96 protein-coding genes, 3 tRNA genes and 2 riboswitches are annotated in these 115,343 nt (G+C 60.2%); of the genes, 48 read left to right on the top strand and 51 right to left on the bottom strand.

Annotated elements, in window-relative coordinates; translation table 11 throughout:
• The first annotated feature begins 85 nt into the window (after positions 1 to 85).
• The 10 genes from lexA (at position 86) to ACYYKW_RS09940 (ending at position 13,662) form a co-directional block, all read left to right on the top strand.
• On the top strand, positions 86 to 703 hold the full coding sequence (gene lexA / locus ACYYKW_RS09985; protein WP_336354773.1) for a transcriptional repressor LexA: 618 nt from the start codon (positions 86 to 88) through the stop codon (positions 701 to 703).
• A complete protein-coding gene (gene imuA, locus ACYYKW_RS09980; RefSeq protein WP_464990020.1) occupies positions 703 to 1,320 on the top strand; it encodes a translesion DNA synthesis-associated protein ImuA in 618 nt (205 codons plus the stop codon). The genes lexA and imuA overlap by 1 nt, the downstream gene beginning before the upstream one ends.
• Before the next feature lie 7 nt (positions 1,321 to 1,327).
• On the top strand, positions 1,328 to 2,743 hold the full coding sequence (locus ACYYKW_RS09975) for a Y-family DNA polymerase (RefSeq protein ID WP_464990019.1): 1,416 nt from the start codon (positions 1,328 to 1,330) through the stop codon (positions 2,741 to 2,743).
• On the top strand, positions 2,740 to 5,817 hold the full coding sequence (locus tag ACYYKW_RS09970; protein ID WP_464990018.1) for an error-prone DNA polymerase: 3,078 nt from the start codon (positions 2,740 to 2,742) through the stop codon (positions 5,815 to 5,817). Before ACYYKW_RS09975 ends, ACYYKW_RS09970 begins: the two co-directional genes overlap by 4 nt.
• 277 nt (positions 5,818 to 6,094) lie before the next feature.
• A complete protein-coding gene (locus ACYYKW_RS09965; protein ID WP_172833336.1) occupies positions 6,095 to 6,781 on the top strand; it encodes a CsgG/HfaB family protein in 687 nt (228 codons plus the stop codon).
• Between the two features lie 28 nt (positions 6,782 to 6,809).
• Entirely contained in the window at positions 6,810 to 7,178 is a 369-nt protein-coding gene (locus tag ACYYKW_RS09960; RefSeq protein ID WP_090283191.1) for a DUF4810 domain-containing protein, read from the top strand.
• Positions 7,175 to 7,834: a DUF799 domain-containing protein gene (locus ACYYKW_RS09955; RefSeq protein WP_090283192.1), complete on the top strand. Its 660-nt coding sequence runs from the start codon at positions 7,175 to 7,177 to the stop codon at positions 7,832 to 7,834. The genes ACYYKW_RS09960 and ACYYKW_RS09955 overlap by 4 nt, the downstream gene beginning before the upstream one ends.
• Positions 7,835 to 8,062: 228 nt before the next feature.
• Positions 8,063 to 8,752: a GntR family transcriptional regulator gene (locus ACYYKW_RS09950; RefSeq protein ID WP_090283193.1), complete on the top strand. Its 690-nt coding sequence runs from the start codon at positions 8,063 to 8,065 to the stop codon at positions 8,750 to 8,752.
• Positions 8,753 to 8,885: 133 nt separating this feature from the next.
• Entirely contained in the window at positions 8,886 to 10,997 is a 2,112-nt protein-coding gene (locus ACYYKW_RS09945; protein ID WP_464990017.1) for a hybrid sensor histidine kinase/response regulator, read from the top strand.
• Between the two features lie 31 nt (positions 10,998 to 11,028).
• Positions 11,029 to 13,662 (top strand): excinuclease ABC subunit UvrA, encoded by a 2,634-nt coding sequence (locus tag ACYYKW_RS09940; protein ID WP_464990016.1) that lies wholly within the window; start codon positions 11,029 to 11,031, stop codon positions 13,660 to 13,662.
• A gap of 254 nt (positions 13,663 to 13,916) precedes the next feature.
• Here ACYYKW_RS09940 and ACYYKW_RS09935 read toward each other — a convergent pair whose 3' ends face one another.
• Genes ACYYKW_RS09935 through ACYYKW_RS09910 form a run of 6 tightly spaced genes read right to left on the bottom strand, consistent with a single transcriptional unit; the run spans position 13,917 to position 19,346 of the window.
• Positions 13,917 to 15,860: a response regulator gene (locus ACYYKW_RS09935; protein WP_464990015.1), complete on the bottom strand. Its 1,944-nt coding sequence runs from the start codon at positions 15,858 to 15,860 to the stop codon at positions 13,917 to 13,919.
• The gene (locus tag ACYYKW_RS09930; RefSeq protein WP_093101854.1) at positions 15,850 to 16,725 is read right to left on the bottom strand and encodes a sensor histidine kinase; all 876 of its coding nucleotides are present in this window, start codon (positions 16,723 to 16,725) and stop codon (positions 15,850 to 15,852) included. The genes ACYYKW_RS09935 and ACYYKW_RS09930 overlap by 11 nt, the downstream gene beginning before the upstream one ends.
• Entirely contained in the window at positions 16,718 to 17,731 is a 1,014-nt protein-coding gene (locus tag ACYYKW_RS09925; protein ID WP_464990024.1) for an ATP-binding protein, read from the bottom strand. Before ACYYKW_RS09925 ends, ACYYKW_RS09930 begins: the two co-directional genes overlap by 8 nt.
• The gene (locus ACYYKW_RS09920) at positions 17,728 to 18,132 is read right to left on the bottom strand and encodes an anti-sigma regulatory factor (protein ID WP_090283198.1); all 405 of its coding nucleotides are present in this window, start codon (positions 18,130 to 18,132) and stop codon (positions 17,728 to 17,730) included. The genes ACYYKW_RS09925 and ACYYKW_RS09920 overlap by 4 nt, the downstream gene beginning before the upstream one ends.
• Positions 18,129 to 18,491 carry an STAS domain-containing protein gene (locus ACYYKW_RS09915; RefSeq protein ID WP_090283199.1) on the bottom strand — a complete coding sequence of 121 codons (363 nt, stop codon included), beginning with the start codon at positions 18,489 to 18,491 and terminating at the stop codon, positions 18,129 to 18,131. Before ACYYKW_RS09915 ends, ACYYKW_RS09920 begins: the two co-directional genes overlap by 4 nt.
• 3 nt (positions 18,492 to 18,494) lie before the next feature.
• Positions 18,495 to 19,346 carry an STAS domain-containing protein gene (locus ACYYKW_RS09910; protein WP_093101853.1) on the bottom strand — a complete coding sequence of 284 codons (852 nt, stop codon included), beginning with the start codon at positions 19,344 to 19,346 and terminating at the stop codon, positions 18,495 to 18,497.
• Positions 19,347 to 19,605: 259 nt separating this feature from the next.
• Between ACYYKW_RS09910 and ACYYKW_RS09905 the strand changes: the two genes are divergently transcribed.
• Positions 19,606 to 19,869: a hypothetical protein gene (locus tag ACYYKW_RS09905; RefSeq protein WP_090288508.1), complete on the top strand. Its 264-nt coding sequence runs from the start codon at positions 19,606 to 19,608 to the stop codon at positions 19,867 to 19,869.
• A gap of 57 nt (positions 19,870 to 19,926) precedes the next feature.
• Here ACYYKW_RS09905 and ACYYKW_RS09900 read toward each other — a convergent pair whose 3' ends face one another.
• Positions 19,927 to 20,448 carry a DUF4142 domain-containing protein gene (locus ACYYKW_RS09900; RefSeq protein WP_090283201.1) on the bottom strand — a complete coding sequence of 174 codons (522 nt, stop codon included), beginning with the start codon at positions 20,446 to 20,448 and terminating at the stop codon, positions 19,927 to 19,929.
• Positions 20,449 to 20,651: 203 nt separating this feature from the next.
• Here ACYYKW_RS09900 and ACYYKW_RS09895 point away from each other — a divergent pair, with 203 nt between their 5' ends.
• Together ACYYKW_RS09895 and ACYYKW_RS09890 are read left to right on the top strand one after the other, a co-directional pair.
• Entirely contained in the window at positions 20,652 to 20,906 is a 255-nt protein-coding gene (locus ACYYKW_RS09895) for a DUF465 domain-containing protein (protein WP_041478686.1), read from the top strand.
• Between the two features lie 98 nt (positions 20,907 to 21,004).
• Positions 21,005 to 21,169 carry a hypothetical protein gene (locus tag ACYYKW_RS09890; RefSeq protein ID WP_172833276.1) on the top strand — a complete coding sequence of 55 codons (165 nt, stop codon included), beginning with the start codon at positions 21,005 to 21,007 and terminating at the stop codon, positions 21,167 to 21,169.
• A 132-nt stretch (positions 21,170 to 21,301) separates the two neighbouring features.
• On the opposite strand, the gene ACYYKW_RS09885 is transcribed toward ACYYKW_RS09890, so the two are convergent.
• From ACYYKW_RS09885 to ACYYKW_RS09875, 3 genes are all read right to left on the bottom strand, one after another.
• Positions 21,302 to 22,318: an SMP-30/gluconolactonase/LRE family protein gene (locus ACYYKW_RS09885; protein ID WP_464990023.1), complete on the bottom strand. Its 1,017-nt coding sequence runs from the start codon at positions 22,316 to 22,318 to the stop codon at positions 21,302 to 21,304.
• Positions 22,319 to 22,374: 56 nt separating this feature from the next.
• Entirely contained in the window at positions 22,375 to 23,520 is a 1,146-nt protein-coding gene (locus tag ACYYKW_RS09880; protein WP_464990014.1) for a sterol desaturase/SRPBCC family protein, read from the bottom strand.
• A gap of 111 nt (positions 23,521 to 23,631) precedes the next feature.
• On the bottom strand, positions 23,632 to 24,495 hold the full coding sequence (locus tag ACYYKW_RS09875; protein WP_090283206.1) for a LysR family transcriptional regulator: 864 nt from the start codon (positions 24,493 to 24,495) through the stop codon (positions 23,632 to 23,634).
• Positions 24,496 to 24,806: 311 nt separating this feature from the next.
• On the opposite strand from ACYYKW_RS09875, the gene ACYYKW_RS09870 reads away from it, so the two are divergent.
• Positions 24,807 to 25,379, top strand: coding sequence for an antitoxin Xre/MbcA/ParS toxin-binding domain-containing protein (locus tag ACYYKW_RS09870; RefSeq protein WP_464990013.1), 573 nt, complete (start codon positions 24,807 to 24,809; stop codon positions 25,377 to 25,379).
• Positions 25,376 to 25,879 carry an RES family NAD+ phosphorylase gene (locus tag ACYYKW_RS09865; RefSeq protein WP_093101851.1) on the top strand — a complete coding sequence of 168 codons (504 nt, stop codon included), beginning with the start codon at positions 25,376 to 25,378 and terminating at the stop codon, positions 25,877 to 25,879. The genes ACYYKW_RS09870 and ACYYKW_RS09865 overlap by 4 nt, the downstream gene beginning before the upstream one ends.
• An 89-nt stretch (positions 25,880 to 25,968) precedes the next feature.
• On the opposite strand, the gene ACYYKW_RS09860 is transcribed toward ACYYKW_RS09865, so the two are convergent.
• Together ACYYKW_RS09860 and ACYYKW_RS09855 are read right to left on the bottom strand one after the other, a co-directional pair.
• Entirely contained in the window at positions 25,969 to 26,286 is a 318-nt protein-coding gene (locus ACYYKW_RS09860) for an SCP2 sterol-binding domain-containing protein (protein ID WP_016774477.1), read from the bottom strand.
• A gap of 62 nt (positions 26,287 to 26,348) precedes the next feature.
• On the bottom strand, positions 26,349 to 27,059 hold the full coding sequence (locus tag ACYYKW_RS09855; protein ID WP_090283210.1) for a histidine phosphatase family protein: 711 nt from the start codon (positions 27,057 to 27,059) through the stop codon (positions 26,349 to 26,351).
• Positions 27,060 to 27,263: 204 nt separating this feature from the next.
• On the opposite strand from ACYYKW_RS09855, the gene sohB reads away from it, so the two are divergent.
• Entirely contained in the window at positions 27,264 to 28,295 is a 1,032-nt protein-coding gene (gene sohB, locus ACYYKW_RS09850) for a protease SohB (RefSeq protein WP_208937661.1), read from the top strand.
• A 69-nt stretch (positions 28,296 to 28,364) separates the two neighbouring features.
• On the opposite strand, the gene ACYYKW_RS09845 is transcribed toward sohB, so the two are convergent.
• The 3 genes from ACYYKW_RS09845 to ACYYKW_RS09835 all read right to left on the bottom strand — a co-directional run bounded on the left by ACYYKW_RS09845 (position 28,365) and on the right by ACYYKW_RS09835 (position 31,223).
• Positions 28,365 to 28,859, bottom strand: coding sequence for a DUF934 domain-containing protein (locus tag ACYYKW_RS09845; protein ID WP_090283212.1), 495 nt, complete (start codon positions 28,857 to 28,859; stop codon positions 28,365 to 28,367).
• Entirely contained in the window at positions 28,843 to 30,501 is a 1,659-nt protein-coding gene (locus ACYYKW_RS09840) for a nitrite/sulfite reductase (protein WP_464990012.1), read from the bottom strand. Before ACYYKW_RS09840 ends, ACYYKW_RS09845 begins: the two co-directional genes overlap by 17 nt.
• A 503-nt stretch (positions 30,502 to 31,004) precedes the next feature.
• A complete protein-coding gene (locus ACYYKW_RS09835) occupies positions 31,005 to 31,223 on the bottom strand; it encodes a DUF2970 domain-containing protein (protein WP_090283214.1) in 219 nt (72 codons plus the stop codon).
• Positions 31,224 to 31,383: 160 nt separating this feature from the next.
• On the opposite strand from ACYYKW_RS09835, the gene ACYYKW_RS09830 reads away from it, so the two are divergent.
• A complete protein-coding gene (locus tag ACYYKW_RS09830) occupies positions 31,384 to 38,577 on the top strand; it encodes an NEL-type E3 ubiquitin ligase domain-containing protein (RefSeq protein WP_464990011.1) in 7,194 nt (2,397 codons plus the stop codon).
• Between the two features lie 140 nt (positions 38,578 to 38,717).
• Positions 38,718 to 46,037: an NEL-type E3 ubiquitin ligase domain-containing protein gene (locus ACYYKW_RS09825; RefSeq protein WP_464990010.1), complete on the top strand. Its 7,320-nt coding sequence runs from the start codon at positions 38,718 to 38,720 to the stop codon at positions 46,035 to 46,037.
• Between the two features lie 51 nt (positions 46,038 to 46,088).
• On the opposite strand, the gene metH is transcribed toward ACYYKW_RS09825, so the two are convergent.
• A complete protein-coding gene (gene metH, locus ACYYKW_RS09820; RefSeq protein WP_464990009.1) occupies positions 46,089 to 49,799 on the bottom strand; it encodes a methionine synthase in 3,711 nt (1,236 codons plus the stop codon).
• Positions 49,800 to 49,953: 154 nt separating this feature from the next.
• On the opposite strand from metH, the gene ACYYKW_RS09815 reads away from it, so the two are divergent.
• The gene (locus tag ACYYKW_RS09815) at positions 49,954 to 52,248 is read left to right on the top strand and encodes a fatty acid cis/trans isomerase (RefSeq protein WP_464990008.1); all 2,295 of its coding nucleotides are present in this window, start codon (positions 49,954 to 49,956) and stop codon (positions 52,246 to 52,248) included.
• Positions 52,249 to 52,306: 58 nt separating this feature from the next.
• Here ACYYKW_RS09815 and ACYYKW_RS09810 read toward each other — a convergent pair whose 3' ends face one another.
• Positions 52,307 to 56,803, bottom strand: coding sequence for an SET domain-containing protein (locus ACYYKW_RS09810; protein WP_464990007.1), 4,497 nt, complete (start codon positions 56,801 to 56,803; stop codon positions 52,307 to 52,309).
• A gap of 266 nt (positions 56,804 to 57,069) precedes the next feature.
• On the opposite strand from ACYYKW_RS09810, the gene nfuA reads away from it, so the two are divergent.
• Positions 57,070 to 57,654 carry a Fe-S biogenesis protein NfuA gene (nfuA, locus tag ACYYKW_RS09805; RefSeq protein WP_003225494.1) on the top strand — a complete coding sequence of 195 codons (585 nt, stop codon included), beginning with the start codon at positions 57,070 to 57,072 and terminating at the stop codon, positions 57,652 to 57,654.
• 100 nt (positions 57,655 to 57,754) lie between these two features.
• Here nfuA and cobM read toward each other — a convergent pair whose 3' ends face one another.
• From cobM to ACYYKW_RS09785, 4 genes are all read right to left on the bottom strand, one after another.
• The gene (cobM, locus tag ACYYKW_RS09800; RefSeq protein ID WP_464990006.1) at positions 57,755 to 58,501 is read right to left on the bottom strand and encodes a precorrin-4 C(11)-methyltransferase; all 747 of its coding nucleotides are present in this window, start codon (positions 58,499 to 58,501) and stop codon (positions 57,755 to 57,757) included.
• A 78-nt stretch (positions 58,502 to 58,579) separates the two neighbouring features.
• Complete coding sequence (locus tag ACYYKW_RS09795; RefSeq protein ID WP_039758622.1) at positions 58,580 to 58,993, bottom strand: cobalamin biosynthesis protein; 414 nt, start codon at positions 58,991 to 58,993, stop codon at positions 58,580 to 58,582.
• Positions 58,990 to 59,691: a CbtA family protein gene (locus ACYYKW_RS09790; protein ID WP_464990005.1), complete on the bottom strand. Its 702-nt coding sequence runs from the start codon at positions 59,689 to 59,691 to the stop codon at positions 58,990 to 58,992. Before ACYYKW_RS09790 ends, ACYYKW_RS09795 begins: the two co-directional genes overlap by 4 nt.
• Before the next feature lie 11 nt (positions 59,692 to 59,702).
• Positions 59,703 to 59,900, bottom strand: a complete 198-nt coding sequence (locus ACYYKW_RS09785; protein ID WP_093101841.1) for a CbtB domain-containing protein — start codon at positions 59,898 to 59,900, stop codon at positions 59,703 to 59,705.
• Between the two features lie 117 nt (positions 59,901 to 60,017).
• Positions 60,018 to 60,239: riboswitch (cobalamin riboswitch) on the bottom strand.
• An 84-nt stretch (positions 60,240 to 60,323) separates the two neighbouring features.
• Positions 60,324 to 60,535, top strand: a riboswitch (cobalamin riboswitch).
• A gap of 100 nt (positions 60,536 to 60,635) precedes the next feature.
• On the opposite strand from ACYYKW_RS09785, the gene cobW reads away from it, so the two are divergent.
• The 5 genes from cobW to ACYYKW_RS09760 all read left to right on the top strand — a co-directional run bounded on the left by cobW (position 60,636) and on the right by ACYYKW_RS09760 (position 69,505).
• The gene (gene cobW / locus ACYYKW_RS09780) at positions 60,636 to 61,706 is read left to right on the top strand and encodes a cobalamin biosynthesis protein CobW (RefSeq protein WP_041478704.1); all 1,071 of its coding nucleotides are present in this window, start codon (positions 60,636 to 60,638) and stop codon (positions 61,704 to 61,706) included.
• Between the two features lie 3 nt (positions 61,707 to 61,709).
• Positions 61,710 to 65,558, top strand: coding sequence for a cobaltochelatase subunit CobN (gene cobN / locus ACYYKW_RS09775; RefSeq protein ID WP_464990004.1), 3,849 nt, complete (start codon positions 61,710 to 61,712; stop codon positions 65,556 to 65,558).
• Positions 65,559 to 65,940: 382 nt separating this feature from the next.
• Positions 65,941 to 66,963: an ATP-binding protein gene (locus ACYYKW_RS09770; RefSeq protein WP_336354791.1), complete on the top strand. Its 1,023-nt coding sequence runs from the start codon at positions 65,941 to 65,943 to the stop codon at positions 66,961 to 66,963.
• A complete protein-coding gene (locus ACYYKW_RS09765; protein ID WP_464990003.1) occupies positions 66,888 to 67,628 on the top strand; it encodes a vWA domain-containing protein in 741 nt (246 codons plus the stop codon). The genes ACYYKW_RS09770 and ACYYKW_RS09765 overlap by 76 nt, the downstream gene beginning before the upstream one ends.
• 317 nt (positions 67,629 to 67,945) lie before the next feature.
• A complete protein-coding gene (locus ACYYKW_RS09760) occupies positions 67,946 to 69,505 on the top strand; it encodes a TerC family protein (protein ID WP_090283228.1) in 1,560 nt (519 codons plus the stop codon).
• A gap of 141 nt (positions 69,506 to 69,646) precedes the next feature.
• Here the strand turns inward: ACYYKW_RS09760 and ACYYKW_RS09755 are convergent, their stop codons facing one another.
• Together ACYYKW_RS09755 and ACYYKW_RS09750 are read right to left on the bottom strand one after the other, a co-directional pair.
• Positions 69,647 to 70,723: a GGDEF domain-containing protein gene (locus ACYYKW_RS09755; protein WP_464990002.1), complete on the bottom strand. Its 1,077-nt coding sequence runs from the start codon at positions 70,721 to 70,723 to the stop codon at positions 69,647 to 69,649.
• 157 nt (positions 70,724 to 70,880) lie between these two features.
• Complete coding sequence (locus ACYYKW_RS09750) at positions 70,881 to 71,315, bottom strand: thioredoxin family protein (RefSeq protein ID WP_464990001.1); 435 nt, start codon at positions 71,313 to 71,315, stop codon at positions 70,881 to 70,883.
• A gap of 246 nt (positions 71,316 to 71,561) precedes the next feature.
• On the opposite strand from ACYYKW_RS09750, the gene ACYYKW_RS09745 reads away from it, so the two are divergent.
• The 10 genes from ACYYKW_RS09745 (at position 71,562) to ACYYKW_RS09700 (ending at position 79,090) form a co-directional block, all read left to right on the top strand.
• A complete protein-coding gene (locus tag ACYYKW_RS09745; RefSeq protein ID WP_464990000.1) occupies positions 71,562 to 71,810 on the top strand; it encodes a type II toxin-antitoxin system Phd/YefM family antitoxin in 249 nt (82 codons plus the stop codon).
• A gap of 34 nt (positions 71,811 to 71,844) precedes the next feature.
• On the top strand, positions 71,845 to 72,081 hold the full coding sequence (locus tag ACYYKW_RS09740) for a type II toxin-antitoxin system RelE family toxin (RefSeq protein ID WP_231990162.1): 237 nt from the start codon (positions 71,845 to 71,847) through the stop codon (positions 72,079 to 72,081).
• 275 nt (positions 72,082 to 72,356) lie between these two features.
• Positions 72,357 to 73,205 (top strand): transporter substrate-binding domain-containing protein, encoded by an 849-nt coding sequence (locus ACYYKW_RS09735; RefSeq protein ID WP_464989999.1) that lies wholly within the window; start codon positions 72,357 to 72,359, stop codon positions 73,203 to 73,205.
• A gap of 51 nt (positions 73,206 to 73,256) precedes the next feature.
• Positions 73,257 to 73,919, top strand: coding sequence for an amino acid ABC transporter permease (locus ACYYKW_RS09730; RefSeq protein WP_024012746.1), 663 nt, complete (start codon positions 73,257 to 73,259; stop codon positions 73,917 to 73,919).
• A gap of 9 nt (positions 73,920 to 73,928) precedes the next feature.
• Positions 73,929 to 74,591 carry an amino acid ABC transporter permease gene (locus tag ACYYKW_RS09725; protein ID WP_093101832.1) on the top strand — a complete coding sequence of 221 codons (663 nt, stop codon included), beginning with the start codon at positions 73,929 to 73,931 and terminating at the stop codon, positions 74,589 to 74,591.
• Positions 74,588 to 75,379 carry an amino acid ABC transporter ATP-binding protein gene (locus ACYYKW_RS09720; RefSeq protein ID WP_090283234.1) on the top strand — a complete coding sequence of 264 codons (792 nt, stop codon included), beginning with the start codon at positions 74,588 to 74,590 and terminating at the stop codon, positions 75,377 to 75,379. Before ACYYKW_RS09725 ends, ACYYKW_RS09720 begins: the two co-directional genes overlap by 4 nt.
• 29 nt (positions 75,380 to 75,408) lie before the next feature.
• Positions 75,409 to 75,798: a RidA family protein gene (locus ACYYKW_RS09715; RefSeq protein ID WP_090283235.1), complete on the top strand. Its 390-nt coding sequence runs from the start codon at positions 75,409 to 75,411 to the stop codon at positions 75,796 to 75,798.
• Positions 75,799 to 76,009: 211 nt separating this feature from the next.
• A complete protein-coding gene (locus ACYYKW_RS09710; RefSeq protein WP_464990022.1) occupies positions 76,010 to 76,774 on the top strand; it encodes an IclR family transcriptional regulator in 765 nt (254 codons plus the stop codon).
• Positions 76,775 to 76,812: 38 nt separating this feature from the next.
• Positions 76,813 to 78,027 (top strand): amino acid deaminase, encoded by a 1,215-nt coding sequence (locus ACYYKW_RS09705; RefSeq protein ID WP_336354795.1) that lies wholly within the window; start codon positions 76,813 to 76,815, stop codon positions 78,025 to 78,027.
• Between the two features lie 130 nt (positions 78,028 to 78,157).
• The gene (locus ACYYKW_RS09700; RefSeq protein WP_464989998.1) at positions 78,158 to 79,090 is read left to right on the top strand and encodes a sugar kinase; all 933 of its coding nucleotides are present in this window, start codon (positions 78,158 to 78,160) and stop codon (positions 79,088 to 79,090) included.
• A 115-nt stretch (positions 79,091 to 79,205) separates the two neighbouring features.
• On the opposite strand, the gene ACYYKW_RS09695 is transcribed toward ACYYKW_RS09700, so the two are convergent.
• Both ACYYKW_RS09695 and ACYYKW_RS09690 read right to left on the bottom strand, forming a co-directional pair.
• Positions 79,206 to 79,481 (bottom strand): peptidylprolyl isomerase, encoded by a 276-nt coding sequence (locus ACYYKW_RS09695; RefSeq protein ID WP_007912322.1) that lies wholly within the window; start codon positions 79,479 to 79,481, stop codon positions 79,206 to 79,208.
• Positions 79,482 to 79,531: 50 nt separating this feature from the next.
• Entirely contained in the window at positions 79,532 to 82,069 is a 2,538-nt protein-coding gene (locus ACYYKW_RS09690; protein WP_093101829.1) for a PAS domain-containing hybrid sensor histidine kinase/response regulator, read from the bottom strand.
• A 114-nt stretch (positions 82,070 to 82,183) separates the two neighbouring features.
• On the opposite strand from ACYYKW_RS09690, the gene ACYYKW_RS09685 reads away from it, so the two are divergent.
• Positions 82,184 to 83,293 carry a PilT/PilU family type 4a pilus ATPase gene (locus tag ACYYKW_RS09685; protein ID WP_464990021.1) on the top strand — a complete coding sequence of 370 codons (1,110 nt, stop codon included), beginning with the start codon at positions 82,184 to 82,186 and terminating at the stop codon, positions 83,291 to 83,293.
• A gap of 48 nt (positions 83,294 to 83,341) precedes the next feature.
• On the opposite strand, the gene ACYYKW_RS09680 is transcribed toward ACYYKW_RS09685, so the two are convergent.
• The 10 genes from ACYYKW_RS09680 to ACYYKW_RS09635 form a co-directional block, all read right to left on the bottom strand.
• Positions 83,342 to 85,297, bottom strand: a complete 1,956-nt coding sequence (locus ACYYKW_RS09680; RefSeq protein WP_464989997.1) for an acetoacetate--CoA ligase — start codon at positions 85,295 to 85,297, stop codon at positions 83,342 to 83,344.
• Positions 85,298 to 85,426: 129 nt separating this feature from the next.
• Positions 85,427 to 86,200 (bottom strand): 3-hydroxybutyrate dehydrogenase, encoded by a 774-nt coding sequence (gene hbdH / locus ACYYKW_RS09675; protein WP_203421993.1) that lies wholly within the window; start codon positions 86,198 to 86,200, stop codon positions 85,427 to 85,429.
• 7 nt (positions 86,201 to 86,207) lie between these two features.
• Positions 86,208 to 87,599, bottom strand: a complete 1,392-nt coding sequence (locus tag ACYYKW_RS09670) for a GntP family permease (protein WP_464989996.1) — start codon at positions 87,597 to 87,599, stop codon at positions 86,208 to 86,210.
• Positions 87,600 to 87,893: 294 nt separating this feature from the next.
• A complete protein-coding gene (locus ACYYKW_RS09665; protein ID WP_464989995.1) occupies positions 87,894 to 89,300 on the bottom strand; it encodes a sigma-54 interaction domain-containing protein in 1,407 nt (468 codons plus the stop codon).
• Between the two features lie 168 nt (positions 89,301 to 89,468).
• Positions 89,469 to 91,043 (bottom strand): ABC transporter ATP-binding protein, encoded by a 1,575-nt coding sequence (locus tag ACYYKW_RS09660; RefSeq protein ID WP_464989994.1) that lies wholly within the window; start codon positions 91,041 to 91,043, stop codon positions 89,469 to 89,471.
• Between the two features lie 9 nt (positions 91,044 to 91,052).
• Entirely contained in the window at positions 91,053 to 92,075 is a 1,023-nt protein-coding gene (locus tag ACYYKW_RS09655) for an ABC transporter permease (protein ID WP_090283245.1), read from the bottom strand.
• On the bottom strand, positions 92,075 to 93,142 hold the full coding sequence (locus ACYYKW_RS09650) for a microcin C ABC transporter permease YejB (RefSeq protein ID WP_464989993.1): 1,068 nt from the start codon (positions 93,140 to 93,142) through the stop codon (positions 92,075 to 92,077). Before ACYYKW_RS09650 ends, ACYYKW_RS09655 begins: the two co-directional genes overlap by 1 nt.
• Positions 93,142 to 95,010 carry an extracellular solute-binding protein gene (locus tag ACYYKW_RS09645; RefSeq protein WP_464989992.1) on the bottom strand — a complete coding sequence of 623 codons (1,869 nt, stop codon included), beginning with the start codon at positions 95,008 to 95,010 and terminating at the stop codon, positions 93,142 to 93,144. Before ACYYKW_RS09645 ends, ACYYKW_RS09650 begins: the two co-directional genes overlap by 1 nt.
• A 130-nt stretch (positions 95,011 to 95,140) precedes the next feature.
• Positions 95,141 to 95,422 (bottom strand): peptidylprolyl isomerase, encoded by a 282-nt coding sequence (locus tag ACYYKW_RS09640; protein ID WP_039758565.1) that lies wholly within the window; start codon positions 95,420 to 95,422, stop codon positions 95,141 to 95,143.
• Between the two features lie 98 nt (positions 95,423 to 95,520).
• The gene (locus tag ACYYKW_RS09635; protein ID WP_336354869.1) at positions 95,521 to 96,390 is read right to left on the bottom strand and encodes an esterase/lipase family protein; all 870 of its coding nucleotides are present in this window, start codon (positions 96,388 to 96,390) and stop codon (positions 95,521 to 95,523) included.
• Positions 96,391 to 96,719: 329 nt separating this feature from the next.
• Between ACYYKW_RS09635 and ACYYKW_RS09630 the strand changes: the two genes are divergently transcribed.
• Complete coding sequence (locus tag ACYYKW_RS09630) at positions 96,720 to 97,799, top strand: hypothetical protein (protein ID WP_464989991.1); 1,080 nt, start codon at positions 96,720 to 96,722, stop codon at positions 97,797 to 97,799.
• 52 nt (positions 97,800 to 97,851) lie between these two features.
• On the opposite strand, the gene ACYYKW_RS09625 is transcribed toward ACYYKW_RS09630, so the two are convergent.
• Together ACYYKW_RS09625 and ACYYKW_RS09620 are read right to left on the bottom strand one after the other, a co-directional pair.
• Positions 97,852 to 98,925: a 3-deoxy-7-phosphoheptulonate synthase gene (locus tag ACYYKW_RS09625; protein ID WP_464989990.1), complete on the bottom strand. Its 1,074-nt coding sequence runs from the start codon at positions 98,923 to 98,925 to the stop codon at positions 97,852 to 97,854.
• 336 nt (positions 98,926 to 99,261) lie between these two features.
• Positions 99,262 to 99,390, bottom strand: a complete 129-nt coding sequence (locus tag ACYYKW_RS09620) for a hypothetical protein (protein WP_269458767.1) — start codon at positions 99,388 to 99,390, stop codon at positions 99,262 to 99,264.
• A gap of 234 nt (positions 99,391 to 99,624) precedes the next feature.
• Between ACYYKW_RS09620 and ACYYKW_RS09615 the strand changes: the two genes are divergently transcribed.
• From ACYYKW_RS09615 to ACYYKW_RS09585, 7 genes are all read left to right on the top strand, one after another.
• A complete protein-coding gene (locus ACYYKW_RS09615) occupies positions 99,625 to 100,068 on the top strand; it encodes a GNAT family N-acetyltransferase (RefSeq protein ID WP_464989989.1) in 444 nt (147 codons plus the stop codon).
• A 127-nt stretch (positions 100,069 to 100,195) separates the two neighbouring features.
• Positions 100,196 to 100,837: a response regulator transcription factor GacA gene (gene gacA / locus ACYYKW_RS09610; RefSeq protein ID WP_016984198.1), complete on the top strand. Its 642-nt coding sequence runs from the start codon at positions 100,196 to 100,198 to the stop codon at positions 100,835 to 100,837.
• A 2-nt stretch (positions 100,838 to 100,839) separates the two neighbouring features.
• Positions 100,840 to 102,663 (top strand): excinuclease ABC subunit UvrC, encoded by a 1,824-nt coding sequence (gene uvrC / locus ACYYKW_RS09605; protein ID WP_090283252.1) that lies wholly within the window; start codon positions 100,840 to 100,842, stop codon positions 102,661 to 102,663.
• A gap of 32 nt (positions 102,664 to 102,695) precedes the next feature.
• On the top strand, positions 102,696 to 103,256 hold the full coding sequence (pgsA, locus tag ACYYKW_RS09600) for a CDP-diacylglycerol--glycerol-3-phosphate 3-phosphatidyltransferase (protein ID WP_007950102.1): 561 nt from the start codon (positions 102,696 to 102,698) through the stop codon (positions 103,254 to 103,256).
• 60 nt (positions 103,257 to 103,316) lie between these two features.
• A tRNA-Gly gene (locus tag ACYYKW_RS09595) sits at positions 103,317 to 103,392 on the top strand.
• Between the two features lie 45 nt (positions 103,393 to 103,437).
• Positions 103,438 to 103,511, top strand: a tRNA-Cys gene (locus ACYYKW_RS09590).
• Between the two features lie 195 nt (positions 103,512 to 103,706).
• Positions 103,707 to 103,793, top strand: a tRNA-Leu gene (locus ACYYKW_RS09585).
• Between the two features lie 65 nt (positions 103,794 to 103,858).
• Here the strand turns inward: ACYYKW_RS09585 and ACYYKW_RS09580 are convergent.
• The 8 genes from ACYYKW_RS09580 to ACYYKW_RS09545 form a co-directional block, all read right to left on the bottom strand.
• The gene (locus ACYYKW_RS09580) at positions 103,859 to 104,017 is read right to left on the bottom strand and encodes a hypothetical protein (RefSeq protein WP_167359894.1); all 159 of its coding nucleotides are present in this window, start codon (positions 104,015 to 104,017) and stop codon (positions 103,859 to 103,861) included.
• 269 nt (positions 104,018 to 104,286) lie between these two features.
• Positions 104,287 to 104,517 carry a hypothetical protein gene (locus ACYYKW_RS09575; RefSeq protein WP_090283253.1) on the bottom strand — a complete coding sequence of 77 codons (231 nt, stop codon included), beginning with the start codon at positions 104,515 to 104,517 and terminating at the stop codon, positions 104,287 to 104,289.
• Positions 104,518 to 104,635: 118 nt separating this feature from the next.
• Positions 104,636 to 104,866 carry a hypothetical protein gene (locus tag ACYYKW_RS09570; protein WP_093101785.1) on the bottom strand — a complete coding sequence of 77 codons (231 nt, stop codon included), beginning with the start codon at positions 104,864 to 104,866 and terminating at the stop codon, positions 104,636 to 104,638.
• 102 nt (positions 104,867 to 104,968) lie between these two features.
• The gene (locus tag ACYYKW_RS09565) at positions 104,969 to 106,006 is read right to left on the bottom strand and encodes a DNA topoisomerase IB (protein WP_093101784.1); all 1,038 of its coding nucleotides are present in this window, start codon (positions 106,004 to 106,006) and stop codon (positions 104,969 to 104,971) included.
• A 70-nt stretch (positions 106,007 to 106,076) separates the two neighbouring features.
• Entirely contained in the window at positions 106,077 to 107,156 is a 1,080-nt protein-coding gene (gene modC / locus ACYYKW_RS09560) for a molybdenum ABC transporter ATP-binding protein (protein ID WP_464989988.1), read from the bottom strand.
• A 3-nt stretch (positions 107,157 to 107,159) separates the two neighbouring features.
• Positions 107,160 to 107,840 carry a molybdate ABC transporter permease subunit gene (gene modB, locus ACYYKW_RS09555; protein WP_336354808.1) on the bottom strand — a complete coding sequence of 227 codons (681 nt, stop codon included), beginning with the start codon at positions 107,838 to 107,840 and terminating at the stop codon, positions 107,160 to 107,162.
• Positions 107,841 to 108,608, bottom strand: a complete 768-nt coding sequence (modA, locus tag ACYYKW_RS09550; RefSeq protein ID WP_464989987.1) for a molybdate ABC transporter substrate-binding protein — start codon at positions 108,606 to 108,608, stop codon at positions 107,841 to 107,843.
• Positions 108,609 to 108,739: 131 nt separating this feature from the next.
• Positions 108,740 to 109,804, bottom strand: a complete 1,065-nt coding sequence (locus tag ACYYKW_RS09545; protein ID WP_464989986.1) for an NAD(P)H-dependent flavin oxidoreductase — start codon at positions 109,802 to 109,804, stop codon at positions 108,740 to 108,742.
• Positions 109,805 to 110,064: 260 nt separating this feature from the next.
• Here ACYYKW_RS09545 and acuI point away from each other — a divergent pair, with 260 nt between their 5' ends.
• Positions 110,065 to 111,048: an acrylyl-CoA reductase (NADPH) gene (gene acuI / locus ACYYKW_RS09540; RefSeq protein ID WP_464989985.1), complete on the top strand. Its 984-nt coding sequence runs from the start codon at positions 110,065 to 110,067 to the stop codon at positions 111,046 to 111,048.
• Between the two features lie 19 nt (positions 111,049 to 111,067).
• Here the strand turns inward: acuI and ada are convergent, their stop codons facing one another.
• The 4 genes from ada to ACYYKW_RS09520 all read right to left on the bottom strand — a co-directional run bounded on the left by ada (position 111,068) and on the right by ACYYKW_RS09520 (position 113,392).
• On the bottom strand, positions 111,068 to 112,135 hold the full coding sequence (gene ada / locus ACYYKW_RS09535; protein ID WP_464989984.1) for a bifunctional DNA-binding transcriptional regulator/O6-methylguanine-DNA methyltransferase Ada: 1,068 nt from the start codon (positions 112,133 to 112,135) through the stop codon (positions 111,068 to 111,070).
• Positions 112,136 to 112,214: 79 nt separating this feature from the next.
• Positions 112,215 to 112,886, bottom strand: coding sequence for a DNA oxidative demethylase AlkB (alkB, locus tag ACYYKW_RS09530; protein ID WP_464989983.1), 672 nt, complete (start codon positions 112,884 to 112,886; stop codon positions 112,215 to 112,217).
• Positions 112,887 to 112,894: 8 nt separating this feature from the next.
• On the bottom strand, positions 112,895 to 113,059 hold the full coding sequence (locus ACYYKW_RS09525) for a hypothetical protein (RefSeq protein WP_464989982.1): 165 nt from the start codon (positions 113,057 to 113,059) through the stop codon (positions 112,895 to 112,897).
• Positions 113,060 to 113,089: 30 nt separating this feature from the next.
• On the bottom strand, positions 113,090 to 113,392 hold the full coding sequence (locus ACYYKW_RS09520; protein WP_007912251.1) for a DUF1883 domain-containing protein: 303 nt from the start codon (positions 113,390 to 113,392) through the stop codon (positions 113,090 to 113,092).
• A gap of 210 nt (positions 113,393 to 113,602) precedes the next feature.
• Here ACYYKW_RS09520 and ACYYKW_RS09515 point away from each other — a divergent pair, with 210 nt between their 5' ends.
• Together ACYYKW_RS09515 and ACYYKW_RS09510 are read left to right on the top strand one after the other, a co-directional pair.
• The gene (locus tag ACYYKW_RS09515) at positions 113,603 to 113,959 is read left to right on the top strand and encodes a hypothetical protein (protein WP_090283264.1); all 357 of its coding nucleotides are present in this window, start codon (positions 113,603 to 113,605) and stop codon (positions 113,957 to 113,959) included.
• 71 nt (positions 113,960 to 114,030) lie between these two features.
• Positions 114,031 to 114,261, top strand: a complete 231-nt coding sequence (locus tag ACYYKW_RS09510) for a hypothetical protein (protein WP_090283265.1) — start codon at positions 114,031 to 114,033, stop codon at positions 114,259 to 114,261.
• 3 nt (positions 114,262 to 114,264) lie between these two features.
• Here the strand turns inward: ACYYKW_RS09510 and ACYYKW_RS09505 are convergent, their stop codons facing one another.
• Together ACYYKW_RS09505 and ACYYKW_RS09500 are read right to left on the bottom strand one after the other, a co-directional pair.
• Positions 114,265 to 114,552 (bottom strand): hypothetical protein, encoded by a 288-nt coding sequence (locus ACYYKW_RS09505; RefSeq protein ID WP_090283266.1) that lies wholly within the window; start codon positions 114,550 to 114,552, stop codon positions 114,265 to 114,267.
• Positions 114,553 to 114,691: 139 nt separating this feature from the next.
• The gene (locus ACYYKW_RS09500) at positions 114,692 to 114,877 is read right to left on the bottom strand and encodes a hypothetical protein (RefSeq protein ID WP_090283267.1); all 186 of its coding nucleotides are present in this window, start codon (positions 114,875 to 114,877) and stop codon (positions 114,692 to 114,694) included.
• 256 nt (positions 114,878 to 115,133) lie between these two features.
• On the opposite strand from ACYYKW_RS09500, the gene ACYYKW_RS09495 reads away from it, so the two are divergent.
• A partial coding sequence (locus ACYYKW_RS09495) for a sugar phosphate nucleotidyltransferase (protein ID WP_464989981.1) occupies positions 115,134 to 115,343 on the top strand: 210 nt, incomplete at its 3' end.

Raw genomic sequence — 115,343 nt, 5'->3', positions numbered from 1 at the left:
GTCACGGCTGCGTTCTTGGCTGCACAGCGTGGATCAGGCCTACCTGACTGGCGGTGCTTGTCAGGTATTTCCTACAGGAGTACAAATGTACTCCATGACCAATCTCTCTCCTCGCCGTACCGCCATCCTGACCTTTATCCGCGAACGTATCGCCGAACACGGTCAGTCCCCAAGCCTCGCTGAAATCAGCGAGGCTTTTGGTTTTGCCTCGCGCAGTGTGGCGCGCAAGCATGTGCTGGCGCTCACTGAAGCCGGTTTTATCGAGGTCAACCCGCATCAGGCCCGTGGTATCCGGCTGCTCGGGCAACCGTCGCGTCCCGAAATGCTCGATGTTCCTGTGCTTGGCCGGGTGGCTGCCGGTGCGCCGATTGGCGCCGATGCCGAGGTGCATGGGCGCTTGATGCTTGACCCCGCGTTGTTCTCTCGCACCCCCGATTACCTGCTGCGGGTGCAGGGCGATTCGATGATCGAGGATGGCATTCTTGACGGCGATCTGGTCGGCGTGCGGCGCAATCCCGAGGCGCTGAATGGGCAGATCGTGGTGGCGCGTCTTGACGGGGAAGTCACCATCAAACGCTTCGAGCGGTTGGGCACTGAGGTGCGGCTGTTGCCGCGCAACCCGGCGTATCAGCCGATTGTCGTGCGTGACGATCAGGATCTGGCCATCGAAGGGGTGTTCTGCGGTCTGGTGAGGCAAGGCTGATGGGCGCCGTCGTTGCACTGGATACGCTGTTCAATGGCGGCCAGGTCTGGAAGGGCCGGCCTGCGCCACCGGCGGCCAGTCCACAGCCGACCGGGCATGCCGCACTCGATGCAGCGCTGCCCAGCGGTGGCTGGCCGGAAGGAGCATTGAGCGAAATCCTGCTGGCCGGCCCGGGTGTCGGTGAGTTGCAACTGGTCTGGCCGACGCTGGCGCGGTTGGCAGCAGCGGGTGAGCGCATCGTGCTGGTCGCGCCACCGTTCGTGCCGTATCCGCAGGCGTGGGCAAGCGCCGGGGTCGACCTGCGGCAGTTGTCGGTGATTCAGGCCAGCGAACGTGATGCCTTGTGGGCGGCGGAGCAATGCCTGCGTTCGGGCAGTTGTGGCGCGGTGCTGTGCTGGCCGCACAAGGCTGATGATCGTGCCTTGCGGCGTTTGCAGGTGGCTGCCGAGTCCGGCCAGACGCTGGCCTTTGCCTGGCGGCAGTTGAGCGAAGCGGTCAACCCGTCACCGGCGGCACTGCGGATTGCCATCGACGCCAAGCCGGCGCAATTGCGCATTCTCAAGTGTCGTGGCGGGTTGGCGCGTTCGGCACCGATTGCCTTTGCCGTGGGGCACTGAGATCGCCATGCGCTGGGTATGCATTCTGTTTCCGCAATTGGCTCTGGACGCTGTACTGCGTCAGCGCCCCGATGCCGATGAGCCGTTGGTGCTGCTCAACGGCCCGGCCCAGCGCCGGGTATTGCAAGCGGTCAACCCGGCGGCGCGCAAACTGGGTTTGCGTGCGGGGCAATCGATGACCGCGGCCCAGGCCATGAGCAAAGGCTTTGCCACGGTTGATTACCAGGCCGCCGAAGTCGAGCGCTGGCAGCAGTTTCTCGCCGCCTGGGCCTATCGCTTCAGTGCACAGGTCAGCGTGCATTACCCGCGTACCGTGGTGTTCGAGATCGAGTCGAGCCTGGGCCTGTTCGGCACCTGGGCGCAATTCGAAGCGCGGTTGCGCCAGGAGCTGACCGATCTGGGCTTTCGCCATCGCATCGTCGCCGCCCCCAATCCGGTGGCTGCCCGAGTGTTGGCCAACGCCTACGATGGGCTGGTGGTGCCAGACGGCGAGGCCTTGCAACATCATCTGGGGCAATTGCCCGTCGACCGGGTTGGCCTCGAACCGAGCGTGGCCACGGCACTGTCCCGGATGGGCCTGCGCAACCTCAATCAAGTGCAAAACCTGCCGCGTCAGGCGCTGGCACGGCGCTTCGAAGCGTCGATGCTCAAACACCTCGATACCCTGTTCGGCGCGCGGCCGCTGGCGCTGGAGTTCTACTTGCCACCCGACCGTTTTGATGTGCGCATCGAACTCAACTTTGACGTGCAATCGCATCAGGCACTGCTGTTTCCGTTGCGACGATTGACCGGCGATCTGTCGGCGTTCCTTTGCGGACGCGACAGCGGCGTGCAGCGTTTCGATCTGCACCTGGAACACGCCGGCTTGCCGGACACGCTGATCAAGGTCGGCCTGCTCAGCGCCGAACGGGATCCGGCGATGCTTTTCGAACTGGCCCGGGGGCGGCTGGAACAGGTGCAGGTCGAGGCGCCGGTGCGCGGCTTTCGCCTGCGTGCAGAAGATCTGCCGAGTTTCGTGCCGCAATTTCAGGAGCTTTTCGACGACCGCCCGCAGCAGACCCTGCCGTGGGAGCAATTACGCGAACGCTTGCGCGCGCGGCTCGGTGACGATGCGGTGCAGGGTCTGCGCTTCCATGCCGATCATCGCCCCGAGTGCGCCTGGCAGTTCGGCGTCGACAAACAGCCTTGCGCAGGCCTGCCGAGCGTGCAGCGTCCGGGCTGGCTACTCACTGAGCCGCAAAGCGTGCCGGAAGGCTCGGCGCGAATTCTCATGGGCCCGGAACGCATTGAGTCAGGCTGGTGGGATGGCGATGATGTGCGCCGCGATTATTACCTGATCCAGAGCCGCACCGGCCAGCAAGGCTGGGCCTGGCGGGCGGTGGGTGAGGGCGGACCGTTGTGGCTGCAGGGCTGGTTTGCATGAACGGTGGTTACGCTGAACTGCATTGCCTGTCGAACTTCAGTTTCCAGCGCGGTGCGTCCAGTGCGCTCGAGTTGTTTCAACGAGCGAAAAAGCACGGTTATCAGGCCTTGGCGATCACTGACGAATGCACACTGGCCGGCATCGTACGAGCGTGGCAAGCGGCAAAGTCGGTTGAGCTGCCACTGATCATCGGCAGCGAAGTGCGGATTGAAAACGGCCCGAAGCTGGTGCTGTTGGTGGAGAACCTTGCCGGTTATCAGGCGCTGTGCGGCTTGATCACCCGCGCGCGGCGGCGTACGCAGAAAGGCCAGTATCAAGTCTTGCGCGAGGATTTCGACGAACCGCTGTCGGGGCTGCTGGTGCTGTGGGTGCCTGATTCTGTCACTGAGGTGCAAGAAGGGCGCTGGCTGAAACAGACGTTCGGCGACAGGCTGTGGCTGGCCGTGCAACTGCACCGAGGTCAGGATGATCAACAGCGTCTGTTGGCGTTGTTGGATCTGGCCGCCGAGTTGCAGATTCGCGCCGTGGCCAGTGGCGACGTGCACATGCACGCCCGTGGCCGCCGCGCCCTGCAGGACACCATGACTGCGATCCGCCATCACCTGCCGGTGGCCGAGGCCGGCCTGCGCTTGCACCCCAATGGCGAGCGGCACTTGCGCAGTGTCGAGGTGTTGCATGAACTGTATCCGCAGGCTTTGCTTGATGAGTCAGTCGCCCTCGCTCGGCGCTGCACCTTTGATCTGAGCGCATTGCGCTATCAATATCCAAAGGAGCTGGTGCCCGAGGGGCACAGCGCCACTTCCTGGTTGCGCCAATTGACCAAGGAGGGCATCGCCTGGCGCTGGAAGCAAGGCGCACCGTTCAAGGTGCTACGGCAGATCAACAAGGAACTGCAACTGATCGCTGAACTCGGCTACGAAAGCTATTTCCTCACCGTGCACGACGTGGTGCGTTTCGCCCGCGAGCAACAGATTCTCTGTCAGGGTCGTGGTTCGGCAGCCAACTCGGCGGTGTGTTTTGCCTTGGGCATCACCGAAATCGACCCGGAGCGCACCACATTGCTGTTCGAACGCTTCATGTCCAGGGAGCGCAACGAGCCGCCGGACATCGACGTCGATTTCGAGCACGAGCGTCGCGAAGAAGTCCTGCAATATGTCTTCCGTCGATATGGCCGTGGTCGTGCAGCGTTGACCGCGGTGGTCAGCAGTTACCACGCCGCCGGTGCCGTACGGGACGTGGCCAAGGCCTTGGGCCTGCCGCCGGACCAGATCAATGCACTGGCCGATTGCTGTGGCCACTGGAGCGACGAAACGCCGCCGCTGGAACGCTTGCGCGAAAACGGTTTCGACCCCGAGAGCCCGCTGCTGCGCCGGGTCTTGAGCCTGACCGGGCAACTGATCGGCTTCCCCCGGCACCTGTCGCAACACCCCGGCGGTTTTGTGATTTCCGAGCAGCCGCTGGACACTCTGGTGCCGGTCGAGAACGCGGCCATGGCCGAGCGCACGATTATTCAGTGGGACAAGGACGACCTCGATGCGGTCGGCCTGCTCAAGGTGGATATCCTGGCACTTGGCATGCTCAGCGCGATCCGCCGCTGTTTCGATCTGCTGCGCCGCCATCGTCAACGCGATTTGAGCCTGGCGACGATTCCCCCCGAAGACCAACCGACCTACGCGATGATCAGCCGCGCCGACACTATCGGCGTGTTCCAGATCGAATCGCGGGCGCAGATGTCGATGCTGCCGCGCCTGCGTCCGCAAAAATTCTATGACCTGGTGATTCAGGTGGCGATTGTCCGGCCGGGCCCGATTCAGGGCGGGATGGTTCACCCGTATCTGCGTCGTCGCAATAAAGAAGAAAAAGAAACCTATCCTTCGCCAGAACTGGAAGTGGTGCTCAAGCGCACCCTTGGCGTGCCGCTGTTTCAGGAACAGGTGATGCAGATCGCCATTGTTGCCGCCGACTACAGCCCCGGCGAGGCCGACCAGTTGCGGCGCTCCATGGCGGCGTGGAAGCGCCACGGTGGCCTGGAACCGCACAAGGAGCGCCTGGCTGCCGGTATGAAGAAAAACGGCTATACGCCGGAATTCGCTGCGCAGATCTTCGAGCAGATCAAAGGTTTCGGCAGCTACGGTTTCCCCGAGTCCCATGCCGCCAGTTTCGCTTTGCTGACCTACGCCAGTTGCTGGCTCAAGTGCCACGAACCGGCAGCGTTTGCCTGTGCGCTGATCAATAGCTGGCCGATGGGCTTCTACAGTCCCGACCAGATTCTGCAGGACGCGCGTCGCCATCAATTGCAGATTCGCCCGGTCGACGTACGTGCCAGCGACTGGGATTGCAGCCTGGAAACCACCACCGGGCCACAACCGGCGATTCGCATGGGTTTGCGCATGATCAAGGGCTTTCGCGAGGACGACGCTCGGCGCATCGAAGCGGCGCGGGCGCGTGGAGCGTTCGCCGATGTTGCCGATCTGGGCGAGCGTGCGGCGCTCGACAGCCGCGCGCAAGCCTTGCTTGCCGACTCCGGGGCCTTGCGTGGCCTGGCCGGGCATCGGCATCGGGCGCGCTGGGAAGTGGCGGGGGTGCAGAAGCAGTTGGGGCTGTTTGCCGGATTGCCCAGTCAGGAAGAGCCGGAAGTGCTCTTGCCCAAACCCAGCGTCGGCGAGGATCTGAACGCTGACTACGCCACCGTCGGCACGACATTGGGGCCGCATCCGCTGGCACTGTTGCGCGGCGAATTGCGAGCCTTGCGCTGCCGCAGCTCGCGGGAACTGCTGGATGTCGAACATGGCCGGCCAGTGAGCATGGCCGGGTTGGTGACCGGGCGCCAGCGTCCCGGTACTGCCAGCGGGGTGACGTTCGTGACGTTGGAAGACGAGTTCGGCAACGTCAATGTGGTGGTCTGGCGCGATCTGGCCGAGCGTCAACGGCAAGTTCTTGTTGGATCGCAATTGCTGAGGGTCGATGGCCGCTGGGAACGCGAGGGCGAAGTGCGGCACTTGATCGCCGGTCGCCTGAGTGACCTGAGCCCTCTGCTCAACGGCATTCGCGTGCAGAGCCGGGATTTCCACTGATCAACCCGACCCTGGTCCAAACAGCGAACCCTGTGGGAGCCAGCCTGCTGGCGAAAGCGACCTGTCATTCAACATAGTCGTCGCCTGATTCACGCCTTCGTGAGCAAGCCCACTCTCACATGGCTTTTATTACCCCTGGATGCCCAGCCTGTTTATTGACGCCAAAAAATCCTGTCATGAGTGATGGCACTTTGTCATAATGCCGGCCCTTTTCCGCTGCCCAGCGCTTTGCCGTGCCGGGACACCCCGTTTTTCAAGAAGGAAATACTCAGTGAGAATGATCTCTCGGATGTTGGTCTCAGGCGTTGCGATTGCCGTGCTCGGCACGCTGGCCACCACGCTGTCCGGCTGCGCCACCGAAAGCTCCCGCGCGCTGCCGGTGGCCAAGGTCGAAAGCGCCACTCAGGTCTGGACCGGCGTTCGCGTGCCAATGGCCGTGGGCAAGTTCGACAACCGTTCCAGCTACATGCGCGGCATCTTCTCCGACGGCGTCGACCGTCTCGGCGGCCAGGCCAAGACCATCCTCATCACTCACTTGCAGCAGACCAACCGCTTCAGCGTGCTGGACCGCGACAACATGGGCGAGATCCAGCAGGAAGCCACCATCAAGGGCCAGGCCCAACGGTTGAAAGGCGCTGATTACGTGGTCACTGGAGACGTCACCGAGTTCGGCCGCAAAGAAACCGGCGACCACCAGTTGTTCGGCATTCTCGGTCGCGGCAAGACCCAGGTCGCCTACGCCAAGGTCAACCTGAACATCGTCAATATCAGTACTTCGGAAGTGGTCTATTCGACCCAGGGCGCCGGCGAGTACGCCTTGTCCAACCGCGAAATCATCGGCTTCGGTGGCACTGCTGCCTACGACTCCACCCTCAACGGCAAAGTACTGGATCTGGCCATGCGCGAGGCGATCAATCGCTTGGTCGATGGCATGAACGCCGGTGCCTGGAAACCGGGCAACTGATCGACGCCCATTGCAAGGAGCAACACCCATGAAGCTGAATCTGTCGCGCCCGTTGCTGGCGCTGACCCTGGCCGCCAGCACGCTGCTGGCCGGTTGTGCCGCGCCGAAAACCCTGTACCAGTGGGAAGGCTACGAGCCGCAGGTCTACGAGTACTTCAAAGGCGAAGAGCCGAAAGAAGCCCAAGCCGAAGCGCTGGAACGTGACCTGCAAAAAATCCGCTCGACCGGCAAAGCCGTACCGCCGGGCTACCACGCGCACCTGGGCCTGCTCTATCTGAGCATGGGCAAGGACGATCAGATGGTGCAGCAGTTCAACACGGAAAAAACGCTGTTTCCCGAGTCCGGCACGTACATGGACTTTTTGCTTAAAAATGCCAAGGCCGGAGTCACCCAATGATCTCGCGTACCTGCAAATGGCTGATTGCCGGTCTGGCCCTGACCGTGCTGGGTGGCTGCGTCGCGCCTAAAACCGTGGATTACTCGGCCTACAAACAGGCGCGCCCGAAAACCATTCTGGTGCTGCCGCCGCTCAATACCTCGCCGGACGTGAAGGCTTCCTACAGCCTGCTGTCGCAAGTGACGTTCCCGCTGGCCGAGGCCGGTTACTACGTCCTGCCGATCACCCTGGTCGACGAAACCTTCCGCCAGAACGGTATGACCACGCCCGATGACATCCATCAGGCACCGCCGAACAAACTGCAGGAAATCTTCGGTGCGGACGCAGCGCTGTACATCACCGTGACCGAATACGGCACTCGCTACATGGTGATCAGCAGCGAAACCGCAGTGACCGCGACGGCGAAACTGGTCGACCTGAAAAGCGGCACGACGCTGTGGACCGGTACGGCGCGCGCGTCGAGCGAAGAGGGTGGCAACAACGGTGGTGGCGGTCTGATCGGCATGCTGATCACCGCCGCCGTGAAGCAGATCATCAACAGCTCCACCGACGCCGGCTACCCGATTGCCGGTGTGGCGAGCAATCGTCTGCTTTCCGCTGGCCACCCGGCAGGCCTGCTGTACGGCCCGCGTTCGCCGAAATACGGCACCGACTGAGCCACGACCGGTGATCGTTCCCACGCTCTGCGTGGGAATGCCGCCATGGACGCTCTGCGTCCACTGTGACGCGGAGCGTCACGGGATGCATTCCCACGCGGAGCGTGGGAACGATCAACCAGCTGCCGCTACCAGCCGCGCAGACATCTCCCCATCGAAACCCCTGTATCCTGACGCCAAAGTCGATATTCTGCGCCTCGGGCCAACCGACGCCAAAGGAGTGTTCGTATGACCGACAAGAAACCGGAGACCACGGTCGACCGCGTCTACCAAGGGGTTTACCAGGCGATCAGCAAGCGTTCGCTGCGTCCGGGGATGAAACTGGGCGAGGCCTCGCTGGCCGAGCTGTTCAATGTCAGCCGCACCTCGGTGCGCGCGGCGCTCAAGCAACTGGAAGCCGAAGGGCTGGTCACCACGGAGCCCAACAAGGGCGCATCGGTGTCGTTGCCGAGCAACGAAGAGCTGCGCTCGCTGTTCGAAACCCGCCGTCTGATCGAGATCGGCATCGTCACCGAACTGTGCCGACGCAAAGACCCGGCGGCGATGCAGGACCTGCGCGCGCACCTGCTGCTCGAAGACGAAGCCCACGCGGCGGGCGATCACGAACGGCTGATTTACCTGCTCGGTGAATTCCATCTCAAACTGGCGCGCAGCCTGAACAACCCGGTGCTGCTCGATTGGTTCCAGAAACTGATTTCCCGCGCCTCGCTATACGCTGCTGCGTTGGATGACGACAGCCATGAAGTCTGCCGCGACGACGAGCATTTGCGTCTGATCGAGCACATCGAGGCCGGCAACCAGAGCGCTGCCATCGAACTGACCTGCACCCATCTGAACGGTATCGAGAAAGCCATTCTCGACGTCGCCGCGAAAATGAAAACCGGCTACCACCCGCTCAAGCACTTGATCGGCGTCTAGTCGGCTGCACGCCCACAAATCGGCTAATCTCTGATGAAACCAATGCGACCGAAGACGCTCGAAACACACGAGCGTCGCGTCGTTCCGGCGTCGCGACAGATCGGGCACTCACCACAGGACTCCGAGTCAATCGATGCAGTTTTTATCCGAGAGCTACGGTTGTGACGGCTGGAAAGGCGAAATGGCCGAGCGCATTCGGGCGTTCGACTGGCGCCACACCGAGCTGGGCCCGTTGCATAGCTGGCCGGCGAGCCTGTGCAGCGCGGTACAACTGATGCTGGCCTCGCCATTGCCAATGGTGATGCTTTGGGGGCGCGCCGGTTACATGGTCTACAACGACGCCTATTCGCAGTTTGCCGGGGGACGCCATCCTTACCTGCTTGGCGCGCCAGTCGAATTGGGCTGGCCAGAAGTCGCCGAATTCAATCGCAACGTGGTCGATACCTGCCTGGCGGGCGGCACGCTGTCCTACCGCAACAAACTCCTCGTGCTGTTGCGTGACCGCGTCCCGGAAGACGTCTGGCTCGATCTCTATTACAGCCCGGTGGCCAATGATGAAGGCGCGCCCGCCGGCGTGATGGCAATGGTGGTGGAAACCACCGAGCTGGTGATCTCCGAACGCCTGCGTCAGGAAGCGGAGAACGCCTACCGCGCCGATAACGAGCGGGTGCGGCTGGCGCTGAATGCCGGGGCGTTGCTCGGCTCGTTTGTCTGGGACATCAAAAACAACCGGCTGTCGGCCGATGAACGCTTCACCCGGACCTTCTCCTATCCACCGGACCAGGACCTGAGCAATCTGGCCCAGGACATTGCCGACTCACGCATTCATCCCGATGACCTCGCCTGGGTGCAGGAGCGTGTTGCTCATTCGGTGCAGACCGGTGAGCCGTATAACGCCGAATACCGGGTGTTGCGCAGCGATGGCAGTTACCTGTGGGTGCTGGCCAGCGGTGCTTGCGAATTCGACGAAGACGGCGCGCCGCTGCGCTTTCCGGGTGTGCTGATCGACATTCATGAACGCAAGAACGCCGAAGAATCCCTGCTCAAGTTCACGCGCAATCTGGAACAGCGTGTGGCCGAAGAGGTCGAGGCGCGCCTCGCGGCTGAAGAGCAGTTGCGCCAGTCGCAGAAGCTCGAATCGATCGGCGGATTGACTGGCGGCGTCGCTCACGATTTCAACAATCTGCTGCAAGTGATCGCTGGCAACCTGCATCTGCTCGCACGTCACGAACCAGATAACGCCAATGTGCAGCGCCGCGTCGGTGCTTCGCTGGCAGCGGTCGAGCGCGGCGCCAAGCTGTCTTCGCAACTGCTGGCGTTTGCCCGGCGCCAGCCGTTGTCGCCGGCGGTATGCAACCCGCAGCAGATCTTCGAGGGCGTCGGCGAATTGCTCCAGCGCGCCCTCGGCGAAACCATTCAGATCGACGTGCAATTGCCGCCAGCACCGTGGCATGTCTACGTCGACCGCAACCAGTTGGAAAACGCCATTCTCAACCTGGCGATCAACGCCCGCGATGCCATGCAAGGCGAGGGCGTGATCGGCCTCAGTGCTTCCAACGTCCAGCTCGACAGCGCGTTCTGTGCCGGTAAAGGCATCAGTCCCGGCGACTTCGTGCGGGTCGCGGTCAGCGACAGCGGCGCGGGTATCCCGCCGGACATTCTCGAGCAAGTGTTCGAGCCGTTTTTCACCACCAAGGCCGATGGTCAGGGCACCGGGCTTGGCCTGAGCATGGTCTTCGGTTTCGTCAAACAGAGCGGCGGCCATGTCGAGATCGACAGCCGGATCGGCGAGGGTACGCGGGTGCAGTTGTATTTCCCGCGCAGTCTGCGCCCGATCCTCGACGAATCGCCGAACCTGCAACGCCAGCAGAGCGGCGGCAACGAGACGATTCTGGTGGTCGAGGACAACGATGCCGTGCGCACCTCGGTGGTCGAATTGCTGCGTGAGGAAGGTTATCGCGTGGTCACCGCCGGCAATGGCGACGTGGCGATGCAGACACTGCTTGAAGGCACTGAAGTCGATCTGATTTTCACTGATGTGGTCATGCCGGGATTGATCAAGAGCTCCGATCTGTTCGCCTGGGCCAAGGTACAGACGCCGCCGGTCGCGGTGCTGTTCACGTCCGGGCACACCCGCGACATCATTTCGCGCAATCACCAGCTCAGCCCCGACACCCATCTGCTCGGCAAACCCTACAGTCCGCAAGCGCTGCTGCAGACAATCCGCGCGGTCCTCAGCAGTTGAGCGTTGCACACTCCTTCAGTAAGGCAGGCCGATGACTTCCAAACGCAGCTCCAAAGCGCCCGCCGGCATGGTCCGCGTTCGCGGCGCCCGCGAACACAACCTGAAAAACGTCGATGTCGACATTCCGCGCGACGCCTTGGTGGTGTTCACCGGGGTGTCCGGTTCGGGCAAATCATCGCTGGCGTTTTCGACGCTGTACGCTGAGGCACAGCGGCGCTATTTCGAATCGGTGGCGCCTTATGCTCGGCGTCTGATCGATCAGGTCGGCGTGCCGGATGTCGACTCCATCGAAGGCCTGCCGCCCGCCGTCGCTTTGCAGCAACAGCGCGGCACGCCGAGTACGCGTTCTTCGGTAGGCAGCGTGACCACGTTGTCGAGCCTGATCCGCATGCTCTATTCGCGCGCCGGCAGTTATCCGCCGGGGCAACCGATGTTGTACGCCGAGGATTTTTCGCCGAATACCCCGCAGGGCGCCTGCCCGGAGTGTCATGGGTTGGGGCGGGTTTATGAAGTCACCGAGGCGCTGATGGTGCCGGATCCGAACCTGACCATCCGCCAGCGCGCGGTGGCCTCGTGGCCGCTGGCGTGGCAGGGACAGAACCTGCGCGACATCCTCGTAACCATGGGTATCGATGTCGACATTCCATGGAAGAAACTGCCGAAAAAGCAGCGCGACTGGATTCTGTTCACCGAAGAAACCCCGACGGTTCCGGTGTACGCCGGGCTGACCCCGGAAGAAACCCGCGTCGCCCTCAAACGCAAGATGGAACCGAGTTACCAAGGCACTTTCACCGGCGCCCGTCGCTACATCCTGCACACCTTCACCCACTCGCAAAGTGCGCTGATGAAAAAGCGCGTTTCGCAGTTCATGCTCGGCAGCCCGTGCCCGTTGTGTGAAGGCAAACGCCTGAAGCGTGAGGCGTTGTCGGTGACGTTTGCCGGGCATGACATCGGTGCGTTGTCGCAGATGCCGTTGCTGCAACTGGCAGAGGTGTTGCGCCCGGTCGCGGCGGCGGATTATCTGGAGCAGGCTGAAGAAAGCAGCGACACCCTCAGTCATGCGCAAACCCGCGAGGCCCGCCAGCAGCGCGTGGCCCACGGCGCCAGCGGTCACGCCAGCGCTCCCGATGTGCGGCACACGCCGAACCTGTCGCTGGAGAAGCGCATTGCCGCGCAGCGCATCGCCGAGGATTTGCTGGAGCGGGTCAGCACCCTGACCGATCTGGGCCTTGGTTATCTGGCGCTGGAGCGCAGCACGCCGACGCTGTCGTCCGGCGAGTTGCAGCGCTTGCGCCTGGCGACGCAATTGGGCTCGCAGCTGTTCGGGGTGATTTACGTGCTCGACGAGCCCTCCGCCGGCCTGCATCCGGCCGATGGCGAGGCGCTGTTCGAGGCCTTGCAGCGTCTGAAGGCGGATGGCAACACGCTGTTCGTGGTCGAGCATGATGTCGAGACCATGCGCCGCGCCGACTGGCTGATCGACGTCGGCCCGGCTGCGGGCGAGAAGGGCGGTCAGGTGTTGTACAGCGGCCCGCCGGCCGGTCTGGCCGAGGTCGAGTTGTCGCAGACCCGGCCCTATCTGTTCGGCGAAGCGCAGCGTCCACCACGCGCCGCACGCAAACCCTCGGCGTGGCTGAAACTCGAGGGCATCACCCGCAACAATCTGAACAACCTCAGTGCCGAATTTCCGTTGGGCTGTTTTACCTCGGTGACCGGCGTTTCCGGCTCCGGCAAGTCGAGCCTGGTCAGTCAGGCCTTGCTCGAACTGGTCGGTGCGCAACTGGGGCGGCCGACGGTGGAGGCCGAGCCGGAAGAACTCAGCCTCGAAGACGATGCACCGCAGATCAGCGGCGGCCAGGTCACGGCAGGGCTGGAATCGATCAAGCGTCTGGTGCAAGTCGATCAGAGGCCGATTGGTCGCACGCCACGCTCCAATCTGGCGACCTATACCGGGCTGTTCGATAACGTACGCAAATTGTTTGCCGGCACCCATGCGGCGCGCGCCGAGGGTTACGACGCCGGGCAGTTTTCTTTCAACGTCGCCAAGGGCCGCTGCGCCACTTGCGAAGGTGAGGGGTTTGTCAGTGTCGAGTTGCTGTTCATGCCCAGCGTTTACGCGCCGTGCCCGACCTGTCATGGCGCGCGCTATAACCCGCAGACCCTGGCGATTGTCTGGCAAGGCTTGAGCATCGCCCAGGTGTTGCAACTGACCGTCGATGAAGCGGTGGCGGTATTTGCCGAGCAACCGGCGATTCGTCGTTCGCTGGAAGTGCTGCGCGATATCGGCCTCGGTTACCTGCGCCTCGGCCAGCCGGCCACCGAATTGTCCGGCGGTGAAGCGCAGCGCATCAAACTCGCCACCGAATTGCAGCGCAACCAGCGCGGCGCGACCTTGTATGTGCTCGACGAACCGACCACCGGATTGCACCCGCGCGATGTCGACAGGCTGCTGGAGCAACTGGATACGCTGGTGACGGCAGGGCACACGGTGATCGTCGTCGAGCATGAAATGCGCGTGGTCGCGCAGAGTGACTGGGTGATCGACATCGGCCCGGGCGCCGGGGATCAGGGCGGCAGAATCGTCGCCGTCGGCACACCGCAAAAAGTCGCCGCCAGCAAGAAAAGCAAAACGGCGGCGTTTCTTGCCCGTGCCTTGAACCGATGACGGCGGCGCCTGGACTCGCGCCATCGCTGGCAAGCCAGCTCCCACAGTAATCCTTGGTGTAGCCGAAAATTGGTGCACGCCGGCGATCCCTGTGGGAGCGAGCCTGCTCGCGAAGGCGTCCGTCCAGCCAACTCATCTGCAGCTGACACAATGCTTCGCGAGCAGGCTCGCTCCCACAGGGAAAGGGGGGTGTCGGCTATTCCTGCACCACTGCAAAACTGTGTGGGAGCTGGCTTGCCAGCGATGGCATCAGCTCAGGCGCCATCCAGCGTGCGGCGAACCTTGTCGAGCAGTTCGTTTATCTGGAACGGTTTGACCAGCATGTCCATGCCCGTGCCAAGGAACACCTGGCGGTTGAGCGCGGTTTCGGCGTAGCCGGTCATGAACAGGATCGGTAAGCCTTCGCGCCAGCCGCGGGCGACATCGGCCAGTTCCCGCCCGCTCATGCGCGGCAGGCCGACGTCGGTCAATAGCAATTGAATTGACGGATCATTCTGCAAACGCTCCAGCGCCGATTCGACATCGACCGCCTGAGTGCAACGATAACCGGCATCTTCCAGCACTTCGGTGACGAACAACCGCACCGTGGCCATGTCTTCGACGATCAGCACGTGCTCGCCGCTGCCTGTGGCGTCGGGCAAGGGCGCCGGTGTGTCGGCCCCGGTCGGGTCGTTGGTGCCGGGGAGCATGATGGTCACTTCAGTGCCACGCCGGGCAACGCTGCGAATGTGCGCGTCACCGCCAGACTGGCGGGCAAAACCGTAAATCGTCGACAGGCCCAGCCCGGTGCCCTGACCCAGCGGTTTGGTGGTGAAGAACGGTTCGAACACTTTGTCGATCACGTTGTGTTCGATGCCAGTGCCATCGTCACGCACCGACAGGGCCACGTACGCGCCATCGGCCAGATTCGGATCGCCATGGGAATAGGCGGCGTACGTATTCACCCAGATATTGCCGCCCGAGGGCAGGGCATCGCGGGCGTTGATCACCAGGTTCAGCACTGCGCTTTCCAGCTGCACCGGGTCGACCAGGGCAATCGCCGGTTTATTGGTCAGTTCCAGCTTGAGGGTGATGCGCTCGCCGATGGTGCGCACGAGCAGCTCTTCAAGCGAGCGAACGTGCTCGTTGATGTCCACCGGCCGCGTGTCGAGCGGTTGCTGACGGGCAAACGCGAGCAGGCGATGGGTCAGCGAGGCCGCGCTCATCGCCGAGTTGAGCGCGGCTTCGGTATAGAACTGGACTTTGTCCAGACGCTCATCGGCGATGCGCTTCTGAATCAGTTCCAGACTGGTGATGATCCCGGTCAGCAGGTTGTTGAAGTCGTGGGCGATGCCGCCGGTGAGTTTGCCCAAGGCGTCCATTTTCTGCACTTGCAGCAATTGCGCTTCGGCGCGCACGCGCTCGGCGACTTCCTTGGCCAGTTGCGTGGTGGTGTCGTCCAGTTGCGCCAGGTGCGAGCGCTCACGGTGGCGGTGCTCGGTGACATCCTCGACGAACACCAGGCTCAGTTCCGGCGTGCGATAGGGCGAGATCTGCCACTGCGTTTCGCGAATCTCACCCTGCACGCGCATGTTCAGCGTGCCTTTCCAGCGCTCGCCGTCCACCAGGCGCATACGCAATTCGTCAAGGATCGTCGATTGATCCTCGGCGAAGCATTCCTGCAGGGCCAGCGGGTTACGGTTGTCGACGATCAGTTGGGCGAACGCATGGTTGCACTCATGCACTTTGAGGCTGGCATCGAGCACCGCAATCGGCGCCGAGACGTTGGCGAAGATTTCGCGAAAGCGCGCCTCGCTTTCGCGCAAGGCGTTTTCCGTGTCGCGTACCCGCAGCAAGGTGCGCAGGGTGGCGAGCAGCACGTCGGGGTCGACCGGGTGAATCAGATAGGCATCGGCGCCCGCGTCGAGGCCGGTGATGATGTCGCCGGTCTGGATCGATGCCGCCGACACATGGATCACTGGCAGCAGCGCCGTACGCGGGTCGGCACGCAGCAGGCGAACGATATCGAAACCGCTCATGTCCGGCAGGTTGACGTCGAGGATCAACGCATCGAGTGCTTCACTCTCGATCAGGGCCAGGCCGTCGCTGCCGGTGCCGGCTTCCAGCACCGTATAACCGTGGCGCTCAAGGCGCCGGCGCAGCGCATAACGGGTGGCAACGTTGTCATCGACGATCAACAGGCGGATGTCACGATTCATCGACGTTCTCCAGAGCGATCGCCAGCGGGATGATGACAAAGAACGTCGAGCCGACGCCCGGCGTACTTTCGACGCCGACTTCGCCGCCCAGCAACGCGGCGAAACGCTTGCACAGTGACAGGCCCAGACCGGTGCCGCGCAGGCGTTTCTGCAACGGCGAATCGACTTGAGAGAAATCTTCGAACAGGGTGTCATGCAGCTCCGCCGCGATGCCGATGCCGGTATCGCTGACGGCGAAGCGCACACGGTCTTCGCCTTCCATGCGCGCCGACACTCGCACTTCACCGCGAGTGGTGAACTTCAGCGAGTTGGAGATGAAGTTGCGCAGAATCTGCCCGAGCTTCTTGTCGTCGGTGTACAGGCGCGGCAGGCCACGCGGTTCTTCGAAAATCAGGTCGACCGCTGAAGCATCGACGATCGGCCGGAACATTCCGCGCAGGGCCGAGAACAGGTCGAACATGTCGAACCAGGCCGGAGAAATAGTGATGCGTCCGGCCTCGATCTTTGCCAGATCGAGCAGGTCATCGACCATGTCGCTCAGTTCGCGGGCAGCGGTGCTGACGAACGCCACCTGCTTGTGCTGTTCCGGGCTGAGCGGGCCGTCGAGTTCGTCGGCCAGTAAACTGTTGATGCTCAGGATCGAACCCAGCGGCGTGCGGAATTCGTGGCTCATGTACGACAGGAAACGGCTTTTCAGATCCGACGCCTGACGCAGCTCTTCGGCCTGGGTGTCGAGTTCGGCGTACAGCGCCAGCACACCCTGATTGGTTTCATCGAGTTCTTCGCGCAGCGCGCTGGTTTCGCGCTGCAACTGGTCGATGAGCGCAAGCTGTTCGGCGTGGCTCAAATCGGTCGATTCAGCCATGGCTGGCCTCCAGCGCGACGACCAGCACCGTAACGTCGTCGCGGCCACGACAAAAGTCGCGGTGCAACACGCTGGCTATCACGGCGGGATGGCGATGCACCAGGCCGGGGTAGTCTTTCAGGTTCCAACGGGACTGTAAGCCGTCGCTGTACATGATCAATAAATGTCCGTTCACGTGAGCATAGTCAAAAGGTTTGGCTTTTCGGTATTGAGCACCGACGATGCCGGGGTGCGAGGCCAGGCCGCGCGATTTTTCCGGGTCCAGCAGGCTGGCACCGATATTACCGACACCGGCGAACGTCAGGCCATTGCGCTGACTGTCGAACTGGGCGAACGCTACGGCGCCGCCGCGGGTGCCGAGCATGTCTTGATGCAGATCTTCCATCAACATCATCGGATCGGCAAACGGCGCTCGGGCGAACGCCCGGGCCCCGGCCAAAGCTGCACGTTCGGCGTCTTCGCCATGACCCAGGCCGTCAATCACCAGCGCGCTGATCCGCGACGCTTCATACGTCAGGTGCCAGACATCGCCGCACGCAGGATCGGCATGCAGCGAATGCTGGCTGACGCCAAAACGGATATCCGCCTGACGATCACTGCGAGGGAAGATCCGCGCCAACAGCACGGCGCCACGGTGGTCAGCGTAGACATCGAACGCGTCGGTCTGCCGAGATACCGCCCCGAGACCAATGCCTTGTGTGCCGCCGGTGGAAAAGCCATCGGCCAGACACGCATCTAGATCAAAACCCTGGGCCCGATCTACTGTCTGCATTTCGATGCCGAAGCCGTTGCCCGGTCGCGCCAGTACCCGCAGGTGAAACTCACCGCGCTGGGCATGCTTGAGCACATTGCTGGTCAGTTCCGTCGCGACCAGTGCGACACGGCCGGCATCGTTTTCATCGAAACCATGCTGCTCGGCGAGTTTCTGCGCGGTGCGCCGCGCGTGACCGATCTGGCTGCTGTCCTCGATCGGCAAAACCTGGGTCAACGACCCGGCAATATTCATGTCCATCGGGTGATCGTTATGCGCGTGCCTTTGCCGGGCTCAGTGTCAAGTTCGAACTCATTGACCAGCCGCTTGGCACCGGTCAGGCCAAGGCCCAGGCCACTGCCGGAGGTCCAGCCGTCGGTCATCGCCAGTTTGATGTCGGGGATGCCCGGGCCTTCATCGCGAAACGTCAGACGCAAGCCGACCCGGCCGTTTTCCTCGAGGATCTGCCAGTCCATGTCGCCGCCGCCGCCGTAGACCATGGTGTTACGCGCCAACTCGCTGACGGCGGTCACCAGTTTGGTCAGGTCGATCAGGCGCATGCCGCATTCAGTGGCGAGCTTGCGCGTGGTCTGGCGGGCCAGCACTACGTCCTGTTCAATGAGAATGGGTTGAGTACCACTGCTGCGCACGGTCATTGCAGGCGCACTCGATCCTGCAGCAGTTTCATTCCACGCTCGACGTTCAACGCGGTGCTGACGCCGGGCAAGGTCATGCCCAGCTCAACGAGGGTGATCGCCACCGCCGGTTGCATGCCGACCAGCACGGTTTCGGCATCCATGATTTTCGACAATCCGGAAATCGTGCCGATCATGCGCCCGATGAACGAGTCGACCATGTCCAGCGCGGAAATGTCGATCAACACGCCGCGCGCCGAGGTACGACTGATGCGTTCGGACAGATCGTCCTGCAGGGTCAGGGCGAGCTGGTCATGCATGTCGACCTGAATGGTCACCAGCAGCAGATCGCCCATTTGAAGAATCGGAATACGTTCCATCGGTCAGACCGCTTTGCCGAGGGTGATGCCCAGGCGTGTCAGGGCCAGCTTCAATGCATCGGCCAGATTGGCTTTGGTGACCACGCCTTGCAGGTCCAGGCCCAGGTGCACGATGGTTTGTGCGATCTGCGGGCGCACGCCACTGATGATGCAGTCGGCACCCATCAGGCGAATCGCGGTGACGGTTTTCAGCAAGTGCTGGGCGACCAGGGTGTCCACAGTCGGCACGCCGGTGATGTCGATGATGGCGATTTCCGAACCGGTGTCGACGATGCGTTGCAGCAACGATTCCATCACCACTTGCGTGCGCTGCGAGTCGAGGGTGCCGATCATTGGCAGGGCGAGGACGCCGTCCCACAACTTGACCACCGGGGTCGACAGTTCGAGCAGCTCTTCCTGCTGACGCTTGATCACTGCTTCGCGGGATTTCTGGAAGGTGCCGATGGTGTGCATGCCGACCGTGTCCATCAGTTCGGAAATTTCCAGCAATTGCTCGGCCAGCAGTGCCGGCTGATCCTGATAATGATTTTGCAGCAGGGCGAACAGCGGGCCCTTCAACGCGAAGATGAAGTTGGCGGTCTGCTGGGAATCCTGGCCGAGCAGGGCGCGGCTTTGCGAGAGCTTTTCAAGGAACTGACGGGTGTCTTCCCAGCCGGCGGCGGCGATCTTGCTGCCGTTGCCATTTTCCAGGCCGGCCAGCAGCAGGCCCAGCAAGTCGCGGGTTTGCTGTGCGATGTCATGTTCTTTGAGATTGCGCGTCGCGCCGCTGGCTTCGAGGCGTTTGGTCCATTCGTTCAACAGTTGAGTCTGGTTGTTCTTGATTGCTTCGACTGTGCTGTTCTGCAGGGCTGCCATGTGCGTGTCGCTCCGTTACGTAAGGGGCCGGCGTGGCGAAATGGCCGGCGCGAATTGACTGACATTTGCCGCTTGAAATAGTTGTTCATCCAGCGGTGAATTTTTCTGCCTGCCGCGTCGAACGCCCCGGTAACTCTAGTCGGCGTGGCAGCAGGCAACGATGTTTTGAACGAATCTACGGCGTCAGGCTTCGAATCTGCATGCCCGACGTTTTCCAGTCGTGCTGGAAGAAGGAGGCAGGACTATGAATGAGGTGGATATGAACGAGCAAGCGCCGCAAACGCAAAATCAGTCCGCGGAATCGATCAATCGCAACGACCCGGCCATCGACCCGCAAACACCAGGGCAAAATACCCCCGCGCCGGCTGAAGAAGGACAGGCGGACAGCGCTGCTGCCGAGGTCGATCAGAAGCAGCATCACAACGATAACAGCAACGACTTCAGCCCCGGCTTCAAGCCCGATCCGGACAGACCTGCGCCGGGCGAGAGCACGGATGCCGACATCGACACCGACGGGGGTTGATCGCCGCACCCAAAAAAAAGCCGCATCCATGGATGCGGCTTTTTATCGCCCGGGCGTTTATTTGCTCGGATACTTGGCTTGCAGCTCTTTGGCATGGGTCAGATGCTTCTCCAGCGCAGGCAGCATTTTTTGCGCGAAGGCCTTCAGTTCTGTCGCCCCCTTGGCCTTGTCATCGGTCACGGTGTTCGCCTGTTTCTTGAACAGCTCGATGGTTTCCTGGTGCGCCATGACCTGATTGTTGGCATAGGCCGCATCGAAGGATTCGTCGCGCATGTCGAGAATCTTTGCCTTGGCCTGTTTGGTCAGGGTCGTGGTGTCAGGAACCTCGATGTCGTTGGCTTTGGCAATCGCCGCCAGCTCATCGTTGGCCTTGCTGTGATCAGTGATCATCTGGTTGGCGAAGGCTTTGATGTCTGCGGACTGACTTTTTTCCAGGGCCAGGCGACTGGTTTCGATTTCGGCGATGCCACCGGCGGCGGCGTTATCGACAAAGTCATTGTCAGTCGCGGCAAAGGCGCTGCCCATGCCGGCAGACAGTGCAACAGCCAGAGCGAGATGACGCAGGTTGAATCCGTCCATTGGGTATCTCCACGCAGGTTTTTGTGAGCGTTAACCAATGGAGCGAACACACCCGCCAAAGGTTTTATCGCATTTACGACAGGGCGACGAACGGCAACCGCTGGTCTGACAGGGTGTCGACAGACGCCTGCGGGTGAGGCCATGCTGATAACGAACCAGCGCATCGGTCGCGTTGGTTGTCGATCAATTGATGGAGGTGTTTCATGCCGGTTTCACATGATCTGTATCAGGACCTGGGTTGCAAGAAGGAAGAGATCGAGCAAAAACGCTCCGAGGATCCGAAGCTGGATTCGCTGCTCAACAAGTATTTCGATGTCGATAAAGCGGTCGTCGAGGCCGAGAACGCCCAGTCCGACGCCCCCACTGACGACGAGCTGAAAAAGCTCAAAGAGAAGCGTGTGATCGTCAAGGAACAGATCGTCGCCCAATTGGCCGGGCAACCGCTGACGGGCCAATAAGTCGCCGACCGGCGGTCACTGACTGACCGGAACGACCCTCGGCAATGGCACCTCGAATATTCAGAGTCCTCCAAACCCGACTCTTGGCGAGGTGCCTTATGAACGACCCCAAATTTCCCAGTGAGGAGCAGGGCGGATTCGACCCGATTCCAACCCGTCCCGAACCGAACAGCCCGGCGCACACCACCGCGCGTCCCGAGAAACCCGTGGAAGAATTGCCCGAGGATGAAGATCCCGAGAAGTTCGACAGATCCAGCAACTGACAACCGCTATCGCCAGCAGGCTGGCTCCCACAGTGGAATGTGTTGCAAACAGATTTTGTGACCGACCAGGAACCCTGTGGGAGCTAGCCTGCCAGCGATAACGCCAGTCCATTCAACATGGACCCAGAGGGCTCACTTCAGAGCCGCCTCCAACGGCATCCGCGCCATATGCCGCGCCCTCAACGAGCCGAAATACAACCACTCCCCATACTCGCGCACCGTGGTAATCGGCGAATAATTACCGCTGCTCGCATCCTGCAGATTGGCGATCACCTTGCCCTGCAGATCCAGCCCCAAAACAAAGCCGCGTTTCTCCACCGGTTTCGGCAGCACGGTCAGCGCCCGAACGATCATCTTGCGCACGAACGGATGCTCGGCGGTGCCATCGAGCAAGGCATTGCGCGGCGCATACAAGGCCACCCAGAAACGATTGCTGCCATTGAACGCGAGGTTATCCGGTAGCCCCGGCAAGTTGTCGATGAATACATCATGGGTGCCGGCTTGCGGTCCGCTTAGCCAATAGCGGCTGATGCGGTAGGCGCCGGTTTCATTGACCAGCACATAGGCGTCATCCGGGCCGAGAGTTACGCCATTGGCGAACTGCAATTTGTCCAGCAACACGCTGGTCTTGCCGGTCTGAAAGTCGTAGCGCAGCAAACGCCCGTCAGCACCGTGCTCAATGATCGCCTCGCCGTCGTGGCCATAGCCCCAGCGGCTGGAGGCGTCGCTGAAGTAGGCGTAATGCCCGGATTCGTCGATCGCCACGTCGTCGGTGAAACCGAAGACCAGACCGTTGGCCTCGGTGCTCAATGGAATCAAGCGACCTTGCGCGTCGAGGGACAGCAACCCCTTGACCGCATCGGCGATTACCAGCAAACCGTTGGGATGCCGCGCCAGGCCCAGCGGACGTCCACCGGTGTCAGCCAGCACTTTGCGCTCCTGGCCGTCGAGGCTGGTGCGGATCAGTCGGCCGTCATGCAGGCCGGTGATGAGGTAATCGTCTTCCAGCAGTAATGCTTCCGGCCCTTCGATATCGCTCGGGCCGACCCTTACCGCGCTTTTGAGTTTCTGGTTGTCGGCGTAGATGCCTTCTTTCAGCGATGGTGCTGGCGGTGGGGTCCAGGCCAGTGGTTCGACGCGGGTCGGCATCAACAACAGAAAACCGATAACGATGACAACCAGCAATGACAATCCATGTCGTAGCTTCACGCGTGCGTCCTCGCTGAGGCCAGGTACTGTGTGGCCATGTCGCGCAACGCCAGCAATGACGCGGCGGACTCGCGCTCGATACGCCGCTTGAGCAGCAAGCGATTGGCGATGCGCAGGGCGAAACCGTCGAAACGATAATCCAGCGTACGCACGAATCGCGTCGCGCCAGCCTCGGCGCTGCATTCATAGGTGAGGTGCAACGACAAGCCCTGATCACCCTGCGCCCGCGCGCACCAGCGGCGGCCCGGCAGGTACTCGGTGACCTCCCAGCGCAAATGGCCGCTGCGCCCGCCGGCGTTGATGTCTTCCTCGAAACGCGAACCGGCATGCAGCGGCCCTTGTGCGCCGTCGATTTTCAGTGACGAGGGATGCCACTCCGGCCAGCGACTGACGCTGGCGGCATAGGCGAGGACGGCAACCGGGTCGCCAGCGATATCGATCTGGTGCTGCATGCGGGTCATGGGCAATCTCGAATGGCTCGGAAGGGTGTCTTCAGGTTCGCGATAAAGCGTGCCGAACAGGTAATCCATCAGCGGCACAACGATGTTGAAATTGCTTGCTTGCATGTGCTCGCGACGGTGATGCAGTTCATGCAGGCGGCGCATCTGGCGAATCCACGGCAGGCGCGCCAGTGGATGATGTGACGGCAGATGTTCACAGGCGTGAAAAACCTCATACATCAAATAGCCGAGCACCATGCAGCCGCCGAACAGCCCGGCGACGTTGGCGTTGGCCTGTGCCAGCAACCACCACAGCGGGAGGGTGATCAGCAGCGTATGAATCACGACCAGCCACGCCGGAAACAGAATCACCCGCCAGTCGCGCGCGCTGTCGTAGCTCATGTGACCCGGGGTGAAGAAACTGTGGTGATCGCCGGCATGGCGGGCATAGAACATTCTTGCCCAGGCCTTTTTGTGGTGGCCGAGATGACGATGAACCATGTACACGCCGAAGTTGAACAACAGCAGAGTCACCGGCACCGTCAGCCATTCCAGCGGGCTGACCTGCTGCACGCCGCTCCAGAACCCGGCAATCGCCAGCACACCAAACACCAGCACAAACCCACCATGCAGCCATGGGTTGTAGCGCGGATGAACGGCCGCGCGGTAGCGCTCGCGGAACATCTCGGTGGTCTGCCTCACTGCCTCACCTGCGGGTATCGTTGTGATACCCGGCAGAGTAGCCGATCCGGCCATTCGTGCAGGCTCGACCTTGATGGCAGTTGCGCCATCATCCGGTGTAAAGCGTCGGCGTCAGCTCAACGGATTCCAGCGCTGCGACCAGTCGTCATCGGTGCGGATCACTTCGCGCAGCAGGTCGAAGGCTTGCTGCAGGGTTGCCGAGTCACGGTCGCGTGAGTAGACGAGGTAGGTCGGGTAGCCGAATTCCGGGGCTTTGGTCACTGCCTCCAGCGCACCGGTTTCCAGATAGGTGCGCACCACACGGGTCCGGAAGTAGCCGCTGCCGCCGTGTTCGAGGATGTATTGAAGGGCCAGCGGGCCGAGATTGAAGCTCAGCGGCGCCTTGGCTTTTTCCGGCAGCGCGGCGTCGTGCTGGCGGCGGAAGTCCGGGCCCCAGTCGATGTACACGTAGGGATCCGGACGATCGGGCGCGCGCACCAGAATCAGTTTTTCTTCCAGCACTTGCTCGACCTGCAAGCCCGGCCAGTATTCCGGTTGATAGACCAGGGCTGCGTCGAGCACGCCAAGTTCGAGCTGGCGCAGCAGGTTTTCACCGTCGCGGATTTCCATGCGCAGGGCGTGACCGGGGATCTTCTCGCGCAGTTCCGCCGCCCAACTGAGCATCAACGGGTTGCACAGGCTGACTTCGCCGCCGATGTGCAGCACGTTGTGATAGCCCTCGGGCAGCGGCAGGTCGCGGCGTGCGGCTTCCCAGGTTTGCACCAGTTGATTGGCATAGACCACGAAGGCCTCGCCGTTGGGCGTCAGCTTCGCCCCGGCGCGGTTACGCACGAACAGCGTGCTGCCGAGCTGGCTTTCCAGCTTCTGCACCCGCGCGGTGATTGCCGTCTGCGTGACAAACAGCTTCTGCGCCGCCGCGGCGAGGCTGCCATGGCGGACAATTTCCAGAAAGGTGCGAGCGAGATCGATGTCCATGGGTGGGCCGGTGTTTTCAGATGGCGCATTGTACGGACAAAAAAGCCCTCACCCCTAACCCTCTCCCGGAGGGAGAGGGGACTGACAGTTCCCTCTCCTGTGGTAGAGGGCCAGGGTGAGGGCAAATGCAGTCACCGCCGAGCATGGCGTTTCGTTCAGTTCCTACGAAAACGGGCCTGTTTCCAGCAGATGAGGGGATATTTCTGACGACTTTTTCAGGTTGGTTGTCGGACGCCTGGCCTATAGCATCAGTCCCGACATTGAAGTCACCGAGCGCACGATCGCTCGGAACCCAGACAAAGGACGGCACTATGCGAATTCCGCTGCTTGAAAGCCACACACCGGCTTACTCCCCTCGCCATTACTGGCGCGACGATCGCGCCAGATGCCCCTCGGAGGACATCGCCATGCCCGCTGCCAAAGCGCCCCGGCTTATGGGCTTGAAGAAGCTCGAGGGCAAGCCGGTCGAGTTATTGCTGCGAGGGCAGGACACTGGCGACGACCCGATGTTGATTCTGCGCTGCACAACCGAAGGGTTTGAACTGCACGACGTCATTAACATGCTCGCCTCCAGCGAGCTCTATCAGCGTGGCGATCTGGTCAAACGCATCACCGGAAGGTCGGTCAGAACCGTGCGGCGCCTGCTCAAAGAGGGCACGTCGGTGCGCCTGGACACGCCGCAGAGCATCATCGCGTACCAATACGCCGCTGCGCTGGAATTGGCCACCGAAGTGTTCGCACGCCAGGCCAAGGCCGAGTCGTGGCTGCAACAATCTGCGACCTATTTCTACGGCCATGTTCCGCTCGATCTGGTCGGGCACGCATTGGGCTTCAGGATGGTCGAGGAATATCTGAACCAGATCAAATACGGGGTTTATCAATGAATCCCTTGCCCTGGGATGAACGCTGGTACGCCTGGCGACTGGATCGCGAGATGTACAGCGATACGTGGGATCGCGGCCTGGGTTCGAATCGCCGTGGCGGCCGCTGGAATACACCCGGGCGACGCGTGGTTTATGCGTCAGTCGACCCCTCCACGGCGATCCTCGAAGTGGCCGCCCATGGCGGGTTCGATGCACTGGACGAGGAGCCTCATGTGTTGACCTGTTTTGAGGTCATCCACGAAGCCAGCGTCAGAATCGTGCAACCGGAAGAAGTGCCCAATCCGCATTGGCTGCACCCGATGAAAACCTCGCCCAATCAGCGCCGATTCGCCGACGCCTTGTTGGCCGAGCACCCGTTCGTACTGGTGCCCTCGGTGGCAACTCGCCATTCCTGGAACTTGCTGGTGAGCTGCGATCTGGCAGAGGGGCAATTCAGGATGGTTTCGCAGGAGCGGTTTGGTCTGGATACACGGTTGTTGAAGGATTTGGCTGCTAGCTGAGCAGACGCTCAACTACCAGACACAAGCCGGGCGCTGAAACGACAAATCCCGCCACAAGGGACGGGATTTGCAGATAACCAAGCCGCTTCTTACGAAGGGAACAGCTCGGACAGTTTCATCGACAGCATCATGTCGCCTTCAACGCGCAGCTTGCCGCCCATGAATGCCTGCATGCCGTCGGTTTCGCCGCTGACGATGTCTTTCAGGGTCTGGCTGTCGAGTACCAGCGTGCAGTTGGCATCCGGGTTTTCGCCTTCCTGGATGTCGCAAGTACCGTCCTTGACGATCAGTGCGTACTGCTTGTCTTCGTCGGTGATGTTGAAACCGAAGACCAGATCCAGACCGGCAGCGGCGGCTGGGTTGAACTTGGCTTGCATTGCTTTTACGGCATCAGCTACGGAGGTCATGGTTCGATCCTTTCTTGGGTAATGGTGCTGGTGTTACAGCAAGGGTCACAGTTGTCCGGTACTCAGCGGAAAGTGATGAGTTCCGGAGCCTTCAACAGTTGCAGATGTGCATGACTGTTGAAGGAAGCCAGGGCCACCTCGCGACCACGGAACTTCAGCTGGTTGAGCGAGGTGTTGACGATTTGCCAGTTCAGTTCAAAGGCCTGTTTCGCAGGCATTTGCGTAATGAGGTGGAGCAGGGCAGTAATGGTGCCGCCGGAAGTGAACACGGCGATGGTCTGGTGCTTTTGAGCCAGATCGAGAATCCGGTGGAGCCCGGCGCGTACGCGTTCGACGAAGCCCTGCCAGCTTTCAAGGCCAGGGGTGTCGTAGGTGCCGGCCAGCCAGCGCTCGATGATCAGGGCGAAAATGCGCTGGAACTCGCCACGGTTTTGCGCGGCGTTGCGCAGGATGTCGAGCGCTTCGGGTTCTTCCGGCAGCATCGCCGGGAGCAGAGCGCGGATCACCGCGTCGGCATCGAATTCGTTGAACGCGGAGTCGGTTTCGAGGATCGGCACCGACAGGCCTTTGGCGCTGAATTGCTCCAGTGCACTAGTGGCGGTGTGTTGCTGGCGACGCAGGTCACCGGCGAGGCAGCGATCGAAGCGAATGCCCAGTTCAGCGAGATGCTGACCGAGGATTTCAGCCTGGCGCACGCCGGTCGGCGACAGCACGTCATAGTCGTCTGCACCGAAGGAGGCCTGGCCATGTCGAATCAAGTAGATGCTGCCCACGTCCGCGTCTTCCCGGTACGTTGAAGGTTTGGCGAGGTTATGGGGATGGCGGTTAGCTGTCAATGAAAAAACATACGCTTGTTTGAAATGCCCGTTACAGGGGTGTTGCCGAAGGTTTCACGACTGGTCGACAAGGCGGCGCATGGGTATGCTGGGGCCATCCCGCGTGTGCCGTAAAACCACGCACTGTTCTAAGGAGTCTCTGTGGAGTTTTTCACCGAATACGCCAGCTTTCTGGCCAAGACTGTCACGCTGGTGATCGCCATTCTGGTGGTGCTGGCCAGTTTTGCTGCATTGCGCAGCAAGGGCCGGCGCAAGTCGGCGGGGCAATTGCAGGTCAGCAAGCTCAACGATTTCTATAAAGGTCTGCGTGAGCGTCTGGAGCAGACGCTGCTCGACAAGGATCAGCTCAAGGCGCTGCGCAAGAGCGAGGCGAAATCCGAGAAAGGCGAGAAGAAACAAAAGAACAAACCCGAGAAGAAATCGCGGGTGTTCGTGCTGGATTTCGATGGCGACATCAAGGCCTCGGCCACCGAAAGCCTGCGCCACGAGATCACCGCGTTGCTGACCCTTGCCACGCCCAAGGATGAAGTCGTGCTGCGCCTGGAAAGTGGCGGCGGCATGGTGCACAGCTACGGTCTGGCCTCCTCGCAACTGGCGCGTATCCGTGAGGCCGGCGTGCCGTTGACCGTGTGCATCGACAAGGTCGCGGCGAGCGGCGGCTACATGATGGCCTGCATCGGCGAGAAGATCATCAGCGCGCCGTTCGCGATTCTCGGCTCGATCGGGGTGGTTGCGCAGTTGCCCAACGTCAATCGCCTGCTCAAGAAGCACGATATCGACTTCGAAGTGCTGACTGCCGGTGAGTACAAGCGCACCCTGACCGTGTTCGGCGAAAACACCGAAAAGGGCCGGGAGAAGTTTCAGGAAGACCTGGATATCACTCATCAATTGTTCAAGAACTTCGTCGCCCGCTATCGCCCACAACTGGCGATCGATGACGTGGCAACCGGTGAAGTCTGGCTCGGCATCGCGGCACTGGACAAGCAACTGGTCGATGAACTGAAGACCAGCGACGAATACCTGGCAGACCGAGCGAAAAAAGCCGAGGTCTATCACCTGCACTACGCCGAGCGTAAAAGCCTGCAGGAGCGTATCGGCATGGCCGCGAGCGGTTCAGTCGATCGCGTGCTGTTGAGCTGGTGGAGCCGCCTCACGCAGCAACGTTTCTGGTAATCCAGCAGGCATAAAAAAACGCCGGTCACATGACCGGCGTTTTTATGTCCGCAGCAAAAGCCCTGAGGCTTAACGGCGACGGAACAGCGGCAGCGGTTCGTCAGTCGCGGCCTGGTAGGTCACCGAGAAGTCCTTGAGACCTTCCAGCGCTTCGTACGGATCTTTGTCGGCACGAATGGCAAAGGCGTCGAAACCGCAGCGATGCATGTAGAACAGTTGATCGCGCAGCACGTCGCCAATCGCACGCAATTCACCTTTGAAACCATAGCGATCCCGCAGCAGGCGCGCATTGGAATAGCTGCGGCCGTCGGTGAAAGCCGGGAAATTCAGGGCAATCACCTGGAATTCATTGACCACTTCACCGATCTCTTCGGCTTCTTCGTCGGCGTCCAGCCAGACGCCCAGACCGCCGTCGCGAGCCTTGAGCATGCGGCTGTGCTCGCGCCACAGTTGCAGTGGAACGATCAGATCGTCGCAATTGCTGATCTCGTCGATGTTGAAATCCTTGGGCAGCAGGTGCCAGGTTTCGTCGACGACTTCGTTGTTCTTAATGATTCGCTGCATAGACGCGTTCCTTGAAGAGGTCGATGCCAATACGCTGATAGGTGTCGATAAAGCGCTCGTCTTCGGTGCGTTGTTCAACGTACACGTCGATCAGTTTAGAGATCACGTCAGGCATGGCGTCCTGAGCGAAGGACGGGCCGAGGATCTTGCCCAGGCTCGCGTCACGGCTGGCGCTGCCACCGAGAGAAACCTGATAGAACTCTTCGCCTTTCTTGTCCACGCCGAGGATGCCGATGTGGCCGACGTGGTGGTGACCACAGGCGTTCATGCAACCGGAGATGTTCAGGTCCAGCTCACCGATATCGAACAGGTAGTCCAGGTCGTCGAAACGACGCTGGATCGATTCGGCGATCGGGATCGACTTGGCGTTGGCCAGCGAACAGAAATCACCGCCAGGGCAGCAGATGATGTCGGTCAGCAAACCGATGTTCGGCGTGGCAAAACCTTGTTCGCGCAATTCGCCCCACAGGGTGAACAACTGGCTCTGCTCGACATCGGCAAGAATGATGTTCTGCTCGTGGGAGGTGCGCAATTGACCGAAGCTGTAGCGCTCGGCCAGGTCGGCGACGGCATCGAGCTGCTTGTCGGTGATATCGCCTGGCGCCACGCCGGTCGGCTTCAGCGACAGGGTCACGGCGACATAGCCCGGTTTCTTGTGCGTCAGGGTGTTGCGGCTGCGCCAGCGGGCGAAACCTGGATGCTCTTTGTCCAGATCGGCCAGCTGCGTGGTCTGGTTGACCAGCGCCTTGTAGTCCGGATCAACGAAGTGCTTGGCCACACGCTGCAGTTCAGCTTCGGTCAACGTGGTCTGGCCACCGCGCAGGTGCTCCATTTCCGCATCGACTTTCTGCGCGAACACTTCAGGCGTGAGCGCCTTGACGAGAATCTTGATCCGCGCCTTGTATTTGTTGTCGCGACGGCCGTAGCGGTTGTAGACCCGCAGGATGGCGTCGAGATAGCTCAACAGGTCCTGCCACGGCAGAAACTCATTGATGAAGGCGCCAACCACCGGCGTACGACCGAGGCCACCGCCAACCAGCACGCGGAAGCCCAGTTCGCCGGCGGCGTTGTACACCGGCTCGAGGCCGATGTCGTGGACTTCAATGGCGGCACGGTCAGTGGTTGAACCATTGACGGCAATCTTGAATTTGCGCGGCAGGTAAGCGAATTCAGGGTGGAACGTGGTCCACTGGCGAATGATTTCGCACCATGGACGCGGGTCGATCACTTCATCAGCGGCGACACCGGCGAACTGGTCGGTGGTGACGTTGCGCAGGCAGTTGCCGCTGGTCTGGATGGCGTGCATCTGCACGGTGGCCAGTTCAGCCAGAATGTCCGGGATGTCTTCCACCGCCGGCCAGTTGAACTGCACGTTCTGCCGCGTACTGATGTGGGCGTAGCCCTTGTCGTAGTCGCGGGCAATTTTGGCCATCATGCGCACCTGACGCGAGGTCAGTTGGCCGTACGGCACGGCGACGCGCAACATCGGCGCGAAACGCTGGATGTACAGGCCATTTTGCAGGCGCAGGGGGCGGAATTCTTCTTCGCTCAGCTCACCTGCCAGATAGCGTCGGGTCTGATCACGGAACTGCTTGACGCGGTCCTCGATGATCCGCTGATCGTACTCGTCGTATACGTACATATAAGTCCTGTTCTCAGGCTTTGGGCTACTCGGAAAACGCTGCGTTTTCGCTTGCTGGAGTCCGATTGTGCCTCTGCAATTCTGCGCGCACGGCCGCGCACTCCCTGACGGAGCCGGGGCAATATACCCGTTTGCAGTTATGCGCAAAAGTGATGTTTGAGTATATGTAAAGAACCAAATCGCCTAACGAGAATCGCTGTCAACTAATCCACATTTGTCGTGCGGACAATCTTCGTCTTAACTGTGGTCGAGTCTTTCTGCAATCACCGACAAAACCGACAAGAGGCGATGCAATGAGCAATCCGACCAAGGCAAGAAAGAGCGACAGCAGTGTCGATGCGTGGGCCATCCTGTTCCTGATCATTCTCGTAGTAGGGACAGCGGTATTCTGGGTCAGCCATCAGTAGTGAAATTCCGGGCCTGACCGCATGCCTGTAACAGGTGGTTCGCCAGTTACAAGGCTCGATCGTTCTGTCACGGCCCGGATTTTTTTCATGCAGGCCTCAAACCCCGGCCAGATGCAACACCAGTTTGACAATGGCAAACAGCGTCAAACCGAACAGGGCTGTGAATAAAACCCCCAGAATGACGAAATGGCTAGGCTTGCCGTGGGTGAAGTCCCTTTCGCGGTTCTTGCCGCTCTGCACTCCGAACGCAGCGGCCATGACGCTATGCAGCATCTGCCACAGGGTCGGCGGTTTGTTGTCGCTTGGATCGTCCATATATCCCTCTGCACGAAGTCGTTCGTGATCAGCATAGTCAATTAACCGCCTGTCAGCGGTCCGAACACGACGTAACAACTCTCTCGCTATCCGATAACTATGTACCGCCGGACGGGTCGGTGCGGATGATGTGCTGCCGCTTCATCTACAGGAGCGATGTATGTCACCCGATTTCCCCCTATCCCGAACCGCGCAAGTCATGGCCAAACCTCTGGCAGCGGAAAGTGTGCATGCGCCGTTGCTCGAAGCCGCGTTGCCGCAATGGCTGATTGATGCTCCCGCTCGCAGAAGAGCTGAAATCAAGCGGGCCACCAGCACCATCCCCGACTGGTACACAAAGGCGTCACCGGCGCAACGCGACGTATTGCACAAACGCTTCAACCACAGTTTCCAGGCGCAGGTGCAACTGGATAAAACGATGTCGTCGTTCAAGGACATCGACGCATTTGCCAGGCCTTTGTTGCTGGAGGCGTTGAAAAGCCGCTTTCAGGTGCAAGTGGATGTCGACAAGACGCTGTTGTGTTTGAAACGACCCGTTCTGTTGACTCTTGCTCGCGTGGAAGTCGGCACGTTCGAGGTCCTGACAATGCCCATGCTGCAGGCGGCGCTGCACAACTTTGAAAGTGAGGAATGCAAGTACGGAGCCTTTCACAACAGCTCAACCTTCGCGGTTGAAACCGGCACGCCCGGCAACTACAGGGCAGTACCGGTCAATGTCTCGGTGAGGAACTTTCTCAGCCTGTGCCGGGAGCTGGACATCGGGGCAAAGTATCAAGCCTATCTGACTTCTTTTTTCCATCCCGCCAACCCAGACGCAGAGGCAAAGCTGCGCCGCCATTTCATTCTTGCTCAGAAAACCGCTCTGCACGCGGCGGCCGAACAAGCGTTGTTGACAAAGGACATCCGCCGGCAGGATTACGCGATGATTCTTTCGGTACTCAACGGCAATAGAAATCCCAGACTGGACAACAAGATAGTCTCATTCCAGGACTTGAGTCTGATGCGCTACAGGCTGGTTGGCTGCATTGTCTTTGTGATGTATGACAAATTCCCATCGTTTGATGAGGTGATTCTGTATGTGCCCAACGACCCCGAACATCCGCTCAAGCGCTATACCGGCACGCAGATGCAAGACACCTTGAAACGGCTATTGTCTGCTCGGGATCCACAGCAGCCGCAGAGTACCGCGCCGACAGCCTATCAACGGTTTTTCAGTCAGTTCTTACCTTATAAAAGGCGCGCCGAATATTTCAGCCAGTTCGTCAAGCCCGCCCATCCCGCGTCCGATTGGCTGTGGTCGGCATGGCTTACGATCGAGCAAGCAGTGACGGGTGTCAGCGCGTGGGAGTTGCCTCCCCAGGTACCGAATACGATTCCGGATACCGACCCATTCGTGGTGGCAAAACCGCTTCCGGACCTGGAGGCCTACATAAAGGGTAGAAACCAGGACCTCTGGACTTATCTCTACGAAAAACACCGCGACAAGCTCTTCGATGATGCTCGCAGTCACGCGGTGCCAACCGCGGACGTCGATGCCAAGGCGCGCGATGCCAAACTCGCTGCGCTGCTGCAGTTCGGTCTGTTGGCCCTGAACGTCGTATCAATGTTCGTTCCCGTGCTGGGTGAAGCCATGATGGTGGTCATGGCGGGTCAGTTATTGTTTGAAACCATTGAAGGCGTCGTCGAGTGGAGCGAAGGCGACAAGCATGCGGCCAAGGCTCATTTGGTCGATGTTGCCGAAAACCTTGCGCTGATGGGCGCGATGGCAGCTGGGGGGGCGGGCTTTAGCCGGCTGACGGCAGTCAAGCCTGAGCCGGTCATCGAGAGCCTCCACCCGGTGACGTTGCCCAACGGAAAAACCCGCCTGTGGAAACCCGACTTCAGCGGTTACGAACAGGACGTCACGTCGGGCGCCTTATCCGAACCCAATGCGTTGGCGCAGTATTCGCTCGACGGCAAAACGTATATCCGTCGAGACGGCAAAATCTACGAGCTGGTCAAGGATGAGACGACTGCGCAATGGCTGCTCAAACATCCCACCGATCCCGATGCCTACCGGCCAGTCCTTGTGCATAACGGCCACGGAGCTTGGCGCTTGGCACTGGAACAACCCATGACCTGGGGGCGTCTGGACCTGTTACGACGCATGGGGCCGGTAACCGACGGTTTTTCCGATAATTCCCTGCTGATGCTGGCCGATGTCAGCGGTGTCAGTGACAACACGTTGCGCAAGATGCACATGGACCATCTGCCGCCGCCGCCCGAATTGCGCGACGCCATGAACTTGTTCGAGGCGGACGCCGGTGCGCGGCAGATGATCGAGCAATTGCGCGGCGCAAGAGCGATCGATGAGCGGTACCTGTACGCATTGCCATTGATCCCCGAAATGCCAGGGTGGCCCGCCGGTCGAGTGCTGGAGATCGTTACCGGGTCGGAGAGGGCGGCACAGTCGATCCGCTATGGGGCGCAAAACCCGGGTGCGGAAATTGGCCGACAACCCCTGATACGTCTCAGTCGTGAACAAGTCATGAACGGCGAGATGCCGGCACAAATCCTCGCAGCGTTGGAGGAAAACGAAATCGTGCATCTGTTAGGCAGCAGAGGCGCACAATTTCGCCCGGCAAGGCCTGACGAGTTCATGCGACGGCTCGCGGAATACGCGCACACGCGCCAGGCAGCGATTTTTGACAGCCTTTACAGCGGCACCCAACCCATGAGCGGGCGCGCGCGCATCCTGCAGCGTGAGTGTCCCGGTCTCGGCCAGGCCGCCGCGCAGGACGTGCTCGAGCATGCAACGTCCGCGCAACTGAGCCAGATGGATAAAACCGGACGTTCGCCTCTCAATCTGCTCGAAGAGGCCCGCTGGCACGCCCGCCAGGGGCGCCAGGTCCGCGCCTTTGCCGGCTTGCACAGTGAGAATCTTGCCTCGGCAGCGAGTCGGCGGCTGGCCTTGTTTGCACTCGAGCAATTGCCGGAATGGACGTCGACGTTGCGTCTGGAGATCCGCGAAGGCAGCACCGCTGGCGCGTTGCTCGACAGCATTGGCGAACCGACGGCCGCGGTTAAACGCTATCTGGTAAAGAACGGGCCTTTTTACCAGGCATTCGATGAACATGGAGTAGCGCTCAACCGGGTACGAAGAATCGAGGACAGCTTTTACCGTTCGCTCATGTACGCATTGCCTGATGACCTGCGTGCGACGCTAGGTTTGTATGAAGGCAGCAACGGTAGCGAACTGCAACACCGGATCATCGAGTCCGCGCATGTTCATCGACACGAAGCTGTGCGCCTGCTGGAACCTCAAGCCAAATGGTTCAAACCGCCGGTGCGGGTCGCTGCGAGGTTGCTTGGCTATTATGCAAGTGGGCGGGGCGGGGGATTCAATCGGTCGCTGGAGTCGCGAGTCACCCAGTTGTATCCCCAACCGCAGCAGGCCGATGCATTCTTCGCCCAGCAACGAGGCCGTAACGACGTGCAGATCTACGCTGAGTTGCAAACGCGTCAGCAGGATTGGGACACCCTCAACACCAGCCTTGATGAGTGGCAGGCAGGCCCGACTGACAGCCAGACTGCACAGCGCCGCACGCACGTGGCTCAGGCGTTGCGAGATGCCTGGCGCAATGCTCCCTTGGCCGGACAGATTGCCGAGACCGCGCGGCTGTCATTGGTTTGCGACACGTCGCTGCCGGTGCTGAACACACGCTTTGCCCACATCCGCGAACTGTCGCTGACGGGCATCGGTGTGACGGACGCCAATGCTGATGGCTTCCTGGCGGCTTTTCCGAACCTCACCGATTTGTCGATTGGCGAGCCGGGGCCGGTTTATCACCGCCGATCCATGGCCCGGCCGCTGACGACACTACCACTGGCAGTCGGACAATTGCCGCGATTGAGGCGCCTGCGCTTCTCCACCGATGCGCCTCTACTGGCGCAGACCCTCGCCCCAAGACTCAGAGCGCTTACATCACTGGAAACGCTGCACATCGACTATTCGGGTACCGACGCAACCACACTCCACGGTCTCGATCTTGAGCCTTTGACGCAACTGCGCACACTACGCATAGACGCGCCGCGTGCCTTGTGGCGATGGCCTGCCTACGTTGAACGGCTTGAGCGGCTTGGGCGCCTGGACCTGACTCACACACTGATCGAAACCTTGCCGGAGTCGCTTTATCACGGGCGTGAACAACTCTGGGCCGGGCTGTCGCTGGATTGGTCGCGCGTCACCCCGGCCACCTTCAGGCGCGCTTACGTTTATGTCAGCCAATATTCCGGTCCTTTTGGTCATCTGCTTGATGTGCATCAGATGGTCCGTGAGTTCTGCGCTGCGGAGCTGGACGCCATGGCGATCAGGCCAGGCGTGGCCGATCCTTTGGCCGAGGCCTTCTACGGCGCCTGGGCTACACCCGAAACCCGGATTGAAGCGATTGAAGATCTTCGGGCCGAACATGAAGCGGTATTCGCTCAGTTCTACGCCCCCGCCCTGCGCCACGGAACACGCTATGCGGCCCTTCAACGGCGTTGGTCGACAGGGCGCAACGCCGACATGCTCAATGTGCTGAGAGTCAGTTGGCATGGCACGATTCGCCGGCGCTACGGTCTTGCGTCCAGCGTCGAGACGTTTGAGTTGCCTGGGGCGCAAACGCCGCTCGCCTTGTCAGCGCACGCCGAATTGCTCACCGAGCTGCCGTCGCTGCCGACGGGCAGTTTTGCGCACGTGCGTACATTGCGTCTGGCGCGGCTGGATGTGCCGCTCGAACAGGCGCGCAGCTTTCTCCGGGCGTTCAGTCAGGTTGAAAGCCTTGAAATCACGGGTGCGACCTTTACCGAACTGCCTTTCACCGCAGACGCGTTGCCAGCGTTGACGCACCTCGATGTCTCAGGCAACAGGATCGCGGTAACGCCGCTCGTGCAGCGGCAGATCAATGGATTGCAGCGTCTGAGAGGACTGAATCTGAGCCATAACCCGCTCGTTAACGTCGATGTCGGCGCTTTGAGTCGCTTGCGTGCCTTGAATCTGCGGTCGACCTCATTGCAAACGTGGCCCGGCGGCGCCGAACGCCTGCGGCGATTGACCTGGCTGGATTTACGCGACAATCGTATCGCGGCATTGCCGCCGCCAGTGCTGTCCCACCCCGACGTACTGATGCGAACCAATCTGACCGGTAATCTTTTCAGTCCGGACGGCGAAGCCGGATTCAATGCGGCGCTGCAGCGGGTCGAGCAGCAACGTGGATTGCGGCAGGGCACGTTGCGTCGCTTCGCGGCGGAACCGGTGCCGGAACCATTTCCTCCGGCGGAAACGGGTGGGTCATTCATCGATTGGCTGCTGCCGCTTCCAGAGCCGGTGACCGTATTGCCCGATGACGCTGTGGCTTCGGCGAACGTGCAACGCCTGAGCACGATCATGCCCCACGCACAGGCTGAGCCTTGTGTGAACGACTGGCGGGCGACGGGATGGAGTGAGGCGCGAATCGAAGCGCAAATCGACGTCTGGCATCGGTCCTGTGAGGGTTTGATCCGCCAGATGAACGACTGGCTGTACATTCGCGAGATACGCACGGACCGGCTGCAGATCAACGCACGGAACCGTTCATTTGCGGCGCGAAGAATCCGCGATGCATGGCTCGACGGACTCACCGAAAACCCCGGCAGGCCGGGGCTGGAGCTTGAGCTCGAGGGGCGTGAGACAGGTGACTTGCCAGCGCTGGCTGTACAGCTTCCGGCGGTGACCACGCTGGATCTTGACGGGGTGGGCATGACCGTGCAGGGCTCCGACGGTTTTCTCAATGCCTTTCCCTCTCTCAATACCTTGTATATCGGTGGCAACGCACTGACGTCTTTGCCCGCCCCGGTGTTACGGATGCGTCATCTGGAACGTCTGGACATGCAATATTGTGATCTTCACAGCGCGACGAGCCTTTATCCGTTGGTTGGTCGTGCGCGTCTTCGCCAACTGGATATCGGCTACAACGAACTTCGCGTGTTCAACCCGCCCGATTTTGGCGTCATCGAGACCCTTGATCTGCGTTACAACCGCCTGACCGAATGGCCGGTGGGCGTGTTGCAGGCACCACGGCTGCGCAACTTGAACCTGAGCGGCAACGAGATCGCCGACATCCCGGTTGATCTGTTCAATGGCACGCACGAATCTTTGATCCATGGGACCGACTTGTCGGGAAACCAGCACTTGTCTCTTGCCGCGTTGCAGGATTTGCGCCGCTACGCCCGCGAACATTCATCGACTCACGCGTTGGGCGTATCACGTCGAAGCATCAACAGCATGATCGATGCGCATGTTCTGCCTGACCCCGTCGCTGTCGCCGGGCCCAGCGGCAATGAAACCAGTACTGACGCTCATGACCCGCATGCAGTCATGGAGCCGGTGGAAGAGGTTTTTGATCCAGCCATCGACGTAGCGCCGAGGTCGCTGGAGCCGTGGCTGAAGCACAGCAGCCCGCAAGTGGCGGCACAACGACGGGCGGTCTGGGCGCAGTTGGCTCGCGAACCGAATCATGAGCGGTTTTTCCAGTTGCTGCGGCTGTTGCGTGACACCGAGGATTTCCGCTTGGTACCGGCAGATCTCACGAGAAGAATGTGGGACGTGGTACAGGCCGCCACGGAAAATACCGAGTTGCGACAGTTGTTGTTCGCGGGGGCCGAAACCCATGGTACCTGTGTCGATGGACGAATTCTGACCTTCAGTGACATGGAAGTACGCGTCGCGGTGTATCGCACCTTGCACGACATTCCGTTAAACAGAACAGCGCTTCGGGGCCGGACACTGTTGCGCCTGTCCCGGCAGTTGTTTCGCCTGGAACGGGTGGAAGTGCTTGCCGAAGCCGCGGCACCAGGCATGGATCGCGCCGAGGTACGCCTTAAATACCGCATCCGTTTGACCCGCGGCTGGGGTGACGGTATCGAGTTGCCCGGCCAACCGGCCTACATGCTGTACGACGCGCCCCTGAGCGATGAACGGCTGATGCAGATCCGGGCTTCAATCCTGGAAGCGGAGCAGACTGACGCGCTGCCGGCGAGCATGATCGAACGCGATTACTGGAGCGCTTATCTGCAGGAGCGTTATCCGCAAGCGTTACGCGCAATCGACGTCGAAATCGACGCGCAGCGTGAGCAGCTCTGGACCGTGCTGGATGATCGGCTTGCGCGGGGTGAAATCAATGCCCAACAGTACGATCAGCAACTCACTGATCTGGGCAGGACCATGGAGGCGCGGCGCCGGCAAAAGCGCATCGCACTGACGCGACGGGAGATTGTTGATCTGCTGAGTTATGCCGGTGAGTCCGAATCGCCCGGTCATCTGTCGCCGACGCCTGGGCCGTCATCGCAACCGTAGAAGGTGCATTTGGGCGCAGTCACATGCATGGGGGGCGGGTGACGTATCCGGTTACTCATCGCCGGCCGTGCAATAACCGGGTACCGCAGACGCAATGGCGCGACGTGGTCTGCTGATTGTTTCCCCAATAAGGAACAATCATGAACCCGACATCAACCAGTGCGCGAGCGAAGCAACCTGCTTCGCTCGCGCAACCTGCCAAACCGAAAGCGACGCAAAGCCTGCACGGCCACTTCCTTGAGAAATCGATCCCTGCATGGTTGACCAACGCCTCAGCGCAACGACGCGAGGCGTTCAAAGGTGTCACGACAGCGCTGCCGTCCTGGTTTCTTAACGCGACGTCGGCCCAGCGCCAGACGTTGAGCGACACCTTCAAGGCCAGCATTGAGGCGCAGAACAGCCTCGATAAAAGCATGGCGACGTTTCAGCAGGTCGAAGCCTTTGCCAGGCCTTTGCTGATCAAGGCCCTTGCGGACGAGTATCGGCTGCAAGTGGACGTTGACCAGACGCTGCTGTGCCTGCGCCGGCCGCTGGAGGTCAGCGTTCTGGCAATAGAGGTGGGCTCCTTCGAAGTGGTCAAACTGTCATTGCTGGAGGCCGCGCTGCATAACTTCGAAGCCTGGGAATGTGACCGGGGTGCTTACCACGCAACCTCCGGCTTCGTCGTGGCAACGACTGAAGCTGGCAATTATGAGGCCGTGAGCCTTGCGATCTCGGTCAGCCAGTTCCTCGGATTGTGTCGCCGTCTGGACATTGGCAAGCAATATCAGACCTGGCTGCGGTCGTTCTTTCATCCCGCGGATCCAGTGGCGGAGGCGGTACTGCGTGAGCGTTTCATTGCCAGCCAGAAAGCGACAATGCGCGCTGCTGCCGAGCAGGCGTTGCTGACGAAGGACATCGAAGCTGCGCACTACGCCATGATCGTTTCGGTGATCGAGGGCGAGCTCAACCCCTCGGTCGGCAACAAGCCAGTGTGGTTCCGCGACTTCAGCCTGATGAAAAAAAGAATGACGGGCTGTGTGGTCTTCGTCATCAGCGAGAAGTACCGCTACAGCAATGAATGGCTTGTTTACATTCCTCACGATCCCGAGCACCCGTTCAAATGCTATCGCGGCAATGACGAGAAAGAAGAGTTCAAGCGGCTGCTCACGGCTCGAAGCACGCCGTCAGCGTCGGGCGCGGAACCGACTGCCTATCAGCGCTTCCTCAGTCAGTTTTTGCCTTACGACCAACGAGGCGACTATTTCAGCCAATTCACCCGCAAGGCAGCGGATTCACCCAGCGATTTCTGGCGCTCCCCGTGGCGCATCGTCACCTCGTTTGGCCCTGGCGCGCCTATTACTCGAATCAAGCAGTTGCCGCCCCCGCCAGCCGCAAAACTTGAGCCTGAACCTGATCCCTATATCGCTCCCGGCACGCTTCTGCAAAGGCAGCGCGGGCTGTGGGAAAAGAACCAGGATTTGTGGCAGTACCTTTACGACGAGAGCCGGGCCAAGGTATTGGCCGACGCTCGAAGCCATGCCGTGCCCACCGACGATGTCGACGTCAAGGCGCGCGAGGCCAAACTGGCGCACCTGATGCAGATCGGCCTGCTTGGTTTGAATGTGGTGTCGATGTTCGTGCCGGTGCTGGGCGAAGTGATGATGGTGGTGATGGCCGGGCAACTGCTCTATGAAACCCTTGAGGGCGCGATTGAATGGGGTGAGGGCGATCGCCGTGCCGCCAAGGATCATCTGATCGATGTGGCGGAGAATCTGGCGCAGATTGCGCTGATGGCGGGGATTGGGGCAGGGGTGCGGAAAATCTCCAGCGCCAAAGCTGTGCCGGTCATCGAGCAGCTACAGCGGGTGCAGTTGCCCAACGGCGAAACCCGTCTGTGGAGAGCCGACCTGCAAGGTTACGAGTCCGCTGTCGCGCTGCCGGACAGTCCCGGCCCGAATGATGCCGGGCAGCATGTGTTTGAGGGGAAAACCTACATTCGCCAGGGTGGCAAGGTCTACGAGCAGTTTTTCGATGACTCGATCGGCAAATGGCGGATCAGGCATCCGAGCGACGCCAATGCCTGGCAGCCGGTGCTCGAGAGCAATGGCCTCGGCGCCTGGCGGCATACGCTGGAGCGTCCACAGACCTGGGATCGTCTGACGCTGCTGCGGCGCATCGGCCATGCAACCGAAGCCTTCTCCGATGCGCAACTGCTCAAGGCTGCCGATATCAGCGGTGTCAGTGAGGCGGCCCTGCGCAAGATGCACATCGATTCGGCGCTGCCACCGCCGGAACTGACCCAGGCCCTGCGCATGATGCGGGCCGATAGCAACGCGGCGCGAGTCGTTGAGCAGTTGCGCGGGACACAAGCGATCGACGACCTTTATCTCTACGCGTTGCCGCTGATCACCGAAATGCCGCGCTGGCCGGCGAACCGGGTGTTGGAAGTCTTTGACGGCGAGTCATTGTCCGGCAAGTCCGTCAGGTATGGCTCCGCTCGGCGCTTTCGCGATGTCGGCGTCAAGGCGCCGATTCAGATATCGCGGGCCGATGTCCTCAGCGGTGACCTGTCAACCCATATTCTGGCGGCGTTGGACGAATCTGAAGTCACCGCGCTGCTGGGAGAGCAAGGTGCACGCGTGCGCGATGCCCGGCCGGCAGAATTCGGCAAGCAGATCGCCGACTACGCCAACAGCCGTCAGCCGGCGATTTACGACAGCCTCTATCTGGGGACAGGTCCCGTCGCCCCTCAGGTTTTGCGTTTACAGAAGGCCTGTCCCGGGCTCAGCGAAGCGGCGGCACAGACAGTGCTGGCACATGGGCGCCCCGATGAACTGGAGCGACTCGGCGCAGGCCAGCGAGTGCCGCTGCGCCTGCTGGAAGAGGCACGCTGGTATGCGCGTCAAAGCCGACAAGTGGCGGCCTACGCCGGTCTGCGCAGTGAAAATGTTGCTTCGGCGGACAGCCGGCGCCTGGGGCTGCACGCGCTGGAACAATTGCCGGGCTGGCCTGACACCTTGCGTATCGAAGTACGCGAGGGGCATGCGGCTGGCACGCTAATCGACAGCATTGGCAGCGAAACAGCCGGCGAGAAAAAATACCTGATCAAGCAAGGCATGCAGTTTCAGGCCTTCGACGAACGCGGGGAGGCGCTCAACAGCCTGCCTCGCCACGGCGATAATTTTTACACATCGATCATGCACGCCCTGCCTGATGCGGCGCGCCGCAGCCTCGGTGTGCCTGAGGTCGGGCAGTCCGCCGGGTTGCGAACAAAGATCATCGATTACGCCGATCAGCATCAAGCAGATACGTCTGCGCTGCTGGCGCCACCGGTCAAGTGGATCAAGCCGCCCGTGCGGGTGAACGCTACGCTGATCGGTTATCCCGCCAGCGGACGCGGCGCGGGATTGCCAACGCAGCTGGTCGCTCATGTGCGCGATATCTATCCGCAACTGAGCTACGAGCAGGTTCAAGGCTTCATTCTTGAACAATATCGGGCGGGAAAAGACAGCAGCGCTATTTTCGAACTGTTGCTATCCCGTCGGCGCGAGTGGGAGCAACTGAACGCGACGCTGGATGAATGGGCGGGGACATCGACGCTCGCACCCTGGGAACGTTCCGGTACAGATCACAAGTTTCGCGCCGCGCAAGCGCTGAAAACCTGTTGGCGCAATGCCTTGTCCACCGGAGTCGCGGGTGCTGATCAACTTTCGATTCTCACTTACGACCCTCTGCCGGTGCTGACCGCAGATTTTGCACATGTACGTGAGCTTTCGATTGGCGGCAACGGTTTGACCGATGCCAATGCAGACACATTTCTGGCGCGGTTTGCCAATGTGCAAAAGCTGTCGCTGGGGGAGCGGGGCACTCTGTTCGGCACTTACGTTGGGCATGAGCAGTCACTGACGACCGTGCCCTTGACGGTGACGCGAATGTCCGCGCTGAAGACGCTCAAGTTCAGAACCCAAGCCACGGTCATGGCTGCAGATCTATCGACACGATTGCGTACGTTGACCGCGGTCGAGGAGCTTCATCTCGACTTGATCAGCGGCGCAGGCATGCCGCCTGGCCTGGACCTGGCTACCCTCAAGCGACTGCAAAAACTCAAGATCGAAGCCCCCGGCCTTACGCAGTGGCCGGCATATGTAGAGCAACTGCCTGAACTGGAACGACTGGACCTGACCCAGACCGCCATCGCTTCCCTGCCACAAACGCTTTATATCGGTCACGAAAAACTCTGGGCGGGTTTGTCGCTGGACTGGTCGAAGTTTTCCCATGAAGCGTTCAAACCCGCTTACGACTATGTGAAAAATTACCTCGGGCAGTGGCGACACCTGGTTGATCTGGACACGATGGTTCGCCGCTATTGCGCCGGAGAACTGCAATTTCTCACGGGCGAGGCCGGCCGTCCCAACCCGCTGCCCGAGCGGATCATGAGCCTGTGGAACACTCCGGAAACCAGGCTCAAGGCCGTGGAGATCCTGCGCGTGGAGCACACCGCGATATTCCGCCAGTTCTACGAGCCCACGGCATCCGCAGGACTGCGGACTGCGAAGCCGGCCGCGCGTTGGCAAACGCCGCCCCATGACCGGGTGGTTCGTGCGCTGGAAAAGAACTGGCGTGCTGCGATACGCCGACGTTATCGCTTGAGCGACGACATGCATCCCTTCAATGCGACGAACTGGACATCCGCCACCGATCTCGACGATGCCGGCGTGTTTGAACTGGTCGACACCGCCTGGATAGAGGGCGAGGCGCCGATCAGTGAACTGCCGCAATTGCCAGTCGGTACGTTTGCGCATGTGCAGACCGTGCGGCTGGAGCGGTTGAACGTGCCGATCGATCAGCTTCGCGGGTTTCTCCAGGCATTCAGTGGCGCCACAAGCCTGGAAATCACCGCCTGCGGCTTGACCGAAGTGCCGGTGCGGCCAGCCGACTTCACCCAGCTGACTCAGCTGGACCTGTCTCTCAACCTTATCGCCGTAACCCCTGAGGTGCAGGGCCAGTTCAATGCGCTGAACAAACTGGAACACCTCAATGCCCGGCTCAATCGGCTGGACACACTGGACGTTTCTCGCCTGACCGGGCTCAAGACGCTGAACCTCAGCTCCAACGGACTCAATCAATGGCCGCCAGGGGCGCAAAGCCTGCCGCGTTTGCAAATGCTGGATTTGCGTCATAACACCATCGGGTCGCTTCCCGAAGATGTCCTTGCCGACGACACGGTGCTGCTCAAGACCCGCTTGCTCAACAACCGCTTCAGTGTCGCAGGCGAGGCGGACCTTGAAGCGGCGCAGCGCCGGATTGAAATGTCCATCGGGTTGCCCGAGGGCGCCTTGCAACAGTTCGATGCGCAGTCGGTGTCACTGCCGGGCATTTCAAGCGCGACCCTGCCGGAAAGCGCGCTGAATCGCGCCGGTCAGCTGTTGCCACTCCCGCCGGTCTCCGCAATCAGCGGCGGCTCTGACATGAGCGCCAGTGTGCTGGAGATATTTCCCTTGCTGACGCTTGAACAAGCGCAAACCAGCGTTGCGCGCTTACGCAGCGAAGGGCTGCTTCCCGAACAAATGGTGGACAGGCTTAACCAGTGGCGAGCGACTAACGAGACGCTGACGCGTGAGTTGAACGGCTGGATTTTCAACCCGGCGCCAGGGCCTGGTGAGGGGGTGTCGTCGTCCACGAGACTGTTCGACGCGACGAGGATCCGAAATTGCTGGCGCGACGGGGTTACCGCGCTGACCGAGTCCGCCGGACAGACGCTGAGCCTTTCAGCGGGACTCATCGGTGATTTGCCTGCGTTGTCTAGCGTGTTTTCCCACGTGCGAACACTGGACCTGACAGGGGTCAAGTTTACCGTTGAGGGTTTCAACCGCTTTTGCCCGGCGTTCCCTGAGTTGACCACCCTGATGCTCAACGGCAATGCATTGGACCGCGTGCCGGAAGCTGTCGCGGGTCTGAGCCAGCTGGAACGGCTGGAATTGAGCGGTAATCGCCTGGCCGCGGCACAAACGGTATATCAGTACGTGACCGGGGCGCGCCTGCGCTGGCTCGACCTCAGCCACAATCAGCTGGAAGAATTCAACGCCACAACCTTCAGCCGCCTGGAAACCCTCAACCTCGGCCAGAACGGTCTGGATTTCTGGCCTGACGGCGTGCTCAATCTGGCGCATATGCAAAGGCTGGATCTCTCGGGCAATAACATCATGGTCTTCCCGGACCGGCTGTTGGGCGGCAACCATGAGCGGCTCGTGGCGGGTACTGACTTGGCGGATAACTCGCTGTCGCTCGACGCACTGCAGCAACTCAGGGATTACAGTGCCGCGCAGGGTGGTGATGTAATGGGGTACACGCCGGAATCCTTGCAGGGTTTGATCGAAGAGCGGATAAGCAGCTCGGAAAGCGATTCCGGTTCCGGATCGGATTCGGATACCGATAGCAGTGACGGTGATGACCCGAGTGGCGCAGGCGGTGGGGCTGTCAGGCGCGTTGATACGCATGCTGGTGTCGAGGCTGCAGAGGTGATTGCCGATCCGGCCCAGGATGTGGCCGCACCGGCGATGGAGACCTGGATGACGTACACGCATGCAGATGTACGTGCCGCGCGGCTTACGCTATGGCAGCAATTGGCACGACAGACCAACCATGAGTCGTTCTTTCATTTGCTCTCGACCTTGCCTGACACCCTCGAATACAGGTTGTCCGGCGCCGATCTGACTCATCGGGTGTGGCAGGTCATCGAGGCCGCCACGGAAAATACCGAGCTGCGCGAGCTGTTGTTTCTCAATGCCGAGACGCATGGCACATGCGGTGATGGGCGGATCCTGTCGTTCAGCGAACTGGAAACCCGGGTCTATGAATACAACGCTTTGCGTGATATCCCACGGCACCGTCCGCAGCAGCGCGGCAGAGCGCTGCTTGATCTGACCCGCCGCCTGTTTCGTCTGGAAAGGGTCGACCGACTGGCTGAAGCCGCTGCAAAAAACAAGGACCGCGCCGAAGTCCGCTTGCAATACCGCATCGGCCTGACTCGCGGCTGGCCGGACGGCCTCGAATTGCCGGCGCAACCCGAGCACATGCTGTACGCCACACCCATTCGCGGGCAGCGCTTGCTCGACGCACGCGCCGCGGTGCTCGCCGATGAAGCGTCGGACACGTTTCTCGAGGATCTGATCGCCCGCGATTACTGGATTCGCTATTTGCGCGAGCGCAACCCTGAGGTGTTCGAGACGCTGGAGCGCAACGCTGGCCAGCGTCAGGAAGAGGTTGAGGACGCCTACCCGGACAAAGAGGACAACGAGGTCACCCGCAACCGTTATCTCGAGGCAATGGCAGTGCTGGAGATCGAACTGGCGGAAGCGCGTATAGAAAAGTTGAAAGGACTGACGCGCGCGCAACTGCCAAACCTGGCGTCGAGCGGCGAGGGCGCGGCAACACCCGCTCCGGCTTCACCGCAGCCCGGCCCGTCATCGCGCCCGTGAGCGGCTGAAGGACAAGGCCCGGGAGCAAGCAGCTCCCGGGCCTTGGGCGCCTCAGTTGTCGTAACCCAGGTTCGGCGCCAGCCAGCGCTCGGTGACGCTCAGATCCTGGCCCTTGCGCGCGGTGTAGCTCTGCACCTGGTCCTTGTCGATCTTGCCCACGGCAAAATACTGCGCCTGCGGATGGGCGAAGTACCAGCCGCTGACCGCTGCTGCCGGGAACATCGCGTAGTGCTCGGTGAGGAACACGCCGCTGCGTCCGGCACGCATTTCGGCCGCTTCAGGATCGAGCAGGGCGAACAGCGCCGCTTTCTCGGTGTGGTCCGGGCAGGCCGGATAACCGGGAGCAGGGCGGATGCCGCTGTATTGCTCTTTGATCAGCGCTTCGTTGTCGAGCGTTTCATCCTTGGCGTAACCCCAGTGCTCTTTACGCACCTGTTGGTGCAGCCACTCGGCGCACGCCTCGGCGAGACGGTCGGCCAGCGCCTTGACCATGATCGAGTTGTAATCGTCGCCAGCGTCCTGATAAGCCTTGGCGACTTCTTCAGCGCCGATACCGGCGGTGGTGATGAAACCACCAACGTAATCGGTCACTTCGCTGTCCTTCGGTGCGACGAAGTCGGCGAGGGAGAAGTTCGGTTTGCCGTCGGTCTTGATGATCTGTTGGCGCAGGTGATGCAGTTTCGCCAGCGGCTGGCCGTCATCGCCGTACAGCTCGATATCGTCGTCATGCACCTGATTCGCCGGCCAGAAACCGAACACGGCGCGGGCGCTGATCAGCTTCTCGTCGATCAGCTTGGCCAGCATCTCCTGCGCGTCCTTGTACAGCGCGGTGGCGGCTTCACCGACCACTTCGTCTTCAAGGATGCGCGGGAACTTGCCGGCCAGATCCCAGGAAATGAAGAACGGCGTCCAGTCGATGTATTCGGCCAGCACCTTCAGATCGATGTTATCGAGCACTTTGCTGCCAGTGAACGTCGGCTTAACCGGCTGATAGTTGGCCCAGTCGAATTGCGGTTTCTTGGCGATGGCGGCGGCGTAGCTCAGGCGCTCGGTGCGCGCGCTGCGGTTCGAGGTGCGCTCACGCACGTCGACGTATTCCAGGCGGGTCTTCTCGACGAAACCGGCCTTCAGTTCCTTGGACAGCAACTGCGTCGCCACGCCCACGGCGCGGGAGGCGTCGGTCACATAAACCACCGCATCGTTGCTGTACTTCGGCTCGATCTTCACCGCTGTGTGCGCTTTGGAAGTCGTTGCGCCACCGATCATCAGCGGCAGGTGGAAATCCTGACGCTGCATCTCGCGGGCCACATGAACCATTTCATCCAGCGACGGCGTGATCAGGCCGGAGAGGCCGATGATGTCGCATTTCTCATCCTTGGCGACCTGCAGGATTTTCTCCGCCGGGACCATTACCCCGAGGTCAACAATGTCGTAGCCGTTGCAGCCGAGCACCACGCCGACGATGTTCTTGCCGATGTCGTGCACGTCGCCCTTGACCGTGGCCATGAGGATCTTGCCCTTGGCTTCCGGTTTGTCGCCTTTTTCCAGTTCGATGAACGGAATCAGGTGCGCCACGGCCTGCTTCATCACGCGGGCGGATTTCACCACTTGCGGCAGGAACATTTTGCCGGCGCCGAACAGGTCGCCAACGATGTTCATGCCGGACATCAGCGGGCCTTCGATCACTTCGATCGGTCGCGCAAACGACTGACGCGATTCTTCGGTGTCTTCGACGATGTGCGTGGTAATGCCCTTGACCAGTGCATGCTCCAGGCGCTTGTTGACGTCCCAGTTGCGCCACTCTTCGGTTTCGGCTTCCTTGACACTGCCATCGCCCTTGTATTTGTCGGCGATGGCGAGGAGGGCGTCGGTGCCTTCCGGTGTACGGTTGAGAATCACGTCTTCAACGGCGTCGCGCAGCTCCTGCGGGATCTGGTCGTAGATCTCCAGCTGGCCGGCGTTGACGATACCCATGGTCAGGCCCGCGCGGATCGCATACAGCAGGAACACCGAGTGGATCGCCTCGCGCACCGGGTTGTTGCCACGGAACGAGAACGACACGTTGGACACGCCACCCGAGCTCAACGCGTACGGCAGTTCATCGCGGATGTAGGCGCAGGCATTGATGAAGTCGACTGCGTAGTTGTTGTGTTCTTCGATGCCGGTGGCCACGGCGAAGATGTTCGGGTCGAAGATGATGTCTTCCGGCGGGAAGCCGACTTCGTTGACAAGAATGTCGTAGGAGCGTTTGCAGATCTCTTTCTTGCGCGCTTCGGTGTCGGCCTGGCCGGCTTCGTCGAACGCCATCACCACCACCGCCGCGCCGTAGCGCTTGCACAATTTGGCGTGATGGATGAACTGCTCGACGCCTTCTTTCATGCTGATGGAGTTGACGATGCCCTTGCCCTGAATGCATTTGAGGCCGGCTTCGATCACTTCCCATTTCGACGAGTCGATCATGATCGGCACGCGCGAGATGTCCGGCTCGCCGGCAATCAGATTGAGGAAGGTCACCATGGCCTTCTTCGAATCGAGCATGCCCTCATCCATGTTGATGTCGATGATCTGCGCGCCGGCCTCAACCTGTTGCAGGGCAACTTCAAGGGCTTCGGTGTAGTTGTCTTCGCGAATCAGGCGGGCGAACTTGGCCGAACCAGTGATGTTGGTGCGCTCGCCGACGTTGACGAACAGCGAGCTGCGATCGATGGTGAACGGCTCCAGACCCGAGAGGCGGCACGCCTTGGGAATGTCCGGAATCTGCCGCGGCGCGTAACCGGCGACGGCTTTGGCGATGGCTTCGATGTGCCCCGGTGTGGTGCCGCAGCAACCGCCGACGATGTTCAGGAAGCCGCTCTGGGCGAATTCTTCGATGACCTTGGCGGTTTCCGACGGCAGTTCGTCGTACTCGCCGAATTCGTTCGGCAGGCCGGCGTTCGGGTGCGCGGAAACGTGGGTGCTGGCCTTGTTCGACAGTTCCTCCAGATACGGACGCAGCTCACTGGCGCCGAGCGCGCAGTTGAGGCCTACGGAAATCGGCCTGGCGTGGGCCACCGAGTTCCAGAACGCTTCGGTGGTCTGCCCCGACAAGGTACGGCCAGACGCATCGGTGATGGTCCCGGAAATCATGATCGGCAGTTCGATGTGCAATTCTTCGAACACGCCCTGCACGGCGAAAATCGCTGCTTTGGCATTCAGGGTGTCGAAAATCGTCTCGATCAGGATCAGGTCGGCGCCGCCCTCGATCAGGCCTTTGGTGGCTTCGGTGTAGTTTTCCACCAGCTCATCGAAGGTGACGTTGCGGTAGCCGGGGTTGTTGACGTCGGGCGACAGCGAGCAGGTGCGGCTGGTCGGGCCGAGCACGCCGGCGACGAAGCGTGGCTTGGCCGGGTTCTCGGCAGTCTTGGCGTCGGCAACCTTGCGGGCCAGGCGTGCGCCTTCTACGTTTAACTCGTAGGCCAGTTCTTCCATGCCGTAGTCGGCCATGGAAATGCGTGTGGCGTTGAAGGTGTTGGTTTCGAGGATGTCGGCGCCGGCGTCGAGATAGGCTTTTTCGATGCCGCCAATCACGTCCGGACGGGTGATCACCAGCAGGTCGTTGTTGCCCTTGACGTCACTCGGCCAGTCCGCAAAGCGCTTGCCACGATAATCCTGTTCTTCAAGCTTGTAGCTCTGGATCATCGTGCCCATCCCGCCGTCGAGAATCAGGATGCGCTCTTTGAGGGCTTGCTTGAGAGCTTGAAGGCGGACGCTGCGATCGGACATGTGGACTACTCGAAAAGACCATTACGAAGGAGCGGGATCATAACAAACCTGTGCGCTTTTGGAGCATGCCAGGCTTTTCCATGAATATCGCTCATGTTGGTGCGAGCGTCATAACGGTAGAATCGCAGCCTTTTTTACAATCGGGATCAGCAGCATGTCGTACCGCGTCATTAGTTTCATGTTGCTGTTCCTGAGCGGCGTTGCTGCAGCGCAGACGCCTGCGACCTCGTCCCCGATCAGTTACGCGCGCGATATCCAGCCGATCTTCACCGAGAAATGCGTTGCCTGCCACGCCTGCTATGACTCGGCTTGCCAGTTGAACCTGGGCAGCGGCGAAGGCGCGGCGCGTGGCGCGAGCAAGATGCCGGTCTACGACGGCGAACGCACCCAGGCAGCACCCACCACTCGTTTGTTCTACGACGCCTTTGGCAAACGTGCCTGGCAGCAGAAGGATTTCTATTCGGTGCTCGATGCCCAGGGCAGCCAGGCAGCACTGATGGCGCGCATGCTCGAACTCGGCCACAAAACCCCGCTGACACCGAACGCGAAACTGCCGGAAGACATCGTGCTGGGACTCAACCGCAGCAATCTATGCGCGATGCCCGCGGAATTCGACGCTTATGCCGGCGTGCACCCCAAAGAAGGCATGCCGCTGGCGGTCACCGGGCTGACCGACCAGCAATATCAAACCTTGCAGCGCTGGCTGGCGTCCGGCGCGCCGATTGATGAGCAGGGGCTGGCGCCGAGCGCCAAAGAGGCGTTGCAGATCGTCCAGTGGGAAAACCTGCTCAACGCCCCCGGCGCGCGGCAGAGTCTGGTCGCGCGCTGGCTGTTCGAGCACTGGTACCTGGCGCACATCCATTTCAAGGATGGCGAGCCGGGGCATTTTTTCCAGTGGGTGCGTTCGCGCACGCCGACCGGTCAACCGATCGACCTGATCGCCACGCGCCGGCCCAACGACGATCCGGGCACGCAGGTGTATTACCGCTTGTGGCCGGTGCAAGGGGTGATCGTGCATAAAACTCACATCACCTACCCGTTGAGCACGGCGAAGATGGCGCGGGTCAAAAGCCTGTTCTACAGCGGTAACTGGCAGGTCGATGCGTTGCCCGGTTATGGCCCGCAGAGTCGCGCCAATCCGTTTGCCACGTTCGAAGCGATTCCGGCGCAGGCGCGGTATCAGTTCATGCTCGACAACGCTGAATATTTTGTCCGTACCTTTATTCGCGGCCCGGTGTGCCGCGGGCAAATCGCGACCGATGTGATCCGCGACAACTTCTGGGCGCTGTTCCAGGCGCCGGAGCATGACCTGTACATCACCGACCCGCGCTATCGCGGTCAGGCCACGCCGTTGCTGGCCATGCCGGGGCAGAACGATGACGTCGGCAGTGTCCTGAGCCTGTGGCGCGATTATCGCAACAAACGTAACGAATATGAGGCACTGCGCCGCGACAATTACGCTGAAATCCCGGCGCCGAGCTGGTCGACCCTGTGGGCCGGCAATGACAACGCGCTGTTGAGTATCTTCCGCCATTTCGACAGCGCAGCGGTGGTCAAGGGCTTGATCGGCGATGTGCCGCAGACGATGTGGCTGTTCGACTATCCGCTGCTCGAGCGCACCTATTACCAGTTGGCGGTCAACTTCGATGTGTTCGGCAACGTCTCCCATCAGGCGCAGACGCGTCTGTATTTCGACCTGATCCGCAACGGCGCCGAGCAGAACTTCCTGCGCCTGATGCCTGCCGATTCCCGCGAGGACTACCTCAACGATTGGTATCAGGACGGCGGCCAGTTCAAAATGTGGCTTGATTACGAAGCCATTGATGACGACAAGCCGACTGCCCTGAAACTCGACGAAAAGGACCCGAAACGCGACTTTGCGATGCAATTGCTGGCGCGTTACGGTGACCTCAATGCGCGGCCTGATCCGATCAATCGTTGCGATGGCGCTTACTGCTCGCGGCCGAACATCGACCCGGCACTGCAAAATGCCGAGCAGGCCCTCAGTCACCTGGCCTCACGCCCGGCTGCCGGATTGAAAGTCATCGATCAGTTGCCGGAAGCGACGCTGCTGCGCATCGAAACCGCTGGCGGCAAACGTGAGGTGTACAGCCTGCTGCGCAACCGTGCGCACAGCAACGTCGCGTTCCTGCTGGGTGAATCGCGGCGCTATCAGCCGGGGCTCGACACGCTGACGATCTATCCGGGCGTGCTGACCAGCTACCCGAATTTCATCTTCAACGTACCGGCGGATCAGGTCCCGGCGTTCGTCGATGCCATGGAAAACGCCAGGGACGCCCATCGCTTCGAGAAAATCGTCGAGCGCTGGGGCATCCGTCGCAGTCACCCGCAGTTCTGGTTTTATTTCCACGACCTGAGCCAGTACCTGCACGAAACCGATCCGGTGGAAGAGGGCGTGCTGGACATGAATCGCTACGAGAATCTTTGAGCAGGCATCGACGCAGGCCTGTGTCTGCGTCGATGGATGCGTCAATACTGAGCAGCGCTCATGTCGGGGCGGGTGCTGACATTGCCCCAGCGGGCTTGAAGGCTTTCCAGAAATCCGTGCCGTAATCGAGGAACAGTTCGGTGCCCGCCGGAATCTTCTCCCATGCGAGCAAAAACACCATGTATTTGCCAACGTAGATCGAGCCAACGTTTTCGACGCCTATGTTGGCCTGGCCGGGCACATTGACCGCGTTGATCAGGCTCAGCACGTTGCTGTTGCCATGACCGCTCAGGGTGGCGCCCTTCGTTGCCGTTGCGAAAAGGAACGTGCTGACTTTCTCGGTGGATTTCTCGAGCATTTCCGCCCGCACGGATTTGGCGGTGCGGTGCAGTTTGCCGGCGTAAGGCCCCAACACTTCGAAAGGCTCGATATCGACTTTGGCAAATACCGACAACCCCCGTTCCGGACCGTCGAGCGGTCGTCTGACCTCGAGACGACTGACCAGTCTGTCGTGATGGCGGCCTTCATCGGCGATCCATTCCTGAACGTCTTCAGTGATTCTGCGCGTCATTTCCTTGAGTCTGGCACCCTCAAACCCAGCGAGAAAACGATTGGTTTCGGTGATGGTGATATTGTCGATATCACCCTCCAGTTTGCGCGTCAGACTGATCCTGACATCCGTTGGGTCCTGAAGAATCGGGGCATTGTTATTGATGTGATGCCCAAGCGAAGGGGTCAGATCCGTGGCGCGGGCGTTGTCTGGCGCAGCATTTTCCAGTCGAGGTCGTTTGGAACTGCCAGCAGTCGGCGGCGAAAGTGGCCCTGTTTCGCGGGGCGAAGGCGGCTGCGGCATCTGCCAGGAAGCGGATTTTATCCCGGCACCGGGGGGAAGGGCCTTTCGAGCGCGCATGAGCGCTGAATCCGAGGCTGCAAGCAATTGCAGACACTCTGGAACCGCACTTCTTAATTCACCCCGATTATTGACAAAAGTTGACCAGAGCACCGGGTCGAGATTGTTGTCATCGAGGAACGTACTCATGGTGCGGGCCGACCCGGTAGCGATGTAACGCACTCGCCATTGTTCGATGTGTCCTGCGGTCAAAGGCGTGAACGCCTGGTTGTGGGCATATTTCTCCAACACCTTGCCCGGTGCCCGGAACGAGCCATCGGTGTTGACGTGGGAAATGAAGTCCGTCGGGTCAAGATTGTGCGTGGCGGCGAAGCCTTCGCGGCTGAGGGTGTTGCGGCCTTCTTGCGACATGCTGCGCCAGTCCCGTAGATGCTCGTAGGTGACGACCGTACGCGCGGTGTCGGCCCGATCCAGTACTTGTTGGCCCAGCGGTTTCAATTGCCCTTGTGTGTGGACGAATTGCCTGAAAGCGGCCGGGTCCAGCCGATGTTTTTTCGCGAACGCCTCAAGGGTGACCTCCAGCACGTGCTCGCTGAACTGCGACCACTTCTGCAGATGCAACGGGGTTGTCACGGTGGGATCGTCAGGCGCGCCGCCTCTGACCCGGATTTCCCGGGTGTACCAGTGACCGGGTTTTACCGATGAGAGGTTGATCGACAGGTCACGGTTGTTTTTCGGATTGACCAGTACCACGGAAAAGCTGTTTTCCCCGGTCTGCGCGGTCTCGTGAATGAATCCATAGGAGTTTTCACGTATCTGGTAAACGGCGACGGTGCCGTGTTCATCAATGTTGCAAATGAACTTCTGGTTGTATTCAGGGCGGAAAAAAATCCCTCGCGAGTCGGCCTGGAGACCGGAAATCCAATGGGGCTGAACAGCGTGGGGGCGCAGCAGCGGGCTGTTATTGCTTATCACAGTTACCGGCTCGCGATAGCGAGGGCCGAAAGCCTTGTTGGTCAGCGCATCGATGAGCCGATAGTCCGCCGCATCGACGCTGCCGACGTTGCGCATGGGAATGTTGGCGATCCCTTCGACGGTGCACAGCCGATCACCGGGCTGGCGCGGTTTCCAGGTGGTCGGGTCAACCGCGATCAAGTGCTGAGCGGTCACCGTACCATCGCGCAGTTGGGCAATGCCAAGGCGCGCCTGGCGTACCGCCGCAGCGCCGATTTTACGCAACGTAAAGCGACCGAGCTTGAGCAATCCCAATACTGACTCCAGCGGGTTGAGTTCGCGCAGCGTCGAGATCAACAGCGTTCGCGTCAGGGTGGCGAATTTTGGCAGGGCGAGGCGAATGCCGATCTTGCCTGCGAGGCTGACCACCCGCGTACAGCCGGCGAGGTATTTTCCGATGGGCAGGGCAAACGAAACGATGTCGGTGAACAGGCCGAGCCCGCCGCGCTCGATACGTTGCGACTCGCCGGATGCCAGGTCGTCAATGGCGCCCCAGAACGGCACGAACATTTTTCCCCAGAAACTGAGGTCCTCGAGAAAATCCCTGCCGATATCCGTGCTGCGCGTGGCCTTGCGGGTGTCTTCGAGCAAGGCCGATTGATCTTTGTAAAACAATTCTCGAGCAATCATCGCCGCGAGATTCTCCGCCCGGGCAGAGGTCAGGTTATTTGCCGCAAAGGGCAGGGTGCGTGTCGCTACGTCGGGGGCGCGTTGCTCAATGGCAACCGCGATGAATTTTTCGCCGACCTGCTCCATGATCAAGGTGGCGTGCTGATGCACTCTGGGTTTCGAGCCGTCGCGGTAGGCTTCCCAGTCAAAAGGCATTTCGGTGCCTTTTCTGAAAGCGCCGCGACTGGTGCGGCTGCTGGAACCGACTTTCTCGACCTTGATCTCACCGCCGACAGGCAGCGAGTCGATGTTTTCGCGCAAACGCACGATACCCGCGAGCGGGAAGACTTCCATGTAGCGGGCCTTTGCCGGATACACCGGGTTGACCATTCTCAGAATGAACCCGCAGCGGCCACGCACCGCGTCGGTGTTGGTCTTGTTCTCATGTTCGACCTGCGTGTCGTTGAGCGGCAGCCGCAGCGAGTAAACAGTCACTTCGTCCCGCTCAAGATCACCCCGGCATGCGGGCAGGTACTGGGCGAGCAATGTCTTGATCAGGGACTTATAGGCGGCTCCTGGAGTGATCAGCCAGGCATCAAACGCTTGGTCATACGCCGCGTCTGACTCATAGCGAAATCGACTCGGCGGGCTCAGCGCGAGGTTGTTCAGGGCCTTGAGCATTTCTTGCTCATGCTGTTCCAGCGTGCTCAATGCCAGTTCTATTTCGCTGACCGGGTAAGCCGTCTGACGTGTGGCGAACAATCCCATCGCCGCCGCCCACTCCACCGTCGGGCGGACCTTGGCAGCGGCAACCAGTCGCTGTTGCTCGATATCATGCGCAAAAGCCCGAAAATGCTCTGCCGGCAGGTTGAGCAGCTGTTCAAAAGTCATGTGCCGCGATGAGCCGGGCGCGACGGATTCGGCAAGTATGAAACCACTCTTGAAATTGACCCAGGTGCTCGACGTGGCATACGGCAGTGCGTCGGGGATGTCCTGAACCCACGCTTCGCTGGCCACATTGCTCTTCATGATGGCCACCGCTAACAAGGCAATGGGCCGCTCGACGTGAAGTGATCTTTGAAATTCTTCGATCAATGATTTGTGTATGGACGAATAACTACAGGCGGGCTCGATCAGTATCTGCAACTCGTTTTGATTGTTGGTGTGCGCGCCTGGTTTGATGCTCAGCCAGAGCGCTCGCCACAACAATTTCGTCAAAACACTGGCTGGGCCATCTTGCTTGTTCTTTGCGGTGTACCAATCCAGTTCCCTGGCAATACGTTGCGCCAGTTGCAGGTTATCGGCCGACTGCAAGGCTGTTTCCAGAAGTGCTACCGGCGTGGTTTGGCTCAACGTTTCAAATCTGCCACTGGGTTTCACCGGTACGACATTTGCCAGCAGGCAGCGTGAAGTTTCGGCTTCGATCTGGCGGACAACCCGCATGATCGTTTCTTCGCCTTCAGCGCTGAACAAGTGTTCGAAGTCGCTGACGGGACCGTGATGCCCGAGCAGCCATAACGCGCGATGCTCAACCAGGTTGTGCAGCAGGCGCTGCCAGTCGGCATGTTTGGCGGGACGCCGCGGAATCAGCGCGTACCAGGCCAGCACCAGGTCGAAGCGCACCGAACCGTCACTTTTAAGCCCGTTGCCGACCTTGCGGTAGATATCCAGCAAGACATCCACGTCGATCGACCAATATATCGGCACATCTCTGAGCGTTACCGAGTGACCGGCGATCGGGAAAACTTCCGCAGGGTCAGGTGTTGGCGACTTCGTGGAACTCAACTGAAAGGACAGAAAGTCTTCCAGGAAATCGTTGCCCAACAACGATTGATCGACCTTGGCAGGCATGGAGAGATGCGTTATGAAATCTTCGTCTGTCTCGAGTTTTTTCAAGACGCGAAAGGCTTCCTTGCACTCGCGCCCCAATTCAGAGGTGGCGGGCGGGTAGTAATAGAGCTGACTGGCATCCATGTTGACGTTATCGTCGATGAGCTCATGCAGGTAACTGATCAGGTGGTTGAGATCCTGCAATCTGCGCGGGGGCGTCTTGTTGTAGAAACTGGATAACGAAGTAGACATTCAAGGCCTTTGAACCGTAGCGGCTGGAAAAATAGTCGAAGGCGTTGAATATAAGGGCGTGGAAAACTCGCAGAGGTATACATATATATGGCGCGAATGTGCTTGGGTTTCCATTTGTTAACAGGGTACTCGCCGTTCAAGCGCAGCCTTCTTCGCCGTCAGCGAGCGGGTGAGGGTACGCGCGCCGCTTTTTCCGACAAAAATACTGGGACTTTGTCCCGCGCGCCGATTGGCGTAAACTGCGCCCAAGCCTGCGAGGAGTTTCCATGACCGCTATTACCATTACCGACGCCGCCCACGACTACCTGGCTGATCTGCTGTCCAAGCAGAACACCCCGGGCATCGGCATCCGCGTCTTCATCACCCAGCCTGGCACCCAGTACGCCGAGACCTGCATTGCCTACTGCAAGCCGGGCGAAGAAAAACCTGAAGATACGGCGCTGGGGCTGAAAAGCTTCACCGCGTATATCGATTCGTTCAGCGAAGCGTTTCTCGACGACGCCGTGGTCGACTACGCCACCGACCGCATGGGCGGCCAGCTGACCATCAAGGCGCCAAACGCCAAAGTACCGATGGTCAACGCCGACAGCCCGGTCAACGAGCGCATCAATTACTACCTGCAAACCGAAATCAACCCGGGGCTGGCCAGCCACGGCGGTCAGGTCAGCCTGATCGATGTGGTGGAAGACGGCATTGCGGTGTTGCAGTTCGGTGGCGGTTGCCAGGGCTGCGGCCAGGCCGACGTGACCTTGAAGGAAGGCATCGAGCGCACGCTGCTCGAGCGCATCCCTGAGCTCAAGGGCGTGCGCGACGTGACCGACCACACGCAGAAAGAAAACGCCTACTACTAAGGCGTTCGCTGCGAATATGAAAAACGGCGCCCCGTGAGCGCCGTTTTTTTATGCCCCCGCTTTACCCAGGGTGGGAGCGAGCCTGCTCGCGAAGAGGCCATCAAGGGCGATAAAGATGCGCATGCCCCGCCCGATACAACGACGACTCGCTGAACACCTCACTCCCCAGCACCCGCCCGACCAGAATCAATGCCGTACGCCGAAAGCCTTTCGCTGCAACCTTGTCCGCAATGTCCGCAAGCGTGCCCACCACCCAATCCTGATCCGGCCACGTCGCCCGGTGAATCACCGCAATCGGACAATCCGCACCGTAATGCGGCAACAACTCCACAAGAATCTTCTCCAGATGATTGACCCCCAGGTGAATCGCCATGGTTGCACCATGTCGGGCCAGATTGCCCAGTTCTTCGCCCGCCGGCATCGCAGTCTTGTCGGCATAGCGAGTCAGAATCACGCTTTGCGACACATCCGGCAGGGTGAGTTCGGCTCCGAGCAGCGCCGCACAGGCGGCGGTGGCCGTCACGCCCGGAATGATCTCGAACGGGATACCAAGCTCACGCAGATAACGAATCTGCTCACCGATCGCGCCGTACAGGCTCGGATCACCGGAATGTACCCGTGCGACGTCATGGCCGTCGGCATGCGCGGTCTTGATCAGCTCGATGATCTGCTCAAGGTGCAGCTCGGCACTGTTGACCACGGTTTGCGCCTGGTGCCCCTCGAGCACTGCGGCGGGTACCAGTGAACCGGCATAGATGATCACCGGACAGTGGCGGATCAACCGTTGGCCTTTGACAGTGATCAATTCCGGGTCGCCGGGGCCGGCGCCGATGAAATAAACGGTCATCGTTGGATCCTTGGAGAAGAGGCGCGACAACGCTTCAGATGAAGATTGTTCATGATGGATGGCGGCGATTATCAGGATTTACGCGGCGCCGGCCAACGCCAGAGTGGCTTGAGCGTATTTTTGTCGGCTGATCAGCAGCTTTGCCGGCGCCTGCAGGAGTTGTTCGGCAAGCGCCAGCGCTGCGCTTTCCGCCACGCCGTAGCAGCCGGTGCGTTCGTAAGCGATTTGCGACTGGTGGCTGAGCATTGACTGGTAACCGGCCAATTCCTCGCTGCTGAAGTACAGCAGGGGCAAGGCCAGTTGTACGGCCAGTTCTTGCAGGCCCGGTTCGTCGCGCTTCAAATCGATGCTGGCCAGGGCCTTGATTGACTTGAGCTCGATGCGGTGCGCCTGCAAGGCCTGGTCGAGCAACGCGCGCAGCGTGCTGGTCGGACAGCCGCGTTGGCAGCCGAGGCCGACCACCAGCGTGGACGCCGCGCGGTCATCGCTCATGCGTGGTAGTGACCGTCGCTGTTGCGGCGGAACAACCAGGCGCTGATCAGGCCCAGGGCCAGCCAGAACGCCACGTTGGTCAACTGCGAAGCGATCTTGAACTGGCTTTCCAGCGCCTCGGGCGCGAGCATTGAATGCACCAGCGGCTGCGGCGCGCCGATCACATGCGGCACGGCGAGAATCGCTACACCGAGCAGCTTCATCAGCCAGTGCCGGCTGAAGGCGATCAGCGACAGGCCGACGGCGGTCGAGGCCGCAGTGCCGATCCACCACATCTGCCGCGACGCCAGATCAGCCGCAGCGGTGCCCGGCAATTCCGGCGGCAGGCCCAGCGTTGGCGCCAGCACGAACGTCGCGTAACCGGCCAGACCCCAGAGCAAGCCTTGCGCGGTGGAGCGCGGCGCTCTCAATGTATACAGGCCGGCAAGCATCAGGGCGAAACCGACCGCCACCACCAGATTGCCACCGGTGGTCGAAACCACGCGCTGCCAGCCGTTTTCCGGCTCCCAGGCTTCGCCGTCATGGCTGTGCGCCGCGGTGCCGGCCGCGTGTTCGTGGACTGCGGCGACCGGCTCGGATTTTTCATAGGTTTCCGCCTGAAGAATCAGCGGCGAGACCCAGAAGCTTTGCAGCAGCGTGAGGAGCAGGGCGGCCAGCAGGCCAGTGAAACCTGCGGTTTGCGCAATTCGCTTGATCATGTCGAGAGGTCTCAGTGGCACGGAAACGCAGCGCTGTGGCGGGTGTCGTGGGCCGCGTTGTGCACCGCTTCGATATGCGAGAAACCGGCGAAATACACCAGGCCCGCGCCGAGAATCGAGGCGAAGGCGGCGGCAATCAGGCGTTGGCTCAGGGTGGTGGTGCTGGCGATTTTATCCGTGTTGCTGCCGGTGCTGCTGATGATCGACATGGCGCTTCCCTATAGTGTAAGGGGCAGTCGAACGCATGCGGACCCTGCGTGACGGACACGCAGAGGTACGAACAGCGCCCGCCCACCGCGGGTTTGTTATGTCCAGTGACGCCGATAGCGCACTGTGTGTTGCGGGCCGGTCTCCGGGCTCGCGAGGGGTTGGCGCCTGGCCGACCTGCAAGCGTCACCTTCCCATGCCGGGTTGGCACAGTGGTTTTGACGCTTCGCTCGCTTACCGTTGCGGGGGCAGCACCGGACTGACATGGCTCTGAGTAAAGCACATGATTCACCGGTTTCCCGTTTCACCCTGTGAAGGGCACCCGTAACAAGGCGTACAGGAGAGCATGCGGGTGGGTTTGAGTCAATTTCGGGCAGTAGTGAATATCCACGAAACCAAAGCATTGACCCATCATCAACCCATGCGTAGCCTTGCGCCTTCGAGGTTCTTCGGCATCTGTCGAAGCTAAGAAGGGAACGCGGTCAAAGCCGCGGCTGCCCCCGCAACTGTGAACGGTGATGTTCGCTGCAACGCCACTGCCAGCTCGGTCCACGAGCCCGCGGGAAGGCGCAGCGAATGCCAGGCCCGGCGCCTGAACACTGTCAGCCAGGAGACCTGCCTCGTCACAGATTCTCACTTTCAACCGGGCGGGGTGATCCGGTGGCGAATACTTCCGGCGCGCCTGCGCGTGGCCGGTCCTCGTCCCGTATGCCCGCCGCTTGCCAAAGGGCATACCGATGAAAACACTGGCCAAACTCCCCGTCACCATCGTCACCGGTTTCCTCGGTTCGGGCAAAACCACCTTGCTGCGGCACATGCTCGACAATGCTCAGGGCCGGCGCATTGCGGTGATCGTCAACGAGTTTGGCGAGCTGGGCATCGACGGCGAAATCCTCAAGCAGTGCACCATCGGCTGCACCGAAGAAGAAGCCAGCGGCCGCGTTTACGAACTGGCCAACGGCTGCCTGTGCTGCACCGTGCAGGAAGAATTCTTCCCGGTGATGCGCGAACTGGTCGCGCGTCGCGGCGATCTCGATCACATCCTCATCGAAACCTCGGGCCTGGCCTTGCCCAAGCCGTTGGTGCAAGCCTTCCAGTGGCCGGAAATCCGCAGCGCCTGCACCGTTGATGCGGTGATCACTGTGGTCGACAGCCCGGCCGTGGCCGCCGGCACCTTTGCCGCGTTCCCGGATCAGGTCGATGCCCAGCGCAAGCTTGACCCGAACCTCGATCACGAGTCACCGCTGCACGAACTGTTCGCCGACCAACTGGCCAGCGCCGATCTGGTGATCCTCAATAAAGCCGACCAGACCAGTCCAGAAGATCTGGCGCGCGTGCGCGCTGAAGTCGCCGAAGAGTTGCCACCTGCGGTAAAAATCATTGAAGCGAGCAACGGCCGTCTGCCGCTGGACGTGCTGATCGGCCTCGGTGCCGGTTCCGAAGAACACATCGACAGCCGTCACAGTCACCACGACCATCACCACGACGGTGATGACGATCACGATGACCACGATCACGACGCCTTCGACTCGATCTCCATCGAACTGCCGCAAGCCGACGAAAGCCTGCTGCTCGACGCGCTGACGCAACTGGTGGTGCAACACGGCATCCTGCGCGTGAAAGGCTTCGCCGCGATTCCGAACAAGCCGATGCGCTTGCTGATTCAAGGCGTAGGTACGCGCTTCGACAAGCATTTTGACCGTCAGTGGGGCGCCGACGAAGCGCGCGTAACGCGTCTGGTGTTGATCGGCCAGGAATTGGATGCAGCGCAGCTCGAAGCGCAACTGCGCGCCGCGCTCAGCGTTTAAGTCATGCACCTGCTCAGGACCCAGCCCGGCGGTTTCGTCTCGGATGACAACATTGCCGACCTTGGCCAGACGCCCGCCGAGTTGGTGATCCTGTGCAGCGGCGATTCCAGCCTTGCGCTGCTCGCCGAAGCGGCGCAGCAGTTGCCGCAGGACTACCCGAGCCTGCGCCTGGCCAACCCGATGCAGGTGCAGAATCACGCCTCGGTCGATCTGTACGTCGATGAAGTGTTGCGCCACGCCAAGCTGATTCTGATTTCGCTGCATGGCGGCATCGCCTATTGGCGGTATGGCGTCGAGCGCCTGGTGGAATTGTCCGAGCGCGGCGTGCAAGTGATTCTGGTGCCGGGCGACGATCGCCCCGACCCGGAACTCAGCGACTTGAGCACCGTCAGCGCGGTGGACCGTGACCGTCTCTGGCAGTTCTTGCGTCAGGGTGGACTGGGCAACGCGCTGGATTTTTTCCGCTGCCTGGGCAATCGCTGGTTCGCCCGCGATTACCCGTGGGGCGAGCCGCAAACCTTGCCGCGTACAGCGATTTACCACCCGACCAAAACTACTGCTGCCCTGAGTGACTGGCAAGCTGAATGGCTGCCCGCACAACCGGTCGCGGCGCTGCTGTTTTACCGCTCGCACCTGCAAGCAGCCAACACTGGGTTCATCGATGTGTTTTGCCAGCGCATGCAAGCTGCGGGGCTCAATCCTTTGCCCATCGCCGTGGCCAGCCTGAAAGAACCCGGCTGCCTGACGGTGGTCGAGGATTGGCTGGACGAAGTCGAGGCCGGGGTGATCCTCAATACCACCGGTTTTGCCCAGTCCAGTCCCGAAGCGCCGCACCTGCGACCGTTTCGCCGCAATATCCCGGTGATCCAGGCGATCTGCGCCCAGGACAACGAGCCCGGCTGGCGCGACAGCGAGCAAGGCCTGGGCCCGCGCGATCTGGCCATGCACATAGCCTTGCCGGAACTTGACGGGCGCATCATCAGTCGGCCGATCAGCTTCAAGGATCTGGCCTGGCGCAGCGAGCGCAGCCAATCGGATGTGGTGTGCTATCGCGCGCAACCCGAGCGCATGGATTTTGTTGCTGAACTGGCGCGGCGCTGGACTGCTCTGGCGCGGGTACCGAACAGCGAAAAGCGCATCGCGCTGATTCTCGCCAACTACCCGACCCGCGACGGGCGCATCGGCAACGGTGTCGGCCTCGACACGCCAGCGGCAGCGCTGAATATCCTGCGTGCGTTGCAGGCTGAGGGCTATCCGGTTTCGGCCGATTTGCCAGGCAGCGGCAGCGAGTTGATCCAGCAATTGCTCGGCGGCGTCAGCAATGACCTCGACACGATTGACCTGCGCCCATGCCAGCAAAGCCTGGCGATGGACGCTTATATGGCGATGTTCGATGCATTGCCTGAATCCAACCGCGCCGCTGTGATCGCCCGTTGGGGCGCGCCGCACAACGACCCGATGTGCCGCGACGGACGCATGATGATCGCCGGGCTGCGTTTCGGTCTGACCTTCGTCGGCATTCAGCCAGCGCGTGGTTATCAGGTCGACCCGAGTGCGGTTTATCACGACCCGGACCTGGTCCCGCCGCACGCTTATCTGGCGTTCTATTTCTGGCTGCGCAACACCTATGGCGCGCACGGGGTGATCCATGTCGGCAAGCACGGCAACCTTGAATGGCTGCCGGGCAAAGGTGTCGGCCTCTCGGAAAACTGCTGGCCGGACGCGCTGCTCGGGCCGCTGCCGAATATCTATCCGTTCATTGTCAATGACCCGGGCGAGGGCGCCCAGGCCAAACGGCGTACGCAAGCGGTAATCATCGACCACCTGATGCCGCCGCTGACCCGCGCGGAAACCTACGGGCCGTTGCGCAATCTCGAACTGCTCGCCGACGAGTATTACGAAGCGCAGTTGCTCGACCCGCGCCGCGCCCGGGAATTGCAACGCGACATTCTGCAACTGGTGCGCGATACGCAGATCGACCGCGAGCTGCAACTCGACGCCGCGCTGGACAGTGACGCCGACGCGGCGATCTGGTTGCCGCGTCTGGATACGTATCTGTGTGATTTGAAGGAGTCGCAGATTCGCGATGGCCTGCATATCTTCGGCGAGTCGCCGAGCGGGCGTTTGCGCATCGATACCTTGCTGGCCTTGCTGCGGATTCCGCGCGGGGATGGCAAGGGCGCGCAATCAAGCCTGCTGCGCGCGGTGGCAAAAGCGTTTGAACTAGGTTTCGATCCACTGGATTGCGCTCTGGCCGAGCCGTGGGAGGGACCGCGTCCAAGCGAACTGCAAACCGTCACCGACGAAGTCTGGCGCACCGCCGGCGACACCCGCGAACGCCTCGAATTGTTCGCCACCGAGCTGATCTCCGAATCCCTGCATATCCCTTGTAGGCCTTCGCCTGCTCGCGATAGCAGTGGATCAGCCAACATCAAATCAACTGACACACCGCCATCGCGAGCAGGCTCACTCCTACAGGAATCGGGGTGGGCTGAAGTCGGGTTAATCATTGATAATTTGCGCGAAGTCATCGCACCACGCCTCGACGCCTGCGGCCCGGCAGAAATGCGCGGTCTGCTCGACGCCCTCAGTGGCCGTTTCGTCCCCGCCGGCCCGAGCGGCGCGCCCAGTCGCGGGCGCCTCGACGTGCTGCCGACCGGGCGCAATTTCTATTCGGTGGATGTGCGCAACCTGCCGACCACCACCGCGTGGCGTATCGGTTTTCAGTCAGCGACGCTGATTCTCGAACGGCATCTGCAGGATCACGGCGACCATTTGCGTCAGCTCGGCCTGTCGGTCTGGGGCACCGCAACCATGCGCACCGGCGGTGACGACATTGCCCAGGCCATGGCGCTGATGGGCGTACGGCCGGTGTGGGCCACCGGTAGTCAGCGTGTCGATGATTTCGAGATTCTGCCGCTGAGCCTGCTCGACCGCCCGCGCGTCGATGTGACGTTGCGCGTTTCGGGATTTTTCCGCGATGCGTTTGCCAACCTGATTCGCTTGTTCGACGCTGCGGTGCAAGCGGTCGCGGCGCTGGACGAGCCGGACGACCTCAATCCGCTGGCGGCCAAAGTGCGCGCCGAGCGCGAGACGCTGCGTCAGTCCGGCGTCGACGAGGACACCGCGCGGCGCCAGGCCGGCTGGCGTATCTTCGGCGCCAAACCCGGTGCTTACGGCGCTGGCGTGCAGGGCGCTGTCGACGGTCGCCTGTGGCAGAGCCGCGAAGACCTCGCCGAGGTTTATCTGAACTGGGGCGCTTACGCGTATGGCGGCGCCGACGAGGGGACCGCTGCACGCGAGCAGTTCGTCCAACGTCTGAGTCAGGTGCAGGCGGTGCTGCAGAATCAGGACAATCGCGAGCATGACTTGCTCGATTCCAACGATTACTACCAGTTCCAGGGCGGCATGCTCGCCGCCGTGGAAAGCCTGCGCGGCGAAGCGGCGGCGAGTTATCACGGCGATCATAGCCAACCTGATTTGCCGAAAATCCGCACCCTGAAAGAAGAGCTGAACCGGGTAATTCGCTCACGCGCAGCAAACCCGAAGTGGATCGACGGGGTCAAGCGTCACGGCTATAAAGGCGCGTTCGAGATGGCCGCGACGGTCGATAACCTGTTTGCCTTCGACGCGACCACGCAGTTGATCGACGATCATCAATATGCGTTGCTGGCCGACGCCTATTTGCTGGACCCGCAGACCCGGGAGTTTGTCCGCGAGCACAATCCGCATGCCTTGCGAGACATGACCGAACGCATGCTCGAAGCGCAGCAGCGCGGCATGTGGCAGGAGCCGGGGGCTTATAAGGAAGCGCTGGAGAATTTACTGCTGGATATCGAGGAAGATGGGTAGCGCCTGCAAAAGCCAACCCTCACCCCAGCCCTCTCCCGGAGGGAGAGGGGGCCGATCTGTGTTGTATTCGAAACCTATGTTCAACTCGAACTATCAGATCAATGCAATTCGTGAGATCACCTCGATCAGTCCCCTCTCCCTCCGGGAGAGGGCTAGGGTGAGGGCCTTTTACCTGACACCCCGCAACATTGAAGAACATCCGAATCAGTTCCCTCTCCCTCCGGGAGAGGGCTAGGGTGAGGGCCTTTTACCTGACACCCCGCAACATTGGAGAACACCCGAATCAGTTCCCTCTCCCTCCGGGAGAGGGCTAGGGTGAGGGGCTTTACCTGACACACCAGAACATTCAAGACCACCAACGACCACGCCAGAGAACCCACACATGACCGACACCCCACATTTCCCCCTCTCCGCCGTGGTCGGCGCCGATGATCTCAAGCTCGCCCTGTGCCTCACCGCCATCGATCCGAAAATCGGCGGCGTGCTGATCGAAGGTCCGCGCGGCATGGCCAAATCGACCCTGGCCCGCGGCCTTGCGGACCTGCTCGCCAGCGGCCAGTTCGTCACCTTGCCGCTGGGCGCGACCGAAGAACGTCTGGTCGGCACCCTCGATCTCGACGCCGCCCTGAGCGACGGTCGCGCGCAGTTTTCCCCCGGCGTGCTGGCCAAGGCTGACGGCGGCGTGCTCTACGTCGATGAAGTCAATCTGTTGCCTGATCACCTGGTCGATCTGCTGCTCGACGTCGCCGCCAGCGGCACCAACCTGATCGAACGTGACGGGATTTCCCATCGTCATTCGGCGAAATTTGTCCTGATCGGCACGATGAACCCGGAAGAAGGCGAGTTGCGCCCGCAGCTGCTCGACCGATTCGGTCTGAACGTCGCGCTCAGCGGCCATACGCAACCGACCGAGCGCGGCCAGATCATTCGTCGGCGGCTGGATTTCGACAGCGATCCGCAGGCCTTTTGTGCGCAATGGGCCATCGCGCAACAAAGCCTGCGTGAGCGCTGTGAGCGTGCGCGCATCGCATTGACCGGCATCGAACTGGACGATGCCGCGCTGGCGCAGATAACCGAACGCTGTTTCGCCGCTGGCGTGGATGGCTTGCGCGCCGATCTGGTATGGCTGCGCGCAGCCCGCGCGCACGCGGCATGGCGTGGGGCGGCAGTGATTGGCGAGGAAGATATTGACGCCGTGGCCGAGTTTGCCCTGCGCCATCGTCGTCGCGAACCCTCGGTGCCGCCGAGCCCGCAACAGCAGCAACAGCCACAACAACCGCCACAGGCGCCCAATCAGGCGCAAAGCACCGTGAGCGAAGGGCAGGGCCAGTGGGGCGATATGCCGGCACCGGCGCTCGCCACCGGCACTCGACGAGAAGTACCCGCCTGGCCAAAAAAGCCCTAGGCATTCGCCCCCGATCCGACGCGGGGGCGAATGCCAGACCCCGCGCCGGACGGCTCGACAACGGACGCCAAGGCAAGCGCCACAGCGCCAGGAATGGCTCGGTGAACTGGCCGGGCACGTTGATAAACGGGCGGCCACGACTGCGTGAAGACCTGCTGTTTCAGCTGCGCACCCGCTCGCCGCATGAGTTGTGGCTGGTGATTGTCGATGCCTCCGCTTCGACCCGACGCCATCAGGCGCTGAGCGATGCCAAAGGTCTGCTCGCACAAGTGTTCGACGATGCCTACCGCCAACGCGCGCGGCTCGCTTTGTTGACCGCCAGTGGTTCGACGCCGAAATGGCAAGTGCAGGGACTCAAAGCGTCCAGCGGTCTGCAAGCGTGGCTGCAAGCGTTGGGGGCGGGTGGTGGCACGCCGTTGCTCGCGGCGTTGCAGCAGGCGCAGCAATGGCTGGGGCAACGGCGCAAGCGCTTCCCCGCCGAACAGCAGCGATTGCTCGTGGTGACCGACGGGCGTTTGAAGCAATGTTCCGGGCTGCCGATGCTGGATTGCCCGGGATTGCTGATTGATATCGAGCGTGGACCGATTCGCCTGGGACGTGCGCAGGTGCTTGCCGAAGCGCTGGGGGCCGACTATCGGCACATCGATGATCTTGCTGTGCATTGACGATCGCGTTTCAAGAGTGCTCGCGAACGGAACTGCCGTCAGGCCCATTCGTACAGATCTTGAAACGATTTGCCACTGGGGAAAATGTGTCTTGAGGCGGTACGCTCCAAGGCCATTTTTCCTTCAGGATTTGCATGAACACCCTCTCGGAGCCCCCCAGTTATCCCGTCTCCTGGCGCCACGGCGCGGTCTTGATGCTCGCGCAGCATCCGGTTTTTCGACTTCCGACTATCTTTGCCAATGCGGCTCTTGAGCCTTCGCGTTGCGCTTTGTCGTGTCCGGCAGCCTGAATTCACTGAGAGAGATCGAGACGTTTTATGGAATGGTTAGCGGATCCCACAGCCTGGTTGGGCTTGTTGACATTGATCGTGCTGGAACTGGTGCTGGGTATCGACAACCTGGTGTTCATTGCGATTCTCGCGGACAAACTGCCGCCGCATCAGCGCGACCGCGCGCGAATCATCGGCCTGTCGCTGGCGCTGATCATGCGTCTGGGCTTGCTGGCGAGCATTTCCTGGCTGGTCACGCTGACACAGCCGCTGTTCGAAGTGTTCGGCAAAAGCTTCTCCGGGCGTGATCTGATCATGCTGTTTGGCGGCGTGTTCCTGCTGTTCAAGGCGACGATGGAGTTGCATGAGCGGCTGGAAGGTCATGTCGGTGAACGCACCACCAACGCGGCGTACGCGCTGTTCTGGCCGATCGTTGCGCAGATCGTGGTGCTGGACGCGGTGTTCTCGCTCGATGCGGTGATTACGGCGGTGGGCATGGTCGATGAACTGGCGGTGATGATGATCGCTGTGATCATTTCCATCGGCCTGATGATCGTCGCCAGCAAGCCGTTGACCCGCTTCGTCAATGCGCACCCGACGGTGATCATGCTGTGCCTGGGCTTTTTGATGATGATCGGTTTCGCCCTGACCGCCGAAGGTCTGGGTTTTCATATTCCGAAGGGTTACCTGTATGCGGCCATCGGTTTCTCGATCCTGATCGAGGTGTTCAACCAGATTGCCCGGGCGCGCCGCAAACGCTCGATGCAGGGCGTGCGCCCGTTGCGCGAGCGCACGGCCCACGCGGTGATGCGCTTGCTCGGCGGTCGCACCCTGGCCGCGGAAGAGGTCGGAGAAGAAATCTCTGACCTGCTCGACAACGGTGACGCGCCGAGTTCAGAGCTGTTCGACCGTCGCGAGCGGGTGATGATCAGCGGCGTGCTGCAACTGGCCGAGCGACCCATTCGCCAGTTGATGACGGTGCGTGCCGACGTCGACGCCATTGATTTGGCCGATGACGCGGAGACGATTCGCACGAAGTTGATGCATTCGTCCTACTCTCGCCTGCCGTTGATACGCAACGGCGCGGTGGATGAGCCGTTGGGCTTTGTCCACAAAAAGGAACTGCTCAAGGACTATCTGGCCGGCGCCGAGCCAAACCTTGAGCAACTGGCCCGCCAGACCGTCAACCTGCTTGACAGCTATTCGATCCTCAACGCGCTGGAACAGATGCGCGCGGCCTCGACGCACATTGCGTTTGTGGTCAACGAGTTCGGTGATTTTGTCGGTGTGCTGACCATGACCGACATTCTCGAATCGATTGCCGGCGAGTTGCCCGACGCCAGCGAAATCGAAGGCCCGGACGTGCTGGAGGAGCAGGGCGGCTATCTGGTCAGCGGCGCTTTGCCACTGGCTCGAGTGCGCCAACGAACCGGGTTCGCCGCCGAGCCGACCGAGGATTACCAAACCATGGCTGGCCTGGTGATGAGTTTGCTGGATCGCTTGCCGATGAAGGGCGACCGGCTGGCATACGAAGGCTGGCAATTGACGGTGAAAGCAGTGGAAGAACGACGGGTCACGCGAGTGTTGCTGGAGCGCGCTGCGGCATGATTGTGATGGTCATTGCCTGACCCTCCGCCATTGCCAGCAGGCTGGCTCCCACAGGTTTTGTGTTTGCTTCAGATCGAATGCCTTACGCATCCCTGTGGGAGCTGGCTTGCCAGCGATGGCGATCAGTCAAGCGACGCAGCTTCATGAATCAAAGGTGTATCGGTCCTTGCCGGTGTGTTTGGACTCATACAACGCCGCATCCGCCTTGATCAACGCCTGATTCAACGTGTCGCCATCCTCGACCCGGGTAATGCCGACGCTGATGGTGACCGGGTGCTCTGCAGGCTGTTCACGAACCAAACGGCACAGCTCGGTGGCCAGCCCGGCAGCGTCTTCGCGGCGCACGGCCGGCAGATAGATCGCAAACTCTTCACCGCCCAGGCGCGCATAGTCGAATTCAGCCATCACGGTTTTGATATCGGCAGCGACGCGTTTGAGCACTTCGTCACCGATGTCATGGCCGTAGGTGTCGTTGACCTTCTTGAAATTGTCGATGTCGATCATCATCAGAAAGTGATCGTATTCGCGCGGGATTGCTTGCAGACGCTGCTGCGCGTGCGTCATGAACGCACGACGGTTGGGAATTTGCGTCAGTGGATCGTTGTACGCCTGATCCAGCAGCAATCTGGACATGATGTAGTTGCTGAACCGCGCCTCGCGAAACTTCAAAAACGCGTACAGGGTCAGCGCGCAGAGGAACACGCTGTAACAGGCGGTCAGTACGCCGCGCAGTTCGCTCAGTTCGGTGCTGGTACCGAGGAACGGGTTGAGCACCAGCCAGATAACCACCTGCACGGCAAAAAACGCCCAGCGCCGCAACGGCAACACCGAAACGCTGTACAGCAGGCTCGCAGCGGCGAGCATCAGCCACGAGCTGTGCACCGCAGGCGGCAGGCCATCGACGATCATTCGCACGCCGACCGTCAGGCCCAGGACCAACAACACGGTGAGCACATCGAAATGCGCGGCTTTGCGAGTAAACCCGAGCACCAGCGTCAACACACCGAAGACGCCAAGAAAGACCATCGAGCGCCAGGTGAAGCCTTGTCCGCCCATGAAACTGACGATCAGGTCGAACAACAGCCACATGAAAATGCTGACCACGTAAATCAGCAGGCTGAAGGTTTTCAGCCGCTCGAATTCGCGCTGAAGAAACTCGCTTCTCAACGGCGCCGACGCGCTTTCCTTCAATGCCTGCGCTTCTATGCTCTCGAACATGCTCGCCCTGCTGCTTGTTTTGATGGCAGCGGCCACGCGCCTGAAGGGCTGTAGCGCTGCGTATTCGCTCAAGAGCAAAGCAGCCGGATGCACAGTTGTCCAATTCCTGTCTGTGTGAGCATTTTTCAGTGACGCTCAGCGCGAATGAGCTGCCAGCTTATCCGCGTACACGGTGGCTGGCACGACCGACCATGCATAACGACCGCAGCGCTCGACGCAACCAGACCAGGTCATGCTCGGACTTGCGCCCCGGTGCGGCAGGCGCTTTGGTCTTGCCAACGTACCGTGCGAAATCTTCTGCAAGCGTCTCTTCAGTGCCGATGCCCTTGAGCTTTTTCTGCAATTTGCCGTTGCGATAGAACAGCACTGTCGGCGTGCCGGTGACCAACGGATGGCGCGGCGACTGGCTGGTGTCGAGCATGTAAACGTTGGCACGGTGGCGGTAGGGTTCGGCTGTCTGACGAAAAACAGGACCGGCCCATTCGCACGCGGGGCAGTGCTCGTTGGCAAAATACAGGATGACCGGGCGCCAGGTTTTCAGGGCTTTGCGATAAACCGGTGCCAGCGTTGCCGCAGGGGTGGATGCGCTCATTGAAGGCTCCTTTTCAACGACGGTGAGGTCTGGCGACGTTAAAGGAGGGTATGTGAGGACGTCTACTGTCAGAAATTACAGGTGCTGGCCTGAAGTCTCGGATTTATCCCACGAAAATGGTAGAGCGCACTGACATCCAAGGCAGAAATGATGAATGAAATGACGTGTTAGGCTCGATGCATCAAGTCAACCGCTTCTCGGGGTGCTATTTCTGGTACTTCTTAAAGTACGCCGAGGAGCATCTTGATGGCACATATCGTCCTCTCCAACGTTGTAGCGAGTATTTCTGAATTGAAAAAAGATCCGATGGGAACGGTAGCAGCAGGTGACGGGCATTCGGTCGCAATCCTTAACCGAAATCAGCCAGCGTTTTATTGCATTCCTGCCAAAGAGTATGAGGCGATGATGACGCGTCTGGATGATCTGGAGCTGATTGCGCTGTGCAAGGATCGGGAAAACGACCCAACGATCAGGGTCTCCATAGATGACTTATGAGCTGGAGTTTTCGGAAATAGCCTGGAAGGAGTGAATGAAGCTTGGCTCAGTTGTGAAGGAGAAGTTCAAGAACAAGCTCGCGGAAAGACTGTTGAATCCACACATTCCCTCGGCTCGTCTGAAAGGCTTGGGCAATGCATACAAAATCAAACTTCAAAGCGCCGGCTATCGGCTGGTATATAGAGTGAGCGACGAGGTGCTGATTGTCACAGTGATCGCCATCGGCAAAAGAGCCGGGGGCGATGTATATGAGGCTGCCGCTAAACGCTGATTGCAATTCTGGCTCTTCGTTAGATGCACCGTATTCGCCCAACCCCACCCCATTTGGGAACCTGATACCCGCCTGCAGTAGCGTTCGGTAGCGCAACCGCTCCCTTCAGCTCGCCACCCTCAAGCAATATTGTTATTGCATCCCCTTGATTCTAAAAACCTTTAAACCCCACGCAGATTTCTGACCAAGGCTGTGGCACACTTTCTGCTGTCTATTCCGTAGTAACAAACCGTGTTCCGGTATAGCGGAATAAACACCATTCTGGAGTGCTTGCCATGCATCGCCGTCCTTCGTTGTTCAAAGCGTGTGTTTTCGTTCTTGCAGCTTCATCAACCGTGATGGGCTTGGCCCAGGCTGCCGAGAGCAAGCTCGACAGTGTGCTGGCTCGCGGCAAATTGATTGTCGGCACGGGCAGCACCAATGCGCCTTGGCACTTTCAAGGCGCGGACGGCAAGTTGCAGGGTTTCGATATCGACATCGCCAGGATGGTGGCCAAAGGTCTGTTCAACGACCCGAGCAAGGTCGAGTTTGTCGTGCAGTCGTCCGATGCACGGATCCCCAACCTGCTCACCGACAAGGTCGACATGAGCTGTCAGTTCATCACCGTCACTGCCAGCCGCGCGCAGCAAGTGTCGTTCACCCTGCCGTATTACCGCGAAGGGGTTGGTCTGTTGTTGCCGAACAACAGCAAGTACAAGGAAATCGAAGACCTGCAAGCGGCGGGCGACGACGTCACCGTTGCTGTGCTGCAAAACGTCTACGCCGAGGAACTGGTGCATCAGGCATTGCCCAAGGCCAAGGTCGATCAGTACGACAGCGTCGATCTGATGTATCAGGCAGTGAACTCCGGCCGCGCCGACGCGGCTGCCACCGACCAGTCTTCGGTCAAATACCTGATGGTGCAGAACCCTGGCCGCTATCGCAGCCCGGCTTACGCCTGGAGCCCGCAGACCTACGCCTGCGCCGTCAAGCGCGGCGATCAGGACTGGTTGAACTTCGTCAACACCGCTTTGCATGAAGCCATGACCGGGGTTGAATTCCCGACCTACGCCGCGTCGTTCAAGCAGTGGTTCGGTGTAGATCTGCCGTCGCCGGCCATCGGTTTCCCTGTCGAATTCAAATGATCCCGTGAGAGCGGGGCGATCGCTATCGCCTCGCTCAAGGTACTGCTGACCATGAACTATCAGTTGAACTTTGCCGCCGTGTGGCGCGATTTCGACACCTTGCTGGCGGGGCTCGGTCTGGGCCTGCAACTGGCGCTGGTGTCGATCGCCATCGGCTGCGTGATCGGCCTGCTGATGGCGTTTGCCTTGCTGTCGAAGCATCGCGCCTTGCGGGTGCTGGCCTCGGTGTACGTCACGGTGGTACGCAATACGCCGATTCTGGTGTTGATCCTGTTGATCTACTTTGCCTTGCCGAGCCTCGGCATCCGGCTGGACAAGATTCCTTCGTTCATCATCACGCTGTCGCTGTATGCCGGCGCGTATCTGACCGAAGTTTTCCGCGGTGGCTTGCTGAGCATTCCCAAAGGCCAGCGCGAAGCCGGGCTGGCGATCGGGCTGGGCGAGTGGCAGGTCAAGGCCTACGTCACCGTGCCGGTGATGCTGCGCAACGTCTTGCCGGCGCTGTCGAATAACTTCATTTCACTGTTCAAGGACACTTCGCTGGCGGCTGCGATTGCGGTGCCGGAGCTGACTTATTACGCGCGCAAGATCAACGTCGAAAGCTACCGGGTGATCGAAACCTGGCTGGTGACCACGGCGTTGTATGTCGCGGCCTGTTACCTCATCGCCATGCTGCTGCGGTACCTGGAGCAGCGTCTGGCGATCCGCCGATAGGAGCTTGCGATGTACGAATCACCTGATTGGCTGCATGAATTGTGGGTTGCCCGAGAGCCGCTTTTCCAAGGTTTTCTGACCAGTGTGCAAGTGTCGGCGCTGGCGATTGTGCTCGGCACCTTGCTCGGCGTTGTCGCCGGATTGGTGCTGACTTACGGGCGCTTGTGGATGCGTGCGCCATTTCGTTTTTACGTCGATCTGATTCGCGGCACACCTGTGTTTGTATTGGTATTGGCTTGCTTCTACATGGCGCCGGCGCTGGGTTGGCAGATCAGTGCCTTTCAGGCCGGCGCCTTGGGCCTGACGCTGTTTTGCGGCTCGCACGTCGCCGAGATTGTCCGCGGCGCGCTGCAAGCGTTGCCACGCGGGCAGATGGAAGCGGGCAAAGCCATCGGTCTGACGTTTTACCAATCCCTCGGTTACGTGCTGTTGCCTCAGGCATTGCGGCAGATTTTGCCAACCTGGGTCAACTCGTCCACGGAAATCGTCAAGGCTTCAACCTTGCTCTCGGTAATCGGCGTGGCTGAATTGCTGCTCAGCACGCAGCAGGTCATCGCCCGGAACTTCATGACCCTGGAGTTCTATCTGTTCGCCGGTTTTCTGTTCTTCGTCATCAACTTCGGCATCGAATTACTCGGCCGGCACATTGAAAAGCGGGTGGCCCTGCCATGACTCAAGCTCAAGTTTCCCCACAGAATCAGGCGCTGCTGGACATTCGCGGCCTGCACAAACAGTACGGCGCGGTCGAAGTGCTCAAAGGTGTCGACCTGAGCATGCAGCGCGGCAACGTGGTAACGCTGATCGGTTCCAGTGGTTCGGGCAAGACCACGTTGCTGCGCTGCGTGAACATGCTCGAGGAATTTCAGGGTGGGCAGATTCTGCTCGACGGTGAATCCATCGGCTATGACGAGGTCAACGGCAAGCGCGTACGTCACGCGGAAAAAGTCATCGCCCGGCATCGCGCGATGACCGGCATGGCGTTCCAGCAATTCAATCTGTTCCCGCATCTGACCGCGTTGCAGAACGTCACTCTGGGCTTGCTCAAGGTGAAAAAGATGCACAAAGACGAAGCCGTGGTGCTCGCCGAGAAATGGCTGGAGCGCGTCGGCCTGCTGGAGCGGCGCAATCACTTTCCCGGCCAGTTGTCCGGCGGTCAGCAACAGCGCGTGGCGATTGCCCGGGCGATTGCGATGAACCCGAGCCTGATGCTTTTCGACGAGGTCACCTCGGCCCTGGACCCCGAATTGGTCGGCGAAGTGCTCAACGTGATCAAGGGCTTGGCCGAGGACGGCATGACCATGTTGCTGGTGACCCACGAGATGCGGTTTGCCTTCGAGGTGTCGGACAAGATCGTTTTCATGAATCAGGGGCGAATCGAAGAGCAGGGGCCTCCCAAGGAACTGTTCGAGCGCCCGCAATCACCGCGTCTGGCCGAGTTTCTGAAAAACACGCGGTTCTAATTTTTGTTTTGTAATCAGGAGAAACACCCATGAGCATTACTCGTTATGGCACCGGCAGCACTGCCGCCGGCGGTCAGCCACGTCCCTTCGCGCGCGCAGTCGAAGCGGATGGCTGGCTGCACGTCTCCGGCCAGGTGCCAGCGGTGGAGGGCGAGATCATTGTTGGTGGCATCGTCGAACAGACTCACCAGACCATGAAAAACCTGATCGCGATTCTCGAAGAGGCGGGTTATGGCCTGGAGGATGTGGTGCGGGTCGGTGTGTGGCTGGACGATCCGCGCGATTTCAGCAGCTTCAACAAGGTCTTCGGCGAATATTTCAAACCCGAACACGCCCCGGCGCGGGCTTGTGTGCAGGCGAGCATGATGGTCGATTGCAAGGTTGAGATTGATTGCATCGCGTACAGGAAGAAGGCCTGAGTAATGGCTTCCCCTCACCCTAGCCCTCTCCCGGAGGGAGAGGGGACTGATCGCTGTCGATGCAGGTTTTGTCGGCTCACCACAACATGTGCATCGATACGATCAGGCGCCCTCTCCCTCCGGGAGAGGGCGGGGGGTGAGGGCAGCAATGCCGCTGACACGACACCAAGGGCCAGTTACCATCCGGCGACTTTGAATGGGAACCACTGATATGACCGAAGACACCATCAAGCGCCGGGCTCGCGGTCTGGACCGGGCGTTCGATATTCTCGATTTCCTCAAGGAAGTCGGCCAGCCGCTGCGCCCGAACGACATTGCCAACGGCATCGGCAGCCCGAAATCAACGGTCTACGAGCTGGTTGCCTCGTTACTCGAACGGCGCATCCTGGAACCGGTGGGCAAGGACGGTCATGTCTATCTTGGCCGCCAGCTGTATTTTCTCGGCCAGGCGCACCTGCGCCATTTCGACCTCAGTCGCGAAGCCGATCACGCCTTGCAGGAAATCGTCCGCCAGACCCGCGAAACCGCACAGATGTGCCTGCTCAACGGGCGCAAATACACGGTGGCGCTGATGAAGGAAGGCGAGCGGCATTTCCGCATTTCCTCCGACATCGGCGAGAACGCGCCGATCCCGTGGACAGCCTCGGGGCGTCTGCTGCTGGCGCACCTGAGCGACCAGCAGATCATCGATCTGATCGACGAAGACGACTACATCCTGCCCGACGGCGAACGTCTGCCGCTGGAGCGCTTTCTGGCGGAAATTCGTCAGGCCGGCATCGACGGTTTCTTCTCCTTCGACAGTGTTGCCGACACCTTCACCCATTGCTTCGCCGCGCCGGTCAAAAACCCGCAAGGCGTAGCGATTTGTACCTTGTGCATCGTCGCGCCACGGGCCGACGCGAAAACCCATTACGACGACTATCGCCGGGTACTGATCGAGAGCGCCAACAGTCTCGCCCGGCGTATCAACGAATAAACGCGGCTGCCTGCGGCCGTGACAACGAGGAGTTCGACATGACGACTGCCAACAATCGTGCTGTGCAAAAGGGCGACGCGGCCATCGGCGCGCAACTGGTGCGCGACGTCAGCCTGCCCGCGCTGGTGCTGCACCGCCAGGCACTGGAGCACAACATTCGCTGGATGCAGAAGTTCGTCAGCGACAGCGGCGCCGAACTGGCGCCCCACGGCAAGACCAGCATGACCCCGGCGCTGTTCAAGCGTCAGCTCGATGCCGGTGCGTGGGGCATCACCCTCGCCAGCGCGACCCAGACCCGCGCCGCCTATGCCCATGGCGTGCGCCGGGTGTTGATGGCCAACCAACTGGTCGGTACTCCGAACATGGCGCTGATCGCTGACTTGCTCGCCGATCCAGCATTCGAATTCCACTGCATGGTCGATCACCCGGATAACGTCGCTGACCTTGGCGCGTACTTTGCCTCGCGCGGGCTCAAGCTCAACGTGATGATCGAATACGGCGTAGTCGGCGGACGCTGCGGTTGCCGCAGCGAGCAGGAAGTCATCGAACTGGCCAAGGCGATCAACGCGCAACCGGCGCTGGCCCTGACCGGTATCGAAGGTTACGAAGGGGTGATCCATGGCGACCACGCAGTCAGCGGCATCCGCGAGTTCGCCGCCTCGTTGGTACGCCTGGCCGTACAGTTGCAGGACAGCGGCGGTTTTGCCGTTGCCAGGCCGATCATCACTGCGTCCGGCTCGGCGTGGTACGACTTGATTGCCGAATCGTTCGAGACGCAAAACGCTGCTGGGCGCTTTCTCAGCGTGCTGCGCCCGGGCAGTTACGTCGCTCACGATCACGGCATCTACAAGGACGCGCAGTGCTGCGTCCTCGACCGGCGCAGCGATCTGCACGAAGGCTTGCGCCCGGCGCTGGAAGTCTGGGCGCACGTTCAGTCATTGCCGGAACCGGGTTTTGCGGTGATCGCACTGGGCAAGCGTGATGTGGCCTTCGACGCCGGATTGCCAGTGCCATTGCTGCGCTACAAGGCCGGTGCCGTGCCCGCCTCAGGCGATGACGTGACTGCCTGCAAAGTGACCGCGGTGATGGATCAGCACGCCTTCATGACGGTGGCGCCGGGTGTTGAATTGCGCGTGGGCGATATCATTTCCTTTGGCACGTCGCATCCGTGCCTGACGTTCGACAAGTGGCGGGTGGGGTTGCTGGTGGATGAGCAGTTGACGGTGATCGAGAGCATGGAGACGTGTTTCTAAGGTCCAGACCGCATCGCGGCCAATCGCGAGCAGGCTCGCTCCTACATTTGAAATGCATTCCAATTGTAGGGGTGAGCCTGCTCGCGATGACGGCGACACAGCCACCACCGAACCATCAGAGACCCCTCAAATGAACACCCTCAGCCCTCTGGGCCCAAACAATCCGCGCATCGCCCTGATCGGCGAATGCATGATCGAACTGCAGCAGCGCGCCGATGGCAGCCTGCAGCAAAGCTTCGGCGGCGATACCCTGAATACCGCGGTGTACCTGTCCCGCGCCATGGGCAGTCAGGCACAAGTCGACTACGTCACCGCATTGGGCGACGACAGTTTCAGCGATGCCATGTGCCGGATCTGGGCCGGCGAAGGCATCGGCCTCGATCTGGTCCAGCGTCTGCCCGGTCGTTTGCCCGGTTTGTATTGCATTCAGACCGACGCCAACGGTGAGCGACGTTTCCTTTATTGGCGCAACGAAGCCGCCGTCCGCGAGTGTTTCACCACGCCGGCCGCCGAACCGGTGCTCGCGGCGTTGCCGGATTATGACGTGCTGTATTTCAGCGGTATTACCCTCGCTGTGCTCGGCGCAAAGGGGCGGGAGAGGCTGATCGAAACCTTGATCAATGCGCGGCAAAACGATGCGCGCATCGTCTTCGACAATAACTATCGGCCGCGGCTGTGGGCTTCTGTCGAAGAGGCGCGAGCGGCGTATCGCAGTATTTTGCCTTTCGTTGATCTGGCGTTATTGACGGTGGATGACGAGCAGGCGCTGTTCGGCTTCCCGGACTGTGCTGAAGTGTTTGCCGCGTACGCACAGATCGGCACGCCGGAAGTGGTGCTCAAGCGTGGGGCGCAGGCGTGTCTGATTCGCTGTGACGGTGAGGCGTTCGAAGTGCCGGCGCAGGAGGTCGAAAAAGTGGTGGATACCACGGCGGCGGGGGACTCGTTCAGTGCGGCGTATCTGGCCAGTCGTTTGTCCGGTGGCAGTCCTGCGGAAGCGGCGCAGGCGGGGCATCTGCTGGCGAGTCGGGTGATTCAGGTGCCGGGGGCGTTGATTCCCGAATAGTCGTTGAATGGCCGCTTGCTGCGCAATCGATCGCGAGCAGGCTCGCTCCTACAGTTGGAATGCGTTGCAAATTGTAGGAGCGAGCCTGCTCGCGATGGGGCCGGCAAGCCAACCACTAATCCCGGTAAAACACCTGCACCAGGTGATAACCAAACTTGCTCTTGATCGGCCCATGCACGGTGCGCAGGGGTTTTTTGAAGATCACCGCATCAATCGCACCGACCATCTGCCCCGGTCGCACTTCGCCCAGGTCGCCGCCGCGTTTGCCGGACGGGCAGGTGGAGAATTTCTTCGCCAGCACATCGAACGCCTCACCCTTGGCGATGCGTTGTTTGAGCTGTTCGGCCTCTTCGGCGGTTTTCACCAGAATGTGGCGGGCTTGGGCTTTCATCGGGCGGTCCTGATAACGGGGTGACGGCGGGGCGCGGATTATGCCTCAAGTCACAGGGTTTGGCTGGTCATCGTGCGGATCTTGCTGGCCAGCAACTCGACTGCGAACGGTTTGGCGACCATGTCCATGCCATCCTCGAGAAAGCCTTGGCGTTCGGCGGCTTTCTGCGCATAACCGGTCATGAACAGCACCTTCAGGCCCGGCCGATGCTGTCGGGCAATCTCCGCCAATTGCCGACCGTTCATGCCCGGCAGGCCGACGTCGGTGACCAGCAGGTCCACGCGCCGGCTGGATTCGAGCAGGGGCAGGGCGGTCTTCGCGTCGACGGCTTCGTAGGTCTGATAACCCAATTCCCGGAGCAGATCGAGCACCAGCATGCGCACCGCCGGATCGTCTTCGACCACCATCACGGTTTCACCGGTGGCGATGGTCGGCGTTTGTTCAACGGCCGGTTGCGTGGCGTGTTGTGCCTCGACGCCGTGCAAGCGCGGCAGATACAAACGCACCGACGTCCCCTGGCCCGGCAAACTGTCGAGGCTGACATGCCCGCCTGATTGCTGGGCAAAACCATAAATCATCGACAACCCCAGGCCGGTGCCCTGGCCGATCGGCTTGGTGGTGAAAAACGGATCGAAGGCTTTCGAGCGTACCGAGGGCGTCATGCCGGTACCGTTATCGCTGACTGCGAGCATTAGATAATCGCCAGCCTTGACCGGTTCCAGCGTGGTGATGTCACTGCCGTCGAGATAGACGTTGGCGGTTTCGATCAGCAACTGGCCGCCATCGGGCATCGCATCGCGGGCGTTGATCACCAGATTGAGCAGGGCGTTTTCCAGTTGGCTGACGTCGGTGCTGACCGGCCACACATCGTTGGCCAGTTGCAGTTTGAGTTCGATCGGATCGCCCTTGGTCCGGCGGATCAGATCCTCCAGCGATAGCACCAGCACATTGACGTCGAGGGTTTTGCGATCCAGCGACTGGCGCCGCGAGAACGCCAGCAAACGGTGAGTCAGTGCCGCCGCACGATTGGCCGAAGACACCGCCGCTTCGGTGAAACGCCCGATCTCGTCGGCGCGGCCGTTGGCGATGTAGCGCTGCATCAGGTCGAGACTGCCGATGATCCCGGTGAGCATGTTGTTGAAGTCGTGGGCGATGCCGCCGGTGAGCTGGCCGACCGCTTCCATCTTCTGCGCATGGCGCAACGCATCTTCAGCGCGCTCGCGTTCGAACATTTCGCTCTGCAAGCGCTGATTGGCCAAAGCCAGTTGCTCAGTGCGAGCACTGACGCGTTCTTCCAGGGTTTCGTTGAGATTGCGCAGGGCTTCTTCGGTTTTCTTGCGCTCGGTTTCGTCGATCACAAAGATATAGAAACCGTTGACCGCGCCGTCGGCGCCATACCGCGGCAGATAATTCATCAACGCGTGGCGGCTGCTGCCATCGCGGTGCGGGGTGTACAGGCTGAAGGAACACGGCCGGCCGGCCAGCGCTTCGGCAATGTACGGCAGGCGCAGGAAATACGCCTCCTCACCAATCACTTCGCGGATCGTTCTCCCGTACAGCTCCTGTGGCGTGAGGCCGTACCAGTCCAGATAAGCCGCGTTGTTCAAGCGGAAGCGTTCTTCGCGATCGACGTAGCTGATCAGGATCGGCATGGCGTTGATGATCAGTTGCAGCTCGGTCTGACTCTGGCGCAATGCCTGTTCGGTGTGCTTGCGCTCGGTCAGGTCCAGCGCGGCGCCGAGGAACCGCGTCGGCCGGCCATGGTGATCCTTGTAGCAGCGCCCGCGCGCAAACACCCAGCGTACCTCGCCGTCAGGCTGCAGCAGGCGATATTCCTCGGCGTATTCGGTGCCGTGGGTGATGCAGTGTTTGATGCTGCGCGCAACCATGGCGCGATCTTCGGGGTGCACGCCTTGCAGGTACTCGCTGATCGGCAATTGCCGGGCCTGCGCGGGATCGACCCCGTGCAGCTGAGCGAAATGCGCGTCGGCGATGAAGCGGTCTTCGCCGATATTCCAGTCCCAGGTGCCCACCGCGTCGGTCGCCGCCAAGGCCAGTTGCAGGCGCTCTTCGGTTTCACGTTGTGCTTGCAGGCTCTCTTCGGAGCGGCGCTGCAATTCCAGCGCAACGCGTCGGCGTTCATTGGTTTCGATGGCGGTGACGAGAATCCCGGCGACTTGCGCGGATTCGTCGCGAATCGGGCTATAGGTCAGATCAAGCCAGAAGTCGCTGTCCTTGCCGTCACGCTGCAAGGTGAAGCGCCGTTCGCTGTAGGTGCGCACCTGGCCCTGCAGGACGGCGGAGTAAATCGGGTCGGTGAAGTCGCGAAGCTCCGGCCAGACCTCATGCGCCGGCTGCCCGAAAGCCTGCGGATGCTTCTGCCCGGCAAGCATGGCAAAACCGTTGTTGTAGATCTGCGTTAGCTGCGGGCCCCACAGCAACACCATGGGCATGGGCGAGTGAATGACGATGTCGACCGCGGTGCGCAGGCTCTGCGGCCAGGTTTCGGCAGCGCCCAAGGGGCCGCGACTCCAGTCGGTGCGGGTGAGCAGTGCCTGGGCATCATCGGGAATCGGTACAGCGTTCATTACATCGGTCCTGAGCGTAGTTCGGTGAGACGGCGTCTATCATTGTTGCAAACAGGCGTGCGTCAGGTGCAGGCCAATTTCTGTTCATTGAATGCTTCGCGGATGATTTTTGCCATGGAAATCGATGCACTGTTATCAATTTTGTCCAATAAAAACGGCTCAGACCTGTTTCTTTCTACAGGCGCACCGCCCAGCGCGCGGATCGACGGCGTGCTCGTCGCGTTGGGCGAACAGCCGTTCAAACTCGGCGAAACCGCCGCCATCGCCGCCTCACTGATGGACGCCGAGCAACAACGGGAGTTCGACCGGGATCTTGAAATGAACCTGGCAATCTCCCGAACGGGCATCGGCCGCTTTCGGGTGAACATTTTCAAGCAGCGCAACGACGTGTCGATCGTCATTCGTAACGTCAAACTCGATATACCGAGGTTCGCCGACCTGAAATTGCCGCCAGTGCTGCTCGACACCATCATGCTCAAGCACGGGCTGATTCTGTTCGTCGGGGCGACCAACTCGGGTAAATCGACCTCTCTGGCCGCACTCATCGATCATCGCAACCGCCATAGTACCGGGCACATTGTCACCATCGAAGACCCGATCGAGTACATCCATCGGCATCAGCGCTCGATCGTCAACCAGCGTGAGGTCGGCGTCGATACTCGCAGTTTTCACGCGGCATTGAAAAATACCCTGCGCCAAGCTCCGGATGTGGTGTTGATTGGCGAAATCCGCGACCGCGAAACCATGGAGCATGCCTTGGCGTTTGCCGACACCGGGCATCTGGTGTTGTCGACGTTGCATGCCACCAATGCCAATCAGGCGCTGGACCGGATCATTAACATGTTCCCCGAAGAGCGGCGACCGCAACTGTTGCACGCACTCGGCAATAATTTGCGCGCCTTTGTTTCGCAGCGCTTGGTACGCGGCGTCGATGGGCAGCGCCGGGCAGCGGTCGAGGTGCTGTTGGGGACGCCGACTATCGCTGATCTGGTTCGGCGCGGGCAGTTGGAGGAGCTCAAGCCGATGATGGAAAAGTCCGCCGAGCTGGGCATGCAAACCTTCGACGCGGCACTGTTTGCGCTGGTGATGGAAGGCGCAATCAGTGCAGACGAAGCGCTGAAAAATGCAGATTCGGCGAACAATCTGAAGCTGCGCTTGAAGCTGGCGGATGAACCCGTCAATAACGCGAGCTCAGTCTCGGGAGAGTGGGGCTTGATGGATTGACGAACAGGCTGGCACCCGCGTTTTGGCGTGCGGCTGCCAGCGCAAGGTTCAGAAATCCAGTTCCGGCCGACCCCGAAACTGGGCAAGCGCCTCGGGATTGGCCAACGCATCGGTGTTTTTCACCGGTCGCCCATGCACCACCTCGCGCACCGCCAGTTCGACGATCTTGCCGCTGATGGTGCGCGGAATATCGGTCACCGCAACGATCTTCGCCGGTACATGCCTTGGGGTGGTATTGGCGCGGATCACCTGGCGGATGCGCTGTTCGAGCGCGTCATCCAGTTGCAGTCCTTCGCGCAATCGCACGAACAACACGACCCTTACGTCACCCTGCCACTGCTGGCCGATGGCGACGCTGTCCAGTACGTCGCTGAGCTTCTCGACCTGACGGTAGATCTCGGCCGTGCCGATGCGCACGCCGCCGGGGTTCAGCACCGCATCCGAACGCCCGTGTATCAACATCGCGCCGTGTGGCAATTGTTCGGCGTAATCGCCCTGTGCCCAAACACCGGGAAACAGGCTGAAATACGACTGGCGCAGTTTCGTGCCGTCCGGGTCATTCCATAAACCGATCGGCATGGCCGGAAAATGCCGGGTGCAGACCAGTTCGCCTTTCTCGCCGATCACCGCCTGGCCGGCGTCGCTCCACACCTCGACCGCCATGCCCAGGCTCTTGCCCATGATTTCACCACGCCGTACCGCTGACAGCGGATTGCCATTGACGAAGCAAGAGACGATATCGGTGCCGCCGGACATCGACGCCAGACACACATCGCTTTTAACGTCGCGGTAAACATAGTCATAGCTCTGCGGCGACAGCGCCGAGCCGGTGCACAGCAGGGTGTTCAGGCTGCCCAGATCATGGCTGTCGCGAGGGCGGGCACCGCTGTTTTCCAGGGTGGCCAGATACTTCGGGCTGGTGCCGAACACGCTGATGCGCTCATCGTCGATCAAGTCGAGCAAGCGATGGTGGTCCGGGTAAAACGGCGAGCCATCGTAGAGCACCACCGCACTGCCGACCGCAAGCGCGGAGACCAGCCAGTTCCACATCATCCAGCCGCACGTTGTGTAGTAGAACAGCCGGTCGCCGGGGCCGAGATCGCAATGCAGGCCGTGCTCCTTGACGTGCTGCAGCAGCACGCCGCCGGTGCTGTGGACGATGCACTTCGGTACGCCGGTGGTGCCGCTGGAATACAGCACGTAAAGCGGATGGTTGAATGGCACCGGGACGAAATGCGCTTCGCCGCCGGCTGCGTAGAAGTCATCCCACAAACTCACTTCAGCCTGTGTCCGGTACATTTCGGCGTGTGCTTGCGGCTGGGCGTACGGGACGATGATCAACTGTTTGAGCGTCGGCAGCTGTTCGAGGATGCCGTTGATCTTGTCAGCCTGGTCGAGGATCTTGCCGGCATAGCGATAACCCGCGCAGGTCAGCAGCACTTTCGGTTCAATCTGGCCGAAGCGATCGATGACCCCGTGGGTACCGAAGTCGGGCGAAGAGCACGACCAGATCGCCCCGAGGCTGGTGGTCGCCAGCATCGCCACCAGCGTCTGCCAGGTATTGGGCATGCACGCTGCGACACGGTCACCGAGGCCCACGCCGGCCGCCTGCAGGCTCGCTTGAAAACCGGCGACGTGCTCGGCCAGTTCGGCCCAGGTCAATTGCTCGCGCTGGCCGTTCTCCGCCACGCTGATCACTGCCACGGCGTCGTCGCGGCGGCGCAGCAGGTGTTCGGCGAAGTTCAGGGTCGCGCCCGGAAACCACTCGGCGCTGGGCATCTGCACGCCTTCACGCAGTACCGCGTCGGGCTGGGTGTGAAAGCGGATATCGAAGAAATCGACAAGCGCCTGCCAGAAATCCGCACGCTGCTCGATGCTCCAGTGGTGCAGGGCAGGGTAGTCGCCAATGTTCAGACCGTGGCGTTGATTGATGGCACGGCGAAACGCATCCATGCGTGATTGGGCGATACGATTGGCGCCGGGTTGCCAGAGCATGTCGGACATTGCTTGCCTCTTTTTATCGGGTTGATGGGGCTTCCAGCGGGAGCGAGCCTGCTCGCGATAGCGGTCTGTCTGTCGTCATCGATAACTGAAAGTCGCCTTCGCGAGCAGGCTTGCTCCTGCAGAGGGGCGTTATTGCGCGAGCCAGCCGCCATCGATATTCCACGCCGCACCACGCACCTGACTGCCAGCCTCGCTGCACAGAAACAACACCAGTTCGCCCAGATGCTGCGGCGTAACGAATTCCAGCGACGGTTGTTTCTCGGCCAGCAGATCATGTTGCGCCTGCTGCGGATCGACACCCTTGGCCGCACGATCGTCGATCTGCTTCTGCACCAGCGGCGTCAGCACCCAGCCCGGACAAATGGCGTTGCAGGTGACGTTGCTGGTCGCGGTTTCCAGGCCGACCACTTTGGTCAGGCCGATCACGCCGTGCTTGGCGGCCACGTAAGCGGCTTTGCCGGTCGAACCGACCTGGCCGTGCACCGAGGCGATATTGATGATCCGTCCCCAGTTTTTGCGGCGCATGCCCGGCAGGCTCAGGCGGGAGCTGTGGAACACCGAGGACAGGTTGATGGCAATGATCGAATCCCAGCGATCGACCGGAAACTCTTCCACCGCCGCGACATGCTGAATGCCGGCGTTATTGACCAGAATATCCACGCCACCGAACTCGCGCTCGGCGTAGGCGATCATCTCGGCAATCTGCGCGGGGTCACTGACGTCCGCCGGATGGTGGCCGACCTTGCCACCAAACTGGCCGACTTCGGCAATCACTGCCGACGCATCGCCAAAACCGTTGAGAATCAGATTGGCCCCAGCCTTGGCCAGGCTCAGTGCGATGCCCAGACCGATGCCGCTGGTGGAGCCGGTCACCAGTGCGGTCTTGCCGGAAAGAGTCGTCATGAATACCTCACACAATGCCAGTGGCGTAGAAAGTGCCGATCACTACGAAAACCGCCAGGGTCTTGATCAGCGTAATACAGAAAATGTCTTTATAGGCTTCGCGGTGGGTCAGCCCGGTCACCGCCAGCAGAGTGATCACCGCGCCGTTGTGCGGCAGGGTGTCCATGCCGCCGCTGGCCATGGCGGCTACGCGGTGCAGCACTTCCAGCGGAATGTTTGCAGCGTTGGCTGCGCTGATGAACTGCTCGGACATCGCCGCCAGGGCAATGCTCATGCCGCCCGATGCCGAGCCGGTAATGCCGGCCAGCAGGGTTACGGTGATGGCTTCGTTGATCAGTGGATTGGGGATCTGCTTGAGCCAGTCGGCCAGTACCAGAAAGCCCGGCAACGAGGCGATCACTGCGCCAAAACCGTATTCGGACGCGGTGTTCATCGCCGCCAGCAGTGCGCCGCTGACTGCACTCTTGCTGCCTTCGGCGAGCTTGCTGCGAATCGCCTGAAAGCCGAACGCCAACACCATCAGAATTCCGACCAACAGCGCCGCCTGTACCGCCCAGATTGCGGTGAGCTTGGCAATTTCGGTGGTGACCGGCGTGGCCATGCCTGGCAGCGCGAGGCTGTGGGTCTTGCCGTACCACTGCGGAATCCACTGGGTGAACAGGAGGTTCATGATGCCAACCGCCAGTAGCGGCGACAGTGCAATCCACGGGTTGGGCAGCTTCAGGTCTTCGGCGGTTTCCGGCTCGTTGCGCAGCTCGGTGCCGTAGCCCTCGCCAGTGCGCTGCGCCTTGTTGCGCTGACGCTGCAGGAACAGCATGCCGGCGCAGAACACGAAAATCGTGCCGATCACACCCAGCCACGGCGCGGCCCATGCGGTGGTATTGAAGAACGTGCTGGGAATGATGTTCTGAATCTGCGGGGTGCCGGGCAGGGCGTCCATGGTGAAGGAAAACGCGCCAAGGGCGATGGTCGCCGGGATCAGCCGTTTGGGGATGTTGCTCTGGCGAAACATCTCGGCGGCAAACGGATACACCGCAAACACCACCACGAACAACGATACGCCGCCGTAGGTGAGCAACGCGCAAACCAGCACGATCACCAGCATGGCCTGGCGAGTGCCGAGCAGGCGAATCGCTGCTGCCACGATCGACCGGGAGAAACCCGACAGCTCGATCAGTTTGCCGAACACGGCGCCGAGCAGGAACACCGGAAAATACAGCTTGATGAAGCCGACCATTTTTTCCATGAACACCCCGGTGAAGGCAGGTGCGACAGCGGAAGGATCGGTGAGCAGGACCGCGCCGAGCGCGGCAATCGGGGCAAAGAGGATAACGCTGTAGCCACGGTAGGCGGCCAGCATCAGCAACGCGAGGGCTGCCAAGGCAATGATCACACTCATGGTGTGTCTCTCCAGAATTGTTATTTTTGTGGGTGGAACGGGTGTGGAGAGGTGTTAGCGAGATTTGTGCCAATTGGCTAAGTGATTGAAAAACAAAAAATTGATGAGCTGGATGCGGTCACGATAGGAGAGTTTGTCTCTGAATTGAGATATTTTTCGCCTGATCTGGCGCCATCGCGAGCAGGCTCACTCCTACAGGGTGACGGTGTGCGCAGTCCTGTAGGAGTGAGCCTGCTCGCGATAAGTGCGAAGCACTTTCATCTACAAATCGAGACTTAAGTCTCCGAAGTGAGATCAGGCAATCCCCAGCGCGACCATTTTCTTGTACAGCGTCGACCGCCCAAGCCCCAGCCGAGCGGCCGCTTCCGGCACCTTGCCCGCACATTGAGCCAACGTGGCTTCAATCAGTTGCCGATCAAACCGCTCGCGCGCCTGTGCGAAGGTTTCCTCCATTACCGTTTGTGCCACGTGCGCGGACGTACGTTCAACCGGTGTCAACGTGCCAATCGCCGCGCGCAGATCCTGCTCGGTCAGAATCAAGTCATCACTGAGTAGCGCCGCACGCTCCAGCACATTACGCAACTCGCGAATGTTCCCCGGCCAGGCGTGTTGGCCGAGCAACGTCAGCGCATCGCGGTGCAGCTCGTGCTGGCTGCGCAGTTCCTCAAGAATCGCTTCGCTGAGTGCCGGCAAATCATCGAGGCGTTCGCGCAGGGGCGGCACCTGGATCGGCAGCACATTCAGGCGATAGTACAAATCGGCGCGAAATTCGCCGCGCTTGATCGCCGCTTGCAGATCGGTCGATGTGGCAGCGATGACTCGTACGTCGCTCTGGATCACTTCGTTGGAGCCGACGGGTTCGAACTCTTTCTCCTGCAACACGCGCAGTAATTTGCTTTGCAGCGGCAGCGGCATGTCGCCGATCTCGTCGAGAAACAGCGTGCCGCCCTGAGCGATCTGCAACTTGCCGGTACGCCCCTTGCGATCAGCACCGGTGAACGCGCCGGGGGCCGTGCCGAAAAATTCAGCTTCGAGCAGCGCTTCGGGGATCGCCGCGCTGTTGATGCTGACGAACGCCTTGTGCGCGCGGGGCGATGCGCTGTGGATCGCTTGAGCGAGCAGTTCCTTGCCGGTGCCGGTTTCGCCGAGCAGCAAGACCGGCGAGTCGGCACTGGCACTGCGCCGGGCGCGGCGTTTGACTTCAAGACTGGCGGCGCTGGTGCCGATGAAGTGGGCAAAGTTGTATTTGGTCTGGCGGGCGCGCAGCAGCGAGCGCGTCGAGGCCAGTTCTTCCTGCATGCTCAGGTAGCGCTTGAGCATGGGCGACAATGTGCGCAACTCATCGAACAGGGCAAAACCGATCGCGCCGATCACCGTGCCGGCATCGTCATGGATCGGCAGGCGCATCACCACCAACGGCTCTTTTGGCGTGTCTTGCATGTCGAGCAGAATCGGCCGCCCGGTGCGTACCACTTCACGCAGCAGGCTGCTGGGGATCACGCTTTCGCAGGCCTTGCCGATTGCGCTGGCAGCCGATTCAAGGCCGAAGCGCCGGGCATAGCGCTCGTTCATCCAGACGATGTTGGCGTCCCGATCAACAATGACCGTGCCTTCGCTCGACTGCTCGATGATCTCGAACAGCGAGCGGATCGCCAGCGTGCGAACGCGTTGGTAGTCCTTGAGGCTTTCGGTGGTGTTCATCTGTTGAATGATCCTGATGGTATGTTGCCTGGGCCGGCCCCTTCGCGAGCAGGCTCGCTCCCACAGTGAAACCGGTCGTCACCCAATGCGTGAGCAGCCGCGAACCTTGTGGGAGCGAGCCTGCTCGCGAATGCCGCGACGCGGTATCGCGTCGCACATCGATTATGCCTACCCCGGATGCGCCGCCGCCAACAGCTCTTTGGTATACGGATGCTGCGGCGCATCGAATACCTCATGGCTGGCACCACGCTCCACGACTTTACCGTCCTTGATCACAATCATGTCATGGGCCAGCGCGCGAACGACGGCCAGGTCATGGCTGATGAACAGGTACGTCAGACCGTGCTTTTCCTGCAACTGGCGGAGCAGGGCGACCACTTGTTTCTGCACTGTGCGATCCAGCGCCGACGTCGGCTCGTCGAGCAGAATCAGCGCCGGTTTCAATACCAGTGCCCGGGCGATGGCGATGCGCTGGCGCTGACCCCCGGAAAACTCGTGGGGATAGCGATGACGACTTTCCGGGTCGAGACCGACCTCTTTGAGCACGCGGATCACTTGCTCATCACACTCATCGGCGCTCGATTCACAATGCACTTCGAGGCCTTCGCTGATGATCTGTGCCACCGACATGCGCGGGCTGAGGCTGCCGAACGGGTCCTGAAACACCACTTGCATTTGCCGCCGCCACGGGCGCATCTGTTTCTGATTGAGACAGTCGAGTGCCTCGCCCTGAAAGCGGATGCTGCCTTCGGAGTCGAGCAGGCGCAGGATCGCCTGACCCAGCGTCGACTTGCCTGAACCCGATTCGCCGACGATGCCCAGCGTTTTGCCACGCTGAATGTTCAGGCTGATGCCATCCACCGCGCGCAGATATTGCTTGCGCTGAAACAGCCCGCCACCGACGGCGAACTCGACCTTCAGATCATCGACTTCCAGCACGTTCTCACGCTCATCGCGCGGCAGCGCTTCGCCCTCGGGTTCGGCGTTGAGCAGCACGCAGCTGTAAGGGTGCTGTGGCTCGGTGAACAAGGTTTCGCAGGGCGCCTGCTCGACGATTGCGCCGGCCTTCATTACGCACACACGTTGCGCGATGCTGCGCACCAGATTGAGGTCATGGCTGATCAACAGCAGCGACATGCCCAGACGTTGTTGCAGGGATTTGAGTAGCAGCAGAATCTTGCGTTGTACGGTGACGTCGAGTGCGGTGGTGGGTTCATCGGCGATCAGCAATTCCGGCTCGCATGCCAGCGCCATGGCGATCATCACCCGTTGCCGCTGGCCGCCCGACAGCTGATGAGGATAAGCCTTCAAGCGCTCCTTTGGTTTCTGAATACCGACCAATCCGAGCAATTCGAGAATGCGTTGCTGCGCTGCTTTGCCGCCGAGGCCGCGATGCAACAGAAGCGTCTCGCCAATCTGTTTCTCGATGGTGTGCAGCGGATTGAGCGAAGTCATCGGCTCCTGAAAAATCATGGCGATGCGGTTGCCGCGCAACTCGCGCAAGACTTTCGGATCCGCCCCGAGCAGCTCCTGGCCACGATAGCGAATGCTGCCGCGGGTGTGCGCCTCGGACTCGGGCAACAATTGCAGAATCGAGTGCGCGGTGACCGACTTTCCGGAGCCGGATTCGCCGACCAGCGCCAGGCATTCGCCCGGGCGGATATCCAGACACAAATCACGCACCACGGTCTGGCCGTGGAACGCGACATTGAGGTTACGGATTTCAATCAGGTGATCAGTCATGGGCACGCTTCAGGACCTTGGATCGAATGCGTCACGCAACGCTTCGCCGATGAATACCAATAAAGACAGAATCAGCGCCAGCGTGAAGAACGCCGTCAGACCGAGCCAGGGGGCTTGCAGGTTCTGTTTGCCCTGGCCGATCAACTCGCCCAGCGAGGCACTGCCGGCGGGCATGCCGAAGCCGAGGAAGTCCAGCGCGGTCAGGGTCGAGATCGCTCCGGTGAGAATGAACGGCAGGTAGCTCAAAGTCGCATTCATCGCGTTGGGCAGAATGTGCCGAAAAATCACCTTGCGGTCGCTGAGCCCCAAGGCACGGGCCGCTTTGACGTATTCCAGATTGCGCCCGCGCAGGAATTCGGCGCGCACTACATCCACCAGCGCCAGCCATGAAAACAGCGCCATGATCCCCAGCAACCACCAGAAATTCGGCTCGACGAAACCGGACAGAATGATCAGCAGGTACAACACCGGCAACCCCGACCAGACTTCCAGCAGCCGTTGCCCAAGCAAGTCGACCCAGCCGCCGTAGTAGCCCTGCAATGCACCGGCAGCAATGCCGATCAGTGCGCTGACAAACGTCAGCATCAAGGCAAACAGGATCGACACCCGCGCGCCAAAAATCACCCGCGCCAGCACATCTCGCGATTGATCGTCAGTCCCCAGCCAATTCACCGATGTAGGCGGGCTGGGCGCTGGTTTGTTCAGGTCATAGTTCGGCGTGTCGTCACTGAACGGAATCGGCGGAAACAGCAGCCAGCCGCCGTCCTTGCGAATCAGGTTCTGCACATAGTCGCTGCGATAATCGGCCTGGAATGGCAGTTGCCCGCCGAACTCCTGTTCGGTGTGGCGCTTGAACACCGGGAAATACCACTGGCCCTGATAGCTGACCATCAACGGCTTGTCGTTGGCGATCAATTCGCCGCCGAGTGTCAGCATGAACAGGCCGATGAACAGCCACAGCGACCACCAGCCGCGACGGTTTTTCTTGAAACGCTCGAAACGGCGACGACCCAACGGCGAGAGCTTGAACATCAGGCGTTCCTCGCGGCGAAGTCGATACGCGGGTCGACCAGGGTGTAGCACAGGTCGCCAATCAGTTTTATCAGCAGGCCGAACAGGGTGAAGATGAACAACGAACCGAACACCACCGGATAATCCCGCGAAACCGCCGCTTCGTAGCTCATGCGCCCGAGGCCATCGAGCGAAAAAATCACTTCGATCAGCAGGGAGCCGGCGAAGAACACGCTGATAAACGCTTGGGGAATGCCGGACACCACCAGCAGCATCGCATTGCGAAATACGTGGCCATACAGCACACGGCGTTCACTCAAGCCTTTGGCGCGCGCGGTCACCACATACTGGCGGGTGATTTCATTGAGAAACGAGTTTTTCGTCAGGATCGTCAGCGTCGCAAATCCGCCGATCACCAGCGCTGTCACTGGCAGCACCAGGTGCCAGAAATAGTCGGCGATCTTGCCCAGGGTCGACAGCGATTCGAAATTGTCCGAGACCAGCCCGCGCACCGGAAACCAGTTCAGCGAGGTGCCGCCGGCGAACACCACAATAAGGAACATGGCAAACAAGAACGCCGGCATCGCATAACCGATGATGATGGCGGTACTGCTCCAGACATCGAAATGACTACCGTGGTGAACGGCCTTGCGAATCCCCAGCGGAATCGACACCAGGTACGTAATCAATGTCGCCCATAAGCCGAGCGAAATGGTCACCGGCATCTTTTCCAGGATCAGATCAGTGACCGTGGCGCCCCGGAAGAAACTCTTGCCGAAGTCCAGCTGCGCATAGTTTTTCAGCATCAGCCACAGGCGCTCATGAGCCGGTTTGTCGAAGCCGTATTGTTTCTCGATGTCCTTGATCAGTTGCGGATCGAGGCCACGGCTGGCGCGCGAGGCGCCGCTGGCAGTCTCGCTGGCACCGGCGCCGACGGCGGCGCCACCGCCACCGATCCCTTGCAGATGAGCGATGGCCTGTTCCACCGGGCCGCCCGGAGCGGCCTGAATGATCACGAAGTTGACCAGCAGAATGATCACCAGCGTCGGGATGATCAGCAGCAGACGCCGCAATATGTAACCCCACATCAGTGCGGTCCTCCGGGTCTGCCGCGGGCAATTTTCTCGGCGGTCATCTGTTGGTTGGTCAGCGGCGTGCGGCTGATTTCCCACCAGCTCTCGATCGCTTCGTCATTGCTGGCCTGAATCGTCGGTATGCCGAAACGGTTCCACCACACGGTCGAAGTACCGGGTGGATAGTAATTGGAAATCCAGTAGTAGTTCCATTGCAGTACCCGGTCCAGTGCATGCGCATAGCGCAGCATGTCGGCCTGGGTGGATGCGCGAATCAGGCCATTGATCAGGGTATCGACCGCCGGGTTTTTTAGCACCATGTAGTTGTTGGCACCGGGATCGTTGGCCGACGCCGAGCCGAAGTAGTTGAGCAGTTCGCCGCCCGGAGATGTCGTGACGGGATAGCCGGTAACGATCATGTCGTAATCGCGGCTCATCAGCCGGTTGACGTATTGCGACGAATCGATGCGGCGGATGTTGAGCTCGATGCCGATCTGTTTCAGCGTGCGTTTGTAGGGCAGTAGCAGGCGATCCATACCGTTCTGGCTGACCAGGAAAGTGAAGCTCAGCGGCTCGCCCTGGGCGTTCACCAGTTGATCGCCCTCGGGTTTCCAGCCAGCCTCTTCGAGCAGTGCGAGGGCTTGCAGTTGCTTGTCGCGGATCACACCGCTGCCATCGGTTTTCGGCGCCTCGAAAACTTTGCTGAACACCTCGTCGGGGATCTGCCCACGCAAGGGTTCGAGGATCTTCAGTTCTTGCGCATCGGGCAACTCGGTGGCGGCCAGCGACGTATTGGAGAAGTAGCTTTGCTGGCGAATATACAGACTGCGCATCATCTGCCGGTTGCTCCACTCGAAGTCCCAGAGCATCGCCAATGCCTGGCGCACACGCCGGTCGGCGAACATCGGCTTTTGCAGGTTGAACACGAATCCCTGGGCCGATTGCGGCGCTTCGGTCGCCAAATGGGCTTTTTGCAGACGGCCGTCGCTCAGCGCGGGGCTGTCATAGCCGATCGAATAGCCGGTCGCCGAGAATTCGCGGTTGTAGTCGTAGGCGCCGCCGCGCAGCACTTGGCGAGCGACATCGGTGTCGCCGAAGTATTCGATGCTGAAATGATCGAAGTTGTACAGGCCGCGACTGACCGGCAGGTCCTTGCCCCACCAGTCGGGGTTGCGCTCAAAGGTGATGCTGCGCCCCGAATCGACCCTGCCGACTCGATAGGGGCCGCTGCCCAGCGGGGCTTCATAACCGCCACCGCCGGCGAAATCGCGGGTTTTCCACCAGTGTTCGGGGAACACCGGGAGCGTCGCTATATCGAGGGGCAGGGTGCGGTTTTCGTTGCTCTTGAAATCGAAACGCACGGTCAGCGGCGCCTCAACTTCGACACCTTTGACCTCGGCGAACTGGGTGCGATAGCGCAGGCTGCCCTGGGTCATCAGAAGGTCATAGGTGTAGCGCACGTCTTCGGCGGTGATCGCTTTGCCGTCGGCGAAGCGGGCCTTGGGATTGATGAAAAAGCGCAGTGACAGGCCATCGTCCGAACGCTCCATCTTTTGCGCGACCAGGCCATACACGGTGTAAGGCTCGTCCAGCGAGCGCTGGGCCAGCGGCGAATACAACAACCCATCGATCTGCGTGACTCCGATGCCTTTGTCTATATAAGGAAGGACATGGTCGAAGTGGCCGATCTCGATGGCCGAACGGCGCATCGTGCCGCCCTTGGGCGCCTGCAGGTTGGTGTAGTCGAAATGGCTGAAACCAGCGGGGTATTTGGCAGGCTCGCCATAAACGGTCAGGGCATGTTGCGGTGCGGGGTTCGCGCTTGCGCCAGCCGTCAGCAGGGCGAGGGCGGCAAGCATCAATGTGGGGAAAACCAGTCGCATTGTCAGCCTTGGGACTTGAATCGATAAGCGCAAGTTGTACGCGAGAGGCGCGTCGCTCGCCAGCCGTATGTGTAACTGAAACACAACGGCCCACCAGAAGGCGGGCCGTTGCGGGCAGTCGGACGACGAATCAGTCCTGACGGCTGGTGACTTCCAGCAGGTGATAGCCGAACTGGGTCTTCACCGGGCCTTGCACGACATTGATTGGCGCGCTGAACACGACGGTGTCGAATTCCTTGACCATCTGACCAGGACCGAAGGAGCCCAGGTCACCGCCCTGACGGCTCGATGGGCAGCTGGAGTTGGCCTTGGCCACTTCGGCGAAATCGGCGCCGCCTTCGATCTGGGCCTTGAGTTCGTTGCACTTGTCTTCGCTGGAAACCAGGATGTGGCGGGCAGTGGCTTTAGCCATGGGGAATTTCTCCAAATGTATTTCAGTAAAGTGTGGAGCCTACCGGATTCAGTGAGCGATTTCCCGGCAAAGTTCCGTTGCTCTGTCCGTGGCGCAAATCAGAGATCGGCTGCACGCAGGCGCTCGGCGTGTTCGACGTACAGCTCGATCGGATCAGGCAGCCTCGTCACCGTGCCGTAAGCGCGGCGCAGACTGCCCAGATGGTCCAGCGGATAGTCCGAGCGAATCACCTGGCCCAAGTGAGAACTGAAGCGCCCGACAAACCCATCGTTTTGCTCCGTCTCGGTCGTGAAGTATTGCGAAAGCGCCTGGCAGATACGATGCATGGGATCAAGCAGTGAGGCGGGCGCAGTCGCAATGACGCCACTCCATGAATAATAGCGCACGCCATCGACCTGGTCCGGCCCATGCCCGCCCCAGGTCCTGGGTAGCCCTTGCGGATACTTATCGTTGAAATCGCCGACGCCTTCGGTTGTCAGTGCATTGAGCGCGGCCAGTGCGTTCTGCGGTAACGCCGAATTGCCACTGAGCAATGAAAGGAAGTTGGCAAACAACGTCGCGACGTTCTGCGCCACCGCTTCCGGCAAACGGCCCGGGACCAGTGCCTTGCGCAAGAAGTCGGCCAGTTCCGAACCATGATTCGGGCCACTGACCGACGTCACCGAAGCAACGGTGTGTGGTGCAAGCGCTGCAGCGTAGCGGGCTGCCAATGCACCTTGGCTGTGGCCGATAAGGTTGACTTTCTCGGCACCTGTGCCAATCAGTACGCGATGAATCTGTGCAAGCAGTTGTTCACCCCTTGTTTCGTTTTTGTGAGTGGCGGAAATATGTGGGACGAACACACGGCTGCCGGCTGTTTTCAAAGCGTCGCGTGCGTCATGGAATAGCTCGAAGTGGCCGATGCGCTCGAATCCGAACAGACCATGTACCAGCAGGATGGGATAGCGAGTTGAAGCATTCCGTTGCATGTTCTGACCTTTCACAGAGGTTCATCGGGAGTCCGGAGGCCACTCTAAAACACTCATCTTGCCGAAGAAGTAAGAACAGGCTTCTATTGGTCGATGAAACTGGACCAGAAGTTGTACGAATTATCAGATAGTTGTGAGATCCGAATCGGAAGTTGCCGCCGTCTTTCGCACATTCAATAACAAATTCGAGATGTTTGCCTACTCGCCGCGCAGCTTTTACCGGACGTCTGCGGCGAATCGTGCCGACAGAAGAAATTCGCCGGATCCCGTTCAATGTGAGCTGTCGACGTCGCTTGCAAACGGCGTTTTTCCAAGGAACGGAGCCACTGATGAACACGCATGAAGTCGAGTTTTGCTACCGGATGCGCCACCCCGTCGGAGCCTGTGCATCAAATGAGTTGTTGCCAGCGGCAACCCTGGATTCGGTCGAAGGCAGGGTGCTCGATCCCGCGTTGGGCAGGGTCGTTGTCCGTATCGCTCCTTATCCAGGCATGACCTGCGGAGACCGCTTGCTGCTGAGTTGGGAAGGGCTGGATATCGAAGGCTTCGCTTACCAGCATGAAATGGTGCGTTATGTCACCGAAGGCCAGGTCGGCAAGGAGGTTGTTTTCGTCATCAAAGGCCTGCATGTCGCGGCACTGGATGGCGGTTCGCTGGAAATCTACTGGACTCGCATGAGTGCCGGATTGCCCGAACCCTCCTTGTCGGCACGTCTGCAATTATCGGTCGGTGATCCACGTCCACAACTGCTCGCACCGATCGTCGAGGGTGTGGTCAGTGGAACACTGGACCCAGCGCGGGTGCCGGAGGGTACGCTTGTCGTGCTGCAGCCTTATGCGCGCATGGCGGCTGGCGATCGGGTGACATTGATATGGGGCACCGATGCGTTTCCAGCTTCTTTAAGGGATAACCTGAAGGTCGAAACCTTCGCTGTTGCCGATGTGCTGTCATTCTGGATCGACGGAGCGCACATCGCCGGGCATCTCGGTGAGCAGGTAGCGGTGCGTTACCGGGTCGAAGACGCTGTCGGCGCACTGCGTGAGTCCGAAGCGACGAAACTGCGGGTGATGCCCTTTTTCCGTGAGGATCTGGACGCCCCCGATGTGCTGGAGGCCCAGGATGGCGTGCTTGACAGTGAAGATTCAATCGATGGGGTGACTGTCGTGATCGGTAATGCCCGCACGCAGGAAGGGGAGTTGGTATACCTCAAATGTGACGGAGACTTTTTCAACCATCGCGACGACCGTGAGATCAGCCGCGAAACGGCAGGGAAACCGTTGATTTTCATCGTGCCTCACCGGTTTTGGCGTGAGCATCATGGCACCACGGTGCGTGTGGCTTACACGGTAGAACGTCTCGATGATGTCAGTCAGGAATCGGCAGAAACACAGGTACGAGTAGAGGCGTAGCGCTGTCTGCCATCCCTTCGGTTTCAGCGAAACCGAAGGGATGGCATGGCTATCAGTCCGCGTGCGCAGCGAGACGCTTGGCGGCGTCGAGCAACAAGCGCTCAGTCGCACTGAAACCGAGGCAGCCATCGGTAATCGATACCCCGTAGCGCAGAGATCCGCTCAGCGGCTGGCAGCCCTCGAACAGGTGGGATTCGAGCATCATGCCGATCAGGCCGCGATCTCCCTGCAGGCGTTGCTCAAGCACTTCGTTGAAAACGCCGGGTTGGCGCAAAGGGTCCTTGCCACTGTTGGCGTGACTGCAATCGACCATGATCCGGCTCGGGATATTCAATCGATTCAGATCGGCGTGGATCTTTGCCACGCTCTCGCGATCATGGTTCGGCCCTTTGTGACCCCCGCGCAGCACCAGATGGGTATCGGGGTTGCCTGGCGTTTGAATGATGGCCGGATGACCCTGGCTGTCGACGCCAAAATGCCGATGCGGGTGCGCTGCCGAACGCATGGCATCAACCGCAATTGCAGCACCGCCGTCGGTGCCGTTCTTGAAGCCGACCGGCATGCTCAAGCCGCTGGCCATCTCGCGGTGGATTTGCGATTCAGTCGTGCGCGCGCCAATGGCCACCCAGCTCAGCAGATCATCGAAGTACCCGGCGGCCATCGGTTGCAGCAGTTCCGTGGCCACCGGCAAGCCGAGCCGAATCATTTCCAGCATCAACTCGCGTGACAGCGCAAGGCCACCGGCCATGTCATCGCTGCCATCCAGGTGCGGGTCGTAGGCCAGGCCTTTCCAGCCAACCGTGGTGCGTGGTTTTTCGACATAGGCACGCATTACCAAAAGCATTTCGTCGCTGACCTGTTCAGCCAGTCGAGCGAGTTTTACGGCATATTCGAGTGCGGATTGCGGGTCGTGGATAGAGCAGGGGCCGACAATTACCAGCAGCCGCTGGTCCTGGCCGTTGAGAATGGCGCGCACGGATTGGCGCTGGGCGGCGATCTGCTGACTCAAGGTGTTGCTGAGCGGTAACCGCTGTTTGAGTTGCAACGAGCTGGGCAGACGCAAGGTCAGTGCTTCGTTGGCAGGATTCAATGTGGAGAGTGGCAGAGCGGAAACGGACGAGTTCATATTCGGTCTTCCTGGGCTGGCGGCGGTTTCTTACCGCGCGCTCGGCCCTACTGGGGTGTTCGACAATTGGCCGGATTGGCTACGTGTGTGTGCTTGCCACCTGTAGGTGACCGATCGGAGGCGGCAGGCTGTCCCGAGCGGAAGCTGGTAAATCGCCAGGCGCTAAAGCTGTCGTAACGGTAATAAGTGGCGTAATTCATGGGTGAATCCTCAAATGTCTGGTGGTGTGGCTGAAAATGTGTGAAGCCTGAAAAAACAAAACCCCCGGTCGGGGAGCCGACCGGGGGTTGAGAAATCTCTGGTAGGCGACCCGTTTACATGGGCGCCGTTTGGGTATCAGGCGCGCCAGTGGCTAAACCAATACCCAAAATAAAAGCTGACCGGAGCGCAAACACCATTCACCCACGCAGCCGCGACCGAGCGCTGGGCGCTGGCGGTATCAAGCTGTGAAAGTGTATTGAACATGGTCTGTCTCCGTGGAATGGACCGAGCTTACTCGACGCTGACCGGCGGCAGCAATCAGAAATTGCTATTGGCTGTTCAACCTGATGTCTATTGCCGAAGTGCTTGAGATCGTAACACCCGGTCCCTTGCTTGTTGACCGAGGATGAACAGTGTCGTCATTGTGCTGGTTGTGGCGCTGACGAATGCGACAAAGAATGGCAAGCGCCCTGGGTTGGTGTTTCTGGAGAATGCAGGATGAGCCTTGAATTGCGTCGCGCTACCGCCGAGGACGTGACATTCGCCCGCGAGCTGACCTGCCAGAACATGCTGCGTTACTACCTTGAGTTCGCGCTGCCATGGCAAGACCATGCGTTCGATGTCGCGTGGTCGGAGCGGCAGAACTGGCTGATAGTGCGTGATGACGTGTCTGTCGGTTATATGAGTCTGAGCCGGGACATGCGCGCGCTTTATATTCGAGAATTACAGGTCTCTGAAGCGTTTCATCGACAAGGTGCCGGTTCCTGGGCGATCGATCAGGTTATCGACATGGCGCGCAGAGAGCGTCGTCCGGCTATACGCCTGACGGTCTTTCAGAATAATCCGGCAAGAAACCTTTACGAAAGAAAAGGCCTGCAGGTCCGGGGCAAGGATGAGTGTTTTCTGCGAATGCAGCTCGATATCAGCACACCTGTGCTCTGAAACCCGCAGCCGGCAAGCCCTCAATGATGTATTGAAACTTTTTTAATGCTGCTTTCCGCTAGGTCTGTGGGGCACTTTTTGCTAAGGTGTCCCGCATCCCAATATGACCATATCGCGAGGTGTCTGCTTGATTAGGGTGCTAGTGGTCGATGACCATGATCTCGTTCGTACGGGCATTACCCGCATGCTGGCCGATATCGACGGCTTGCAGGTGGTCGGCCAGGCCGAGTCCGGGGAAGAGTCCCTGATCAAGGCTCGAGAGTTGAAACCCGATGTGGTTCTCATGGATGTCAAGATGCCCGGCATCGGTGGCCTGGAAGCCACGCGCAAGCTCCTGCGCAGTCATCCGGACATCAAAGTCGTCGCGGTGACGGTTTGTGAAGAAGATCCTTTTCCGACACGCTTGCTCCAGGCCGGCGCTGCGGGATATCTGACCAAGGGCGCCGGGCTGCCGGAAATGGTTCAGGCGATTCGCCTGGTGTTCGCGGGTCAGCGCTACATCAGTCCGCAAATCGCTCAACAACTGGCAATCAAATCCTTCCAGCCGTCCAACGATTCGCCCTTCGATGCGCTGTCGGAGCGGGAAATTCAGATCGCGTTAATGATTGTCGGCTGTCAGAAGGTGCAGATCATTTCCGATAAGCTGTGCCTGTCGCCGAAAACCGTGAACACCTATCGCTACCGTATCTTCGAGAAACTTTCGATCAGCAGTGACGTTGAGTTGACGCTGTTGGCGGTTCGTCACGGCATGGTCGATGCCAGCCTCTGATCATGACTGAAACATTCGATTCCAGTGCTTTTCTCTCGACCGTCAGCGGACGCCCAGGCGTCTATCGCATGTTCGACAGTGATGCGCGGCTGTTATACGTCGGTAAAGCCAAGAACCTGAAAAAACGCTTGGCGAGCTACTTTCGCAAAACCGGTCTCGCGCCCAAGACCGCGGCGTTGGTCGGACGGATTGCGCAGGTCGAGACAACCATCACGGCGAATGAGACCGAAGCGTTATTGCTTGAGCAAACGCTGATCAAGGAATGGCGTCCGCCGTACAACATTCTGTTGCGCGACGACAAATCCTACCCCTACGTGTTTCTCTCCGATGGTCAATTTCCGCGCCTGAGCATTCATCGCGGAGCGAAAAAAGCCAAGGGCAAGTACTTCGGTCCCTATCCGAGTGCCGGTGCCATCCGCGAAAGCCTGAGCCTTCTGCAAAAAACCTTTTTCGTTCGTCAGTGTGAAGACAGCTACTACAAGAACCGCGCGCGACCATGCCTGCAATATCAAATCAAACGTTGCAAGGCGCCTTGCGTTGGCCTGGTCGAGCCCGAGGTTTACGCCGAGGACGTGCGTCACTCGGTGATGTTTCTTGAGGGGCGTAGTCATGCGTTGACCAACGAGCTGTCCACGGCAATGGAAGAAGCGGCGATCAATCTGGAATTCGAGCGAGCGGCCGAGTTGCGCGACCAGATCGCACTGTTGCGACGGGTCCAGGATCAGCAAAGCATGGAGGGTGGCACGGGAGACATTGATGTCATCGCTGCGTTCGTCAACCCCGGCGGCGCCTGCGTGCATCTGATCAGTGTTCGCGGCGGGCGAGTGCTGGGCAGCAAGAATTTCTTCCCGCAAGTGGGCATCGAAGAAGACGTGTCGGAAGTCATGGCCGCGTTCTTGGGCCAATACTTCATCAGCAGCCCCGAGCGCGATTTGCCGAGTGAACTGATCGTCAACGTGGTGCACGAAGACTTTCCGGCGCTGATCGAGGCCATTCATGAATTGCGTGGGCGCGAGTTGGCGATCAGTCATCGGGTCCGTGGTACGCGTGCGCGCTGGCAGCAATTGGCTGTCACCAACGCCGAGCAGGCATTGGGCGCGCGTCTGGCAAACCGTCAACACACCGCGGCGCGTTTCGAGGCCTTGGCCGAAGTGCTCAATCTCGATGAGCCGCCACAGCGTCTGGAATGCTACGACATCAGTCATTCCAGCGGTGAGGCAACGGTGGCTTCCTGCGTGGTGTTTGGCCCTGAGGGCGCAATCAAGTCGGACTACCGGCGCTACAACATCGAAGGCGTCACGGCCGGTGACGATTACGCTGCCATGCACCAGGCACTGACGCGGCGCTTCAGTAGACTCAAGGAAGGCGAGGGCAAGTTGCCGGACATTCTGCTGGTCGATGGCGGCAAGGGCCAGCTATCGATGGCTCGCGATGTGCTCAATGAACTGGCCGTGCCGGATCTGATTCTGCTCGGGGTTGCCAAGGGCGCAACCCGCAAGGCTGGCTTCGAAACGTTGTATCTGAATGATGCAGCGCACGAGTTCACGTTGCGCGGCGACTCGCCGGCATTGCATCTTATTCAGCAGATTCGCGACGAAGCACACCGTTTCGCAATCACCGGGCACCGCGCGCGCCGCGGCAAAACCCGCCGCACGTCTACGCTTGAAGGCGTTGCTGGCGTTGGACCAACCCGCCGTCGCGACTTGTTGAAACATTTTGGTGGATTGCAGGAGTTGTCTCGTGCAAGCATCGAAGAGATCGCCAAAGCCCCGGGGATCAGTAAAAAGCTCGCAGAGTCGATTTATGCGAACCTGCATAGCGAGTAGAATGCCCCCTCACCTCGTAGCCAGTTGTGCCGATGAATATCCCTAATCTGATTACCGTTTTACGCGTCCTGCTCATACCGATCTTCATTTTGCTGTTCTATCTGCCTTACCAGTGGAGTTACATGGCCTCTGCCTCGGTGTTTGCCTTTGCGGCAGCGACCGACTGGCTGGACGGTTACCTCGCCCGTCGTCTGGAGCAGAGCACGCCGTTCGGCGCGTTTCTCGATCCGGTTGCCGACAAACTCATGGTTGCCGTGGCGTTGGTGTTGCTGGTGCAGGAACACGGCAATCTCTGGCTTACGTTGCCGGCGGCAGTCATCATCGGTCGCGAAATCGTCGTTTCGGCATTGCGTGAATGGATGGCCGAACTCGGCGCCCGTGCCCATGTCGCAGTGTCCAATCTGGGCAAATGGAAAACCGCTGCACAGATGCTTGCTTTGGTGATCCTGCTGGCCAATCCCAAGGACTTCAGCTTCTGGGTCATCTTGGGTTACGCCTTGCTGATGGTCTCCGCCGGCCTGACGTTATGGTCGATGGTTCAATACCTTCGTGCTGCCTGGCCGCATCTGAAGACGGATGTGGAAAAGAAATAAAAGTTTTTTGAATCAAGGGGTTGACGGACCTTCTTAATTCTATAGAATGCGCATCACCAAGCGGGAATAGCTCAGTTGGTAGAGCACGACCTTGCCAAGGTCGGGGTCGCGAGTTCGAGTCTCGTTTCCCGCTCCAAGTTTTACGTATTTGTTGTTGTGCTACTGACAGCGAATGCTTTGAGGCCGAGTAGCAAAATGGTTATGCAGTGGATTGCAAATCCACCTACGCCGGTTCGATTCCGACCTCGGCCTCCACTTTAAACAAGCTCCGTAGATCCATGATTTACGGAGCTTTTTTATTTGCACTGCGCTGCAAGATTCAGTCTTGAAATACAGCCATTGCTAACTTGCTTCAACGGGAAGTGATGTATATATTTCCCGCACTGCTTCAAGGGCTGCATCCTGTCAGGATTGCTGCTCTGATGCAGACTACAGCAACACCGCGCTACCGCCCGAATGGCGAAACTGGTAGACGCATGGGACTTAAAATCCCCCGCTCGTAAGGGCGTGCCGGTTCGATTCCGGCTTCGGGCACCATGAATATGAAGGGCTTGCATGAGATATTTCGTGCGAGCCCTTTTTTTGCTTTGCAGTTACCAGGTTCAGCGCGAATTCATCTCTTTGCTGAGTCGAGTGGACTTTACCCTGCGCCTGCGCATCCAGCTCGCGAGTGCATGTAGCGGATGCAGAACGGCCGCAAGCGCGCCCACAACCAGGATTGAAAAAAGCGTGATCAGCGCAATGCTTTCGTGCGAGAACATGGTGGGTTACTCCTGTAGTCACTATGTTGGAACCCGCAGGCTAGACGCTTTCGACGGTGTTTGCGGTGAACGTATGTTCATCTTTTTCCGGCCGGACTGTGCTACGGGAAACTCGCGTAGGGGGCTGGCGGAGTAAAAAGCGATACTGGCTTTTGACCGGCAGGGAACCGATCAGGAAGGAAAAATAATCATCACGCGCAAGCGAACTGGCGGTGACTGCAGCGTCACCGCTCGTGCAGTAAACCTCGCGCCCGCTTGTTCAATGGCGGTCATCTGAACCGGGGCAATGGCCGATCGATAGGTTTCAACGCTGACAGCGTATTGCGAATCAGCGGAGCATCCTTTTCGATGTCGTTGAGCCGGTCGCGGATGCGCAGGGCGGTGGGGTGACCGCCTTGATGATCGACCCAGTCGGCGATTTCCTTGCAGGCCGCCGCAAGTCGAGCCTGGCGGGCGTCGAGAAGGGTGAGGAGGGTGGTGATGGACTCTTTTTCGGACATGGAACACCTCCGTTCTATCTAAGCTGAATGGCAGCAGAAAGCCCGCGCTGGCGAGCCTCATGCCGTGGGGGTGCTGCTCCCTCAGCTGGTTTGAGTATAGACCCGCTTTTGATCGATATCAGGCGCAGGGCCGGCGGGCAACTGACGGGGCGCTGGCTGCGTTCAGCCGCTGGCATTCATTTTCCGCGTCGTCTTCTTTGTCGTAGCCATCGCCGATGAAGCCGCCTGTGCGCGTGTCGCGGATTCGAAACCAGCTTTGCGCTTCAGCGGGATCTTGCTGACTGTCCCCGGCGCGACGGCCGTGGATGATGATTTTGGTGCAACGCTGCACGACGAAAATGTCTTCCATGGCGCCACCGCACTGATTCGTGTCACAACAACTATAGAAGCCTGTAGCGATTGCGCAAAAAATACACAGTTCAGCGCGTCGGCTGCCCGCTCAAGTCAGCCATCAACTGGCGTCCGCCACCTCAATCATCTGTTCAAGAAACATCGCCAGAGCCACTTCCTCGGTGCGCAAGCCTTTGCGCACGCGCGGTTTCGGCAGTTCGGCAAGGGCGCCGAGCATGAATTTTTCCACCACGCCGGGATGGATGTAGCACTTGCGGCACACCGCCGGGGTGTTGCCCAGTTGCTTGGCGACGTTTTTCACCATCTCCACCACGTGCCGTTTTGCCTCGGCCTCGGACTCCCATTGCAACTCACGCAATGTCGACAGCGCCAAAGCGCTGCCGGCCCAGGTGCGGTAATCCTTGGCGGTGAAATCGGCGCCGGTGAGGGTTTTCAAGTAGGCGTTAACGTCTGACGAGGTGACGGAGTGGCGTTCGCCGTTTTCGTCCAGATACTGAAACAGGTTCTGCCCGGGGATCTCCAGGCAGCGCTTGATGATGCGTGCCAGGCGTCGGTCCTTGACGGTGATCTGGTGTTCGATGCCGCTCTTGCCACGAAACTGGAACAGGATCGCGCTGCCGTTGACCTCGACGTGGCGGCTGCGCAGGGTGGTCAGACCGTAAGAACGGTTATCGCGGGCATATTGCGTGTTGCCGACCCGAATCAGCGTAGCGTCGAGCAAAGTGATGACGGTTGCCATGACCTTGTCGCGACTGAAGCCGGGCGCCGCCAGCAGCGCTTCCAATTGCTTGCGCAGCTTTGGTAGCGCCAGACCGAAATCGCGCAGCCGGGAATACTTGTCGGCATCGCGCACCTCACGCCAGCGTGCATGGTAACGATACTGCTTGCGGCCGCGCGCATCGCGGCCGGTGGCTTGCAGATGACCGCACGGGTCCGGGCAGATCCACACATCAGTGTACGCCGGAGGGACGGCGAGGGCGTTGATCCGTTTGATTTCATCCGGGTCGGTGATGCGTTGTCCCGACGGTGAGAAGTAGCAGAACTTGCCGCGCAGTTTCTTGCGAGTGATACCGGGCTGGGAGTCATCGACGTAATGCAGGTCGGATGGCAGTGCAGCAGTCAGCTCGGTGTCGGGCATGGCAAGGTCCTTGGGTGGCAGCGGTCAGTAAAATCATTGACCGCACGCCGTTGCCGTCGTGCCAAATGATTCAGGCAAGCACCGCGACCGCTTTGATCTGCGCCCACAACCGCTGGCCCGGGTGCACACACAATTGGTCTCTGGAATAGCGCGTGATCCGTGCGAGCAACGGCGTTCCGCCTGCATCGAGACGAATCAGTACGTGAGCGGCGTTGTCGGCTGCTTGCTCGCCCACTACCGTAACTGGCAATCGATTGAGAATGCTGCTGGATTCGCTGTCATGCAGCGCCAGGCTGATGTCCCGCGCATGCACCTTGCAGCGCAGCGTCTGGCCGATACTCATCGGTGCATGCGTGACGCGAATGCTCATTTCGGTAGCCGGCAGTTGCAGGCTCAGTAATTGATACTGCGCATCGTAAGCGCTGACCTGGCCTTCGATGATCACCCCGGCGTCATCGCCCATTGCCATCGGCAAGTCCAGCCGTGCGAGGGTTTCGCCGATCGGGCCGCTGGCCAACACCTTGCCCTCGCTGAGCAACACCAGGTGATCGGCCAGTCGCGCCACTTCGTCCTGGGCATGGCTGACATACAGCACCGGAATGTCCAGTTCGTCATGCAGGCGCTGCAAGTAAGGCACAATTTCGTTTTTGCGCTGGCTGTCGAGTGCGGCCAGCGGTTCGTCCATCAGCAACAATTTCGGACTGGTGAGCAACGCGCGGGCGATGCCGACACGCTGTCGCTCACCGCCGGACAAATGCTCTGGATGGCGATTCAGCAGGTGCGCGATGCCCAGCAGTTCGGTGGCTTGCGTTATCTCGACCTGACGCTGCAATTTGGCAATACGTTTGAGGCCAAACTGCAAATTGGCCATGACCGACAGATGCGCAAACAGGCTCGCTTCCTGGAATACATAGCCGATTGCTCGCTTGTGCGGCGGGACGAAAATGCCGTTGTCGCTGTCCTGCCAGACCTCGCCGTTGACCTCAACAAAGCCTTGCCCGGCGCGTTCGAGTCCGGCAATACAACGCAGGCAGGAGGTCTTGCCAGAGCCGGAAGGCCCGTAAAGTGCAGTCACGCCGCGGCCCGGCAAGTGCAGGTCGACATCGAGGCTGAAGCCTGGCCAGACGGTTTTCAAACGAGCATTGATCATCACTCAGCTCCAGCCCGCGCGGGTCTTGCGGCTGGAGTACAGCGCCAGCAATACCACAAACGAAAATATCAGCATTGCCCCGGCCAGCCAGTGGGCCTGGGCATATTCCAAGGCTTCGACGTGGTCATAGATCTGCACGGAAACCACACGGGTCTTGTCGGGGATGTTGCCGCCGATCATCAGCACTACGCCGAACTCACCGACGGTATGCGCAAAGCCGAGGATCGCTGCGGTGATAAAACCAGGTCGAGCCAGCGGCACCATCACGCTGAAGAACGTATCCCAGGGACCGGCGCGCAGGGTGGCGGCGACTTCCAGCGGGCGCTGGCCAATGGCGGAAAACGCGTTCTGCAATGGTTGCACCACGAACGGCATGGAATAGATCACCGACCCAATCACCAGCCCCGTAAAGCTGAAGGTCAGCGTGCCCAAACCCAGCCATTGGGTGAATTGGCCGAGAAAGCCGTTCGGGCCCATCATCAGCAACAGGTAAAAACCGATGACGGTGGGCGGCAGAACCAGGGGCAGGGCGACGATCGCCCCGATCGGGCCACGCAACCAGGAGCGGGTGCGCGACAACCACAGGGCAATCGGTGTGCCGACCACCAGAAGAATTGCCGTGGTGACGGACGCCAGTTTCAGGGTCAGCCAGATCGCGGCGAAATCGGCACTGGTCAGTGCCATTTACAGTTGATAACCGTAAGACTTGATCACCGCAGCGGCTTGCGGGCCTTTGAGGTATTCGACCAGTGCCTTGGCGGCAGGATTGTCTTTGCCTTTGTTCAGAATCACGGCGTCCTGTTTGATCGGGTCATGCATGTCGGCCGGTACGATCCACGCCGAACCGCTGCTGACTTTACCGTCCTTGTAGATCTGCGACAGGGCGACAAAACCCAGTTCGGCGTTGCCGGTCGAAACGAATTGATAAGCCTGTGTGATGTTTTGTCCCTCAACCAGCTTGGCTTGGGTAGCCTCGGTCAGTTTGAGTTTGGCCAGTACCTGGGTCGCCGCCAAGCCGTAGGGTGCAGCTTTCGGATTAGCGATGGACAGATGCCGGTACTGGTTTTTCTGCAAAACTCCGCCCGCATCATCGACGTAACCTTCTTTCGCCGACCACAGCGCCAAGGTGCCGATCGCATAAGTGAAGCGCGAACCTTTGACAGTGTCGCCTTCCTTTTCAAGTTTTTCCGGGGTGGTATCGTCAGCGGCCAGGAACACTTCGAACGGCGCGCCGTTCTTGATTTGCGTATAGAACTGGCCGGTGGCGCCGTAGGCTGCAACCAGTGTATGCCCGGTGTCTTTTGCGAAGCCGGCGGCGATGGCCTGGATCGGCGCGGTGAAATTCGCGGCCACTGCCACTTGTACTTCATCGGCCAAAGCGCCATTGCTGGCGAATACAGCGATCAGAGATGCCAGGCAGGCAGGGGCAAATCGTGAGGCACGCAGGATCATGCAACAGCTCCGTGGTTGGCGTGTACGCGGGCAGCACTGTCAGGTGAAGGCTGCTTCGCGGCAAGTGTGCTTTCGCTATATACGGAAATATATAGCGAAAGCAGGCCAAACAGGAAATGTTCTGTGCCACGTCAACGATGCTTGAGTTTCGCCAGTGCGCCTTCGGCCAACTGCCGGGTCAGTTGAGCACTGTCTGTATCCTTGCCCAGCGTGAACGCCTGACCGGCCCATAGGTTGGCGAATTGTTCCTCTTTCACCGCGCGCAAAGGCATCAATGCCCCGCCAGCCAGGGGGAACGCCGGGGCTTGAGCCGACATCGGGCCGAGTTCGCGCATCACCCGGTTGAGAATGCCCCGCGCCGGTCGCCCGGTAAAAAGATTGGTGATTGCGGTTTCGCTTTCCTTGGCGGTGCGCAGCGCCTTGTGGTGACTGGCGCTGATTTTTGCTTCGGTCGTAAACAGATAAGCGGTGCCGACCTGTACGGCCGAGGCGCCGAGCATGAATGCCGCCGCCACGCCGCGCGCATCGGCAATGGCCCCTGCGGCTATCACCGGGATTTTTACCGCATCGACCACCTGTGGGACCAGGGCAAACGTACCCACCTGACTGCTCAGGTCATCGCTCAGGAACATGCCCCGATGGCCGCCGGCCTCATAGCCCATGGCGATGATCGCATCGCAGCCGTGCTGTTCCAGCCAGACCGCTTCATCGACCGTGGTTGCCGACGAGAGGATCTTCGCTCCGGTAGCCTTGACCCGCTCCAGCAGCGATTTTTCCGGCAGGCCGAAATGGAAACTCACCACCTCGGGCCGGAACTCTTCCAGCACTTCGCAGGCCACTGCATCGAAAGGCGCACGGTTGGACACCGGCGTCGGTGCGTCGAAATCAACGCCCAGTTCGCGGTAGTACGGCTCAAGCAGGTTTTTCCATTCGCGTGCGCGCTGTTCATCGGTGACGGGAGGCTGATGACAGAAGAAATTGACGTTGAATGGCCTGGTCGTGTTCTGGCGAATGGTCTTCAGTTCTTCGCGCAATTGCTCGATGCTCAGCATCGCCGCCGGCATCGATCCCAATCCACCCGCGTTGCATACGGCGATCACCATGGACGCATTCGTCGCGCCGGCCATCGGCCCCTGAATGATGGGTAATTGAATGCCGAGCAAATCAACGATGCGAGTGTCTGGCCATTGGCTCATGAAGCTGTTCTCCGAACGAGGAAGCGGGCAGGGATGGCAGAAGCGGTTTGTAACAGCAAAAGCGCGTTTCGAGCCAGTCCGAAATTGAGAACAACCCGTGCAGTTTTTCAGCGCCGAAAGAGTCCGCCACTTGTCCTGCGTGCGCAGCTATGCCTTCTCCTGAGGCAGATTCGCTGTTTGGCCCATGGTCGAATGTGGCAATGTGTTTCGATGTGCTATTCCACGACACGACATTCTGAAAACAGTCATGCGAGGCAGTCATGTTCAACGCCATTGTGATCGACAAAGACGACAGCAGTTACCGCGCCAATCTGCAGCAACTCGACGAAGCGCAATTGCCTGAAGGGGACGTTACGGTAGCTGTCGCCTACAGCACGCTGAACTTCAAGGATGGGCTGGCGATTACCGGCAGCAGCCCGGTGGTGCGCAAGTTTCCGATGGTGCCAGGGATCGATCTGGCCGGCACCGTGGAACACAGCTCCCATCCGGATTACCAGGTCGGCGACCCGGTACTGCTCAATGGCTGGGGCGTTGGCGAAAATCACTGGGGCGGTCTGGCGCAGAAAGCCAGGCTCAATGGTGACTGGCTGATTCCTTTGCCCGAGGCTTTTACACCGGCGCAGGCCATGGCTGTCGGGACGGCCGGTTACACCGCGATGCTGTGCATTCTGGCGCTCGAACGCAATGGTGTGACGCCAGCCCAGGGTGAGGTGCTGGTCACCGGCGCCAATGGTGGTGTCGGCAGCTTCGCGATCGCGCTGCTGAGCAAACTCGGTTATCGCGTGGTGGCGTCCACCGGGCGAGTGTCGGAGCATGAATACCTGCAGCGATTGGGCGCCAGCGAAATCATCGACCGCGCGACGCTGTCCGAACCGGGCAAGCCGTTGGCCAAGGAACGCTGGGCCGCCGTGATCGATTCCGTCGGCAGTCACACTTTGGCCAATGCTTGCGCCAGCACTCGCGCCGAAGGCACTGTCGCGGCCTGTGGTCTGGCGCAAGGGATGGACTTCCCGGCATCCGTGGCGCCGTTCATTTTGCGCGGCGTGACGCTTGCCGGCATCAACAGCGTGACCCAGCCGAAAGCGCGGCGAGTGCGCGCGTGGGAGCGGCTGGCCAAGGATCTGGATTTCTCGCTGCTGGCCTTGATCAGTCGTGAGATCGGCTTGAATGAAGCCCTCGACGCGGCGCCGCAGTTGCTGGCCGGGCAACTGCGCGGTCGCGTTGTGGTTGACGTCAATCGCTGAGCTGAACGAGCGCCAGGCGCTAAGGCTGGGTTTCCCGCTCGAGCAATTGCCGTTTGCGCTCAACGCCCCAGCGATAGCCTGAGAGGTTGCCATCGCTGCGCACCACGCGGTGGCACGGGATCGCCACCGCCAGACGGTTGGCCCCGCAAGCCTGGGCCACGGCGCGCATCGACGTTGGCGCGCCGATGCGTTGAGCGATTTGCGCGTAACTGGCCGTCTGCCCCGGCGGGATTTCCCGCAGCGCTTGCCATACGCGCTCCTGAAACGCAGTGCCGCGCACATCAAGCGGCAAGTCCAGGCCGATCGCTGGCGCCTCGACAAACCCCACGACCTGGGCGATCAGTTGCTCGAACCCGGCATCGGCGCCGATCAGGTTGGCCAGGCGAAACTGATCCTGCAAATCACAAACCAGACGATGCGGATCGTCACCCAACAGAATCGCACACACTCCGCGATCACTTTGCGCGACCAGAATCGCCCCGAGCGAGCATTGGCCGACGGCGAAGCGGATATCGTTATTCTTGCCGGCAGCGCGGTAATCGCCAGGTTTCATCCCGAGCAATTGATTGGCTGACTCATAGAAGCGGCTATTGGAATTGAATCCCGCGTCATATAGCGCCTCCGTCACCGACCCAGCGTTTGCCAGGTGTTGACGCAGCTTGCGCGAGCGGTGGGCGGCGGCGTAGCCCTTGGGCGTCAATCCGGTTGCGGCTTTAAAGATGCGATGGAAATGAAATGGGCTCAGGCCAGCGGTCTGCGCCAGTTCGCTGAGCGCCGGCAATGTCTCGGCGGCCTCGATATGACGGCAGGCGTTGGCGACAGTCGCTGCGTGCTGTGCGGCAACGTCGCTGTGATCCTTGCCGGCGCGTCTGCTGGCTCGGTAGCCTGCGGCCTCGGCCTGCTCAGCCGTATCGAAAAACTCGACGTTGTGCGGTTTCGGCAGGCGCGAGAGGCTGCTTGGCCGGCAATAGACACCCGTGGTCTTTACCGCATAGACGAATTGCCCGTCCGCTTTCGGGTCGCGGGCCACCACAGCGGCCCAGCGCGGATCGGTTTCGATGCTGACGGTGTTGGCTAGCGTGTCCATAGGGGTAATCCGTTGACCTGTTTGATTCAGGTTAACTGGCGTCGATTGACTCGACACTCCGGGCCTTGCGGTCAAACTTTCAGGCGCTGCCGGCGACGCGAAAGGTGAGGTTGATGCGTCGTTCGCCCAAGCGCGGATGATAGCCTGGCTTGATCGGCAACACGCCGTGGAAACGCAAGCGATCAACGCCGCCCCAGATCACCATGTCGCCATGCAGCAGCGGGATCCGCTGGCACTTGTCGCTGCGTACGAAGCCGCCGAACAGAAACATCGCTGGTAAACCCAGCGACAACGAAACGATCGGCGCGGCGTAGGCTTTTTCGTCCTTGTCCTGATGCAATGACATTTTCGCGCCGGGGACATATTGGTTGATCAGGCAGGAATCGGCCGCAAAGTCAGCGAACCCGGCTTGCTCTGCGGCGGCGCGCGCCAGATCGGCAAACACCGCAGGTAACGCAGGCCACGGCAATCCGCTGAGCGGATCCACGTTTGAATAGCGATAACCTCGGCGATCGGTGACCCAGCCCAGACGGCCGCAACTGCTGGTGCCGACCGACATGCTGAAGCCGCCGGGGGTAACCATATGGCGGAGCGGGGCGGCCGCAAGCACCGTGTCCAGCTCCGACAGCAGTCGATCAATCTGTGACAAGGCAAACCCGCGCAACACCCACGATTGCTCGCCGATCTGCTCGGCCCGGGCTTGCTGGACGGGTTCGTGGTCGGCGAACAGGTCAAACGTGGTCGGTTGCATGGTGTCGATTACAGCGCTTTGCTGACCTTGATGTCACTGACGTTTTCGTTTGTGTGCATTTTTTTTAGCGCCGCTTCTGCTTCCTCTTCAGTGCCGCTTTCAAGCTCAGCGAACTCGAAACGCTGCTCGCCGTCGAGCTTGTACTTGATGACGTATTTGGTCGTTTGCGCCACGGTGATGTCTCCTCTTCTGGTAAGCGTTTATCAGCTGAGCTTGGTGCTGGAGCGACGAATGATCTTGATCGAATGGGTCAGCGTCGGCTTGCGCGTCACGCTTATCGCGCGGCGGTTGACGGTGTCGATGGTGATGTTCCAGAAGCCGGTGCTAGGCGCGGTGATGCGGGCCGGGAACGTATCGAAGGCGCCGCCGTGATAAGTGTGGCGGCCGCCATTTTTGAAGCTGCGGAAGTTGGCGTCGTTCATCAGACGGATGTTGCACATTTGCGAGCATTGGATGACGACGATGTCGTCTTCGTTGAGGTGTTCGCGCTGGTGAATGAATTTCATGGGCGCCTCCAGAAGGGCTTTTGCTACAAAATCAAAACGATAGCTTGTCGATGAGCGCAGTTTATCAGCCCGCACGGGTTATTATCTGGCCGTCGGGCATCGGTTTGACAATTTTGAACAGATATTCGCAATCGGATGCGGGTTAAATGCAAAAGGCGTCGGAGAAAAACAGCGTTTGTGCTGTCGGACGGTCTTTAACGGAGGTTTTGTATGAAGTGGGGTGTGGTGTGTCTGCCGTTGATATTGGCTGTCGGTGGTTGTGCGAACGTTTCCGAGATCAATGAAACGCTGCCGACCATGAGCGTAATCTCCGGCAAGAAGCCCCAGGAATATGCCGAGTGTCTGGCCGAAAAGCTGGCCGACAGCCGCGGCGCGCTGCAAGTGCAGCCGCACAAGGAAGGCGTGCGAGTGATCGTGCCGGGCAAACTTTCCACCGGTCCGGCGGCGGTCTTCGATATTGAAGACCGCTCCGGCGGCAGCAGCATCAAATTGCACGAGCGCATGTCGAATGTGCCAGTGCGTCCGCATGATGTGCAAAAAGCCGCCAACGCCTGTATTTCCGGCTGATAGACTTGTCGTCGTCAGCACCAATGCCGTCGCAGTGATGCTGTGACGGCATTGTCATTTCTGGAGTCGCGATGAAGCGAGAGCACGTTCGGGAGCGCCATGCAGAGGGCCTTATCTCTGCCACGCATGTCATTCAGAACCCGGCCAATCCGGGCGAATGGATCGTGTTTTTCAAGAAAAGCGCCGGTCGCAGCTATTTTCTGGTGGACGAAAACGACGAAGTCGAGTCGTTCAGCCGTCTCGACGATTTGATCGAAGTCGTGCGGGGACTCGGGATCAAATTCGCCGAAATTCATATGTAGCGACTATTTGCAGACCACGATGACGCTGCGGTTTTTGTAGTTGCCGACATCCACCCCCAAGGTCTTGTCATCCTCTGTGGGGGCGGGCGTTCCGTCTGTACCGACGATGCGGTAACCGGTGCCGGCGCAAGATGCATCGGCCTTTTCGTAGCACATTGCCCAAGAGTTGGCTTCGCCGGAGCAATCGATCGCCAAGCCTTGTTCGCCGTTGTTCAGATAGGCAGGGCGCGAGGTGGCGCATCCGGCCAGGGTCAATACTGCGATGATGGAAAGCAGGTTTTTCAGGGTCATGTTCAGGTCTTCAGCAAGGGGTGGCTAGACGCTCTGACAGCGCTGCGTCGAAAAGGTTATAGCGATTGGCCACTTGTTTGTCCGCAGGCATGAAAAAGCCCTGCGCGATGGCAGGGCTTGAGGGTTGTGGCTCGGCCGATCAGTCCTGATCCTTGCCGCGGCGCTTGGCCGATGCTGGCGTGTCGGTGAACACAGCCGCCACATCGGTGGCCATTTGTTCGCTGTCGAAAGGCCCGGCGATGTGCTCGCCATTGGTGGTGGTCAGCGTCCACTTGCCGTCTTTCTTGTCGATCACATACCCGTTGACGATTTTTACCGCAGCCATCTATCTGTCTCGTTCGCTGGTTCAAAGTCGCCATGATACCGGCAAATGCGCACATTGGGGGCCGATCAGGGTATGGTGATCCGGCTCGTCCGGTTCTTGAGCTACGCTGAATACGCCGCTGAAAATCTGGATGGAACTATCGGCACGAATATTTCTCTATCTTGGCATCGGTTAGCCAGTGCGGGGCATTGTAAGGTGCACGCCGCCTGATTAGACTGCGCCGAAACTCGTACACACAGCCTTTTCAAGGACTTATATGATCAAGAAATGCTTGTTCCCAGCAGCCGGTTACGGTACTCGCTTCCTGCCAGCGACTAAAGCCATGCCTAAAGAAATGCTGCCGGTGGTAAACAAGCCACTGATCCAGTACGGCGTTGAAGAAGCGCTGGACGCTGGTCTGACGGAAATCTCCATCGTGACCGGTCGTGGCAAACGTGCTCTGGAAGACCACTTCGACATCAGTTAC

This window comes from Pseudomonas sp. 15C, assembly GCF_055484735.1.
This window is presented reverse-complemented; position numbering and strand designations above follow the sequence as displayed.

Bases quoted from the DNA above. Each gene is read 5' to 3' on its own strand.
- lexA (WP_336354773.1), top strand. From the start codon at position 86: ATGTACTCCATGACCAATCTCTCTCCTCGCCGTACCGCCATCCTGACC.
- imuA (WP_464990020.1), top strand. From the start codon at position 703: ATGGGCGCCGTCGTTGCACTGGATACGCTGTTCAATGGCGGCCAGGTC.
- ACYYKW_RS09975 (WP_464990019.1), top strand. From the start codon at position 1,328: ATGCGCTGGGTATGCATTCTGTTTCCGCAATTGGCTCTGGACGCTGTA.
- ACYYKW_RS09970 (WP_464990018.1), top strand. From the start codon at position 2,740: ATGAACGGTGGTTACGCTGAACTGCATTGCCTGTCGAACTTCAGTTTC.
- ACYYKW_RS09965 (WP_172833336.1), top strand. From the start codon at position 6,095: ATGATCTCTCGGATGTTGGTCTCAGGCGTTGCGATTGCCGTGCTCGGC.
- ACYYKW_RS09960 (WP_090283191.1), top strand. From the start codon at position 6,810: ATGAAGCTGAATCTGTCGCGCCCGTTGCTGGCGCTGACCCTGGCCGCC.
- ACYYKW_RS09955 (WP_090283192.1), top strand. From the start codon at position 7,175: ATGATCTCGCGTACCTGCAAATGGCTGATTGCCGGTCTGGCCCTGACC.
- ACYYKW_RS09950 (WP_090283193.1), top strand. From the start codon at position 8,063: ATGACCGACAAGAAACCGGAGACCACGGTCGACCGCGTCTACCAAGGG.
- ACYYKW_RS09945 (WP_464990017.1), top strand. From the start codon at position 8,886: ATGCAGTTTTTATCCGAGAGCTACGGTTGTGACGGCTGGAAAGGCGAA.
- ACYYKW_RS09940 (WP_464990016.1), top strand. From the start codon at position 11,029: ATGACTTCCAAACGCAGCTCCAAAGCGCCCGCCGGCATGGTCCGCGTT.
- ACYYKW_RS09935 (WP_464990015.1), bottom strand. From the start codon at position 15,860: ATGAATCGTGACATCCGCCTGTTGATCGTCGATGACAACGTTGCCACC.
- ACYYKW_RS09930 (WP_093101854.1), bottom strand. From the start codon at position 16,725: ATGGCTGAATCGACCGATTTGAGCCACGCCGAACAGCTTGCGCTCATC.
- ACYYKW_RS09925 (WP_464990024.1), bottom strand. From the start codon at position 17,731: ATGAATATTGCCGGGTCGTTGACCCAGGTTTTGCCGATCGAGGACAGC.
- ACYYKW_RS09920 (WP_090283198.1), bottom strand. From the start codon at position 18,132: ATGACCGTGCGCAGCAGTGGTACTCAACCCATTCTCATTGAACAGGAC.
- ACYYKW_RS09915 (WP_090283199.1), bottom strand. From the start codon at position 18,491: ATGGAACGTATTCCGATTCTTCAAATGGGCGATCTGCTGCTGGTGACC.
- ACYYKW_RS09910 (WP_093101853.1), bottom strand. From the start codon at position 19,346: ATGGCAGCCCTGCAGAACAGCACAGTCGAAGCAATCAAGAACAACCAG.
- ACYYKW_RS09905 (WP_090288508.1), top strand. From the start codon at position 19,606: ATGAACGAGCAAGCGCCGCAAACGCAAAATCAGTCCGCGGAATCGATC.
- ACYYKW_RS09900 (WP_090283201.1), bottom strand. From the start codon at position 20,448: ATGGACGGATTCAACCTGCGTCATCTCGCTCTGGCTGTTGCACTGTCT.
- ACYYKW_RS09895 (WP_041478686.1), top strand. From the start codon at position 20,652: ATGCCGGTTTCACATGATCTGTATCAGGACCTGGGTTGCAAGAAGGAA.
- ACYYKW_RS09890 (WP_172833276.1), top strand. From the start codon at position 21,005: ATGAACGACCCCAAATTTCCCAGTGAGGAGCAGGGCGGATTCGACCCG.
- ACYYKW_RS09885 (WP_464990023.1), bottom strand. From the start codon at position 22,318: ATGCCGACCCGCGTCGAACCACTGGCCTGGACCCCACCGCCAGCACCA.
- ACYYKW_RS09875 (WP_090283206.1), bottom strand. From the start codon at position 24,495: ATGGACATCGATCTCGCTCGCACCTTTCTGGAAATTGTCCGCCATGGC.
- ACYYKW_RS09870 (WP_464990013.1), top strand. From the start codon at position 24,807: ATGCGAATTCCGCTGCTTGAAAGCCACACACCGGCTTACTCCCCTCGC.
- ACYYKW_RS09865 (WP_093101851.1), top strand. From the start codon at position 25,376: ATGAATCCCTTGCCCTGGGATGAACGCTGGTACGCCTGGCGACTGGAT.
- ACYYKW_RS09860 (WP_016774477.1), bottom strand. From the start codon at position 26,286: ATGACCTCCGTAGCTGATGCCGTAAAAGCAATGCAAGCCAAGTTCAAC.
- ACYYKW_RS09845 (WP_090283212.1), bottom strand. From the start codon at position 28,859: ATGCAGCGAATCATTAAGAACAACGAAGTCGTCGACGAAACCTGGCAC.
- ACYYKW_RS09840 (WP_464990012.1), bottom strand. From the start codon at position 30,501: ATGTACGTATACGACGAGTACGATCAGCGGATCATCGAGGACCGCGTC.
- ACYYKW_RS09835 (WP_090283214.1), bottom strand. From the start codon at position 31,223: ATGGACGATCCAAGCGACAACAAACCGCCGACCCTGTGGCAGATGCTG.
- ACYYKW_RS09830 (WP_464990011.1), top strand. From the start codon at position 31,384: ATGTCACCCGATTTCCCCCTATCCCGAACCGCGCAAGTCATGGCCAAA.
- ACYYKW_RS09825 (WP_464990010.1), top strand. From the start codon at position 38,718: ATGAACCCGACATCAACCAGTGCGCGAGCGAAGCAACCTGCTTCGCTC.
- metH (WP_464990009.1), bottom strand. From the start codon at position 49,799: ATGTCCGATCGCAGCGTCCGCCTTCAAGCTCTCAAGCAAGCCCTCAAA.
- ACYYKW_RS09815 (WP_464990008.1), top strand. From the start codon at position 49,954: ATGTCGTACCGCGTCATTAGTTTCATGTTGCTGTTCCTGAGCGGCGTT.
- ACYYKW_RS09810 (WP_464990007.1), bottom strand. From the start codon at position 56,803: ATGTCTACTTCGTTATCCAGTTTCTACAACAAGACGCCCCCGCGCAGA.
- nfuA (WP_003225494.1), top strand. From the start codon at position 57,070: ATGACCGCTATTACCATTACCGACGCCGCCCACGACTACCTGGCTGAT.
- cobM (WP_464990006.1), bottom strand. From the start codon at position 58,501: ATGACCGTTTATTTCATCGGCGCCGGCCCCGGCGACCCGGAATTGATC.
- ACYYKW_RS09795 (WP_039758622.1), bottom strand. From the start codon at position 58,993: ATGAGCGATGACCGCGCGGCGTCCACGCTGGTGGTCGGCCTCGGCTGC.
- ACYYKW_RS09790 (WP_464990005.1), bottom strand. From the start codon at position 59,691: ATGATCAAGCGAATTGCGCAAACCGCAGGTTTCACTGGCCTGCTGGCC.
- ACYYKW_RS09785 (WP_093101841.1), bottom strand. From the start codon at position 59,900: ATGTCGATCATCAGCAGCACCGGCAGCAACACGGATAAAATCGCCAGC.
- cobW (WP_041478704.1), top strand. From the start codon at position 60,636: ATGAAAACACTGGCCAAACTCCCCGTCACCATCGTCACCGGTTTCCTC.
- cobN (WP_464990004.1), top strand. From the start codon at position 61,710: ATGCACCTGCTCAGGACCCAGCCCGGCGGTTTCGTCTCGGATGACAAC.
- ACYYKW_RS09770 (WP_336354791.1), top strand. From the start codon at position 65,941: ATGACCGACACCCCACATTTCCCCCTCTCCGCCGTGGTCGGCGCCGAT.
- ACYYKW_RS09760 (WP_090283228.1), top strand. From the start codon at position 67,946: ATGGAATGGTTAGCGGATCCCACAGCCTGGTTGGGCTTGTTGACATTG.
- ACYYKW_RS09755 (WP_464990002.1), bottom strand. From the start codon at position 70,723: ATGTTCGAGAGCATAGAAGCGCAGGCATTGAAGGAAAGCGCGTCGGCG.
- ACYYKW_RS09750 (WP_464990001.1), bottom strand. From the start codon at position 71,315: ATGAGCGCATCCACCCCTGCGGCAACGCTGGCACCGGTTTATCGCAAA.
- ACYYKW_RS09745 (WP_464990000.1), top strand. From the start codon at position 71,562: ATGGCACATATCGTCCTCTCCAACGTTGTAGCGAGTATTTCTGAATTG.
- ACYYKW_RS09740 (WP_231990162.1), top strand. From the start codon at position 71,845: ATGAAGCTTGGCTCAGTTGTGAAGGAGAAGTTCAAGAACAAGCTCGCG.
- ACYYKW_RS09735 (WP_464989999.1), top strand. From the start codon at position 72,357: ATGCATCGCCGTCCTTCGTTGTTCAAAGCGTGTGTTTTCGTTCTTGCA.
- ACYYKW_RS09730 (WP_024012746.1), top strand. From the start codon at position 73,257: ATGAACTATCAGTTGAACTTTGCCGCCGTGTGGCGCGATTTCGACACC.
- ACYYKW_RS09725 (WP_093101832.1), top strand. From the start codon at position 73,929: ATGTACGAATCACCTGATTGGCTGCATGAATTGTGGGTTGCCCGAGAG.
- ACYYKW_RS09720 (WP_090283234.1), top strand. From the start codon at position 74,588: ATGACTCAAGCTCAAGTTTCCCCACAGAATCAGGCGCTGCTGGACATT.
- ACYYKW_RS09715 (WP_090283235.1), top strand. From the start codon at position 75,409: ATGAGCATTACTCGTTATGGCACCGGCAGCACTGCCGCCGGCGGTCAG.
- ACYYKW_RS09710 (WP_464990022.1), top strand. From the start codon at position 76,010: ATGACCGAAGACACCATCAAGCGCCGGGCTCGCGGTCTGGACCGGGCG.
- ACYYKW_RS09705 (WP_336354795.1), top strand. From the start codon at position 76,813: ATGACGACTGCCAACAATCGTGCTGTGCAAAAGGGCGACGCGGCCATC.
- ACYYKW_RS09700 (WP_464989998.1), top strand. From the start codon at position 78,158: ATGAACACCCTCAGCCCTCTGGGCCCAAACAATCCGCGCATCGCCCTG.
- ACYYKW_RS09695 (WP_007912322.1), bottom strand. From the start codon at position 79,481: ATGAAAGCCCAAGCCCGCCACATTCTGGTGAAAACCGCCGAAGAGGCC.
- ACYYKW_RS09690 (WP_093101829.1), bottom strand. From the start codon at position 82,069: ATGAACGCTGTACCGATTCCCGATGATGCCCAGGCACTGCTCACCCGC.
- ACYYKW_RS09685 (WP_464990021.1), top strand. From the start codon at position 82,184: ATGGAAATCGATGCACTGTTATCAATTTTGTCCAATAAAAACGGCTCA.
- ACYYKW_RS09680 (WP_464989997.1), bottom strand. From the start codon at position 85,297: ATGTCCGACATGCTCTGGCAACCCGGCGCCAATCGTATCGCCCAATCA.
- hbdH (WP_203421993.1), bottom strand. From the start codon at position 86,200: ATGACGACTCTTTCCGGCAAGACCGCACTGGTGACCGGCTCCACCAGC.
- ACYYKW_RS09670 (WP_464989996.1), bottom strand. From the start codon at position 87,599: ATGAGTGTGATCATTGCCTTGGCAGCCCTCGCGTTGCTGATGCTGGCC.
- ACYYKW_RS09665 (WP_464989995.1), bottom strand. From the start codon at position 89,300: ATGAACACCACCGAAAGCCTCAAGGACTACCAACGCGTTCGCACGCTG.
- ACYYKW_RS09660 (WP_464989994.1), bottom strand. From the start codon at position 91,043: ATGACTGATCACCTGATTGAAATCCGTAACCTCAATGTCGCGTTCCAC.
- ACYYKW_RS09655 (WP_090283245.1), bottom strand. From the start codon at position 92,075: ATGTTCAAGCTCTCGCCGTTGGGTCGTCGCCGTTTCGAGCGTTTCAAG.
- ACYYKW_RS09650 (WP_464989993.1), bottom strand. From the start codon at position 93,142: ATGTGGGGTTACATATTGCGGCGTCTGCTGCTGATCATCCCGACGCTG.
- ACYYKW_RS09645 (WP_464989992.1), bottom strand. From the start codon at position 95,010: ATGCGACTGGTTTTCCCCACATTGATGCTTGCCGCCCTCGCCCTGCTG.
- ACYYKW_RS09640 (WP_039758565.1), bottom strand. From the start codon at position 95,422: ATGGCTAAAGCCACTGCCCGCCACATCCTGGTTTCCAGCGAAGACAAG.
- ACYYKW_RS09635 (WP_336354869.1), bottom strand. From the start codon at position 96,390: ATGCAACGGAATGCTTCAACTCGCTATCCCATCCTGCTGGTACATGGT.
- ACYYKW_RS09630 (WP_464989991.1), top strand. From the start codon at position 96,720: ATGAACACGCATGAAGTCGAGTTTTGCTACCGGATGCGCCACCCCGTC.
- ACYYKW_RS09625 (WP_464989990.1), bottom strand. From the start codon at position 98,925: ATGAACTCGTCCGTTTCCGCTCTGCCACTCTCCACATTGAATCCTGCC.
- ACYYKW_RS09620 (WP_269458767.1), bottom strand. From the start codon at position 99,390: ATGTTCAATACACTTTCACAGCTTGATACCGCCAGCGCCCAGCGCTCG.
- ACYYKW_RS09615 (WP_464989989.1), top strand. From the start codon at position 99,625: ATGAGCCTTGAATTGCGTCGCGCTACCGCCGAGGACGTGACATTCGCC.
- uvrC (WP_090283252.1), top strand. From the start codon at position 100,840: ATGACTGAAACATTCGATTCCAGTGCTTTTCTCTCGACCGTCAGCGGA.
- pgsA (WP_007950102.1), top strand. From the start codon at position 102,696: ATGAATATCCCTAATCTGATTACCGTTTTACGCGTCCTGCTCATACCG.
- ACYYKW_RS09580 (WP_167359894.1), bottom strand. From the start codon at position 104,017: ATGTTCTCGCACGAAAGCATTGCGCTGATCACGCTTTTTTCAATCCTG.
- ACYYKW_RS09575 (WP_090283253.1), bottom strand. From the start codon at position 104,517: ATGTCCGAAAAAGAGTCCATCACCACCCTCCTCACCCTTCTCGACGCC.
- ACYYKW_RS09570 (WP_093101785.1), bottom strand. From the start codon at position 104,866: ATGGAAGACATTTTCGTCGTGCAGCGTTGCACCAAAATCATCATCCAC.
- ACYYKW_RS09565 (WP_093101784.1), bottom strand. From the start codon at position 106,006: ATGCCCGACACCGAGCTGACTGCTGCACTGCCATCCGACCTGCATTAC.
- modC (WP_464989988.1), bottom strand. From the start codon at position 107,156: ATGATCAATGCTCGTTTGAAAACCGTCTGGCCAGGCTTCAGCCTCGAT.
- modB (WP_336354808.1), bottom strand. From the start codon at position 107,840: ATGGCACTGACCAGTGCCGATTTCGCCGCGATCTGGCTGACCCTGAAA.
- modA (WP_464989987.1), bottom strand. From the start codon at position 108,608: ATGATCCTGCGTGCCTCACGATTTGCCCCTGCCTGCCTGGCATCTCTG.
- ACYYKW_RS09545 (WP_464989986.1), bottom strand. From the start codon at position 109,804: ATGAGCCAATGGCCAGACACTCGCATCGTTGATTTGCTCGGCATTCAA.
- acuI (WP_464989985.1), top strand. From the start codon at position 110,065: ATGTTCAACGCCATTGTGATCGACAAAGACGACAGCAGTTACCGCGCC.
- ada (WP_464989984.1), bottom strand. From the start codon at position 112,135: ATGGACACGCTAGCCAACACCGTCAGCATCGAAACCGATCCGCGCTGG.
- alkB (WP_464989983.1), bottom strand. From the start codon at position 112,886: ATGCAACCGACCACGTTTGACCTGTTCGCCGACCACGAACCCGTCCAG.
- ACYYKW_RS09520 (WP_007912251.1), bottom strand. From the start codon at position 113,392: ATGAAATTCATTCACCAGCGCGAACACCTCAACGAAGACGACATCGTC.
- ACYYKW_RS09515 (WP_090283264.1), top strand. From the start codon at position 113,603: ATGAAGTGGGGTGTGGTGTGTCTGCCGTTGATATTGGCTGTCGGTGGT.
- ACYYKW_RS09510 (WP_090283265.1), top strand. From the start codon at position 114,031: ATGAAGCGAGAGCACGTTCGGGAGCGCCATGCAGAGGGCCTTATCTCT.
- ACYYKW_RS09505 (WP_090283266.1), bottom strand. From the start codon at position 114,552: ATGACCCTGAAAAACCTGCTTTCCATCATCGCAGTATTGACCCTGGCC.
- ACYYKW_RS09500 (WP_090283267.1), bottom strand. From the start codon at position 114,877: ATGGCTGCGGTAAAAATCGTCAACGGGTATGTGATCGACAAGAAAGAC.